Source organism: Microbacterium croceum, from assembly GCF_023091245.1.
Classification (GTDB): domain Bacteria; phylum Actinomycetota; class Actinomycetes; order Actinomycetales; family Microbacteriaceae; genus Microbacterium; species Microbacterium croceum.
In genome coordinates, this window is the sequence record NZ_JAHWXN010000001.1 from 2,607,037 (window position 1) to 2,719,743 (window position 112,707).

Annotated in this window: 115 protein-coding genes, 2 tRNA genes and 1 other RNA gene (2 of these 118 cut by a window edge); 53 read left to right on the forward strand and 65 right to left on the reverse strand. The window is 67.7% G+C overall.

The genetic code is table 11. From position 1 onward, the window contains the following. Positions 1-1,470, reverse strand: partial view of a hypothetical protein gene (locus KZC51_RS12320; RefSeq protein ID WP_247630243.1) — the 5' portion only. It extends 57 nt beyond the left edge of the window; only the first 1,470 of its 1,527 coding nucleotides appear in the window; the start codon lies at positions 1,468-1,470; the stop codon falls past the left edge of the window. Positions 1,471-1,645: 175 nt separating this feature from the next. Between KZC51_RS12320 and KZC51_RS12325 the strand changes: the two genes are divergently transcribed. After that, positions 1,646-2,356 carry a DUF4191 family protein gene (locus KZC51_RS12325; protein WP_247630244.1) on the forward strand — a complete coding sequence of 237 codons (711 nt, stop codon included), beginning with the start codon at positions 1,646-1,648 and terminating at the stop codon, positions 2,354-2,356. A 68-nt stretch (positions 2,357-2,424) separates the two neighbouring features. Here the strand turns inward: KZC51_RS12325 and KZC51_RS12330 are convergent, their stop codons facing one another. Further along, a complete protein-coding gene (locus KZC51_RS12330; RefSeq protein WP_247630245.1) occupies positions 2,425-3,612 on the reverse strand; it encodes a RimK family alpha-L-glutamate ligase in 1,188 nt (395 codons plus the stop codon). A 25-nt stretch (positions 3,613-3,637) separates the two neighbouring features. Between KZC51_RS12330 and KZC51_RS12335 the strand changes: the two genes are divergently transcribed. Beyond that, positions 3,638-4,117, forward strand: coding sequence for an ATP-dependent zinc protease family protein (locus KZC51_RS12335; RefSeq protein ID WP_308194300.1), 480 nt, complete (start codon positions 3,638-3,640; stop codon positions 4,115-4,117). A 13-nt stretch (positions 4,118-4,130) separates the two neighbouring features. On the opposite strand, the gene KZC51_RS12340 is transcribed toward KZC51_RS12335, so the two are convergent. Continuing rightward, complete coding sequence (locus KZC51_RS12340; RefSeq protein ID WP_281732092.1) at positions 4,131-4,541, reverse strand: RDD family protein; 411 nt, start codon at positions 4,539-4,541, stop codon at positions 4,131-4,133. A gap of 147 nt (positions 4,542-4,688) precedes the next feature. On the opposite strand from KZC51_RS12340, the gene glnA (KZC51_RS12345) reads away from it, so the two are divergent. Beyond that, positions 4,689-6,113 (forward strand): type I glutamate--ammonia ligase, encoded by a 1,425-nt coding sequence (gene glnA, locus KZC51_RS12345; RefSeq protein ID WP_247630248.1) that lies wholly within the window; start codon positions 4,689-4,691, stop codon positions 6,111-6,113. A 313-nt stretch (positions 6,114-6,426) separates the two neighbouring features. Here the strand turns inward: glnA (KZC51_RS12345) and KZC51_RS12350 are convergent, their stop codons facing one another. Next, entirely contained in the window at positions 6,427-6,855 is a 429-nt protein-coding gene (locus tag KZC51_RS12350; RefSeq protein WP_247630249.1) for a DUF6855 family protein, read from the reverse strand. Between the two features lie 154 nt (positions 6,856-7,009). On the opposite strand from KZC51_RS12350, the gene KZC51_RS17880 reads away from it, so the two are divergent. Both KZC51_RS17880 and KZC51_RS12360 read left to right on the forward strand, forming a co-directional pair. Further along, positions 7,010-7,645, forward strand: coding sequence for a helix-turn-helix domain-containing protein (locus tag KZC51_RS17880; RefSeq protein ID WP_247630250.1), 636 nt, complete (start codon positions 7,010-7,012; stop codon positions 7,643-7,645). Between the two features lie 108 nt (positions 7,646-7,753). Then, positions 7,754-8,242 carry a pyridoxamine 5'-phosphate oxidase family protein gene (locus KZC51_RS12360; RefSeq protein ID WP_247630251.1) on the forward strand — a complete coding sequence of 163 codons (489 nt, stop codon included), beginning with the start codon at positions 7,754-7,756 and terminating at the stop codon, positions 8,240-8,242. Positions 8,243-8,317: 75 nt separating this feature from the next. Here KZC51_RS12360 and KZC51_RS12365 read toward each other — a convergent pair whose 3' ends face one another. Further along, on the reverse strand, positions 8,318-8,920 hold the full coding sequence (locus KZC51_RS12365; protein WP_247630252.1) for a hypothetical protein: 603 nt from the start codon (positions 8,918-8,920) through the stop codon (positions 8,318-8,320). A 300-nt stretch (positions 8,921-9,220) separates the two neighbouring features. Beyond that, on the reverse strand, positions 9,221-10,036 hold the full coding sequence (locus KZC51_RS17885; RefSeq protein WP_247630253.1) for a helix-turn-helix domain-containing protein: 816 nt from the start codon (positions 10,034-10,036) through the stop codon (positions 9,221-9,223). Positions 10,037-10,325: 289 nt separating this feature from the next. On the opposite strand from KZC51_RS17885, the gene KZC51_RS12375 reads away from it, so the two are divergent. Further along, positions 10,326-11,474, forward strand: a complete 1,149-nt coding sequence (locus KZC51_RS12375) for an AI-2E family transporter (RefSeq protein ID WP_247630254.1) — start codon at positions 10,326-10,328, stop codon at positions 11,472-11,474. A gap of 21 nt (positions 11,475-11,495) precedes the next feature. Here the strand turns inward: KZC51_RS12375 and KZC51_RS12380 are convergent, their stop codons facing one another. Genes KZC51_RS12380 through KZC51_RS12395 form a run of 4 tightly spaced genes read right to left on the reverse strand, consistent with a single transcriptional unit; the run spans position 11,496 to position 17,005 of the window. Beyond that, positions 11,496-12,416, reverse strand: a complete 921-nt coding sequence (locus tag KZC51_RS12380) for a diacylglycerol/lipid kinase family protein (RefSeq protein ID WP_247630255.1) — start codon at positions 12,414-12,416, stop codon at positions 11,496-11,498. 50 nt (positions 12,417-12,466) lie between these two features. Continuing rightward, positions 12,467-15,445, reverse strand: a complete 2,979-nt coding sequence (locus KZC51_RS12385) for a bifunctional [glutamine synthetase] adenylyltransferase/[glutamine synthetase]-adenylyl-L-tyrosine phosphorylase (protein WP_247630256.1) — start codon at positions 15,443-15,445, stop codon at positions 12,467-12,469. Between the two features lie 7 nt (positions 15,446-15,452). Further along, entirely contained in the window at positions 15,453-16,790 is a 1,338-nt protein-coding gene (gene glnA, locus KZC51_RS12390; RefSeq protein WP_247630257.1) for a type I glutamate--ammonia ligase, read from the reverse strand. Positions 16,791-16,792: 2 nt separating this feature from the next. After that, a complete protein-coding gene (locus KZC51_RS12395; protein ID WP_141871882.1) occupies positions 16,793-17,005 on the reverse strand; it encodes an SPOR domain-containing protein in 213 nt (70 codons plus the stop codon). A gap of 69 nt (positions 17,006-17,074) precedes the next feature. Between KZC51_RS12395 and ppgK the strand changes: the two genes are divergently transcribed. Continuing rightward, on the forward strand, positions 17,075-17,821 hold the full coding sequence (ppgK, locus tag KZC51_RS12400) for a polyphosphate--glucose phosphotransferase (RefSeq protein ID WP_247630258.1): 747 nt from the start codon (positions 17,075-17,077) through the stop codon (positions 17,819-17,821). Between the two features lie 231 nt (positions 17,822-18,052). Here the strand turns inward: ppgK and KZC51_RS12405 are convergent, their stop codons facing one another. The 5 genes from KZC51_RS12405 to KZC51_RS12425 form a co-directional block, all read right to left on the reverse strand. Continuing rightward, positions 18,053-18,280, reverse strand: coding sequence for a hypothetical protein (locus KZC51_RS12405; RefSeq protein WP_247630259.1), 228 nt, complete (start codon positions 18,278-18,280; stop codon positions 18,053-18,055). Positions 18,281-18,489: 209 nt separating this feature from the next. Then, an RNA gene (gene rnpB, locus KZC51_RS12410) (RNase P RNA component class A) lies at positions 18,490-18,872 on the reverse strand. 25 nt (positions 18,873-18,897) lie between these two features. Continuing rightward, on the reverse strand, positions 18,898-20,595 hold the full coding sequence (locus tag KZC51_RS12415) for a bifunctional 3'-5' exonuclease/DNA polymerase (protein ID WP_372491779.1): 1,698 nt from the start codon (positions 20,593-20,595) through the stop codon (positions 18,898-18,900). Between the two features lie 22 nt (positions 20,596-20,617). After that, a complete protein-coding gene (locus KZC51_RS12420; protein WP_247630261.1) occupies positions 20,618-21,355 on the reverse strand; it encodes a zinc ribbon domain-containing protein in 738 nt (245 codons plus the stop codon). A gap of 35 nt (positions 21,356-21,390) precedes the next feature. Continuing rightward, entirely contained in the window at positions 21,391-21,813 is a 423-nt protein-coding gene (locus tag KZC51_RS12425) for a YchJ family protein (RefSeq protein ID WP_247630262.1), read from the reverse strand. Positions 21,814-21,854: 41 nt separating this feature from the next. On the opposite strand from KZC51_RS12425, the gene KZC51_RS12430 reads away from it, so the two are divergent. Then, a complete protein-coding gene (locus KZC51_RS12430) occupies positions 21,855-22,703 on the forward strand; it encodes an aldo/keto reductase (protein WP_247630263.1) in 849 nt (282 codons plus the stop codon). A gap of 12 nt (positions 22,704-22,715) precedes the next feature. Here KZC51_RS12430 and KZC51_RS12435 read toward each other — a convergent pair whose 3' ends face one another. Beyond that, on the reverse strand, positions 22,716-23,552 hold the full coding sequence (locus KZC51_RS12435; protein ID WP_247630264.1) for a helix-turn-helix transcriptional regulator: 837 nt from the start codon (positions 23,550-23,552) through the stop codon (positions 22,716-22,718). Positions 23,553-23,652: 100 nt separating this feature from the next. Here KZC51_RS12435 and KZC51_RS12440 point away from each other — a divergent pair, with 100 nt between their 5' ends. Beyond that, complete coding sequence (locus tag KZC51_RS12440; RefSeq protein ID WP_247630265.1) at positions 23,653-24,417, forward strand: SDR family oxidoreductase; 765 nt, start codon at positions 23,653-23,655, stop codon at positions 24,415-24,417. A gap of 25 nt (positions 24,418-24,442) precedes the next feature. Here KZC51_RS12440 and KZC51_RS12445 read toward each other — a convergent pair whose 3' ends face one another. From KZC51_RS12445 to KZC51_RS12460, 4 genes are all read right to left on the reverse strand, one after another. Beyond that, positions 24,443-25,396, reverse strand: coding sequence for an L-lactate dehydrogenase (locus KZC51_RS12445; protein ID WP_247630266.1), 954 nt, complete (start codon positions 25,394-25,396; stop codon positions 24,443-24,445). A gap of 49 nt (positions 25,397-25,445) precedes the next feature. Next, the gene (locus KZC51_RS12450; RefSeq protein WP_247630267.1) at positions 25,446-25,691 is read right to left on the reverse strand and encodes a hypothetical protein; all 246 of its coding nucleotides are present in this window, start codon (positions 25,689-25,691) and stop codon (positions 25,446-25,448) included. Between the two features lie 557 nt (positions 25,692-26,248). Continuing rightward, positions 26,249-26,965, reverse strand: a complete 717-nt coding sequence (locus tag KZC51_RS12455; RefSeq protein ID WP_247630268.1) for a VIT1/CCC1 transporter family protein — start codon at positions 26,963-26,965, stop codon at positions 26,249-26,251. Further along, entirely contained in the window at positions 26,962-27,390 is a 429-nt protein-coding gene (locus tag KZC51_RS12460; protein WP_247630269.1) for a DUF1003 domain-containing protein, read from the reverse strand. The genes KZC51_RS12455 and KZC51_RS12460 overlap by 4 nt, the downstream gene beginning before the upstream one ends. A 107-nt stretch (positions 27,391-27,497) precedes the next feature. On the opposite strand from KZC51_RS12460, the gene KZC51_RS12465 reads away from it, so the two are divergent. The 3 genes from KZC51_RS12465 to KZC51_RS12475 are packed head-to-tail and all read left to right on the forward strand — an operon-like array spanning position 27,498 to position 30,051. After that, positions 27,498-28,229, forward strand: coding sequence for an ABC transporter ATP-binding protein (locus KZC51_RS12465; protein ID WP_247630270.1), 732 nt, complete (start codon positions 27,498-27,500; stop codon positions 28,227-28,229). A 17-nt stretch (positions 28,230-28,246) separates the two neighbouring features. Further along, on the forward strand, positions 28,247-29,392 hold the full coding sequence (locus tag KZC51_RS12470; RefSeq protein WP_247630271.1) for an ATP-binding protein: 1,146 nt from the start codon (positions 28,247-28,249) through the stop codon (positions 29,390-29,392). After that, complete coding sequence (locus tag KZC51_RS12475) at positions 29,389-30,051, forward strand: response regulator (RefSeq protein WP_247630272.1); 663 nt, start codon at positions 29,389-29,391, stop codon at positions 30,049-30,051. Before KZC51_RS12470 ends, KZC51_RS12475 begins: the two co-directional genes overlap by 4 nt. A gap of 43 nt (positions 30,052-30,094) precedes the next feature. On the opposite strand, the gene KZC51_RS12480 is transcribed toward KZC51_RS12475, so the two are convergent. After that, positions 30,095-30,167, reverse strand: a tRNA-Val gene (locus KZC51_RS12480). A 154-nt stretch (positions 30,168-30,321) separates the two neighbouring features. Here KZC51_RS12480 and aceE point away from each other — a divergent pair. The 6 genes from aceE to KZC51_RS12510 all read left to right on the forward strand — a co-directional run bounded on the left by aceE (position 30,322) and on the right by KZC51_RS12510 (position 37,948). Next, positions 30,322-33,048, forward strand: a complete 2,727-nt coding sequence (aceE, locus tag KZC51_RS12485) for a pyruvate dehydrogenase (acetyl-transferring), homodimeric type (RefSeq protein WP_247630273.1) — start codon at positions 30,322-30,324, stop codon at positions 33,046-33,048. A 31-nt stretch (positions 33,049-33,079) separates the two neighbouring features. Beyond that, positions 33,080-34,282 carry a PucR family transcriptional regulator gene (locus KZC51_RS12490; protein WP_247630274.1) on the forward strand — a complete coding sequence of 401 codons (1,203 nt, stop codon included), beginning with the start codon at positions 33,080-33,082 and terminating at the stop codon, positions 34,280-34,282. Positions 34,283-34,379: 97 nt separating this feature from the next. Then, positions 34,380-35,300 (forward strand): ACP S-malonyltransferase, encoded by a 921-nt coding sequence (locus tag KZC51_RS12495; RefSeq protein WP_247630275.1) that lies wholly within the window; start codon positions 34,380-34,382, stop codon positions 35,298-35,300. Further along, positions 35,297-36,298 (forward strand): beta-ketoacyl-ACP synthase III, encoded by a 1,002-nt coding sequence (locus KZC51_RS12500; protein ID WP_247630276.1) that lies wholly within the window; start codon positions 35,297-35,299, stop codon positions 36,296-36,298. The genes KZC51_RS12495 and KZC51_RS12500 overlap by 4 nt, the downstream gene beginning before the upstream one ends. A 68-nt stretch (positions 36,299-36,366) precedes the next feature. Beyond that, the gene (locus KZC51_RS12505; protein WP_017830435.1) at positions 36,367-36,615 is read left to right on the forward strand and encodes an acyl carrier protein; all 249 of its coding nucleotides are present in this window, start codon (positions 36,367-36,369) and stop codon (positions 36,613-36,615) included. 94 nt (positions 36,616-36,709) lie between these two features. Beyond that, positions 36,710-37,948 (forward strand): beta-ketoacyl-[acyl-carrier-protein] synthase family protein, encoded by a 1,239-nt coding sequence (locus KZC51_RS12510; protein ID WP_247630277.1) that lies wholly within the window; start codon positions 36,710-36,712, stop codon positions 37,946-37,948. A 62-nt stretch (positions 37,949-38,010) separates the two neighbouring features. Here KZC51_RS12510 and yczE read toward each other — a convergent pair whose 3' ends face one another. Beyond that, positions 38,011-38,676 (reverse strand): membrane protein YczE, encoded by a 666-nt coding sequence (yczE, locus tag KZC51_RS12515; protein WP_247630278.1) that lies wholly within the window; start codon positions 38,674-38,676, stop codon positions 38,011-38,013. A 95-nt stretch (positions 38,677-38,771) separates the two neighbouring features. On the opposite strand from yczE, the gene yczR reads away from it, so the two are divergent. Then, the gene (gene yczR, locus KZC51_RS12520) at positions 38,772-40,175 is read left to right on the forward strand and encodes a MocR-like transcription factor YczR (RefSeq protein WP_247630279.1); all 1,404 of its coding nucleotides are present in this window, start codon (positions 38,772-38,774) and stop codon (positions 40,173-40,175) included. Between the two features lie 155 nt (positions 40,176-40,330). Here the strand turns inward: yczR and KZC51_RS12525 are convergent, their stop codons facing one another. Both KZC51_RS12525 and KZC51_RS12530 read right to left on the reverse strand, forming a co-directional pair. Further along, complete coding sequence (locus KZC51_RS12525; RefSeq protein ID WP_247630280.1) at positions 40,331-40,834, reverse strand: DUF3145 domain-containing protein; 504 nt, start codon at positions 40,832-40,834, stop codon at positions 40,331-40,333. A gap of 217 nt (positions 40,835-41,051) precedes the next feature. Beyond that, positions 41,052-41,825 carry a hypothetical protein gene (locus KZC51_RS12530; RefSeq protein ID WP_247630281.1) on the reverse strand — a complete coding sequence of 258 codons (774 nt, stop codon included), beginning with the start codon at positions 41,823-41,825 and terminating at the stop codon, positions 41,052-41,054. A gap of 175 nt (positions 41,826-42,000) precedes the next feature. On the opposite strand from KZC51_RS12530, the gene KZC51_RS12535 reads away from it, so the two are divergent. The 3 genes from KZC51_RS12535 to KZC51_RS12545 are packed head-to-tail and all read left to right on the forward strand — an operon-like array spanning position 42,001 to position 45,648. Further along, positions 42,001-44,013 carry a DUF262 domain-containing protein gene (locus tag KZC51_RS12535; RefSeq protein ID WP_247630282.1) on the forward strand — a complete coding sequence of 671 codons (2,013 nt, stop codon included), beginning with the start codon at positions 42,001-42,003 and terminating at the stop codon, positions 44,011-44,013. Between the two features lie 46 nt (positions 44,014-44,059). Then, positions 44,060-45,307 carry an alpha/beta fold hydrolase gene (locus KZC51_RS12540; RefSeq protein WP_247630283.1) on the forward strand — a complete coding sequence of 416 codons (1,248 nt, stop codon included), beginning with the start codon at positions 44,060-44,062 and terminating at the stop codon, positions 45,305-45,307. Between the two features lie 56 nt (positions 45,308-45,363). Then, complete coding sequence (locus KZC51_RS12545; protein ID WP_247630284.1) at positions 45,364-45,648, forward strand: hypothetical protein; 285 nt, start codon at positions 45,364-45,366, stop codon at positions 45,646-45,648. Positions 45,649-45,703: 55 nt separating this feature from the next. Here the strand turns inward: KZC51_RS12545 and KZC51_RS12550 are convergent, their stop codons facing one another. From KZC51_RS12550 to glgA, 3 genes are all read right to left on the reverse strand, one after another. Continuing rightward, entirely contained in the window at positions 45,704-45,961 is a 258-nt protein-coding gene (locus tag KZC51_RS12550) for a type B 50S ribosomal protein L31 (protein WP_141871829.1), read from the reverse strand. A 110-nt stretch (positions 45,962-46,071) separates the two neighbouring features. Next, positions 46,072-46,857, reverse strand: coding sequence for an ABC transporter ATP-binding protein (locus tag KZC51_RS12555; protein WP_247630285.1), 786 nt, complete (start codon positions 46,855-46,857; stop codon positions 46,072-46,074). 17 nt (positions 46,858-46,874) lie between these two features. Next, positions 46,875-48,059 carry a glycogen synthase gene (gene glgA, locus KZC51_RS12560; RefSeq protein ID WP_247630286.1) on the reverse strand — a complete coding sequence of 395 codons (1,185 nt, stop codon included), beginning with the start codon at positions 48,057-48,059 and terminating at the stop codon, positions 46,875-46,877. Between the two features lie 46 nt (positions 48,060-48,105). On the opposite strand from glgA, the gene KZC51_RS12565 reads away from it, so the two are divergent. From KZC51_RS12565 to KZC51_RS12580, 4 genes are all read left to right on the forward strand, one after another. Further along, positions 48,106-49,347, forward strand: a complete 1,242-nt coding sequence (locus tag KZC51_RS12565; protein WP_247630287.1) for a glucose-1-phosphate adenylyltransferase — start codon at positions 48,106-48,108, stop codon at positions 49,345-49,347. Between the two features lie 64 nt (positions 49,348-49,411). Then, the gene (gene serB, locus KZC51_RS12570; protein WP_247630288.1) at positions 49,412-50,047 is read left to right on the forward strand and encodes a phosphoserine phosphatase SerB; all 636 of its coding nucleotides are present in this window, start codon (positions 49,412-49,414) and stop codon (positions 50,045-50,047) included. A gap of 67 nt (positions 50,048-50,114) precedes the next feature. Further along, entirely contained in the window at positions 50,115-50,942 is an 828-nt protein-coding gene (locus KZC51_RS12575; RefSeq protein WP_247630289.1) for a MerR family transcriptional regulator, read from the forward strand. 118 nt (positions 50,943-51,060) lie between these two features. After that, entirely contained in the window at positions 51,061-51,756 is a 696-nt protein-coding gene (locus tag KZC51_RS12580) for an alpha/beta fold hydrolase (protein WP_247630290.1), read from the forward strand. Between the two features lie 61 nt (positions 51,757-51,817). On the opposite strand, the gene fabG is transcribed toward KZC51_RS12580, so the two are convergent. Then, positions 51,818-52,528, reverse strand: coding sequence for a 3-oxoacyl-ACP reductase FabG (gene fabG / locus KZC51_RS12585; protein ID WP_247630291.1), 711 nt, complete (start codon positions 52,526-52,528; stop codon positions 51,818-51,820). Positions 52,529-52,669: 141 nt separating this feature from the next. On the opposite strand from fabG, the gene KZC51_RS12590 reads away from it, so the two are divergent. The 4 genes from KZC51_RS12590 to KZC51_RS12605 are packed head-to-tail and all read left to right on the forward strand — an operon-like array spanning position 52,670 to position 54,744. Next, positions 52,670-53,338: a DUF4190 domain-containing protein gene (locus KZC51_RS12590; RefSeq protein ID WP_247630292.1), complete on the forward strand. Its 669-nt coding sequence runs from the start codon at positions 52,670-52,672 to the stop codon at positions 53,336-53,338. Positions 53,339-53,390: 52 nt separating this feature from the next. Beyond that, complete coding sequence (locus tag KZC51_RS12595) at positions 53,391-53,741, forward strand: DUF3099 domain-containing protein (protein WP_247630293.1); 351 nt, start codon at positions 53,391-53,393, stop codon at positions 53,739-53,741. After that, on the forward strand, positions 53,738-53,932 hold the full coding sequence (locus KZC51_RS12600) for a hypothetical protein (RefSeq protein ID WP_247630294.1): 195 nt from the start codon (positions 53,738-53,740) through the stop codon (positions 53,930-53,932). The genes KZC51_RS12595 and KZC51_RS12600 overlap by 4 nt, the downstream gene beginning before the upstream one ends. Continuing rightward, positions 53,929-54,744 carry an SURF1 family cytochrome oxidase biogenesis protein gene (locus tag KZC51_RS12605; protein WP_247630295.1) on the forward strand — a complete coding sequence of 272 codons (816 nt, stop codon included), beginning with the start codon at positions 53,929-53,931 and terminating at the stop codon, positions 54,742-54,744. The genes KZC51_RS12600 and KZC51_RS12605 overlap by 4 nt, the downstream gene beginning before the upstream one ends. A 24-nt stretch (positions 54,745-54,768) precedes the next feature. Here KZC51_RS12605 and KZC51_RS12610 read toward each other — a convergent pair whose 3' ends face one another. After that, the gene (locus tag KZC51_RS12610) at positions 54,769-55,353 is read right to left on the reverse strand and encodes a pyridoxamine 5'-phosphate oxidase family protein (RefSeq protein ID WP_372491780.1); all 585 of its coding nucleotides are present in this window, start codon (positions 55,351-55,353) and stop codon (positions 54,769-54,771) included. A 31-nt stretch (positions 55,354-55,384) separates the two neighbouring features. Continuing rightward, entirely contained in the window at positions 55,385-56,983 is a 1,599-nt protein-coding gene (locus KZC51_RS12615; protein WP_247630296.1) for an ABC-F family ATP-binding cassette domain-containing protein, read from the reverse strand. Between the two features lie 172 nt (positions 56,984-57,155). Between KZC51_RS12615 and KZC51_RS12620 the strand changes: the two genes are divergently transcribed. The 4 genes from KZC51_RS12620 (at position 57,156) to KZC51_RS12635 (ending at position 61,124) form a co-directional block, all read left to right on the forward strand. Continuing rightward, complete coding sequence (locus tag KZC51_RS12620) at positions 57,156-57,773, forward strand: DedA family protein (protein ID WP_247630297.1); 618 nt, start codon at positions 57,156-57,158, stop codon at positions 57,771-57,773. A gap of 5 nt (positions 57,774-57,778) precedes the next feature. Then, positions 57,779-59,062, forward strand: coding sequence for a sensor histidine kinase (locus KZC51_RS12625; RefSeq protein WP_247630298.1), 1,284 nt, complete (start codon positions 57,779-57,781; stop codon positions 59,060-59,062). Continuing rightward, the gene (locus tag KZC51_RS12630; protein WP_247630299.1) at positions 59,059-59,730 is read left to right on the forward strand and encodes a response regulator; all 672 of its coding nucleotides are present in this window, start codon (positions 59,059-59,061) and stop codon (positions 59,728-59,730) included. The genes KZC51_RS12625 and KZC51_RS12630 overlap by 4 nt, the downstream gene beginning before the upstream one ends. Before the next feature lie 98 nt (positions 59,731-59,828). After that, positions 59,829-61,124, forward strand: a complete 1,296-nt coding sequence (locus tag KZC51_RS12635) for an acyltransferase family protein (RefSeq protein WP_247630300.1) — start codon at positions 59,829-59,831, stop codon at positions 61,122-61,124. Between the two features lie 9 nt (positions 61,125-61,133). On the opposite strand, the gene KZC51_RS12640 is transcribed toward KZC51_RS12635, so the two are convergent. The 3 genes from KZC51_RS12640 to KZC51_RS12650 are packed head-to-tail and all read right to left on the reverse strand — an operon-like array spanning position 61,134 to position 62,996. Beyond that, positions 61,134-61,727: a CbiQ family ECF transporter T component gene (locus tag KZC51_RS12640; RefSeq protein ID WP_247630301.1), complete on the reverse strand. Its 594-nt coding sequence runs from the start codon at positions 61,725-61,727 to the stop codon at positions 61,134-61,136. Continuing rightward, positions 61,724-62,419 (reverse strand): energy-coupling factor ABC transporter ATP-binding protein, encoded by a 696-nt coding sequence (locus tag KZC51_RS12645; protein ID WP_247630302.1) that lies wholly within the window; start codon positions 62,417-62,419, stop codon positions 61,724-61,726. Before KZC51_RS12645 ends, KZC51_RS12640 begins: the two co-directional genes overlap by 4 nt. After that, positions 62,409-62,996, reverse strand: coding sequence for a biotin transporter BioY (locus tag KZC51_RS12650; protein WP_247630303.1), 588 nt, complete (start codon positions 62,994-62,996; stop codon positions 62,409-62,411). The genes KZC51_RS12645 and KZC51_RS12650 overlap by 11 nt, the downstream gene beginning before the upstream one ends. 63 nt (positions 62,997-63,059) lie before the next feature. Here KZC51_RS12650 and KZC51_RS12655 point away from each other — a divergent pair, with 63 nt between their 5' ends. Then, on the forward strand, positions 63,060-63,656 hold the full coding sequence (locus KZC51_RS12655; RefSeq protein ID WP_247630304.1) for a TetR family transcriptional regulator: 597 nt from the start codon (positions 63,060-63,062) through the stop codon (positions 63,654-63,656). On the opposite strand, the gene KZC51_RS12660 is transcribed toward KZC51_RS12655, so the two are convergent. The 7 genes from KZC51_RS12660 to sufB are packed head-to-tail and all read right to left on the reverse strand — an operon-like array spanning position 63,619 to position 70,235. After that, a complete protein-coding gene (locus KZC51_RS12660; RefSeq protein WP_247630305.1) occupies positions 63,619-64,989 on the reverse strand; it encodes an MFS transporter in 1,371 nt (456 codons plus the stop codon). The genes KZC51_RS12655 and KZC51_RS12660 overlap by 38 nt on opposite strands. Further along, on the reverse strand, positions 64,986-66,140 hold the full coding sequence (locus KZC51_RS12665; protein ID WP_247630306.1) for a MalY/PatB family protein: 1,155 nt from the start codon (positions 66,138-66,140) through the stop codon (positions 64,986-64,988). The genes KZC51_RS12660 and KZC51_RS12665 overlap by 4 nt, the downstream gene beginning before the upstream one ends. A 2-nt stretch (positions 66,141-66,142) precedes the next feature. After that, positions 66,143-66,472, reverse strand: coding sequence for a metal-sulfur cluster assembly factor (locus KZC51_RS12670; protein ID WP_141871806.1), 330 nt, complete (start codon positions 66,470-66,472; stop codon positions 66,143-66,145). Positions 66,473-66,481: 9 nt separating this feature from the next. Continuing rightward, entirely contained in the window at positions 66,482-67,252 is a 771-nt protein-coding gene (gene sufC, locus KZC51_RS12675; RefSeq protein ID WP_247630307.1) for a Fe-S cluster assembly ATPase SufC, read from the reverse strand. After that, complete coding sequence (locus KZC51_RS12680; RefSeq protein WP_247630308.1) at positions 67,253-67,579, reverse strand: Rieske 2Fe-2S domain-containing protein; 327 nt, start codon at positions 67,577-67,579, stop codon at positions 67,253-67,255. Further along, entirely contained in the window at positions 67,576-68,781 is a 1,206-nt protein-coding gene (gene sufD / locus KZC51_RS12685) for a Fe-S cluster assembly protein SufD (RefSeq protein WP_247630309.1), read from the reverse strand. Before sufD ends, KZC51_RS12680 begins: the two co-directional genes overlap by 4 nt. 35 nt (positions 68,782-68,816) lie before the next feature. After that, positions 68,817-70,235, reverse strand: a complete 1,419-nt coding sequence (gene sufB / locus KZC51_RS12690; RefSeq protein WP_247630310.1) for a Fe-S cluster assembly protein SufB — start codon at positions 70,233-70,235, stop codon at positions 68,817-68,819. A 232-nt stretch (positions 70,236-70,467) separates the two neighbouring features. On the opposite strand from sufB, the gene KZC51_RS12695 reads away from it, so the two are divergent. Beyond that, positions 70,468-71,583: a COX15/CtaA family protein gene (locus tag KZC51_RS12695; RefSeq protein ID WP_247630311.1), complete on the forward strand. Its 1,116-nt coding sequence runs from the start codon at positions 70,468-70,470 to the stop codon at positions 71,581-71,583. Between the two features lie 83 nt (positions 71,584-71,666). Beyond that, positions 71,667-72,086, forward strand: coding sequence for a hypothetical protein (locus tag KZC51_RS12700; RefSeq protein WP_247630312.1), 420 nt, complete (start codon positions 71,667-71,669; stop codon positions 72,084-72,086). Between the two features lie 64 nt (positions 72,087-72,150). Here the strand turns inward: KZC51_RS12700 and KZC51_RS12705 are convergent, their stop codons facing one another. After that, entirely contained in the window at positions 72,151-73,056 is a 906-nt protein-coding gene (locus KZC51_RS12705) for a heme o synthase (RefSeq protein ID WP_247630651.1), read from the reverse strand. A 243-nt stretch (positions 73,057-73,299) separates the two neighbouring features. Between KZC51_RS12705 and tkt the strand changes: the two genes are divergently transcribed. Genes tkt through pgl form a run of 6 tightly spaced genes read left to right on the forward strand, consistent with a single transcriptional unit; the run spans position 73,300 to position 81,420 of the window. After that, entirely contained in the window at positions 73,300-75,417 is a 2,118-nt protein-coding gene (tkt, locus tag KZC51_RS12710) for a transketolase (protein WP_281731750.1), read from the forward strand. Beyond that, complete coding sequence (gene tal, locus KZC51_RS12715; protein ID WP_247630313.1) at positions 75,414-76,526, forward strand: transaldolase; 1,113 nt, start codon at positions 75,414-75,416, stop codon at positions 76,524-76,526. Before tkt ends, tal begins: the two co-directional genes overlap by 4 nt. Next, entirely contained in the window at positions 76,523-78,130 is a 1,608-nt protein-coding gene (locus tag KZC51_RS12720) for a glucose-6-phosphate isomerase (protein ID WP_247630314.1), read from the forward strand. The genes tal and KZC51_RS12720 overlap by 4 nt, the downstream gene beginning before the upstream one ends. Before the next feature lie 22 nt (positions 78,131-78,152). After that, the gene (gene zwf / locus KZC51_RS12725) at positions 78,153-79,703 is read left to right on the forward strand and encodes a glucose-6-phosphate dehydrogenase (RefSeq protein ID WP_141871797.1); all 1,551 of its coding nucleotides are present in this window, start codon (positions 78,153-78,155) and stop codon (positions 79,701-79,703) included. Further along, a complete protein-coding gene (locus KZC51_RS12730; RefSeq protein WP_247630315.1) occupies positions 79,700-80,635 on the forward strand; it encodes a glucose-6-phosphate dehydrogenase assembly protein OpcA in 936 nt (311 codons plus the stop codon). The genes zwf and KZC51_RS12730 overlap by 4 nt, the downstream gene beginning before the upstream one ends. Next, positions 80,635-81,420 (forward strand): 6-phosphogluconolactonase, encoded by a 786-nt coding sequence (gene pgl, locus KZC51_RS12735; protein ID WP_247630316.1) that lies wholly within the window; start codon positions 80,635-80,637, stop codon positions 81,418-81,420. Before KZC51_RS12730 ends, pgl begins: the two co-directional genes overlap by 1 nt. Before the next feature lie 34 nt (positions 81,421-81,454). Here the strand turns inward: pgl and KZC51_RS12740 are convergent, their stop codons facing one another. After that, a complete protein-coding gene (locus KZC51_RS12740) occupies positions 81,455-82,495 on the reverse strand; it encodes a DMT family transporter (protein ID WP_247630317.1) in 1,041 nt (346 codons plus the stop codon). Positions 82,496-82,556: 61 nt separating this feature from the next. Here KZC51_RS12740 and def point away from each other — a divergent pair, with 61 nt between their 5' ends. Together def and KZC51_RS12750 are read left to right on the forward strand one after the other, a co-directional pair. Beyond that, on the forward strand, positions 82,557-83,123 hold the full coding sequence (def, locus tag KZC51_RS12745) for a peptide deformylase (RefSeq protein WP_247630318.1): 567 nt from the start codon (positions 82,557-82,559) through the stop codon (positions 83,121-83,123). A 137-nt stretch (positions 83,124-83,260) separates the two neighbouring features. Beyond that, positions 83,261-83,776: a septum formation family protein gene (locus KZC51_RS12750; protein ID WP_247630319.1), complete on the forward strand. Its 516-nt coding sequence runs from the start codon at positions 83,261-83,263 to the stop codon at positions 83,774-83,776. Between the two features lie 114 nt (positions 83,777-83,890). Here KZC51_RS12750 and KZC51_RS12755 read toward each other — a convergent pair. The 5 genes from KZC51_RS12755 to dusB all read right to left on the reverse strand — a co-directional run bounded on the left by KZC51_RS12755 (position 83,891) and on the right by dusB (position 89,283). Beyond that, positions 83,891-83,966: transfer RNA gene (locus KZC51_RS12755), tRNA-Asn, on the reverse strand. A 97-nt stretch (positions 83,967-84,063) separates the two neighbouring features. After that, positions 84,064-84,837: an ATP-binding cassette domain-containing protein gene (locus KZC51_RS12760; RefSeq protein WP_247630320.1), complete on the reverse strand. Its 774-nt coding sequence runs from the start codon at positions 84,835-84,837 to the stop codon at positions 84,064-84,066. A gap of 36 nt (positions 84,838-84,873) precedes the next feature. Further along, positions 84,874-86,736: a DNA primase gene (gene dnaG / locus KZC51_RS12765; protein WP_247630321.1), complete on the reverse strand. Its 1,863-nt coding sequence runs from the start codon at positions 86,734-86,736 to the stop codon at positions 84,874-84,876. Next, complete coding sequence (locus KZC51_RS12770) at positions 86,736-88,139, reverse strand: deoxyguanosinetriphosphate triphosphohydrolase (RefSeq protein ID WP_372491782.1); 1,404 nt, start codon at positions 88,137-88,139, stop codon at positions 86,736-86,738. The genes dnaG and KZC51_RS12770 overlap by 1 nt, the downstream gene beginning before the upstream one ends. Beyond that, a complete protein-coding gene (dusB, locus tag KZC51_RS12775) occupies positions 88,129-89,283 on the reverse strand; it encodes a tRNA dihydrouridine synthase DusB (RefSeq protein ID WP_247630323.1) in 1,155 nt (384 codons plus the stop codon). Before dusB ends, KZC51_RS12770 begins: the two co-directional genes overlap by 11 nt. 60 nt (positions 89,284-89,343) lie before the next feature. Here dusB and KZC51_RS12780 point away from each other — a divergent pair, with 60 nt between their 5' ends. Next, positions 89,344-89,838, forward strand: a complete 495-nt coding sequence (locus KZC51_RS12780) for a glutathione peroxidase (protein ID WP_247630324.1) — start codon at positions 89,344-89,346, stop codon at positions 89,836-89,838. 63 nt (positions 89,839-89,901) lie between these two features. Here the strand turns inward: KZC51_RS12780 and KZC51_RS12785 are convergent, their stop codons facing one another. Beyond that, on the reverse strand, positions 89,902-90,588 hold the full coding sequence (locus tag KZC51_RS12785; protein ID WP_247630325.1) for a DsbA family oxidoreductase: 687 nt from the start codon (positions 90,586-90,588) through the stop codon (positions 89,902-89,904). Between the two features lie 119 nt (positions 90,589-90,707). Between KZC51_RS12785 and KZC51_RS12790 the strand changes: the two genes are divergently transcribed. Further along, positions 90,708-91,322, forward strand: coding sequence for a P-loop NTPase family protein (locus KZC51_RS12790; RefSeq protein WP_247630326.1), 615 nt, complete (start codon positions 90,708-90,710; stop codon positions 91,320-91,322). Here KZC51_RS12790 and KZC51_RS12795 read toward each other — a convergent pair. Together KZC51_RS12795 and recO are read right to left on the reverse strand one after the other, a co-directional pair. Further along, positions 91,262-92,065 (reverse strand): isoprenyl transferase, encoded by an 804-nt coding sequence (locus tag KZC51_RS12795; protein WP_247630327.1) that lies wholly within the window; start codon positions 92,063-92,065, stop codon positions 91,262-91,264. The genes KZC51_RS12790 and KZC51_RS12795 overlap by 61 nt on opposite strands. Then, complete coding sequence (gene recO, locus KZC51_RS12800) at positions 92,062-92,805, reverse strand: DNA repair protein RecO (RefSeq protein ID WP_247630328.1); 744 nt, start codon at positions 92,803-92,805, stop codon at positions 92,062-92,064. The genes KZC51_RS12795 and recO overlap by 4 nt, the downstream gene beginning before the upstream one ends. Positions 92,806-92,839: 34 nt before the next feature. Between recO and KZC51_RS12805 the strand changes: the two genes are divergently transcribed. Continuing rightward, entirely contained in the window at positions 92,840-93,538 is a 699-nt protein-coding gene (locus tag KZC51_RS12805) for a trimeric intracellular cation channel family protein (protein ID WP_247630329.1), read from the forward strand. Positions 93,539-93,644: 106 nt separating this feature from the next. Here the strand turns inward: KZC51_RS12805 and leuA are convergent, their stop codons facing one another. Beyond that, positions 93,645-95,399 (reverse strand): 2-isopropylmalate synthase, encoded by a 1,755-nt coding sequence (leuA, locus tag KZC51_RS12810; protein WP_247630330.1) that lies wholly within the window; start codon positions 95,397-95,399, stop codon positions 93,645-93,647. A gap of 194 nt (positions 95,400-95,593) precedes the next feature. On the opposite strand from leuA, the gene KZC51_RS12815 reads away from it, so the two are divergent. Further along, positions 95,594-96,241: a hypothetical protein gene (locus tag KZC51_RS12815; RefSeq protein ID WP_247630331.1), complete on the forward strand. Its 648-nt coding sequence runs from the start codon at positions 95,594-95,596 to the stop codon at positions 96,239-96,241. Between the two features lies 1 nt (position 96,242). Here the strand turns inward: KZC51_RS12815 and KZC51_RS12820 are convergent, their stop codons facing one another. From KZC51_RS12820 to KZC51_RS12870, 11 genes are all read right to left on the reverse strand, one after another. Continuing rightward, positions 96,243-97,178 (reverse strand): quinone oxidoreductase family protein, encoded by a 936-nt coding sequence (locus KZC51_RS12820; RefSeq protein ID WP_247630332.1) that lies wholly within the window; start codon positions 97,176-97,178, stop codon positions 96,243-96,245. Between the two features lie 383 nt (positions 97,179-97,561). Beyond that, positions 97,562-98,137 carry an RNA polymerase sigma factor gene (locus KZC51_RS12825; protein ID WP_247630333.1) on the reverse strand — a complete coding sequence of 192 codons (576 nt, stop codon included), beginning with the start codon at positions 98,135-98,137 and terminating at the stop codon, positions 97,562-97,564. Then, complete coding sequence (locus tag KZC51_RS12830) at positions 98,134-99,108, reverse strand: hypothetical protein (RefSeq protein WP_247630334.1); 975 nt, start codon at positions 99,106-99,108, stop codon at positions 98,134-98,136. Before KZC51_RS12830 ends, KZC51_RS12825 begins: the two co-directional genes overlap by 4 nt. Before the next feature lie 97 nt (positions 99,109-99,205). Continuing rightward, complete coding sequence (locus tag KZC51_RS12835; protein WP_247630335.1) at positions 99,206-99,667, reverse strand: hypothetical protein; 462 nt, start codon at positions 99,665-99,667, stop codon at positions 99,206-99,208. An 11-nt stretch (positions 99,668-99,678) separates the two neighbouring features. Further along, positions 99,679-100,629 carry a hypothetical protein gene (locus tag KZC51_RS12840; protein ID WP_247630336.1) on the reverse strand — a complete coding sequence of 317 codons (951 nt, stop codon included), beginning with the start codon at positions 100,627-100,629 and terminating at the stop codon, positions 99,679-99,681. A 22-nt stretch (positions 100,630-100,651) separates the two neighbouring features. Continuing rightward, entirely contained in the window at positions 100,652-101,197 is a 546-nt protein-coding gene (locus KZC51_RS12845) for an RNA polymerase sigma factor (RefSeq protein ID WP_247630337.1), read from the reverse strand. Positions 101,198-101,251: 54 nt separating this feature from the next. After that, positions 101,252-102,148, reverse strand: a complete 897-nt coding sequence (gene era, locus KZC51_RS12850) for a GTPase Era (RefSeq protein WP_247630338.1) — start codon at positions 102,146-102,148, stop codon at positions 101,252-101,254. After that, positions 102,141-103,436 (reverse strand): hemolysin family protein, encoded by a 1,296-nt coding sequence (locus tag KZC51_RS12855; RefSeq protein WP_247630339.1) that lies wholly within the window; start codon positions 103,434-103,436, stop codon positions 102,141-102,143. Before KZC51_RS12855 ends, era begins: the two co-directional genes overlap by 8 nt. Further along, positions 103,433-103,891: an rRNA maturation RNase YbeY gene (gene ybeY, locus KZC51_RS12860; RefSeq protein ID WP_247630340.1), complete on the reverse strand. Its 459-nt coding sequence runs from the start codon at positions 103,889-103,891 to the stop codon at positions 103,433-103,435. The genes KZC51_RS12855 and ybeY overlap by 4 nt, the downstream gene beginning before the upstream one ends. Next, on the reverse strand, positions 103,888-104,913 hold the full coding sequence (locus KZC51_RS12865) for a PhoH family protein (protein WP_247630653.1): 1,026 nt from the start codon (positions 104,911-104,913) through the stop codon (positions 103,888-103,890). The genes ybeY and KZC51_RS12865 overlap by 4 nt, the downstream gene beginning before the upstream one ends. A gap of 64 nt (positions 104,914-104,977) precedes the next feature. Next, the gene (locus KZC51_RS12870; RefSeq protein WP_247630341.1) at positions 104,978-105,325 is read right to left on the reverse strand and encodes an HIT domain-containing protein; all 348 of its coding nucleotides are present in this window, start codon (positions 105,323-105,325) and stop codon (positions 104,978-104,980) included. A gap of 242 nt (positions 105,326-105,567) precedes the next feature. Between KZC51_RS12870 and KZC51_RS12875 the strand changes: the two genes are divergently transcribed. From KZC51_RS12875 to KZC51_RS12890, 4 genes are read left to right on the forward strand one after another with little or no spacing between them, the layout of a single operon-like run. After that, a complete protein-coding gene (locus tag KZC51_RS12875; protein WP_247630342.1) occupies positions 105,568-106,893 on the forward strand; it encodes an ATP-grasp domain-containing protein in 1,326 nt (441 codons plus the stop codon). Beyond that, positions 106,890-108,134 carry an ATP-grasp domain-containing protein gene (locus tag KZC51_RS12880; RefSeq protein WP_247630343.1) on the forward strand — a complete coding sequence of 415 codons (1,245 nt, stop codon included), beginning with the start codon at positions 106,890-106,892 and terminating at the stop codon, positions 108,132-108,134. The genes KZC51_RS12875 and KZC51_RS12880 overlap by 4 nt, the downstream gene beginning before the upstream one ends. Then, complete coding sequence (locus KZC51_RS12885; RefSeq protein ID WP_247630344.1) at positions 108,131-109,402, forward strand: MFS transporter; 1,272 nt, start codon at positions 108,131-108,133, stop codon at positions 109,400-109,402. Before KZC51_RS12880 ends, KZC51_RS12885 begins: the two co-directional genes overlap by 4 nt. After that, on the forward strand, positions 109,395-110,417 hold the full coding sequence (locus tag KZC51_RS12890) for a hypothetical protein (protein WP_247630345.1): 1,023 nt from the start codon (positions 109,395-109,397) through the stop codon (positions 110,415-110,417). Before KZC51_RS12885 ends, KZC51_RS12890 begins: the two co-directional genes overlap by 8 nt. On the opposite strand, the gene KZC51_RS12895 is transcribed toward KZC51_RS12890, so the two are convergent. The 3 genes in view from KZC51_RS12895 to KZC51_RS12905 are tightly spaced (each overlapping or abutting the next) and all read right to left on the reverse strand, a layout consistent with a single transcriptional unit that may run on beyond the window. After that, on the reverse strand, positions 110,380-111,141 hold the full coding sequence (locus KZC51_RS12895; protein ID WP_247630346.1) for an HAD-IIB family hydrolase: 762 nt from the start codon (positions 111,139-111,141) through the stop codon (positions 110,380-110,382). The genes KZC51_RS12890 and KZC51_RS12895 overlap by 38 nt on opposite strands. Then, complete coding sequence (locus KZC51_RS12900; RefSeq protein ID WP_247630347.1) at positions 111,138-112,127, reverse strand: S66 peptidase family protein; 990 nt, start codon at positions 112,125-112,127, stop codon at positions 111,138-111,140. The genes KZC51_RS12895 and KZC51_RS12900 overlap by 4 nt, the downstream gene beginning before the upstream one ends. Next, positions 112,127-112,707 carry the end of a cytochrome P450 gene (locus KZC51_RS12905; RefSeq protein ID WP_247630348.1) on the reverse strand. It continues 619 nt past the right edge of the window, so 581 of the gene's 1,200 nt are visible here — the last part of the coding sequence; its start codon lies off the right edge, out of view — the gene reads right to left on this strand; its stop codon occupies positions 112,127-112,129. Before KZC51_RS12905 ends, KZC51_RS12900 begins: the two co-directional genes overlap by 1 nt.

The window sequence follows — 112,707 nt, forward strand, 5'->3', positions numbered from 1 at the left end:
CCGCACCAGCACCAGCACCCGTCCGGCTCGCGAATCCGCACCACGGCGCACATCCGCCTTCCCCTGCTGCTCCGGAGTCAGCCGGATGACGGCTGCATCCCCGTATTCATCGACGAGCTCCATCTGCGAGGAATCCGTTGCCTCCCCGCCGCGGGCACCCTCCCCGCCGAGCGATGCAAGCACGTCGGACGATCCGTCCGCGACGGCCTGGGCGCACACCTCGTCGCCGATGTCGAAGCACTTCGAGATCTCCCGGAGCAACCGGGCTGCTGCGTTCACCGGGTCCTCTTCCGACCCGATCGGCGCCGATTCGGCAGCGGACGGCGACGGCGTCGCGTCGGCCTCTCGCCCACGAGGATCGGCGCGAGGAGCAGACGCAGGGGCGTTCCCTCCCTCTGCATCGGATGTCTGAACCGCCCCGGCCCGATCCGTCGCACCGTCGGCCACCTCGCTGGTCGCACCACGGGGCCAGAGAAGCCCGATGAGCAGCACGGCGATCGCCGCCCCTCCCGCCACGAACAGCGATCGGCGACGAGGCCGGAGCGAACTACGGCGCTTCGCCGCCCGTGCCTCCGCATGCCCACGAACGAACCGAGCACGAGACACCTCCGCGCGCTCGCGGACCCGCATCGCAATGCCCGCGGCCAAAGCCGCCCCGCCCGAGAACGGCCCCCCTCGTCCCGCGCGGTCTTCGCGACTGCGCTGCGGTGTGCTCCGTCGCAGAGTCGCACGACCGTCTCGACGCGAAGGCGTCGACGAGCGATCGCCCCGCAACGCCGCGATCGCGGGACTCTCCGCGGGAACCGGCGCGAACCCTTCACGCCGGAGGACCCTCGGCGCGGCGATCTCGAGCACCTCCCGTTCCCACTTCTCGAGCAGCAGCGATGGCACACGACGCTGCTGCTCGAGGTTCGTGCGCAGCCCCTCCTCCACGACACCCAGCAGGCGCCTCTGCATCTTCTCGGTGCAGCTCTCCCCGAGCTGTGCTACCAGCAGCACGACCCCCGCGCGCGCCTCGTCCCCCTCACCCAGCACGAAGACGGGTCTCCCCTCGTCCGTCAGCCACCAGGCGCCGGTCGTCTCCTCGACCGCGTCGCCGCGTCCGAGCTCGGCCAGGGCTCGGAGCAGACTCACCACCAAGGTGCTGCACTCTCCCGGTGACAGAGCCTCGCCAGCCGCCGCGCGGCGTCCCAGGAACGTCGACGCCCGCTCCGTGCACCAGGGAAGCAGCACGTCATGCCCCTGCGCCCGACGCACGATATCGAGGGGGCCGGCCACATGCTCCGACCCTCCGAACCGCCATCCTTCCCAGCCGGCCAGAGCCGCCGCATCGACCCGGACGGCCACGGCGTCCCCTCGCGTGACCAGAACCCCGGCGAACGGACCCTCCTCCGACTCGATCACGCGGATCACGCGATGCACCCCCGGGACGAGCGGGGGTGCAGGGACATCGGTGGCGGCGGCTGGCATGTCTCCATCAGAGCCGAACGGAGCGCAGTGCGGAGCCGATCCGATCCGATGTGCAGGAATCCTCTGCGATCGACGACCTGTGCAGGAGCCGTCGATCACCCCTCCGACGCCGAGGACGCTCCGCTGGACGCGAACGCCGTCAATCACGGCCTCCGGACTCGGTAGGCTGGTGCGCATGGCAAAGCGTGCTCCCGAACCCGAAAAGCGTCCTGGGTTCTTCTCCCAGATCAAGTCCCTCTTCCGGTTCACCCGTGAGGCGTACGCCTGGCTGCCGTGGGCACAGATCGGAATCCTGATCGGCGGCGTCCTGCTCGGACTCATCGCCGGCTACCTCATCCCTCCGTTCCAGATCTGGACGCTCATCCTCTGGGGCATCAGCGGACTGATGTTCGGCGTACTCGGCGCGATGTTCCTCATGACGCGACTCTCCACGTCGGCGATGTACTCGAAGATCGACGGCATGCCCGGAGCCACCGGCCACGTGCTCAGCACGAGCCTCGGCCGCCGCTGGCAGGCCTCCGAGACGCCTGTCGGGATCAACCCGAAGACCCAGGAGGCGGTCTACCGCACTGTCGGTCGCGGCGGCGTCGTGATCGTCGGCGAAGGCGCGCGCGGTCGTCTCACCCGTCTCGTCAACGAAGAGCGCAGCAAGGTGCAGCGCGTCGCGAACGGCGTCCCTGTGACGGTGCTCTACGTCGGACACGGCGAAGACGACGTGACCATCGCCGACCTCGCCAAGACCATCAAGAAGCTCCCGAAGGCGATCGACAAGGCCACTCTCGCTGCTGTCATCCGCCGCATCGAGTCGGTGTCCCAGTCGCTCTCCTCGCTCCCGATCCCCAAGGGGATCGACCCGACGAAGGTCCGCGCGCAGCGCCCGCGCTGACCCGCAGTTTGCACTGGACGACGAAGCGCGGCCGCCCTCCTCGGAGGTGCGGCCGCGCTTCTGTCATGTCACTCCGAGAGCGGCTGCCGCGGGAGACGTCGCACCTTCGCGCGCCGGCGACGGCGCTCCGGGATCATCGAGCGCATCTCGTCGAGCTTCCCGAAGCAGAACAGACGATCCTCGGCCTCGAGCACGACGTGCTTGCGCGGGTTGGGGATCACGCTGGCGCCACGGTGCAGCGTCAGCACCGTGATGTCACGCTCCCAGAGACCGGCCTCACCCAGGGTCTTGCCCACGAGGTCGACCGCCCCGTGCACCATCAGCTCCGCCACGCCGTAGCCCGTGGACACCGTCAAGCGCTGCCGCACGTCGATCTCGGGGAATGCCACCTGCCCCGCGATGTAGTCGATGATCGCGCCGGCGACATCGAGCTTCGTCGCGGTCTCGATGCCCTGGAGCCCCGGCGAGGAGTTCACCTCCATGACGAGCGGACCATCGTCGCCCTCCAGCATGTCGACGCCGGCGACACGCAGACCCATGATCTGAGCGGAGCGCACAGCGGCCCGCTCATACACCGGATCGAGCTCGATCGCCTCGACCGAACCACCGCGGTGCACATTCGAGCGGAACTCATCTCCTGCTGCGGAGCGTCGCATCGCCGCGACCACGCGATCGCCCACGACCAGTGCGCGGATATCGCGCCCGCGGCTCTCCGCGATGAACTTCTGGATCAGCACGTTCTGCTTCGTGGAGTGCAGCGTCTCGATGATCGCCTCCGCGACCTTCACCTGCGGAGCGAGGATCACCCCGATCCCCTGCGTGCCCTCGAGGAGCTTGATGACCACCGGCGCACCTCCCACCCGCTCGATCGCCGGGCGCACGTCGGCCCGATTGCGCACGAAGGCGGTCGGCGGCATCGCGATGTTGTGACGGGACAGGATCTGGTTGGCGCGGAGCTTGTCGCGCGCGCTGGAGATGCCGTTCGCCGTGTTCGGCGTGTACACGTCCATCTGCTCGAACTGGCGCACCACGGCGGTGCCAAAGTAGGTGATCGAGTTGCCGATGCGCGGCAGGATGGCGTCATAGTCGCTGAGCTGTCTGCCGCGGTAGTGCAGGTCCGGTTCATCTGCGGTGAGGTCGATCGCGAAGCGCAGGGTGTTGAGCACCTTGACGTTGTGGCCGCGCTGGAGGGCAGCCGCACGCAGTCGCTGGGTGGAGTACGCCTGAGGCGCACGGGAGAGCACTGCGATCTTCACGGAGAATTCCTGCCAGGATGGTCGGGTGACTAAGACATCCCATTCAAACACTCTTACAGGGTGGCGAGAATGGGTTGCGTTGCCCGATCTCGGCGTCGACTGGATCAAAGCCAAGATCGACACCGGCGCGCGCACATCGTCGCTGCACGCATTCGACATCCAGGAGTTCGACCGCGAGGGCGAGTCCTGGGTGAGATTCCGCGTCAAGCCCTGGCAGGACAGCCAGGAGGACACGGTGGTGGTCGAGACCCCCGTGCACGATAGACGCGCCGTACGCAGCTCGTCGGGCCATGCCCAGGAGCGCTTGGTCGTCATGCTGCTGATCCGCCTCGTCGACCGCGAGGTGCTGGCCGAGGTCACTCTAAGCAACCGTGACGAGATGGGCTTCCGCATGCTCATCGGCCGAGAAGCGCTGCGACGCGGATACACCGTGGACCCCGCGCGCTCGTTCCTGGGCGGACGAGCGCCGCGAGAAGCCCGTCGCCGCAACCGCGGCAAGGCCTGATCGCCAGACGACGTCAGGCGCGGATCAGGACCGTGCCGACGGCCTTGTCGTGCAGGCCGCGCTGGTCGGCGTCCCAGATGACAGCCGGAATCACGACGATCAGCAGCAGAGTGCGCACGATGGGGCGCCACACCCCGATCCATCCGCCGTCCATCCGCACGAGACGCAGGCCCACGATGCGATGGCCAGGGCTGCCGCCAACGACGGGGATGAAGACCACCTGCAGCAGCGCGAAGACGAGCAGCGGGGCGAACTGCGTGAGTCCGGCCTCGGTCGGAAGCGCGAACTGGTTGAAGCCGAGGAAGCCGGTCGCGATGATCGTCGCGGCGGTGTAGTCGATCAAGAGGGCTCCGATTCGACGCCCGATGCGGCCGATGCTCCGAGATCCTGAGTCCGGGAGTCCGAGTCGCTCACCGGGGTACATGTTCGCTGCATCCGTCACCTCCCCAGCCTACCGATGCGCTCCGGGCGCTGTAACAAGCCCGAAACAAAGCGGACACTCTGGAGAAATCCCTCAGCCGTACTGTGCAGAATGGCCGTAAGCCATCGATCCGCTACACAGGAGTCGTACATGTTCAAAGATTCGTCCGAGGTGCTGAGCTACATCAAGGAGAACGACGTCAAGTTCCTTGACATCCGTTTCACCGATCTTCCTGGTGTGCAGCAGCACTTCAACATTCCTGCGTCAACGGTCGACGAGGCGTTCTTCACGGAAGGACAGCTGTTCGACGGCTCCTCGATCCGTGGTTTCGCCAGCATTCACGAATCCGACATGCAGCTGATCCCGGACGTGACGACGGCTTATGTCGACCCGTTCCGCGAGGCGAGCACGCTCGTGATGATCTTCGACATCTACAACCCGCGCACTGGCGAGATCTATTCGAAGGACCCGCGTCAGGTCGCCAAGAAGGCGGAGAAGTACCTCACGTCGACCGGCATCGCCGACACCGCGTTCTTCGCCCCTGAGGCCGAGTTCTACATCTTCGACGATGTCCGTTACTCGGTCACCTCGAACTCCAGCTTCTACAGCGTCGACTCGGAAGAGGGCGCCTGGAACACCGGCCGCGAGGAAGAAGGCGGAAACCTCGCCAACAAGACCCCCTACAAGGGCGGCTACTTCCCCGTGAGCCCCGTCGACAAGACGGCCGACCTTCGCGACGACATCACCCTGAAGCTGATCGACGCCGGGTTCATCCTCGAGCGCTCGCACCACGAGGTCGGCACCGGCGGTCAGCAGGAGATCAACTACCGCTTCGACACGATGGTCCACGCGGCGGACGACATCCTGAAGTTCAAGTACATCGTCAAGAACACCGCCGAGGAATGGGGCAAGGTCGCGACCTTCATGCCCAAGCCGCTCTATGGCGACAACGGCTCCGGTATGCACACCCACCAGTCGCTGTGGAGCGACGGAAAGCCGCTGTTCTACGATGAGGCGGGCTACGGCCAGCTCAGCGACATCGCGCGCTGGTACATCGGCGGCATCCTGGCGCACGCGCCTGCTCTGCTCGCCTTCACCAACCCGACGCTGAACAGCTACCACCGTCTGGTCAAGGGCTTCGAGGCTCCGGTCAACCTGGTCTACTCGGCCGGTAACCGTTCCGCCGCGATCCGCATCCCGATCACGGGCTCGAACCCGAAGGCCAAGCGCATCGAATTCCGTGCGCCCGACGCCTCCGGCAACCCGTATCTCGCCTTCGCCGCCCAGCTCATGGCCGGCCTCGACGGCATCAAGAACCGCATCGAGCCGCACGAGCCGGTCGACAAGGACCTCTACGAGCTTCCCCCCGAGGAGGCGAAGGACATCCCGCAGGTTCCCAACTCCTTGCTGGACTCGCTGGACGCCCTCGCGGCCGACCACCAGTTCCTCCTCGAGGGTGGCGTGTTCACCAAGGAGCTCATCGAGACCTGGATCTCCTACAAGTACGAGAACGAGATCCTGCCGATGGCCCAGCGTCCGCACCCGTTCGAGTACGAGCTGTACTTCGGAGTCTGACCTGATCCCGCCGATCCCCTGCGGCTGATCCGCAGGAAGTCCGCTGAATCGAAAGAGCCCGTCACGGTCCGCCGTGACGGGCTCTTCGTGGTTCCTGGGCTGCGCGTATCCTCCGCGCACGTGCACCTCATCCTCGGGTTCGCGGATGCGCCGGCGGTCGCCACGGTCGCCATCATCGACGTGAGGCGACGTTCTGCGACGTCGCGCCCCGCCGAGCCGTCGCGAATGGGCGCTTCCGATGCTCGGAGGCGGCGTTCTGGGGCTTCCCAGTGGCAGCGCGTGCGGCATCTCTCGATGCATCCGAGGGATCACCTCACGCGGGTGTGATCGCTCTGACGCGGTTGTTGCGAGGATTGTGCTCGAGCTCGACGAGACCCAGGGCTTCGAGAAGCGGGGGAAGGTACATGCCGAAGCGGCCTCGATACCCGTTCCGCTGGCCGTACCACCCACCGACGGGGTTGTCCGAAGCTCGCCCCCATGCCTCCACCGACTCCGGGGGTGGATCCTTCTTCTCATCCGATGCTCCCAAGAGCACCCAGTCTCCTCGTCGCACGAGTTCCGCGTGGAGATCGTCGACCGCGCGGGCGAGATAGGTGAGCCTGGTCGCGCCGACCTGGCAGACCAGGAGAGGCGGATCGCTGTCTTCATCCCGGTACATCGCGTACTCGGACGACAGGGGCGCCGTCTTCAGAACCCACGGGTCCGCCTGAGTGCCCGCCCCTGACCAGTGCTGTTCGCCCATCACCCTGCTCCCTCCGTCGCGACCAGTCCGACGGTCGCTCTGCGGCGAGCATACGCGCCTGACACCCGCCCTGGACAGGCCGGGAACGGGCCGTGGTCAGCGGCGCGAGGAGGCGTCGACGAAACGGTCCCGCAACAGCCGGAGATGTTCCGGCGTGAGCCGCCGAGTCGTCTCCGCATGGCTGTCGCACGCCGAGGGCAGGGCCGATCGCGCGCTCGCCCTTGCAGCGCCGGTACTCGCGAGCGGAACGGGGGCTCCCGTGGCACACGCCCGACTCGCCGAGCTCTATCGCGTGCTGGGGGAACCCGCGCTCGCCACTAAGGCGCTCCGGCTCGCGAACACCGTCGCGCTTCCCCGCTACGCACTGGTCAACACCCTCGTCACCTCCGCAGCGCTCAACGCGGAAGCCGGCCGCGGGCGCCAGGCGCATGAGCAGCTCGACCGCGCACTGGAAGCGGCGACGGCGGAGCGGGTCCTCGCGCCCTTCCTGGCGGACGACGAGGTGATCGGCGACCTTCTCGGCGCCCACGCGCACCGCGGCTCCCGCCACCACGTGCTCCTGCAAAGCATCCTGGAGCGCCGTGGGCATCTCACGAGCCTGCTCGGCGGCGTCCTCACCCGGCGCGAGAACGAGATCCTCGTCTGCCTGCGCACCGAGCTGACGGCGGAGGAGATCGCGTCGCACCTGGGCATCACCTACCCGACCGTGAAGACGCACATCCGGTCCGTCTATCGCAAGCTCGGCGTGAGCAGTCGGCGGGCGGCCGTCCATGCGATCGACGCCCGCTAGCCCGTAACGCGGGTGCTGCGGAATCGCAACCCCCTCGGCGGCCGCCCGTCGCACCGTGATGATGGGATCTCCGCCCGGACACGGGCCTGCGCGAAAGGGACGACCCTCATGACCGACACCACCCCCACCCAGCGCGTCGCGGAGCTGATCAAGGACTTCCGCTTCGCGATGCTCACCACTCGCGACGCAGAGGGCCGGCTGGTCGCACACCCGCTCACCGTGCAGGAGGCGGAGTTCGATGGCGACCTCTGGTTCCTCGTGTCCCGGAGCGCGTCGTTCGTGGCCGACCTCCGACGAGACGACCGCGTCGGCGTCTCACTCAGCTCCAACGACTCGTGGGTCTCGCTCTCCGGCACCGCCGAGCTCGTGGACGACCCGGCCAAGGTCCGGGAGCTGTGGAGCCCGACCGTCGAGGCATGGTTCACGAATGGCCCCGACGACCCCGATGTGGGACTCCTCACGTTCTCCGCCGACTCCGCGGAGTACTGGGACAGCCCGGGAGGAAAGATCGCCTCCCTCTTCAGCTTCGTCAAGGCCAAGGTCACGGGAGAGCCGTACGACGCCGAGAACGAGAAGGTGGAACTCCCCCGCGACTGACGTACCGCAGACGCGGAAGGAGCCCGTGCTCGACGATCGACGAGCACGGGCTCCTTGCGGATGCGAGGTGGGAGCTTACGGAACCTTCGCGCCCGACGTCTTCTCGCTCAGGTACTCCGAGGAGAGCGTCGTGTTGACGTAGCTCGGGGTCAGCACGCCGCCCGCGGTCGGGTAGAGCCAGACGACCGGCAGAGAGACGATGTTCGACGCTCCGTTGAGGATGCCCGTGTAGACGTACTGGACAGAGCCGGTCGTGCCGGCCTCGGGAAACGCGCCCACACGAACCCAGCCGTTGAGCGTGCGCTCCTCGAGACGATAGCTGGTCGGCGTGGTGACACCGTTACCGGCTCCCCACTGGACCGTCACGGTCACGGCACCGGACGAGTAGAGTCCTGCCGGCTCGATGTCACCCGTGTCGGGGTTCAGGACATTGAATCCGACGCTCTGGCCGGTGTTGATCTGCACGCGGTTCGGCTGCGTGACCGTCCACGTCCCCACCGACGTGCTGCCCTGCCATTCGGACAATCCGCCAGCCGGAGCAGGCTGCGGGGTGTTGATGCTCGCCGCGGCGAGCGGCGTTGCCACGGCGACAGCGATCACCGGAGCGGACCAGGCCGCCGCCTTGATCACGGTGCGGCGGTTCATGCCCGCGCCGTTCTCTTTGTCGATGGTGCTCATTGCGATGTACTCCTCAGGGGTCGAGTCCCGGCACGATGGCGACGCACACCACGAATGACGGCTGCGGACACGAGGGCGATCCGCACGAGACGTGCGGGGCACCGAACCGCGTCAGCGCGGGCATGCTGCAGGCGGACGGACTCCGCACTGCGGGCGACAGGTCGCGCGCCGGGTGGCTCGACCTGCACCTGCCATGCTGTCGCCAGCGCCCCCTCCCCCGGCGCCCAGACGGGGATCTTGTCGCCAGCGGCCCATCGATTGTCGCTCTGGGTATCGCCGCGCCTGTCAGGAGGAATACCGTCACGCGGCAATCGAGCGACGGACCGCCGAGGGCGAGGGTCGCCCCTCCTGCGCCATCGCTCTGGCCAGGCTCGAACCACCGGAGAAGCCGGAGTACTGCCCGATCTCGGCGATGCTCAGTCCGTCGTAGGTCCGATCCGTGAGCAGATCGAGAGCATGCTCCACGCGCGAGCGACGGATGGCGCGCTCCGGCGTCATCTCACGCGAGCGGAATGCACGCTGCAGCTGTCGCAGCGATACCTTCAACTGGTCTGCGATGCCGCGGGGGGTGAGGTTCGGGTCCGAGCGCTGAGCGAGGATCGTGCTCATCGCATCGCGATACACGTCGGACGCGGGCCCCACGCGGGGCGAACGGGTCCCTTCCACCGCCACTCCGAGCACCATCTCTTGGAGCAGCCTCTCGAAGTAGTAGTTGCCGAATCCACTGACGGGCTCGGCATCGGCTGCCGCGGCACGCTCGGCGAAGGCGACCGCAGGATCGAGAAGCGCGCTCGCGGAAGCGATCGGACGCACCTCGCCTGGCCCTGGCGCAGGGTAGCCGGTCAGTGCCTCAGCGGGGATGACGATAGAGAGAAGGCGCAGGTCATCCCGCGGCGATGCGAGCAGCGGCGCGTCGTGACTCGACAGGAATGCGTCGTTCTTCCGGAGGCGAAGTGTGCCTGCCGCGGAACCGATGTCCATTCCGCCTGCTCTGACGCTGTGGAGGCCGATGAGACCGGCGACGCGTTCGAGACGGGACTTTCCCTCGTCCCGGCTCTTGACGAACTCACGGATGCGCACACTGCCGAACACAGCCAGTGTGCGTGCTTTGGTCACCGGCACGGGCCCCCCGAACCGATGTGTGCGAATACGCGCTCGGCGCGCGCTCGAACACCCCTCATATGACCCTTCCCCTACGGATCCCCACGGTTCCCTGCCGTGGCCGTGTCCCCCAAAGGGGGGACACACCCCCAATACTAGGGGTACCGAAGCGGAAGATTCCGCAGATGAAGAACATGCAACGGAATGCAGTTGATTGCACCGAGCGCCCTCACGGCGCGGCTCGCTTGACCGCACCGCATGCGGGTGATCAACTGAGGGGTCGGACAGTCGAGTGGGGGACATCATGCGTCGGAAGTCGAACAACGATCACGTCGAACCGGTGAAGCCTGCACCCTCACCCTCCCGCCCCTCCGCGGCCGTCGCCTCACTCGCGCGGGCCAACCCGTTCATGCTCGGACTCCTCGGCGCGCTCGGCGTGCTGGTGGCGCTGGTGATCGGCGGAATCGTCGACCAACTCGCCACGGTTCTCGTCTACATCGGCGTCGCGATCTTCCTGGCACTCGGACTCGACCCCATCGTCCGATTCATCGAACGAAAGCTCCCCCGCCCCGCGGCTGTCGCGATCGTGGTGACCGGAGTGGTCCTGGCGTTCGCCGGCATCATCCTCGCGATCGTCCCGATCCTGGTGCAACAGGTCACCAACCTGATCGAGGACGGGCCGCAGATGGTCAAGGACATCCAGGCGTCCGGATGGTTCAAAGATCTGAACAACCAGTTCGGATCGACGTTCGAGGACGCGGCGAACGGCATCCTCTCCTTTCTGAAGGACCCCGGCAACCTGGCCGACATCGGTGGAGGGGTGTTCGCGGTGGGGGCCGGGATCGCCGGCGGATTCACCGGAGTCACGATCGTCCTGATCCTCACCCTGTACTTCATGGCTTCGCTGCACGGTATCAAGCGCACCGCGGCCCGTTTCGTGCCCGCGTACCAGCGCGACACGTTCAGCGAACTATTGGAAGACGTCTCCGGCGCCGTCGGGCGCTACGTGATCGGACAGGCCAGCCTCGCGCTGATCAACGGCGTGTTGAGCCTGATCATGCTCAGCATCATCGGCGCGCCTGTTCCTGCGCTCCTCGCCTTGATCGCCTTCATCGGGTCGATGATCCCGCTGGTGGGAACCCTCTCCGCGTCGATCATCAACTCCTTGATCTGCCTCTTCATCAGTCCGCTGACCGCCCTCATCGCGATCATCTACTACCTCGTCTACATGCAGATCGAGGCATACGTCCTGTCGCCGCGCATCATGAGCAAGGCAGTCGCGGTTCCCGGAGCACTCGTCGTCATCGCGGCGGTTGCCGGTGGAGCACTCGGCGGGATCCTCGGCGCGCTGGTCGCCATCCCGGTCGCTGCGAGCATCATCATCATCGTCCAGAAGGTGCTGTTCCCTGCCCAGGACCGCAAGACGGCTCCCCCCGTGCTCACGGCGCCCTGAGCGGGGCCGGGCTGGAGGGGATCAGCGAACGAGCAGAGCACCCGCCTCGACGCGCACGTCGAACGAGGTGACATCGCCCATCTCCTCGCCGTCGATCTCGAAGGCGAGCGGGGTCTCCAGCTCGACAGAGATCGTCTCGAGTGCGATGTGCTGCGCCGACTCCGTGCTGACGGCCTCATCGCCCCCGGCGAAGAACCGGCGGATACCGTTGTCCCAGACGAACGAGCGGAAGGTGTCGAGCCACTGCAGCGGGCCGTCGGCACTCACCATCAGCACATCGAGCTTGCCATCGTCGAGCACGGCGTCAGGCAACAGTCGGATGCCGCCCTGCACCATGCCGCAATTGCCGATCAGCATGGTGTGACCACGCACCGCGACGGGATTACCCCCGTCGACCGACACCGTGATGTCGGTCATCTCCGTGCCGGCCAGTGCGCGCCCCATCGCCTCGACATAGGCGAGCCAACCGGCCTTGGATTTCAGATCGTCATCGGTTTCGACCAGCATCTGCGCGTCGATCCCGAACCCGACCATCACGGCGAAGGCGTGCTCGGCACCGTCGTGCGACACCCATCCCAGATCTATCCGCCGCGGCTCCCCGTCGCGCACCCGCTCGAGCGCCGCCGTGATGTCGTTCAGCGGCACCTCGAGGTTGCGGGCGAGCAGGTTGCCCGTGCCCTGCGGCACGATACCGAGAGCGACATCCGAACCAGCGAGCGACTCCGCCACCGCACGGACCGTCCCGTCGCCGCCCACCGCGATCACGATGTCCCGGCTGTCCTCCCGCGCTTCCTCGGCCATGCCGCGACCGGGGTCTTCCGGTGTGGTCTCCCACCAGCGGATGTCCTGCTCGTCCCCGAACACGCCGCTGACGGCACTCTGCAGCACCTCCTGCTCGACCTTGGAAGGGTTCCAGACGATGCCGATGCGTGCGTGGGTCATAGCGTCAGCTTGAGCGACAGCGACGGATACTGCAACTCGACCCGCACGTGTCAGCCGTAGAACAGGTGCTCGAACGCCTTGCGCGCCCGTCTCGTGACCCCGAGATAGTCTTCTTCGAGTTCGGTCGCGGAGCGATCAGGGTAGCCCAGGAGGCGACCGATCGCGTCGAGCTCACGGCGGTCTGCCGGCAGCACATCCGTCGTCTGTCCCGTGAGCAGGGTGATCGCCGAACGCAGTCTGCTCGCCAACCGCCAGGCCTCACGCAGCCGTTCCGCGGAGACCTCGTCGACCAGCTCGGCCGCCACCGCGGCATCCAGTGCCGCGATGGTGGAGGTGGTCCGCATCCCCGGGATACGGTGCGCATGCTGCAGCTGCAGGAGCTGGACCAGCCATTCGACATCGCTCAACGTTCCCGGCCCGAGCTTCAGATGCCGTCTCGGATCGGCCCCCTGGGGCAACCGCTCCCCCTCGACCCGTGCCTTGATGCGCTTGATCTCGCGCAGCCCCTGCTGGTCCACGGTCTCGGGGTAGCGGATCGAATCGGCGAGCTCCGTGAACTTCTCGATCAGCTTGGCGCTGCCCGCCACACCGCGCCCCCGCAGCAGCGCCTGTGCCTCCCAGGAGAGCGACCAGCGGCGGTAGTAGGCGGTGTACGCCTCGATAGAACGCACGACAGGGCCACTGCGCCCCTCCGGACGCAGGTCGGCATCGAGGTCGAGCGGCAGCCGATGGTCCGTCAGATGCTCGCGAAGGCGTGTGACGATCTGGGTGGCGAGCGTCTGCGCGCGCTGCGGATCCACGCCGTTCGCATCGTAGACGTAGAGGATGTCGGCGTCCGATCCGAACCCGAGCTCGGCGCCGCCGAATCGGCCCATGCCGATCACGGCGAAATCCAGCGCCTCGTCCTCGGGCGGGACGACCTCCCGGAACACCGCCCGCAACGCCGCCTGGATCGTCGTCTCGGTGATCTCGGTGAGCGCGGTCGCGATCTCCTCGATCGTCACCACGTCGAGCACCGCTCCCATGGCGGTGCGCAGAAGCTCACGGCGTCGGTTGGCCCTGACGGCCCGGAGCGCGTCACCGACGGTCTCATGCCGGGTCTGGATCGCCCGCGCTTCCTCATCGAGTGCGACCCCGCCGCGTGGGCGGAGCAGGTCGGTGCTGTCCAGCCAGGCCACGGATTCCGGGATCCACTCCATCAGCTCGCCGATGTAGCGCGAGGACGACAGCAGACGTGTCAGGCTCTCGGCGGCTCCGGAGGAGTCGCGCAGCATGCGGAGGAACCAGGGGGTGTCGCCGAGACGCTCGCTGATGCGGCGGAAGGCGATCAGCCCGTAGTCGGGGTCGCTGCCGTCCGCGAACCAGCGCACCATGATCGGCATCAGGTGCCGCTGGATCGTCGCCTTACGGCTGAGGCCGGTGGTGAGCGCGCCGATGTGACGGAGCGCCCCCGCCGGGTCACGGAATCCGATCGCCGCCAGACGGTCGTGCGCCTGGGCGGCCGAGAGCGTGCGCTCCTCCTCGGGCAGCGCGGCCACTGCGCTGAGCAGCGGACGGTAGAAGAGGCGGGTGTGGATCTCGCGCACCTCGCGGCGCACGGTCTCCCAACGCGCCCAGATCCCGTCGCCGGTGTCTGCCAGGCCGGTGCTGCGCGCGAGCACCCGAAGCCCGGCGGGGGTGCGCGGCATCAGGTGGGTCCTGCTGAGCTCGCGGAGTTGCAGGCGATGCTCCATCAGACGCAGGATGCAGTAGTCCTGCGCGAACGCTGCCGCCTCTACGCGACCGATGTAGCCCCCCGCGACCAGCGCATCGAGGCTCTCCAGCGTGCCACGGGTGCGCAGTGTGGGATCGGTGAGACCGTGCACGAGCTGTAGCAGCTGCACGGTGAACTCGATATCGCGGATGCCGCCGGCGCCGAGCTTGATCTGATACGGGACGTCTTCCGGGTCGATGTGCTCCATCACGCGTTCCCGCATGCGCTGGACGCTGTCGACGAAATCTTTGCGCGCGGCGCTGGACCAGATCTTCGGCTGAACCGCGGCAATGTAGTCGTCACCGAGTTCTGCGTCACCGGCGAGTGGCCGCGCCTTCAACAGAGCCTGGAACTCCCAACTCTTCGCCCAGCGGTCGTAGTACGCCAGGTGTGAGGCGAGCGAACGCACCAACGCGCCCTGCTTCCCCTCCGGCCGGAGGGCGGCGTCGACCTCCCACAGGGGCGGCTCGACTTCGATCCCACTGAGTCCGCGCATGGTCTCGCGGGCGAGCCGGGTCGCGATATCGATCGCCCTCGCCTCGCTGACCGCATCTTCGTCGGCCGTGCCACCGACGAAGATGACGTCGACGTCGCTCACGTAGTTCAGTTCGCGGGCACCGGACTTGCCCATGCCGATGATCGCGAGTCGCGTCGCCGCGATCTGTTCCCGAGACGTCGATCCTTCGAGGCGGGCACGTGCCACCGCGAGAGAGGCTTCGAGCGCGGCACCGGCCGCATCTGCGAGAGCAGCAGCCACCCCTCCGACGACGGTGGTGGGCGCCGGATGCATCAGGTCGAACGCCGCGATCCTCGCCAGGCTCGCTCGGTAGGCGACGCGCAGGGCGACGACCGCGGAATCCTCTCCGGAGGCCGCGAACCCGTCGACGGTACCGACCGAGGAGAGCATCGCGTCGCGCAGCTCCGTCGACGACGGCAGCGCGTCGATCTCCCCGCTGAGCACCGAGAGGCGGTCGGGATGACGCAGGAAGAAGTCCGCCAGCCCCTCCGATGCACCGAGGACACGCCACACCCGTCGGCGTTCCTGGTCGCCGTCCAGCAACCGCTTCAGCGGCCCGGGATCACGTCGAGCGACCCGCAGCATTCCGCGCACCGCCGCATCGGCATCCGGAGCCCCCGCCGCACCGTCCAGTATCTCGGCACGGGGGACGCCGAGGATCGTGGACAGTTCGGCGAGCTCGGCGGCCGCTTCGCTCAGCTCCGCGAAACCGAGCCTGGCCAGCGCAGAGAGCGAGACGGAATCGTCCGGACGGGCCATGCGCGACTCAGAGAAGCTCGAGGTTGTTCTTCAGCTCCAACGGAGTGACCTGACCACGGTAGGCCTCCCATTCCTTGCGCTTGTTGAGCAGCACGTAGTTGAACACCTGCTCCCCCAGCGTCTCGGCGACGAGCTCCGAGTCCTCCATGTACTCGAGGGCGTGGTCGAGGCTCGCCGGCAGCGAGGAGTAACCGAGAGCGCGGCGCTCCGCGTCGCTCAGGGACCACACGTTGTCCTCGGCCTCGGGCGGAAGCTCGTAGCCCTCCTCGATGCCCTTGAGCCCGGCGGCGAGCATCAGCGCGTAGGCGAGATAAGGATTCGCCGCGGAGTCCAGGGCCCGGTACTCGACGCGCGAGGACTGTCCCTTGTTCGGCTTGTACATCGGTACCCGCACGAGCGCCGAACGATTGTTGTGACCCCAGGTGACGAAGCTCGGAGCCTCGTCGCCGCCCCAGAGACGCTTGTAGGAGTTGACGAACTGGTTCGTCACCGCCGAGATCTCGTTGGCGTGCTTGAGCAGCCCCGCGATGAAGTGCCGACCGGTCTTCGAGAGCTGATATTTGGCACCCTCCTCGTAGAAGGCGTTCTGGTCGCCCTCGAAGAGTGACATGTGGGTGTGCATCCCGCTGCCGGGGTGACCGCTGAGCGGCTTCGGCATGAAAGTGGCGTAGACACCCTGCTCGATCGCCACCTCCTTGATCACGGTGCGGAAGGTCATCACGTTGTCCGCCGTCGTCAGAGCGTCGGCGTACCGCAGATCGATCTCGTTCTGACCGGGACCCCCCTCGTGGTGGCTGAACTCCACCGAGATGCCGAGGTCTTCGAGCATCCGCACCGAGCGCCGACGGAAGTCGTGGGCGGTGCCGCCGGGGACGTTGTCGAAGTAGCCGGCGGAATCCACCGGGATCGGCCCCTCGGGCCCGTACGACGACGACTTGAGGAGATAGAACTCGATCTCGGGGTGCGTGTAGAACGTGAAGCCGGCATCTGCCGCCTTGGCGAGTGTGCGCTTGAGCACGTGGCGCGGGTCAGCGACAGCGGGCTGGCCGTCCGGTGTCGTCAGATCGCAGAACATGCGTGCGGTCGGATCGATCTCCCCACGCCACGGCAGCGTCTGGAACGTCGTGGGATCCGGCTGCGCCAGCAGGTCGGACTCGTAGCTGCGTGTCAGTCCCTCGATGGCCGAACCGTCGAAGCCGATGCCCTCCGCGAAGGCCCCTTCGACCTCGGCGGGCGCGATGGCGACCGATTTGAGGGTTCCGATCACGTCGGTGAACCACAGTCGCACGAACTTGACGCCGCGCTCTTCGATCGTCCGGAGGACGAAATCCCTCTGCTTGTCCATGGCTACTCTGCGCCCTGGCCTTTCGCGTCCCAGCCCTGCTCGACTGCTTCTTCTTCGGCCCAGGCGCGCGAGCGCTCCTTGAGCACTTCGGGGGCACGGGCGGCCTCGGCTGCCGTGTCGAAAGGACCGACTCGGTCCGCGGACGGCGAGATCATGCCGAACTCGACCTGCCCGGTCTCCGAGTTGTACCAGTACTTGTCATCACCGTCAGACATGTTCCGTCCCTCCTTCACGTGGTGACTCCGATCCTACTGGCGTACGCCGTGGTCGCTAAGCTATCGCCCATGGCAAAAGCGATCGGCGTCGACATCGGCGGCACGGGAATCAAGGCTGGAATCGTCGACCTCACGCACGGCACGATGGCATCGGATCGAGTGCGTGTCCCCACCCCGGCGGGCGCATCCCCTCAGGACGTCCTCGAGGCCGTGCAGACGGTGCTCAAGACCCTCGACGTGCACGACTCGACCCTTCCGCTCGGCGTCGCCTTCCCGGCGATCGTCAAGCGCGGCAAGACCCTGTCCGCCGCGAACGTCTCGAAGGAGTGGGTGGACTTCGACGCGGAGCGTTTCTTCCGCGACGGCCTCGGCCGTAACATCGTCTTCGTCAACGATGCGGATGCCGCCGGCGTCGCAGAGGCGCGCCATGGCGCGGCCAGGGATGTCCGCGGCCTCACGCTGCTCACCACCCTCGGCACCGGCATCGGCTCCGCGTTCCTCTACGACGGCGTGCTGATCCCCAATACCGAACTCGGCCACCTGCAGTACGGAACCTATGAGTCCGTCGAGCAGTGGGCGGCGACCTCGGCGCGCGAGCGCGAGGGGCTCAGCTGGGCGGAGTGGGCCGAACGCCTGCAGGCGTTCTACTCGCACATCGAGTTCCTGTTCAGCCCCGACCTGTTCGTGGTCGGCGGCGGGGTGTCGAAGAACGCCGGCGATTTCCTCCCGCTGCTCGAGCTCAAGACGCCGATCGTTCCGGCGATCCACCGCAACAACTCGGGCATCATCGGCGCGGCGTCCCTCGCCGGCGACTGACCCCGACGACGCTCGGGGCCCGTCCCCAGACCGAGGGCTTCATACAGGACGAGGACCCGACGACTGTGCAGTCGTCGGGTCCTCGTGGTCTGAGGCGCATCGGTCGGTCGTCCGGCGCCGCGGTTCGCGCTTCTCATCGCGCGCCATCTCCTGACCCCGGCGGCCGAAGCCCGCCCTGGACTCGCGGCCCGGGGTCTTGTTCCGCAGCCCGCGAGGAGATGCGTGAGGCCGCTACTCCAGCAATGCCTCGGGATGAGTACTGTCCTCGGCGGTGTATCGAAGCTGCACAAGAGAGTGATCTTCCTCGCCCGCGGCGATGCGCGCCGCCCGTCGATCGAGCAGGTCAGCCGCGATGGAGTTGAGGGGAGATTCGATCCCGCCGCCGACATGCTGGCGAAACTCCTTCGCCGAGTCTCGGAGTATCCGCGCCCGGTGGGCCGCCCGATCGACGTGAGCCATGTGTGTTGCCCCCGGATCGAATAGCGACGCTGGCGACGCGAGATTCCTAGTTTGACTAGTTACACCTCATCTTAGCGAAGTGGCGGGCGCGAGCGACAGAGCGCGAGGCTGACGTGCGTCCACACACGCTCCCGGTGATCGCGTCCCGATAGCCTTCGGGCGCGCCCACGTAGACGGTCCAGGGAAACACCCGGTCAGATCGGTTTATGCGAATGGGCCGACCTGTACGCCGGGTTCTGTTCCGGGGTTCTTCGCCCCTTCGACGGCCATCTCTCTCGGCGACACGTTGCCGTGCCGCTCCAGCGGTCTACCCGAGGACTCGGCGAGCCGCGTCAACATCCTCTGTCTGACCTTGCTCCGGACGAGGTTTACCTGGCGGGCCATGTCACCATGACCCCCGGTGGTCTCTTACACCACCCTTTCACCCTTACCCTTCGGCCCCTTCGACAAGCTCAGGGAACCAAAGGGCGGTCTACTCTCTGTGGCACTGTCTCGCGGATTGCTCCGGGTGGGTGTTACCCACCGCCCTGCCCTGTGGAGCCCGGACGTTCCTCGGTGCGGTTGCCCGCCACGCGACCGTCCAGTCGACCCATTCGCTCGTCCAGTCTACGGCGCGACTACTTGTCGGCGGACATCGCGATGCGCAGATCGAGCGGCACATCGATCGGGAAGTTGCCGAACAGGCGCCGTGTCGCGGTGACGGCGGCCTCCTGTACCGCGGCTGCTGCTTCCTCCGCGTGCTGCTCCGGCACATGTAGGATCACCTCGTCGTGCAGGAAGAACGCGAGATGCGGCATCCGGGAGAACGGGCCGGACGCCTCCGCGGCGGCAAAGGTCTCGTCGAACTGCCGTAGCCGATGCCGGATCTCCGCCAACCAGATGAGCGACCACTCCGCCGCGGTTCCCTGCACCACGAAATTGCGTGTGAACCGCCCCCAATCGCGGGCGCGCCGACGTGCGAGGGCGACCACTGCCGGGTCGGCGTCCGCGGACGTCGCCTCGGACTGCAATCGCATCCACTCGTCAGACGGGCGCGGCGACGAGCGACCGAGCCAGGTCGAGACGATGCCACCGTCCTCGCCCGTGCGCGCAGCGGTATCCACGAGCGCCATGGCCCGCGGATAGACCTTGCGCAGCCGCGGCACCAGGCGTCCGCTGTCGCCGGTGGTCGCCCCATACATCGCGCCGAGGACCGCGTACTTGGCCTCCTCGCGCGTTCCGACGGCTCCGGACTCCACGACGCCGGCGTAGAGATCTCGACCCTGGGCGGCGCGGGCCATGGCTTCGTCCGCCGCCATGGCGGCGAGCATGCGCGGCTCGAGCTGCGCGACGTCGGCGACCACGAGTGTCCAGCCCTGGTCCGCGCGCACGGCCGGGCGAAGGCTCCGCGGCAGTTGCAGCGCTCCCCCTCCGGCCGAGGCCCAGCGCCCGGTGACGACTCCGCCGGGAATGTACACGGGACGGAAACGGCCGTCGTGCACCCACTCCGCCAACCAAGCCCACCCGTTCGCACTCAGCAGTCGTGACAGTTTCTTGTAGGCGAGAAGCGGCTCGACGACCGGATGCTCGTGCTGGGCCAGCTCCCACTTGCTCGTCGACTCGACCTGCACTCCGACGCGATGAAGCGCCCGCAGCAGCTTCTGCTGACTGTCCAGGTGGAGATTCGCATCACCGAGGATTGTGCGCACCTGATCGGCGAGCTCCACCATCCGGCTCGGCAGGCCTCCCGCCATCGGGCGCGTGCCGAGGGTCTCGGTGAGGATCCGGTCGTGTACCTGCTCGTTCCACGGGAGTCCGGCGACCCGCATCTCCTCTGCGATCAGCCCGCCGGCGGATTCGGCCGCGCACAGCAGCGTGAGCCGTCCGTCCGTGGCCGCACTCATCACGCGCCGCTGCGACCGGAACTGCTCAAGCGCCTCGGCAACCGGATCCTCTCCCCGCTCGTCATCGAACACGTCGAACAGGGCGGGTACCGCATCCGTCGGCTCCTTCCGCTCCCAGGCGGCCGATGGCGCGAGCGGCGAGGCGACGGTGGCGGTGTCGCGCAGGATCGCGTGACACAGCAGCAGATCATGGGAGCGGGCGATGTGCACGTCAGCCGCGAGCAACACGGAGTAGATCTCCCTTGCGCTCCGGATGATCCATCGCGGGGAATCGGATGCCTCTGCATCCCGCACCCACCCAGCCAGCTCTGCCGCGGTGAGGGTGATCCTGGACTGCTCCTCGTCGGCGTCGTCGATCTCGACCGCGGCGTAGCGGCCTCCGCCGATCACGACGAGGGCGACCCGTCGTTCCGAGGGCGACCGCACGCTCATCGTCGCCGCACGCGGGCCCCGCTCATGCGGAGATGCCGGACTCCTCGGTGCGCACCAGGATGCAGCCGCACTCCGGGCAGAACAGGACCGCGTCGTCGGCGGCGCGACGGATGGCGTTCAAATCGGTGCCTGGCAGCACGATGCGGCAACCCTCACAGGTGCCTCGGGTGAGAAGCGCGGCGCCTGCGCTGTTCGCCACACGGCGGGTGTACTCGGCGAACAGGTCCTCGGGGATACCGGCACTGATGGCGGCGCGGTCTCGTCCGAGTTGCGCGATGAGGTCGGTCGCAGCGGCGACATCGGCTTTGGCCTGCGTGGTGAGCGCTGTGCCCTCCGCCGTGGTGGTGTCGATCAGCGCCTGCTGTGCGGCGACAGCCGCCTCCGCCTCCTCCAGACGGCCCATGATGTCGAGCTCAGCGTCTTCCAGGTCGCTCTGACGGCGCGCCAGGCTCGCCAGCTCGTGCTCGAGGGCCTGCGCCTCCTTCGCGTTGGTCGCCGTCGCGAGGCGTTCGGAGTCGCGTGCTCGGCGCTGTTCGACGAGCGAGACGTCGGACTCGAGCCGCGTGAGCTCGGTGCGCGCATCGTCTCGCGTTCCGGTCAGGGCGGTCAGCTCGCGGAGCTGCTCCTGACGCTGCGCGACGAGCTCGGTGATGCGCGGACCCTGCGGCGGCGTGGTGCGGGCACGCTCCGCCTGCGCGATCCGCCGATCCAGGTCGGCGACGTCGAGCAGGATGCGCTGTTTCTCAGGGCTGGAGTTCACTGTCCCAATCTATCCTCTGGGATGCCTCTCGCCCATCACCGCACATCGCCGTCGAGGTAGAGCCAACGACGGTCCTCCCGCACGAAGCGGCTGCGCTCACGCAAGGACCCGCGGTCCTCGCCCTGCCGCCAGTACGCCTCGAACTCCACGACACCCTCATGGTCGAAGGGACCGCCGCCTTCACGGGCAAGGATCACCAGCCGTCGCCATTCCAGATCGGGCTCGAGATCGAGCGTCTGCGGCCGCGTCGAAGGATGCCAGGTGGCCCTCAGATACTCGGCATCCGCCACCGCGAATGCCGTGTAACGCGAACGCATCAACCGCTCCGCGGTCGGCGCGGCAGCACCGCGCAGCAGTGGAGCGCAGCAGGCCCCGAACAGATCGCCCGAGTTGCAGGGGCAGCGCGCGGAGTCGTCCGGCGCCTCGTCATGTGCCGCAACGCGGCCCGTCGTCGTCACCGCCCCAGCGTACGCTGAGGGCACACATCAGAAGGAGCATCGTGAGCACTCAGCCCGTCATCCCCTCGTTCACCGCGCACAACGGCTTCGCCCTGCCGGCGATCGGTCTGGGCACCTACGCCCTGAACGGCGATGCCGGAGCGGCAGCCGTCGCCGGTGCGATCGGCGCAGGATACCGGCTGATCGATTCCGCCTTCAACTACGAGAACGAGGGCTCCGTCGGGCGCGGCGTCGCCGAGTCCGACGTCGCCCGTGACGAGATCATCGTGACGACCAAGCTGCCCGGTCGCCACCATCCCTCCGAGAAGGCACGCACGAGCATCGAGGAGAGCCGTTCGCGACTCGGCCTCGACGTCACAGATCTGCACCTGATCCACTGGCCGAACCCCAGCCAGGACGAGTATGTGCAGGCGTGGGCCGCGCTGGTCGACGCGCAGGCTCGCGGCGTCGTCCGGCAGATCGGCGTCTCGAACTTCCTGCCCGAGCACCTGGAGCGCATCGAGAAGGAGACCGGCGTGAGACCGGTCGTGAACCAGATCGAGGTCCACCCGTTCTTCCCGCAGGAGGAGCAGATCGCGTATCACCGCGAGCGCGGCATCCTCACCGAAGCGTGGAGCCCACTCGGACGAGCCCGTGCGCTCCTGGAGGAGCAGGCGATCATCGAGATCGCCTCCGCGCACGACATCACCCCGGCGCAGACCGTGCTGGCCTGGCATGTCGCCCGCGGCACCGTCTCGATCCCGAAGGCCTCATCGCTCGAGCACCAGGTCTCCAACCTGGCCGCTGCCGAAGTGGTGCTCGATGACGCGGAGGTCGCAGCGATCACCGCACTCGGCCGTGCGGACGGACGGCTGTTCGGCGCCGATCCCCGCACGCACGAGGAGTCCTGAGACGGGTCGCGCTCAGACGACCTGGGTGCCGATCACGCGGAGGAGCTCGAGCTTGCTCGCCGCTTCGCTGCCTGGGGCGGCGGTGAGGACGATGAGAGCCTGCGACTCGTCTTCCGTGAACAGCGACTGGCAGTCCACCTCGATCGCTCCGAGCTCGGGGTGGATCAGCACCTTGTGCTGCTCGAAGCGGCGCCCGACCTCGTGGATGCCCCAGAGCTCTGCGAACTCCGCACTGCGGTCGACGAGCTCCTTGGCGATGTCCGCCGCGCGGGAGCGGGTGCCGAGAACGCCGTGCGCCGCGCGCAAGGAGGCGACGAGCGCACGGCTCTGACGCGCGTGCGCCTCTTCGGGATACCGCCGACGTTCCTCCTCCGGGCGCGCGAACCAGCGGTAGATGCCGCTGCGGTCGAGGCCGGTCAACGCACTCGCATCGCCGAGCAGGGCACGGGCGGTCTCGTTCTGCACCAGTACTTCATCGAGCACCGAGACCACGAAGGCGGGGGTATCGTGCAGACGGTCGAGCACACGAAGGATGCCGGGCCGCACGTAGTCGGTGGCACCCGCCCTGTCAGGGGCACTGTGACCGCAGACGCGGTAGAGGTAGTCGCGCTCGTCCGACGTCAATCGCAATGCCCGAGCGAGTGAAGCCAGAATCTGGGCGCTCGGCTGGGGACCACGTCGCTGCTCGAGGCGCGTGTAGTAGTCCGTCGACATCGCGGCCAGCTGCGCAACCTCCTCACGGCGCAACCCGACCGTACGTCGTCGTGCCCCTGGGCTCAGGCCTACGTCGGAGGGGCTCAGGGCCTCGCGCCGCCGTAGCAGGAACTCGGCCAGTGCATCTCGATCCATCCCTGCAGTATCCCCCGCGCCGCCGACGGCATCCAGGGACGGCCGGTCCCTGGATCGACGCTCTCTGGAGCGATCCTGAGCCCCGCTGGACAGTGGTGTCATGAACATCAGCGGAAACACCATCTTCATCCCCGGGGCGACCAGCGGCATCGGACTCGCCCTCGCTCACCGGCTTCACGCCAAAGGCAACACCGTGATCGTCGGCGGCCGGCGTACCACGCTGCTCGACGCGATCGCCGCGGAGGGGTCCGGCCTGCACACGGTGCAGATCGACACGACCGATGCCGTCAGCATCGCGACCGCCGCCCGGGTGGTGATCGACGCACATCCGGAGCTGAACGTGATCATCACCATGGCGGGCATCATGCGCGTCGAGGACTGGTCGACGCCGTCCGGTTTCCTGGAGACGGCGGAGCAGACCGTCACGACCAACGTGCTGGGGCCGATCCGGCTCATCGGCGCGTTCATCGAGCACCTGCGCAGCATGCCGGATGCCACGATCATGACCGTCTCCTCCGGCCTCGCCTTCACCCCGCTGCGCGCGACGCCGACGTACAACGCCAGCAAGGCTGCGATCCACATGCTGAGCGAATCGCTCCGTCTGCAGCTCGCCGGATCCAGCGTGAAGGTGGTCGAGCTCGAACCGCCGGCTGTGCGGACGTCGTTGATGCCGGGGCAGGAGGAGAGTGCGTTCGCGATGCCGCTCGACGACTTCGTCAGCGAGGTCGTCGAGTTGATCGAGACACGCCCCGAGGCGACCGAGATCCAGGTCGAGAACGTCAAGTTCCTCCGATACGGAGAAGCCCGCGGCGACTATGCGCAGGTGGTGGCGACACTGAACCACCTCGACCCGCACGGGAGATGACCGCGCCTTCGGGCCCTGGTCGGACTCAGCTGCGTAACGACGCGGCGACACCGGCCAGGGCATCGGCGGAATGACGCAGGAGCCCGAGCTCCTCATCGGAGAAGGTCGTGTTCCGGATCGGGATGGCACCGGTCGCGCTGACGATCGACGGCACCGAGAGAGCCACGCCGTCCAGGCCATGGAAGTCGCGCAGCACCGTGCTCACGGGCATCACGGCATGCTCGTCGCGCAGGATAGCTTCGACGATGCGGGCGCTCGACAGGCCGATCGCGTAGTTCGTGGCACCCTTGCCCTGGATCACCTTGTAGGCGGCGTCGCGCACGTCGATGGCGATCGCGTCGAGCTCCTCCCGGCTGATCCGCGGGTACCCCGGCATCTCCCAGTCCAGGATCGGAACGGTCCCGATCGTGGCGCGCGACCACAACGGGAACTCGGTGTCGCCGTGCTCGCCGATGATGTGCGCATGCACACTCGCCGTCGACACGCCGGCACGCTCCGCGAGCTTCCACCGCAGCCGGGAAGTGTCGAGCACCGTTCCGGAGGCGAAGATCCGCTCGGGCGGAAGCCCGGTCTCCTCCTGGGCCAGCACCGTCAGCACGTCACAGGGATTCGTGACGATCACGTACACGGCGTTCGGCGCGACCTCGAGCAGCTGAGGCATCATCGTGCGGATGATGCCGGCATTGACCTCCGCGAGCTCAATGCGCGTCTGTCCAGGGCGCTGCTTCGCGCCGGCCGTGATCACGACGACGTGCGAGCCGGCCACCACTGAGATGTCACTGCCGCCGACGATGTCGCTCGTTCCGGTGAACTGCGTGCCGTGGGCGAGGTCGAGCACCTCGGCCTCCACCTTCTCGGTCGCGATGTCGTAGAGCGCGACGTGTCGGGCGGAACCGCGGATGAGGGCGGCGTAGGCGACGCTGGATCCCACGCTCCCCGCGCCGACGACGGTGAGCTTCGAGTTCTCGATGATCTCCATGGCCACAGTCTCGCAGCAGCGCGCGCTCCGACTCCAGCGCGGCTCGGGATCAGTCCGCGTCGGCGGCTCCTTCTTGCCGCCCATGGTCAACGCGCAATTCGGCATCGATCTCCATCGCAGAGACCTGGGAGTGATCTTCCTCCCCCGCCTCTATGCGCGCGGCGCGCTGCTCCAGCAGAGCGGCGGCCACGAGATTCGGTTCCGATTCCCCTCCGGCCGCGGCAGCGCGACGGAACTCATCGGCCGCCGTGCGGAGAACCTCCGCCTTGGCCGCGCGGATGTCGTCGTCGTGCACTTCTCTTTACCAACTTCGTGTTCAGGGGGCGGGAGTACTTCATCGGATCCGGCCCCTGATCCACTTATCGTGCAGTTCACTTCATCACGCGCCACCGCGTCGACATCTCGCGACGGCACACCGATTAGCGCTCCGAGAATGGACGCGACCCCTCCGCCGCGCGCATCCCGAGCAGTTCGGAGTCGAGTCGATAACGGTTCTCCGCGTTCCGATCGCTCGTGAGCAGGAGAACACACGCAGAAACTCCGCGATTCGACAACGCTTCCCAGACATGCAGCTACATGGCTTCGACCCTCTGTGCAGAGCCTCCGCAGAAAGAGCGTACGTCAAGAAAGTGTCGGAGACCAGCAAGAAGTTCGTCTTGAGGGCTCCTCGAGGGGGCGGAACCGGGGGCTTCCCAGCGGTTCCTCACCCGTTCCGCCGTCCCTGCCGTACTGCACACGGTTGCCCCTTGTGCGTCTCCGGTTTGAGCTTTCCGATGTTCGCGAGCGTCACGGTGCGGTCCTGACTGGCGCGGTCGAGCAGTTCGTCTCGCACAAGAGAATCGTCGCCGGCATTCAGGCGACACCGCTCGTTCCCAGCAAGGTGCCGATGCCGAAGGTGACTCCCAGCGCGAGCGCCCCGCCGATCACCACACGGATGGTCGGCCTGATCGCGGGGTTCCCGCCGATTCTCGCGCTGATGAATCCGGTCAGTGCGAGAGCCACCAGCACCACCGCGAACGCGACCTGCACGCGGACTTCCGGAGGAGGCAACAGGATCGCCAGCAGCGGAAGCAGCGCCCCGAGGGCGAATGCCAGCGCCGACGAACCGGCCGCCGCCCACGGGCTGACGATGTGATCTTCGGTGATGCCCAGCTCCGCTTCGAGGTGCGCCGTCAGCGGATCGTGCGCGGTCAGTTCCTCCGCCACGAGCCGTGCAGTCTCCGGTCGGAGGCCTTTCGCCTCATATATCCCCGTCAGCTCGTCCAGCTCAGTCGCCGGGTCGGCAGCCAGCTCACCGCGCTCCTTCTCGATCAGCGCCTGCTGGCTGTCCCGCTGGCTGCTCACCGACACGTACTCCCCCAGCGCCATCGAGATCGCACCGCCTACGAGTCCGGCCACGCCCGCCGCGAGCAACGGTGCGGAGTCGGTCGTCGCGCCGGCGACGCCCACCACGAGTGATGCGACCGAGACGATGCCGTCGTTCGCACCCAGCACGCCCGCCCTGAGCCAGTTCAGCCGCCCGGCGAGATCACCACGATGCGGTTCTCCGGGATGTGTCGTCGATGTCATGAGCCCGCCCCTTCCTCTTGCGCCACGTGAGACGGAAGACCCACGCGAAGCTCCTGCAGCAGTGTCAGCTGCATCCTATTGATCTCCATCAGCTCCTCGATCTCCTTCTTCGCCGCGAGGTTCGTCTCGTAGTCGTGCTGGGCGAGGGCCGCCGCGATGGCATCCTGCCGCTTCGCTGCGATCAGCAGGATCGCACCCTGGAGACCGGCAAGCATGCTGAGGAACAGGTTGAGCAGGATGTACGGATACGGATCCCACTTCACCGCGGTGATGTTGATCGCGGCCCACGCGACCATGAACAGCACGAACCCGCCGATGAACAACCACGAGCCCATGCCGTTTCGGAGCCGGTCAGCCGCCCGCTCGCCGCGCGTGAGCTGCTCTGCCTGTGCGGAATGCCAGTTCGTGAGAGGTCGGGTCGTCATCGGCCCAGAGTACGCCCGGGCCCTCATCCGGCATCGCTGCGGAAGCCTACCCAACATCAACCCGTGGGTGGTGGTCAGCGGTCCGGACCGTTTCTACCGTTGACAACATGGCGAGAATCAGCGCTCAAGGGCCTGCGCAGGCGCAGACCGACATCACGCGCATAGCTGCCGCCGACGTGTCGCATCGCTACGGGGCGACCGTCGCGCTGGCGGACGTCGCACTCTCGATCCGGGACGGAGAGTCGGTGGCGATCATGGGACCGTCCGGATCAGGAAAGAGCACGCTGCTTCACATCCTCGCCGGGATCGTTCGTCCCGACGCCGGCACGGTGATGCTGCGCACATCACGAGGCACCGTGGACGTCGCGACGATGAAGGATCGCGAGCGGTCCGCGCTGAGGTTGACGGAGTTCGGCTTCGTCTTCCAACAGGGGATGCTCATTCCGGAGCTGACGGCTGCCGAGAACGTCGCTCTGCCGTTGCTGTTGAACGGCGCGCGCAGGGCGGAAGCCGCTCACACCGCCGAGAACCTCCTCGACGAGCTGGGACTTCACGGGATCAGCGGGCGACGGATCGGGCAGCTCTCCGGTGGGCAGGCGCAGCGTGTGGCCATCGCGAGAGCGCGGGCGACCCAGGCGCAGGTGATCTTCGCTGACGAGCCGACCGGCGCGCTCGATTCACGCACGGCAACCGACGTTCTCGGCGCGCTTCTCGCCGCCACCGCGGAGCGCGGGCGCTCGTTGGTCGTGGGGACGCACGACGAGCGCGTGGCAGCGCGGTGCGATCGGGTGGTCCGTCTGCGCGACGGACGGATCGACAGTGACGAGGCGCCCCGATGAGGTGGCAGGTGCTCTCGGTGCTTCTTCGCCCCCCATCCGGCGATGCGTCCACGCTGGTGCTGCCCGTCGTCGCGTCCGCGATGGTCGGGACGGTGACGTACTTCGCGGTGGCGTTGGCCAGACTGTTCTGGGTCGCGCCCGACGACGGTTTCGGGCAGTACAAGATCCTCGCAGCAGGCCTTCTGGCCGTGCTCGTGGTGCCGGCGGCGACCGTGGGAACCTCGGCGGCCCGGCTCTCCGTGCGCCGCAGGGAAGACCGGCTGGCGGTGCTCCGTCTGCTCGGCGCATCATCGGGGTGGGTGCGCGGCGTCACCATGATCGAAGCCTCGCTGTTGGCTCTGGTGGGGGCGATCACGGGGCTTCTCGGATACGCAGCACTGGCCCCCGCCCTCACCTTCATCCCGGTCGCGGGGAGGTCCGCTCCGCTGGCGGAGATATGGCTTCCGGTGTGGGGGCTCTGCCTGTTGCTCGTCGCGCTGACAGGCGTGTCCACGTTCAGCGCCGCGGCCGGGCTACGCCGAGTGATCGTCTCGCCGCTGGGTGTCCGGATGCGGGTGAACGCTCCCCGGCTGCATCGGGTCCGGCTTCTCGTGGGCGTCGCGATCCTCGTCGGGGGGATCATCCTGCTGCAGCTGCCGTCCGCGAGCTGGGGCGCTGTCGGGATCACCGTGGCGATCGTGGTCGTGCTGGTGGCGGTGATGGCCGCGCTGAACATCGTCGGGCCGTTCCTGACCGGAGTGGTCGCGCGGCGACGGCTCGCTCGTGTCAGGAACGCTGAGGGCCTGATCGCCGCGCGCAGCGTGCTCGAGTCGCCCGTGATCCGCGTCGGCACGGCGATCCCGGACGACCCGACGCTGAGCACCACGATCTACCGCATCACCCAGGAAGCTCTCACGAATGCCCTGCGATACGCCGCAGGAGCAACCCGGGTCGACGTGCGGATCGAGTCCGACGGGACCGCGGTCTCGCTGACGGTCACCGACGACGGACACGCGACAGCCGCGGATGCACCGCCCCAGGGCAGCGGCAGAGGGTTGCAGGGCATCGCTGAACGCGCAGCCGCGTTCGCGGGAGCCGCCAGCAGCGGACCGCTCCCCGCCGGCGGGTGGCGCACCACGGCGACCCTGCGGCTCGACGACGAAAGCGAGACGGATCCCTCATGAGTCCGGCTCCGGTGCGCGTCCTCGTCGTCGACGATCAGCCCCTCGTGCGCATGGGCAACGCGCTCGTCCTCGACAGCGCCGACGATATCGAGGTGGTCGCAGAAGCAGGCAGCGGCGAAGAGGGCATCGCCATGGCGGAGATGTGCAGGCCCGACGTCGTGCTGATGGACGTACGCATGCCGGGCATCGGAGGCATCGCCGCCACCCGAGAGATCACCGCCGCACATCCCGACATCAGGGTCATCATCCTCACCACCTTCGACATCGACGAGTACGCCTTCGGCGGCCTCCAGGCGGGTGCGAGCGCCTTCCTCCTCAAGAGCAGCACGCCCGAGGCGCTCACCGCCGCCGTCCGCACCGTCGCCTCCGGAGACGGGGTCGTCGAGCCGCGCATCACCAAGCGGCTCATCGATCACTACGCACAACGCGCCCCCGCGTCCGGGGGCGACCGTCGGCCTCCGCCGCTGGACCGTCTCACTCCGCGCGAGCACGACGTGTTCCTGGCGATCGCCACGGGACTCACCAATCCCGAGATCAGCGCGCAGCTGCACCTCACGCCGGCGACGGTGAAGACGCACGTCAACCGCATCTTCGCGAAGCTCGGCGTGCGGGATCGCGTCCACGCGGTCATCCTGGCCTACACGCTCGAAATCGTCTGACGGTGCTCGTCCGGCGTGGCGCAGGCGGGTGGAGAAGAAACGGTGGGCCCTGCCGGGATCGAACCGACGACATCCACGGTGTAAACGTGGCGCTCTACCAGCTGAGCTAAAGGCCCTGACACTCGACAGTCTATCGGGCGATCGATGCGCGCCGGTGTCGTGGAAGAGGGATAGGCTGAGGGCGGCACGCGTTGTGCACAGCCGACAAGGCTGCCCGCGTCGCTTCCCGTTTCATTGGCATGACCTGCCAGCTTGACGAAAGGCTCCCCCGTGACTGTGCACGACCAGGATCCGTATTCCCAGGGCCCCCAAGACAGCGATCCGGAAGAGACCGGCGAGTGGCAGCAGTCGCTCGATGAGCTGGTTGAGGCCAAGGGCCACGGCCGTGGCCGCGAGATCATGCTCAGCCTGCTCAAGCGTTCCAAGGAGCTGCACCTGGGCGTGCCGATGGTCCCGACGACGGACTACATCAACACGATCGCAGCCGAGAACGAGCCGGAGTTCCCCGGCGACGAAGAGGTCGAGCGTCGTTACCGGGCCTGGATCCGCTGGAACGCCGCGATCACGGTCCACCGTGCGCAGCGTCCCGGCATCGGCGTCGGCGGACACATCTCCACCTACGCGTCCTCGGCTGCTCTGTACGAGGTCGGCTTCAACCACTTCTTCAAGGGCGCGGACCACCCCGGCGGCGGAGACCAGATCTTCATCCAGGGCCACGCCTCCCCCGGCACCTACGCACGCTCCTTCCTCGAAGGACGCCTGAGCGAGAACGAGCTCGACGGTTTCCGCCAGGAGAAGTCGCGCGCGCCGCACGGCATCCCCTCGTACCCGCACCCGCGTCTCATGCCGGACTACTGGCAGTTCCCGACCGTGTCGATGGGCCTCGGCCCGATCAACGCCATCTACCAGGCGATGTCGAACAAGTACGTCGAGAACCGCGGCATCAAGGACACGTCTGCCTCTCATGTCTGGGCCTTCCTCGGCGATGGCGAGATGGACGAGGTCGAGAGCCGCGGACAGCTCCAGGTCGCAGCCAACGAGGGGCTCGACAACCTCACCTTCGTCGTCAACTGCAACCTGCAGCGCCTCGACGGCCCTGTGCGCGGAAACGGCAAGATCGTCCAGGAACTCGAGTCCTTCTTCCGCGGCGCCGGCTGGAACGTCATCAAGGTGATCTGGGGTCGCGAGTGGGACGACCTGCTCACCCGCGACACCGAGGGTGCACTGCTCAACCTCATGAATGTCACCCCCGACGGTGACTTCCAGACGTACAAGGCCGAGTCCGGCGCGTACATCCGCGAGCACTTCTTCGGCCGCGACGAGCGCGCCGCTGCACTGGTCAAGGATTACTCCGACGACGACATCTGGAACCTCAAGCGCGGTGGCCACGATTACCGCAAGGTCTACGCCGCTTTCAAGGCCGCGACCGAGCACAAGGGCAAGCCCACCGTCATCCTCGCGAAGACCGTCAAGGGCTACGGTCTCGGTCCGCACTTCGAGGGCCGCAACGCGACCCACCAGATGAAGAAGATGACGCTGGACAACCTCAAGACGTTCCGCGACGCGATGCACATCCCGATCACGGATGCGCAGCTCGAGGAGAACCCGTACCTGCCCCCGTACTACAACCCGGGCCCTCAGGACGAGACCATCCAGTACATGCTCGAGCGTCGCCAGGCTCTGGGCGGCTTCCTCCCGGAGCGCCGCTCGACCCACGTCGGGCTCTCGCTGCCGGACGACGCGGCCTACGCCCTGCCCAAGAAGGGCTCCGGCACGCAGGAGATCGCCACGACCATGGCGTTCGTCCGTCTGCTGAAGGACCTGCTGCGCACGAAGGACTTCGGCCACCGCATCGTGCCGATCATCCCCGACGAGGCGCGCACGTTCGGTATGGACGCGTACTTCCCGACCGCGAAGATCTACAACCCGAACGGCCAGCACTACACGTCGGTCGACCGTGAGCTCCTCCTCGCCTACAAGGAGAGCCCGCAGGGCCAGATCGTGCACGTCGGCATCAACGAGGCCGGCGCCCTCGCGGCCTTCACGGCCGCCGGCACGTCGTATGCCACGCACGGCGAGCCGCTGATCCCGATCTACATCTTCTACTCGATGTTCGGCTTCCAGCGCACGGGCGATGCCCAGTGGGCCGCCGGCGACCAGATGGCTCGCGGGTTCATCATGGGCGCCACCGCCGGTCGCACCACCCTCACGGGTGAGGGCCTGCAGCACGCCGACGGACACTCGCACCTGCTCGCCGCCACCAACCCGGCGACGGTCTCGTACGACCCGGCCTACGGCTACGAGATCGCGCACATCGTGCGCTCGGGTCTCGAGCGCATGTACGGCGGACAGCACGAGGACCCGAACGTGATGTACTACATCACGCTCTACAACGAACCCCTCGTGATGCCCGCAGAGCCGGCGGATGTCGACGTCGACGGCATCGTCCGTGGCATCCACCGCATCTCGGTCGGCGAGGGAGAGGGCCCCCGCGCCCAGCTCTTCTCCTCCGGAGTCGGGGTGCCCTGGGTTCTCGAAGCCCAGCAGCTGCTGAAGGACGACTGGGGCGTCGTGGCAGACGTGTGGTCCGTGACCTCGTGGACCGAGCTGCGCCGCGACGGCCTGGCCGCCGACGAGCACAACTTCCTGCACCCGGAGGCCGAGCCGCGCACCGCGTACCTGACGCAGAAGCTGCAGGGCGCCGAGGGCCCTGTCATCGCCGTCAGCGACTACATGCACGCGGTCCAGGACCAGATCCGCCCGTGGGTGCCGCAGCGCTTCGCCACGCTGGGCGCGGATGGCTTCGGATTCTCCGATACCCGTGCAGCCGCGCGTCGCTTCTTCAAGATCGACGGCCCCTCGGTCGTCGTACGCACCCTGCAGTCGCTCGCCGAGGATGGCGTCGTGGACCGCTCGCTCGCCGCGCAGGCGATCGAGAAGTACCGGCTGCACGACGTGAACGCCGGCACCAGCGGCAACGCAGGTGGCGAAAGCTGAGCCCTCGGTGACAGGTTCTTCGCCACGCGGAATGGACAAGACCGCGACGCTCACCTGGTTGCGCCGGATCTCCGGTGACATCGCCTCGGTGACGATCAAGCGGTTGGAGGACACCCTCCCCTGGTACGCCGACATGCCACCGGCCCGACGCTCTGCGGTCGGGCTGGTGGCTCAGGCCGGCATAACCTCGTTCATCCAGTGGTACGAAGACCCCACCTCGACTCCGTGGATCGCGGCGGACATCTTCGCCGCGGCTCCTCGGGAACTGCTGCGCAGCGTCAGCCTCCAGCAGACCCTGCAGCTGATCCGTGTGACGGTCGAGGTCACGGAGGAGCGCGTCGCGGGACGAGGCGATGACCTCCGCGAGGCGATACTGCTGTACTCGCGCGACGTCGCCTTCGCCGCGGCCGACGTGTACGCCCGTGCCGCCGAAGCGCGCGGGCTCTGGGACGCCCGGCTGGAAGCACTCGTCGTCGACTCGATCCTCACCGGCGAAGCCGACGAGGAACTCCCCAGCCGCATCGCCGCCCTCGGCTGGCATGGCCACGGCGAGGTCGCGGTGCTGGTCGGCACGACTCCCCCGCAGTTCGACGTGGATCAGGTGCGCCGCACGGCCCGCAAGCTCGCGGTCGACGTGCTGATCGGCGTGCAGGGCTCCCGCCTGGTGCTGGTCCTCGGACGCGCCAGGATCGCCGGACAGGAAGACGAGGAAGACGACGACGAGCTCGGCTTCCTCGAGATCGCGACCCGTCTCGAACCGTCCTTCGGCCCCGGCTACGTCGTGCTCGGCCCGGCGGTCGCCGCACTGGTCGATGCGAGCCAGAGTGCGCGGGCGGCACTGGCCGGATTCGCCGTCGCCCGGGCCTGGCGCAACGCTCCGCGCCCCGTCGAGGCCGACGATCTGCTACCCGAGCGCGCCCTCGCCGGTGACCCGTTGGCGAAGCAGACGCTGATCGAGCGGATCTTCCGCCCGCTGCAGGCCCATTCGACCGATCTGGTGACCACGCTGTGGAGCTACCTCGACAACGGCCGCTCGCTGGAGGCCACCGCTCGCGAGCTGTTCGTGCACCCGAACACGGTGCGCTACCGGCTCAAGCGGGTCAGCGAGGTCATCGGCTGGGACGCCACCGGGCCCCGCGAAGCGCTCATCCTGCAGACCGCGCTGATCCTCGGATCGATCGGCGCCGCGGAGCAAGGACGTCGACGCCCAGCTCTGCGTCGCCCGACCCGCTGAGTCCGCCCTCGGGCGCTGTGCGCCACACACAAGGGTTTCGCGCAATCTTGTGATGGATCATCCACCGCTCACGCGCAATCGTTGGCAGACTGGACTGGTGATTGTCGTCGTCTGCCCTGGTCAGGGCTCGCAGACCCCCGGTTTCCTCTCCCCTTGGCTGGAGCTCGACGGTGTGGCTGATCGCCTCGCCGCCTACTCCGAGGCCGCGGAGGTCGATCTCCACGCGCACGGCACCGTCTCGGATGCCGACACGATCCGCGACACACGTGTCGCTCAGCCGCTGATCGTCGCCGCTTCGCTCATCGCCGCTGACGCCATCCGCGCGCACGGCGGCCGCACCGCCGACGGCATCGCAGGCCACTCGGTGGGTGAGATCGCCGCCCTGGTCGGCAGCGGTGTCATCGACGCCGAGACCGGAATGCGCCTCGTCGGCATCCGTGGACGCGCGATGGCCGATGCCGCGGCGCAGACCCCCACGGGCATGAGCGCGGTCCTGGGCGGTGACGAGGAGCTCATCCTCTCCCGCGTCGCCGAGCTCGAACTCTCACCGGCCAACTACAACGGCGGCGGCCAGCTCGTGGTCGCCGGCTCCCTCCCCGCGCTGGCCGCGCTGGCCGAGGAGCCGGTCAAGGGCTCGCGCGTGATCCCCCTGCAGGTCGCCGGCGCATTCCACACCGGCTACATGGCCTCCGCCGTCGCCGCCCTGCGCGACGCGGTCGCCTCCGTGACTCCTGCCGACCCGCAGATCACCCTGTGGACGAACCGCGACGGCTCCGTCGTCTCCGACGGCGCACAGGCGCTCGCGTACCTGGTCGACCAGGTCTCCTCGCCCGTGCGCTGGGACAGGTGCATGACGTCCTTCGCCGAGCACGGCATCACCGGACTCATCGAGCTGGCCCCGGCCGGCGCGCTGACCGGTCTCGCCAAGCGCGGCCTGCGCGGCGTCCCCACCGTCGCCGTCAAGACCCCTGAAGACCTCGATGCAGCCGTCGCGCTGCTGAACGGAGAAGCCGCATGAGCGCCACCCTGACCCAGATCACGGGCCCCGCCTACACGCGCATCTACTCCTACGGCGCGGCGCGCGGCGAGAACTTCGTGCCGAACGACGATCTGATCGGCCCGATCGACTCGAGCGACGAGTGGATCCGTCAGCGCACGGGCATCATCACCCGCGTCCGCGCCGACAAGGGCACCGACGCGATCGACCTCGCCGCCATCGCCGGCGCAGAGGCCATCGAGAAGTCCGGCGTTCCTGCCGACCAGATCGACCTGGTGATCGTGGCCACGATCAGCAACCCTAAGCAGTCCCCCTCGGTCTCGGCGATCGTCGCCGACCGCGTGGGCGCGAACCCCGCTGCCGCGTACGACATCAACGCCGCGTGCGCCGGGTACTCCTACGCGGTAGCCCAGGCGGATGCGCTGATCCGGGCCGGAGCGGCCCGCTACGCGCTCGTGATCGGCGCGGAGAAGCTGTCCGACGTGGTCGACCCCGCCGACCGCAGCATCTCCTTCCTGCTCGGCGACGGTGCCGGCGCAGCCGTGATCGGCCCGAGCGACACGCCCGGCATCTCCCCTGCGGTGTGGGGTTCCGACGGCTCGAAGGCCGACGCGGTGGGCATGAACGGGACCCTGACGCAGTTCCGCGACGGCGAGGTGCCATGGCCGACGCTCCGCCAGGAGGGTCAGACCGTGTTCCGCTGGGCGGTGTGGGAGATGGCGAAGGTCGCCCGTGAGGCGCTCGACAAGGCCGGCGTCGAGCCGACCGACATCGCCGCGTTCATCCCGCACCAGGCGAACATGCGCATCATCGACGAGTTCGCCAAGCAGCTCAAGCTGCCCGAGACCACCGTGATCGCGCGCGACATCGAAACGACCGGCAACACTTCGGCCGCCTCGATCCCGCTCGCCAGCCACCGCCTGATGGCCGAGCATCCCGAGCTCTCGGGCGGCCTGGCACTGCAGATCGGCTTCGGCGCGGGTCTCGTGTTCGCCGCTCAGGTCGTCGTCCTCCCCTGAGAACGACCCGACCTTCCCTAGACTGTTCCACGGTTCCGAATACAACCCGCAAGAAAGAGGAAGACCACATGGCTTTCACCAACGATGAGGTCCTCGCAGGCCTCGCAGAGCTGATCACCGACGAGACCGGCATCAACGCTTCCGAGGTCGCCCTCGAGAAGTCGTTCACGGACGACCTGGACATCGACTCGATCTCCATGATGACGATCGTCGTCAACGCCGAGGAGAAGTTCGGCGTCACCATCCCCGACGACGAGGTCAAGAACCTGAAGACCGTCGGCGACGCCGTCAGCTTCATCGTCGCAGGCCAGGAGTAATCCCCGCAGGATGCCACCCCCGCGCCTGCGGGGCGTGGCATCCTCCGCCTTGCCCGCAATCCGCTCGAACCACCGCTCGACAAGGAACCACACCATGACCAAGCGCATCGTCGTCACCGGCATCGGCGCCACTTCCGCCATCGGCGGAACCGCTCCGGAGAACTGGGCCAACCTGCTCGCAGGCGTGTCCGGCGCCCGCACACTCGAGCACGACTGGGTGCAGCAGTACGAGCTGCCCGTCACCTTCGCCGCCGAGGCCATCGTGCGCCCCGAAGAGGTCCTGCCCCGCCACGAGGCGAAGCGGCTCGACCCCTCGTCGCAGTTCGCCCTCATCGCCGCGCGCGAGGCGTGGGCGGATGCCGGCTCCCCCGAAGTCGAGCCCGAGCGCCTCGGCGTCGACTTCGCCACTGGAATCGGCGGACTCTGGACGCTCCTCGACGCGTGGGACACCCTGCGCGAGAAGGGTCCGCGTCGCGTCATGCCGCTGACCGTGCCGATGCTGATGGCCAACGCCGCTGCCGGCAACCTGTCGCTCCAGTTCCAGGCCCGCGCCTATGCGCAGACCGTCGTGAGCGCCTGCGCCTCGAGCACCGAGTCGCTCATCCACGCTTTCCACCACCTGCAGGACGGCCTCGCCGATGTGGTAATCGCCGGAGGGACGGAGTCCGCGATCCACCCCATCACCATGGCGTCGTTCTCGTCGGCACAAGCGCTGTCGCGTCGCAACGACGACCCGGCCACGGCTTCCCGCCCCGGCGCGATCGACCGCGACGGCTTCGTCATGGGCGAAGGCGCCGCCGCGCTCATCCTCGAGACCGAGGAGCACGCCAAGGCGCGTGGCGCGAAGATCTACGCCTATCTGATCGGCGGCGGCATCACCGCCGACTCGTACCACATCACCGGGAACGACCCCGAGGGCACCGGAGCCGCACGTGCGGTGACGCAGGCCCTCGAGGAAGCCGGGGTCACCCCCGACCAGGTCACGCACATCAACGCGCACGCCACGTCGACCCCGGTGGGCGACCCGAACGAGTACGTCGCCCTCAAGCGCGTCTTCGGCGAGCGTCTCAACGAGATCCCCGTGTCGGCGACCAAGGCTTCCACCGGCCACCTGCTGGGAGGCACCGGAGCGCTCGAGGCGATCTTCTCGATCCTCGCGCTGCGCGACCGCGTCGCCCCGCCGACGATCAACATGACCGAGCCCGACCCGGCCGTGCCGTTCCGTCTCTCCGGCGAGCCCACTCCGCTCGGCGACGGCCCGCAGATCGCGATCAGCAACTCGTTCGGCTTCGGTGGGCACAACGCCGTCGTCGCCTTCGCCAGCGTCGACTGACGATCGCACGTGAGAGGCCCTCGGAGCTGCTGCTCCGAGGGCCTCTTGCATGGGGTCGAACGCTACGCCGCCGGCGTACGCTCGAGCCGAAGCGAACGCGCCTCACGGAGCGCCGTGATCCGCGGGAGGAACCATCCGACCAGGGGCCCGATGCCCAGCGCGAAGAGCACGGTGCCGACGCCCACCGGGCCCCCGAGCACGAAACCGACGACGAGCACGCTGCCCTCGATGAGGGTGCGCACGAGCCAGACCGGCCAACCGGTACGACGCACCAGACCCGTCATCAGTCCGTCCCGCGGCCCCGGTCCGAAGTTCGCCGCGATGTAGAGGCCGGTCGCGAACGCCAGCAGCACCAGGCCGAGCAGGAACATCGGAGCACCCACCCAGATCGACGGCGGCGCAGGGAGGACGGCGAGAGTCAGGTCGGCGCTCGGACCGATCAGGAGCGCATTGAGGAGCGTGCCCAGCCCGACGCGCTGCCGCAGCGGGATCCACAGCAGCAGCACCACGACCGCCACGAGGTTCGTCACGACCCCGTAGCCGAGACCTGACTGCCCCGCGATGCCGAGCGCGAGCACATCCCAGGGCGAGACGCCGATGCCGCCGCGCACCATCAACCCCAGCGCGACCCCGTACAGGAACAGACCGAGGATGAGCTGCAGTGCGCGCTCGGCCAGGTCCCGAGGGCTGGTCGCGGCGACGGGCAGGAAGAGGGAACGAAGGTGCATCCCTCCATGGTGGCTGCCGATCACCGGTCGCACCCGAGTCCACTCTGCGAGAAGTGGCCTCGCTGAACCAGTCCACTTTGCGGCATCCTGGAGATATGACCTCTCGACTCGTCGCGCACCTCGGAGCGCAGAACGTCGCCGGGGCGACGGCGACGGCACTCGCCGGCCACATCCGAGCCCTGATCCTCGACGGACGCCTCACGGTCGGCGAGCGGCTGCCCAGCGAGCGGTCGCTGGCGCTCGAGCTGCGCCGATCGCGGTCGACCATCACCCGCGTGTACGGGATCCTCGAATCCGACGGCTACGTGACCCGTCTGCACGGTGGCAGCACTCGCGTGACGCTCCCCCGAACCCCGCTCGCGCCCGACGCACCGGAGCAGGAATCCGCGATCGATCTCTCGATCGCCTCGATGGACTCGACGCCTGGCCTGTACGACGCCACCGTGCGGTCGCTGCCGCGCCTGGCCGCGCTGCGGGGCACCAGCGGCTACTCGCTGCGCGGTCTCCCCGAACTGCGCGACGCCGTGGCCCGACGATTCACGCAGCGAGGTGTGGAGACCTCGGCCGATGAGATCATCATCACCTCCGGCGCCCTGAACGCCCTCAACCTCGTGCTCGCCACGATCGGACGACGCGGAGAGCGCGTTCTCGTCGAACAGCCGACGTTCCCGCACGCCTTGGAGGCACTGCAGCGTCACGGCTATCGGATGCTGCCCACGCCGGTCGACGTCGACGGATGGGACGCAAGGCACCTCACGGACGTGCTGCTCGCCGACCGCCCGCACCTGGCATACCTGATCCCCGACTTCCACAACCCCACGGGCGCGACGCTGCCGGACCTCGAGCGCCAGCGCATCGCGACCACGGCTCGCAGCGCCGGCACGCTCCTGATCGTGGACGAGACGACAGCGGAACTCGACATCGATCGGGGATGGGCTCCGCTGCCGATGGCGGCGTACAACCCGCACGCGATCACGGTCGGATCGATGTCGAAGATCGCCTGGGGCGGCATGCGCCTCGGCTGGATCCGCGCGGAACCCTCGCTCATCACACGCCTGCTCGCGGTGCGCCCCAGCTTCGAGCTCGGCACGGCGCTCCTGGAGCAGTGCATCGCCGTGGAGCTGCTCGCCGACATGCCGGCACTCACCGCCCACGTCCGCGAACGCCTGCGTGCGGGCCGGGCGGCGGTCATCGACGGCCTCGACGCCATTGAGGGGATTCGGATGCCGCAGACAGCGGGAGGGCTGTCCGCCTGGGTCGACCTGGGAGCACCCGTGTCCACGCAGCTCTCCCTTGCCGCGCGCGAGCGTGAACTCCTCCTGCCACCCGGGCCTCGATTCGCCACCGGTGGAGTCCTGGAACGTCGACTACGGATCCCGATCACCCTGCCGCCCGACCGTACGGCCGCGGCGATGCACCGGCTGCGGCTCGCGTGGGACGACCTCCACGGCGGAACGGTTCCTCGACCGGAGGAACTCCCGCAGACGGCGGTGATCTGAGATACCGCCGCACCCCCGCGCAGACGAGGACCCCGTCGCTGTCTCCAGGGGCGGGGTCCTCGTCATGTGGAGCGGGGAAACGTCTTCTCAGCGTCCGGGATGAATCACCGGCATCCGATACTCACGCCTCCCCCGCTCCAGGTCTGTGTCGCGAACTAGCCGACCTTGTGGAGCCAGACGACACGCGCATCGTCGCTGGCGTGGCGGAACGGCTCCAGTTCCTCGTCCCAGGCGGATCCGAGCGCGATGTCCAGCTCGCGCTGCAGCTCGATCGCACTCCCGGCCGCGATCTCCATCGCGTAGCGGATGCGGTCCTCGCCGATCACGATGTTGCCGGCTGCATCGGTCTGCGCATAGTGGATGCCGAGATCCGGCGTGTGCAGCCAGCGTCCGCCGTCACTGCGAGGTGTCGGGTCCTCCGTCACCTCGAACCGGAGGTGCTCCCACCCGCGGATCGCGGTCGCGAGAGCGGCGCCGGTGCCGACGGGACCATCCCAGTAGAACTCCGCACGGCGAGCACCGTCGAGCACCGGCTGGTCAGTCCAGTCGAAGTTCACCGCACGCCCGATAGCGCGACCCACCGCCCATTCCAGGTGCGGGCAGAGCGCGCGAGGCGCAGAGTGGATGTACACCACTCCGCGTGCGTAAGCCGTCGCCATGATCTCTCCGTTTCATCAGGTGCGTCTTCCCCAACGACCTGAACCACGAAGTGGCGAGAATATGCGGTTGTGGGCCCATTCTCGCCCACAGCGGACGAAACCACAAGCATGTAGTTCCGACGGTGGACGACGAAGGCCCCGGTCTCGAGACCGGGGCCTTCGTGCAGCGGCAGGCTCGGCGACCGAGAGGTCGGAGCCGACGATCACTCAGTGAGGCTCAGGCCTCGCTCATCGCCTGCTTCACCTGCTGGCCCTTGGCCGCGTAGTAGGCGGCGCGTGCGGCGTCCTTACGGGCCTGCTCGGCGTAGCCGTGCTCCAACACGTCCTGGGCGACCTCGTAGTTGGGGACGTCATCGGTGCCGTGGTACTTCTCGATGTAGGCATCGAGCTCAGGACCGGAGGTCCATGAGGTGATGAGGCAGTAGCGCGGCTCGTCGCCGTTGTGAGTCGCGGCGTGCCACAGACGCTGCGTGTCGACGATGAGCTGGGCTCCGGCCGGAAGCGCGATGCGATACTCGATGCTCGGGTCGGTGCGGTTCTCACGCAGGACGAAGTAGCTGTCCTTGTCGTCGGTCAGGTTGAAGAAACCGCGCACGACCCAGCCGGTGCCATCCGGGTTCAGACGGTTGTTGTCGTCCTGGTGAAGGTTGTAGAGGCAGTCGCCGTACGGCGTGGGCTGCAGCTCGATCACGCGGCAGCGGCCGACGTTCGCACCGGGCTCCTGCGCGCGACGCGTCAGGTTCGGAGCCTTCTCGGTCTGCGAGTCGATCCAGACGCCGTCCTTGTCGGTGCGCGGCGGCTTGTGGTTCCAGAAGCCGTTGCACTCGATGTCGCCGAAGGCACTCGCGAGCGGAGCGAACCGGGTGTCACCCGACGACTTCCAGTCGTTGTACTCGAGATCGAGCCACTCCTTGGGGTCGAGCTCCTGGTTATAGCTGTCGAGGACGACGAAGCCCTTTTCCTCGAGTGCAGCGGATTTGATGTATCCCATGATCTAGGTCATGTCCTTTCATCGGGGGCCAGCACGTTTTAACAGGCCCTGATAAGGCAAGCCTAACAGCGCCCCCTGTGCACCCCTCCGAGGGCCGCCGTGAATAACCGAATAGACTGAATCGGGCGCCCGGCGAGTCCTCGGCGCCGGCGCTACGGGAGGACGAGACACCAGCATGAGCACCGCCACCAACGTCGAGGCGACAGCAGTCAACACGATCGAGTGGCTTGCAGCAGGTTCCACCACCATCGTCGTGCCGGTGTACCAGCGTCAGTATCGCTGGGACATCGGCGGATGCGAACGCCTCCTCTCGGATGTGCGCGCCGTGGCCGCGGAAGACGACGCCCACCGGCATTTCATCGGCTCGATCCTCTCCGCCCACGACTCCGCTGACGGCTCCGCACCCGACAGCGACCTGATCCTCATCGACGGCCAGCAGCGCATCACCACCCTGATGCTCCTGATAGCCGCGCTGCATCACGCCGTGCGGGATTCCGACCCCGTGCTCGCAGCAGACCTCGAGCGTGTGCTGGTCCGACAGGACGATCCGACCCGCACCAAGCTGCGTCCGCACGACGCCTGGGCGGAGCTGTACGAGTCCGTGGTGCTGGATCACCGCGGGGACGCGGATCGCGAATCGCGGTTCGACGACAACTACGCCTTCTTCCGCAGCCAGATCCACGCGGAGGAGGCGCCGTCGGTCTGGCGGGGTCTGCAGAAGCTCGAGCACGTGTCGATCACGCTCGGCGCCGAGGCGAACGCGCAGCAGATCTTCGAGAGCCTCAACTCCACGGGCGAACCGCTGCGCGATCACGAGCTGATCCACAACTACATCCTGATGGGTCTCACCCACTCGGAGCAGCTCGACGTCGAGGCGCGGTTCTGGTTGCCGATCGAGCGACACACCGGCGAGGCGATCGGTGCCTTCTGGCGCCACTACCTCGTCATGACCACGGGCCGGGAACTGGCCGCGAACGGCGAGCACGGCGTCTACAGCGCATTCCGCCAGTCGTTCCCGCACGTCGACGTCGACCACCTCCAGGCGCACGCCGAGATCTGGCGCCACCACGCCGAGATCTACGGCATCCTGCTCGATCCCTCGCGGGAGGGCGATCCCGAGATCGCGCGTCAGCTGCGGTACGTCAACACCTTCGGACGTGCGGCCTACCCGCTGGTGCTGAGCGTGTACAGCGACTATTCCCGCGGCATCGTCGGGCGGGATGAGCTCATCGAGACGCTCGACTGGATCCAGGCGCTCTACCTCCGCCGCACACTGGTGAACCTCCCCACGGAGCGGTTGATCGCACGGCTCTGCCGAGCCCGGGCCCAGGGTCGCGATGCGCTCGCGCGCGCACTCGCCCGCATCACCCCGTCCGACGAGCGCGTGAGCGCCGTGCTGAAGTACAGCCAACTCCCCCACGCCGCCTATGTGCTCAGCCGACTACAGGGCGTGGACGACACGGACGGCTTCGACATCGAACACATCGTCCCCCCGGTTCCCGGTGACGCCTGGTCCGGCGACGGCGCACGGATGTGGAGCGAGTACAGCGACGATGAGCAGAACAGCCACCGCGCCCTCGCCCCCACGCTGGGCAACCTGACGCTTCTCGAGCAGCCGCTCACCGAGCGCGTGTTCGGCGCCTCTTTTCCAGAGAAGCGCGCGGACGCGTATGCACGCAGCGGGGTACCCGCGACCCGCGATCTCGAGAGCGTCCCCCGGTGGGACACCGCTGCCATCACGAGCCGCACCGTGCGCCTCACCGCAGACCTTCTCCGGATCTGGGCGCGACCGGCTCTCCCCGAGATCGACGACGACGGGCTGACTCCGATCCTGGACGCCGTGCGCCGACGCGGCTGGCCGGCGGGGTGGGAGCGCGAGTTCGACTACGTGGAGTATCGCGGCGAGCGGTGGGAGGTGTACGACGTCAAGCACCTCTTCAATCGCGTGTTCCGACGTGCGTGGACCGACACGCGTGCAGCCGCCGTCAGCTACTGTGCGGCGCATGGCGGGCCGATCTACGACGCGATGGCGTGGAAGGGCCAGTGGGATGCTCTGAACGACTCGCACTTCCTCTACATGGGCTGGGACTCCAACTACATGATGAACGCCGTGCAGGGCGTGCTGGACGAAGCGGGCATCGCCGCCGAGGTGTTCGTCAAGTACTCCTACATCGGCAACGTGATGTAGTCGAGGCGACCTGCGGATGCGGCGGCTCGGACGCTAGGCTCGACGGGTGAGCACCGTTGTCCGTCATCTGCTGGATCTGACCGTCGAAGAGCACACGCTCACCGTTCCGCTGGTCTGGGGTGATCCCTCGGACGGGCGCACGATCGACGTCTTCGCCGCCGTCGTATCGCGCGAGGGCGGGGAGTCGCTCCCTTACCTGGTCTTCCTGCAGGGAGGACCAGGGCATGAGGCACCGCGTCCGTTCCACCGCTCCACGGCGCCGGCGTGGCTCGACGAGGCGCTCGCACACTACCGCCTCGTCCTGCTCGACCAGCGCGGAACGGGGCGCTCCACTCCGGTGGGCGACGCCGACCTGGAACGCGGTGCGGCCGCGGTCGCCGAACACCTGACCCACCTGCGCGCCGATGCCATCGTCCGCGACTGCGAGGCGATGCGCGCGCACCTGGGAGCGGACACCTGGAGCGTGCTCGGACAATCGTTCGGCGGCTTCACGACGCTCGCCTACCTCTCCACAGACGGCTCCTCGCTCGCCGACGTCTACATCACGGGCGGCCTCAGTGCGGTCGGTCGGCACCCGGACGACGTGTACGCCCTCTGCTACGACAAGATGCGCAGCGCGTCGGAGCAGTACTACCGACGCTTCCCCGAGCATCGGGACGTGATGCGCGGCCTCGTCGACCTCGCGGATGCCGGCGAGATCGTGCTCCCGGACGGCGAGATCGTGTCGCCGTCGCGGCTGCGGTCGGTCGGCTCGGCGCTCGGCACCGACGACGGCTGGCAGACCGTATGGTCACTGCTGGAGCGCGACCCCGCCTCGAACGCGTTCCGCTACGACCTCATGCATGCGATGCCCTACAACGGCCGCAATCCGCTGTACTTCGCGTTCCACGAGTCCAGCTACGCCGACGGTCATGCCACGCGATGGTCGGCAGAACGCACCGAACCAGCGGACTTCCGGGATGACGTCACGCTCTTCACCGGTGAGCACATCCGCCGCGACTGGACCGAGACGGTGCCGGCGTTCCAGCCCTGGCGTGAGGTCGCACTCGAACTGGCGGAGTTCGAATGGCCGCAAATCTACGACGCGGCAGCCATCGCGGCGTCCGGCGCCACCGGCGCCGCTGCCGTCTACGTGAACGACGTCTACGTGCCGATGGAGTTCTCGCTCGAGACGGCGCGTCTGCTCCCGGGGGTACACCTCTGGGTGACCAGCGAGCACGAGCACAACGGCCTCCGCTCCGGGCCGGTGCTGAGCCGGCTGATCGACCTCGCCCAGGGGCGCCGCATCCGCTGAGCACGATCCCCCGCGCGGGGGATGTCGTGCGCAGAACGGCGGCCTATCCTGGCCACATGCGCGATGTGCTGGGCTGGGCGACCGTGATCGGGGTGCTGATCGCGGGTCCCGGGCTGCTCATCTTCGGCCTGATGCACACCTTCTCGCGGAAACCGGTGGAGAAGAAGTACGAGGGGCTCAGCTCCGGCGGCCTCGGCGGCGCTTTCGACGCCATCTGGTCTCCGTCGGCGCACGAAGCGGGGATGGAACGAGACCGCCAGACGCAGCGTACCGCGCCGGCGCCCGCCCCCGGCGACCCGCCGAGTCCGATCGCCGATGGGCACATCAGCCTCGACCTCTGAGGACGACGAAGGCCCCGCCACTGCGAGGAGTGGCGGGGCCTTCGTGTGACGGACCTCAGTTGGAGGAGCCGCCGAAGCCCTTGAAGCGCTGGTTGAACTTCTCGACGCGACCGGCCGAGTCCATGATGCGCTGCTTGCCCGTGTAGAACGGGTGCGAGGCAGAGGAGATCTCGACGTCGATGACGGGGTACTCCACGCCGTCCAGCTCGATGGTCTTGTCGCTCGTGACGGTGGAGCGGGTGAGGAAGGTCTCGCCCGAACCGAGGTCGCGGAAAACGATGGCCCGGTACTCGGGGTGGATGTCAGTCTTCATGGGATTCCTTAGTTGCTGCCCTGGATTGTGCCAGGGACGAGGGAAGTCTGCGGTGCAGAGAGCACCAAGGATCGATTCTAACAGTACTTCGACGGGCTCAGTAACCCGAGTCAGGATGCCGCGCGAGCGGCGTAGCGGCCGTCGTCGCTGCTGAGTACGATCGGCATGCCGAAGGCTTCGGTGAGGGCCTCGGCCGTCAGCGTCTCCGCGATCGGGCCGGCGGCGACCACTCGGCCTTCGCGCAGCAGCATCACATGCGTGAACCCGACCGGGATCTCCTCCACGTGGTGGGTGACCATGAGCATCGCCGGGGTTGTCGGCGCCGAGGCGTAGCCGCTGAGCAGCGCGAGCAGCTCTTCACGCGAGCCCAGATCGAGCGAGGCGGTCGGCTCGTCCAGCAGCAGCAACTCGGGGTCAGTCATGACGGCGCGGGCGATCTGCACCCGCTTCTGCTCCCCGTCGCTGAGGGTGCCGAAGGTGCGCTCGGCCAGGTGCGCGAGACGCCACTCGCCGAGCACGCGCAGCGCCCGGCGCTCGTCGATGTCCTCGTAGCTCTCGTTCCAACGCCCGAGCACCGAGTAGGCGGCGGTCAGCACCGTGTTCAGCACCGTCTCGTCGCGCGGAACGCGCTTGGCCATCGCGGAAGACGCGAATCCGATGCGCGGGCGCACCTCGAAGACGTCCGTGCGCCCCAGGGTCTCCCCCAGCACCGAGACGGTGCCGGCAGTCGGATGCATGAGCGTGTCGGCGAGCTGGAGCAGCGTCGTCTTTCCTGCACCGTTGGGTCCGAGGATCACCCACCGCTGATCGTCCGCGACCTGCCAGGTCACGTGATCGATGATGTTGCGCCCCTCGCGGCGCACGACGACGTCGGTGAATTCCAGGGCGCTCGACATACCCCCAGCCTATCGGCTCAGTGGGTCAGCTCCGCGTACAGCGCGCTCGTCGTGTCGGCGATCGCACCCCAGCTGAAGTCCTGCCGCGCACGCTCCCGGCCCGCTGCTCCGTACTCGCGGGCGCGCTCGGGATCGGACGTCACCTCGGTCATCACAGCGGCGAGATCCGCGACGTACTGCTCGGGGTCCACCGGCGTACCGGTGCCATCCTGCACCTGCTCGATCGGCACCAGCCGACCGGTGACGTGGTCGGCGACGACTTCGGGGATGCCGCCGGTCGCCGTGCCGACGACCGCGGCGCCGCAGGCCATCGCCTCGAGGTTCACGATGCCCAGCGGCTCGTAGACGGACGGGCAGACGAAGGTCGTGGCGGCGGTCAGGATCGCCGACAGCTCGTCACGCGGCAGCATCTTCTCGATCCAGATGACGCCGTCTCGCGTCTGCTGCAGAAGGCGCACGCCCTCCTGCACCTCGGCCATGATCTCCGGAGTGTCCGGAGCTCCGGCGCACAGCACGAGCTGGACTTCGGGTGGGAGCAGACGCGCAGCCTGGAGCAGGTAGGGCAGCCCCTTCTGTCGCGTGATGCGGCCGACGAAGACGACGGACGGCCGCTGCGGGTCCATGCCGACCGACGCCAGGAAGGCGTCGTCGTGCACCGGACGCCAGCGATCCACATCGATGCCGTTGTGGATCACACGAACCTTGGCCGGATCGACCTGCGGGTAGCTGCGCAGGATGTCGGCGCGCATGCCGGCGCTGACGGCGATCACTGCGGCCGCGTTCTCGTAGGCGAGCTTCTCGATGCCGATGGAGACGGCGTAGCCGCCGCCGAGCTGCTCCGCCTTCCACGGGCGCAGCGGTTCCAGGCTGTGCGCGGTGAGCACGTGCGGGATGCCGTGCAGCTGCGAGGCGAGGTGACCGGCGAAGTTGGCATACCAGGTGTGGCTGTGCACGATGTCGGCGTCGGCGATCGCCGAGACGATCTCCAGATCGGTGCCCAGAGTCTGCAGCGCCGCGTTCGCCGAGGCGAGTTCGGCAGGTGCGCGATACGCGAAGGTGCCTTCCTCATCGCGGGGTGCGCCGAAGGCGCGGACCCGCACGTCGATGCTCTCGCGCAGCGCCGTGACGAGCTCCGCGACGTGCACTCCGGCACCGCCGTAGATCTCCGGCGGATACTCCTTCGTGATCATTTCAACTCGCATGTCTGAACGCTAGTACAGCGAGCCGGATCGCATCTATGGTGGAGCCATGTCCGCTCCAAAGAAGGTCTTCGGGATCATCCTCGCCGGTGGCGAGGGCAAGCGCCTCATGCCCCTCACGGCCGATCGCGCCAAACCTGCAGTGCCCTTCGGCGGACAGTACCGGTTGATCGATTTCGCCATCTCGAACCTCATCAACTCCGGCCTCCGTCAGGTCGTCGTGCTGACGCAGTACAAATCGCACAGCCTCGACCGACACATCTCGCAGACCTGGCGCATGTCCGCCCTGCTCGACTCGTATGTGACGTCGGTGCCGGCGCAGCAGCGTCTCGGAAAGCGGTGGTTCTCCGGATCCGCCGACGCGATCCTGCAGAGCATGAACCTGATCAACGATGAGAAGCCCGACATCGTCGTGGTGATCGGTGCCGACCACGTCTACCGCATGGACTTCCGCCAGATGCTCGAGGCGCACATCGCATCCGGAGCGAAGGCGACGGTGGCCGGCATCCGCCAGCCGCTCGCGCTCGCATCGCAGTTCGGCGTGATCGACGCCGACCCGAGCACCGGGCGGATCAAGCAGTTCCTGGAGAAGCCGACCGATGCCGCCGGGCTCGAGGACTCGCCCCACGAGGTGCTCGCCTCGATGGGCAACTACATCTTCGACGCGGATGCACTGATCGCCGCTGTCGAGGCAGACGGGGAGTCCCCCACCTCCGGCCACGACATGGGCGGTGACATCGTCCCCTACTTCGTCGACCGCGGTGAGGCCGGCTACTACGACATGAAGCAGAACGAGGTTCCGGGGTCGTCCCCGCGGGACCGGTCCTACTGGCGTGACGTCGGCACGATCGACTCGTTCTACGACGCCCACCGCGACCTGATCTCGACGCTGCCGATCTTCAACCTCTACAACATGGAGTGGCCGATCCACTCGCAGGCGGTCAACTCCCCGCCCGCGAAGTTCGTACGGGATTCGGTCGGCCGCATCGGCAATGCGATCGACTCGATCGTGTCGCTGGGATCGGTGCTGTCCGGCACGCATCTGGAGCGCAGCGTCGTCGGGCCGTGGACCCTCGCGGGCGGCGGCTCGACGATCACCGACTCCGTGGTCTTCGATCACGTGCAGGTGGGCGCCGGCTCTCGCGTTCACAGGGCGATCCTCGACAAGAATGTTGTTCTGGCCGATGGCGCGACCGTCGGCGTCGACCGCGAACGCGACCTGGCCCGGGGCTTCACCGTCACCGAGTCGGGCATCACGGTGGTCGGCAAGGGCGTGTTCATCGAGCGCTGAGGATTCGACCCCTCGCGCGTCACGCGGTCTCTCGCAGGGCGGCGCGGTCGCTAGGCTCGTTCGCGTGACTGCTGCGCGCTTCCTCGTCGTCCTCGATGCCGATTCCACCCTCATTCGCAACGAGGTGATCGAGTTGCTCGCAGATGAGGCGGGACGGCGCGACGAGGTGCAGGCCGCCACGGAGGCAGCGATGCGCGGCGAGGTCGACTTCTCCACCAGCCTGCGCTCGCGCGTCGCCGCCCTGCGCGGTGTCCCGGTGGAGGCGTTCGCCCGGGTGCTCGGCCGGATCGAACCCACCCCCGGCGTGCGAGAGCTCACGGCGGCCGTGCACGAACGCGGCGGAGTCGTGGGCGTCGTGTCGGGCGGGTTCCACGAGATCCTCGATTCCGTCGCTCCTGAGCTCGGCGTCGACCGGTGGCGGGCGAATCGCCTCCAGGTGGCGGACGGCGCCCTGAGCGGTGACGTCGACGGACCGATCGTCGATGGCGCAGCCAAGGCGGCATCGCTGCAGGAGTGGGCGGCGGAGCTCGGCGTCCCCGCCCACGCCACGATCGCGATCGGAGACGGCGCGAACGACCTCGCCATGATGGCCGTCGCTGGCCTGGGACTCGCGTTCAACGCCAAGCCCGCCGTGCGCGCGGCCGCGAGCCTCGTCATCGGTCCGCAGGACCTGTCGCAGGTCATCCCGCTGCTGCCATAGCCGTGGTCGCGCGACGCGCGCAACCACGAGTTGACTCTCACACGGTGTCAGGTGCGAGCATGGGTTCATGGCCGAGACCTGGAACCTCATGACGATCGGTCGATTCAGTTCCCTGAGTCGACTGTCGGTGCGGATGCTGCGCCACTACGACGCGCACGGCGTGCTGGTGCCCGCCGGCATCGACCCTGCCAGCGGGTACCGCAGGTACTCCGCGGACCAGCTGGTCGATGCGATCGACATCCGCAACCTCCGCGATGTCGGGTTCGGCGTCTCCGCCATCGGCGCGCTCCTCGCCGCCCGCGGCACCCCGACTTGGCTCCACGCGTTGCGGCTGCAGCGCGAGAGCCTCGTCGAGGAGCAGCGCGCAGCCCAGGGACGGGTATCCCTCATCAATCGATTGCTCGAACCAGGAGACAACCCCATGTCGATCACCATCCACCGGACCACCATCCCCGCCATGACCGTCGTCGCCCTCCGCGGAACCGTTCCCACCTATGCCGATGAGCACCTGCTGTGGGACCGGATGCTACCGCTGCTCGATACCGGCTCGATCGCCACCATCGGCCCGTGCGGAGTGATCGAGCACGACGAGCAATTCACCGAACGCGACGTGGATCTGTCGATCTTCTTCCCGGTCGCGCCGGGAACCCCTGCCGCGTCACCGCTCGAGGTGCATGAGCTGCCCGAGCGGGACTGCCTCGTCGCTCGCGTGGAGGGCTCGTACGGTCAGATCACCGAGGCGCACGACAGGATCGGCGCCCACATCGTCGCCGATGGCTTGTCCGTGCGAAGCGACCGGACGCTCGCAGCCAAGGTCTTCAACCGATATCTGATCACTCCCTCGGATGCCGATGACGACGATCTGCTGACCGAGGTCTGCGTGCCGCTCGCCTGAGGCCGGCTCCGCGGCTCAGCGAGTGCCCGTCTATGGGCCGACCGTCGTGCGACGGTCGGCCCATAGACGCTCGTCACGCACCCTCGCGAATGTCGGAGGGCCGGGCTAACGTCGACGCATGGACATCATCCTGATCCCCGGACTCTGGCTCGACGCGTCCAGTTGGGACGAGGTGATCCCCGGGCTCGAAGCCGCGGGGCATCGCGTGTACCCGCTGACGATGCCGGGTGTCGGAGCCCCGGCTTCCGAGTCCGCCGACATCGGCATCGCCGACTGGGTCGATGCTGCGGTCCAGGTCGTCGACTCCCTGCCCGATTCCTGTGTCGTGGTCGGACACAGCGGCGGCGGCAACGTCGCGTGGGGCGTGGCCGATGCGCGCCCCGACCGTGTCGCCCGCGTGGTCTTCGTCGACACGGTGCCTCCGCCTCCCGGGTTCGACATCAGCGAGTTCCCCGTGCACGACGGTGTCGTCCCGTTCCCCGGCTGGGACCACTTCCCCGACGAAGACGTGCACGACCTCGACCGCGAGACACGAGAGCGTACGGCACCGTTGACGTCCAGCGTGCCCGCACGTGTGCCGACGGATCCGATCGCACTGGAGAACCGCGCACGCTATGACGTACCGGTGACACTGCTCATGGGCAGGCTCGATCAGGACGCGTTCACAGCCGAGATCGATCAGTGGGAGCCGTTTGCCGCTGAGTTCCATGCCATCAGCGACGCGGAGGTCGTCCGCATCGGGTCTGCGCACTGGCCGCAGTTCTCCGTACCCTCGCGGCTGACCGAGCTCCTCAACGCCGCTGTCGCACACTGAAGCACCGCTGTCCTGTGCGGAGACGCGGGTCCGGCTGCGGTGATGCGGCGCTGGCGCGGGATCAGTGCCCCATGCCGAGACCGCCGTCGACGGGAATGACCGCGCCGGAGATGTATCCGGCATCGTCACCGGCGAGCCAGGTCACGACACCCGCGACCTCGTCCGCAGTGGCGAAACGCCCGGCCGGGATGTTGGCCTTGTACTGCTTCTGGGTCTCTTCCGGCAGCTCCGCCGTCATGTCGGTCTCGATGAATCCGGGGGCCACGACATTCGCGGTGATCCCTCGTCCGCCGAGCTCACGGGTCAGCGAGCGGGCGAAACCGACGAGAGCGCTCTTGGAAGCCGAGTAGTTGACCTGACCGGCGGAGCCGTAGAGGCCGACGACGCTCGAGATGAGGATGACACGTCCGAAACGGGCGCGCAGCATGCCCTTCGACGCGCGCTTGACCACACGGAACGTACCGCCGAGGTTCGTCGCGACCACGCTGTCGAAGTCGTCCTCGGTCATCCGGAGCAGGAGCGTGTCCTTGGTGATCCCCGCGTTCGCGACCACGATCTCGACCGGACCGAGCTGCTGCTCCACCTCGGTGAACGCCGCATCGAGGGCGGCGGCATCGGTGACATCCGCGCGCACGGTCAGCGTACCTTCCGGACCTTCGCCGCTGCGCGCCGTGACGGCGACGCGGTAGCCGTCACGCATGAAGCGCTCGGCGATCGCGCGGCCGATGCCGCGGTTGCCTCCGGTGATGAGGACGACGCGCTGAGCACTCATGGGGGGACACTCCTGATCTGGCTTGTGGGCGGCGGAAGAGCCGACAACGATCTTATCCACCCCGCTCCGCTCAGTGCCCTGCGAGAGGTTTGACAGATACGTGCCGTGCTGAAACGCTGAAGGAGACGAAAGGGCACCACCATGAGCGATGACAGCACTCCCTCTTCCGCAGGCGAGCAGCCGCTCATTCCGCCGGTTCCCCCTGCTCCACCCACCGCCCATCCGGCAGCGCCGCCCGCGTATCCCGCGGCACCCGCTGCGGCTCCGGTGTACCCGACCACGGCACCGCCCGCCGCTCCCGCACCCGTCCAGGCCTACCCCGGCGCCGCACCCGCGTACGGACAGATGCCAGCCGCACCGACATACGGCGCGCCCGCATATCCGACCGCTCCGGGGTACCCGAGCACGCCGCAGCAGCCCGGCTATGCGGTCGCACCACAGCAGCCCGGGTACAGCGCTCCCGGCGCGCAGCCCGGCCCGTACCCGGTGTACGGGTCGCCGGCATATCCGGTCGCCCCTGCCCGCCCCACGAGCGGACTCGCGATCACCTCGCTCATCTGCGCGATCGTGAGCGTCGTCTTCAGCTGGCTCGCGTTTCCGATCCTTGCCGCGATCGCCGCCGTGATCACCGGCCACATGGCTCTGAAGCAGACTAGGAACAACCCCGCGATCGGGGGGCGCGGCGTCGCGTTCGCCGGCCTCATCATCGGCTACATCATGCTGGGCTTCCTCGCACTGGGAGTCGTCATGACGATTATCAGCTTCGTGGCGTTCGGGGCGTTCACGCTGCCCTTCCTCTACAACTCCTGAACATCCTCCTCGGCACGCCGCGAGGCCGGCACCGGCGTAGGCTGGAGGCATCGTGAAGAGCAAGCGCGCCGTTCCCGCTGTCACCTCCCTGCCGCAATCGCCGCAGGCCGAAGGCGACCATCGAGTGCGCCGTTACGCCCTCACCATGACGATCCGCATCATCTGCTTCGGACTGATGGTGTTCGTCCAGCCGTATGGCTGGTACACCTGGATCTTCGCGATCGCCGCGGCCGTGCTCCCCTACATCGCCGTGGTGTTCGCGAATGCCGGCAGCGACAGCACCGAGACGACCGCGGAGTCCCCCACATTGGAGATCGACGCACCGCGCCCGTTCATCGCGCCGCTCGACGACGCGGGCCCCGCGGTGTTCCGCATCGACGAGAGCCGGCGGGACGAGTCGTGACCGAGATCGAATGCTCGCGTGCCGGTTGCCGGAACGCGGCGACGCACCACGTCGTGTGGCGCAACCCCCGCATCCACCCTGTCGACCGCGAGAAGATCTGGCTCGCGTGCGACGAGCATGTCGCATTCTTGCATGACTACCTCGCCGCACGAGACTTCCCCGTCGCCGTACGAGAAGGCGTTCCTGCATGAGTCGACGGATGATGCGGTGGTGCGTGTACGTGCTCATCGCGATCGGTTTCGCCATCGCGTGCGTGTTCCTGTCCAACTGGCAGTTCGACCGCAACGAGACGCGCTCCGAGCAGATCGCGCTCGTGGAGCAGAACTACGACGCCGATCCCGTGCCCCTCGCCGATCTCATCGGGGCCGACGGGGAGCTGTCCCCCGGCGACGAGTGGCACCCGGTGATCCTTCGCGGCGAGTACCTGACGGATCAGCAGCTCCTGGTGCGCAACCGGCCGCACGGCGGAACGAGCGCCTTCGAGGTGCTGGTTCCCTTCCGAGACGCCGACGGCCGTGTGTTCATCGTCGACCGCGGCTGGGTCCCACCCGGCGACGGCGACTCGCCCGACTCGGTGGCGAGCCCTCCCGCCGGTGAGGTCGAGGTCATCGTCCGGCTGCGTCCGAGCGAGCAGCTCCCCGCTTCGGGTCGGGGTGCCCCTGAGGGCCAGGTACCCACGATCAACCTCCCGACGGTCGCGAAGCTCGTCGACGGCGACGTGATCACCGGCGCCTACGGACAGCTGATCAGTGAGGATCCCGCAGCGGCGAACGCGCTGGGCGGTTTCTCGTCCCCCACCGACGACCCGGGGCCTCACCTGTCGTACGCGATCCAGTGGATCCTGTTCGCCATCATGGGCTTCGTCTTCATCGGGTACATCATCCGCACCGAGATCGTGAAGCATCGCGAAGAGGTCGAGGGCGTGCCGGCACCGGTGAAGAAGTCGCGTCGCCGCGACAAGGACGCCGACGTCGAGGACGAACTCCTCGACGCGAACGTCTGATCCGCCCCGCAGCAGCCGCGGTGATCAGTCGCGATTGATCGTGCGCGTCCACCCGTCCTCGTGCGGCACATAGACCACACGCGTGTGGCGGCGATCCCGCGACCCCTGCCAGAACTCGATGCGGCTCGGGACGACACGCCACAGCACCCAGTCGCCGTCGGCCACGTCCGCGCGCGCCGCAGCCGAGCGGGCGGCGAGGTCAGCGGCGCTCTCCGATGCCGGCGCTTCCCTTACGCGCCCCCGCACGCGCACGGCACGCACCTGCGGCTGCCACCAGAAGTTCAGGGCTGCGGCCGGTGCGTCCGCCAGCTGCCGCCCCTTGCGGGAGGACCTCGTGCTCGCGAACGCCCAGCCCTGGTCGTCGACCCGTTTCAGTATCAGCGTGCGCGCATCAGGGACGCCATCGGCGTCCACGGTCGCGAGAGTGACGGTGTGCGGCTCGGCGACGCCGGCGTCCGCCGCACCCTGCACCCACGTCGCGAACAGTGCGCGGGGATCGTCGGGCAGCGCGTCGAGATCCCACTCGGGGGCGACGCCGGTGAGGGCATGCCTCCCCCGCAACCAGTCGTTGATCGGAACAGCGGCGGGATTCGGTTCGTCAGGCGTCACCCTCTCGACTATGCCACGAGAGGATGAGGGGTCAGGCGAGCTCGATCAGATCCTGGTACTCCTGGCTCCAGATGTCCTCGACACCGTCGGGCAGGATCAGCACGCGCTCGGGGTTGAGTGACTGCACGGCACCCGGGTCGTGCGAGACCAGGACGACGGCCCCCTCGTAGTGCGCCAGCGCGCCCAGGATCTCCTCGCGGGACGCGGGGTCGAGGTTGTTCGTGGGCTCGTCGAGGAGCAGCAGGTTCGCGGACGAGACGACCAGCGTCGCGAGCGACAGACGCGTCTTCTCCCCACCGGAGAGCACCCCGGCGGGCTTGAGCACGTCGTCGCCGGTGAACAGGAACGACCCCAGCACCTTGCGCGCCTCGGTCTCGGTGATGTGCGGGGCGGCGGAGACCATGTTCTCCAGCACCGAACGGTTCACATCGAGATTCTCGTGCTCCTGGGCGTAGTAGCCGACCTTGAGGCCGTGCCCCGGCTCGAGCTGCCCCGTGTCGGGCTGATCGACGCCGGCGAGCATCCGCAGCAACGTGGTCTTGCCGGCACCGTTGAGTCCGAGCACGACGACCTTGGATCCGCGGTCGATCGCGAGGTCGACGTCGGTGAAGATCTCCAGCGAACCGTAGGACTTCGACAGACCGGATGCCATCATCGGCGTCTTGCCGCAGGGAGCGGGCTTCGGGAACCGCAGCTTCGCGACGCGATCCTCCTGACGCACGTCATCGAGACCGGCCAGCATCTTCTCGGCACGGGCGACCATCTGATGGGCGGCGGCCGCCTTCGAGGCCTTCGCGCCGAAGCGGGCGGCCTGCAGCTGCAGCGTCGTCGCCTTCTTCTCGACGTTGGCGCGCTCCTTCTTGCGCCGCTCTTCGTCGGCCACCCGCTGGCGCAGGTAGTTCTTCCAGTTCATGTTGTACGTGTCGATGACCTGGCGGTTGGCGTCGAGGTAGAACACACGGTTCACGGTCTCGCCGACGAGCTCCACATCGTGGCTGATCACGATCAGCCCACCCTTGTAGCCCTTCAGGAACTCGCGCAGCCACACGACGCTGTCTGCGTCGAGGTGGTTGGTCGGCTCATCGAGGATCATCGTCTGCGCGTCCGAGAACAGGATGCGCGCGAGTTCGATTCGGCGACGCTGCCCGCCCGAGAGGGTGGAGAGAGGCTGATCGAGGATGCGGTCGGGCAGCGAGAGGTTGTGCGCGATCGAGGCCGCCTGCGCCTCCGCGGCGTATCCGCCCTGCGCCTCGAACTGCTCGGTCAGCTGTGCGTAGCGCTTCATCGCCTTCGCGGCGACGGCGGGATCATCCGATCCCATGTCGAGCGAGGCTTCGGTCATGCCGAGGTTCAGCTGGCCCAGACCACGGGCGTCCAGGATGCGCGTGCGTGCGAGATCTTCCGGGTTTCCGGAGCGCGGGTCCTGCGGCAGGTACCCCAGCTCACCCGAACGCGTGACGGTTCCGTCTGCGGGGAGCAGGTCTCCCGCGAGCACCTTGGTCAGAGTCGTCTTCCCGGCGCCGTTGCGACCGACGAGCCCGATCTTGTCGCCATCGGCGACGCGGAACGAGACGTTCTCCATGAGCAGGCGTGCGCCCACGCGGATCTCGAGGTCGTGCACGGCGAGCACAGCGGATGTCCGTTCTTTCGGGTGGAAGTCGGCCGAGGGGCCAGCCTCCCAGTATAAGCGGGTCGGGCTGGGCGCGGACCGACCGTGTACTCAGCAAGATCACCCTTGAGAGTGAGGACCTCGATACCGGAGAGGGATGCTCCGCGCGGCATGCTCCTCGTAGCGTGCAGGGGTGGATGTCATCAATGAGCTGATCATGCAGGTTGTCGCCTCCCCCTGGCTGTACCTGGTCCTGTTCGGGGTGACGATCCTCGATGGGTTCTTCCCCCCTGTTCCCAGTGAGACCGTGCTGGTCGCGGCCGCCGCCGTCGCAGTGTCCACGGGAGGTGCCGACCTGCTCCTGCTCGGCGTGGTCGCCGCGATCGGAGCCGCGATCGGCGACAACATCGCCTTCCTGATCGGCCGCAGAGTGGGCACGGTGCGCTTCTCCTGGATGCGCCGACCGCGCATCGTCGCGGTGTTCGCCTCGGCACAGCGCGCTCTCGAGAACCGCAGCGCCGTGCTGATCCTGGGCGCCAGGTACATCCCGGTCGGACGCGTCGCCGTGAACATGTCGGCCGGCGCCCTGGGGTTCGCGTGGCGTCGCTTCCTGCCGCTCAGCCTCATCGGCGGCCTCAGCTGGAGCGCGTTCAGTCTGGCGATCGGACTGCTCGCCGGGTCGTGGATCACGGGCCAACCCCTGCTGAGCGCAGCACTCGGCATCGCGATCGCCTTGCTCGTCGGACTGGTGATCGACCGGCTCGTGGCCGCTCGACGCCGCCGCGTCACCGCCGTCCAACTGGCAGGATGACAGACATGGCCCGTCGCCGACCGCGTCCAGCACGCACCCCCAGGATCGCGCGACGCACCGCTGCCCTCGTGGCGCTGTGTGCCGCGACGATCGCGCTCTACGCGACCCTCGTTCCCCTGCAGACGACGCTGTCGGGCACCCCGCTCCCTCTCTCCTTCATCCTCGGCGCGGCCATCTGCGCCGCGCCCCTGCTCTCGCTCACCCGGCCACGGACGGCGGTCGCGATGTTCGGCGCCGCTGCATTCCTGCTCCCGTTGACCGTCGATTCCGCCCTTGCCGTCTCCGCACCCTGGCCGTGGTCGGTCTCCGCTCTGCTGACGTTCGTCTTGTTCGTCGGGCTCATGACGTTCGTGCACGGAGCACGACACGGGGCCTATGCGCTCGTCATCGGTGTGATCTGTTCCCTCACCGCCCCGCTGCTGCGTCCCGATATGGTGGCGACTCCCGGCTCGTCCGCGAGCGCCACCGCAGTGCTGATCGTGACATCATCCGTCGCGGTGGCGATGTACCTCATCGCCGCACTGGCCGCTGGGCGCCTCCGGCTCGGCGCGGAGCTCACCCGTGAGCGCGCGCACAGCGCCCTCGAGGAGTCCCGTCGCGCCCTCGTCGAGGAACGCACCCGCATCGCCCGCGAGCTGCACGACGTGGTCGCCCACAGCATGTCCGTGATCCAGGTTCAGGCGTCGACAGCGCGCTATCGGCTGCCCGAGATCGGCGACGTGGCCGCGTCCGAGTTCGACGACATCGCCGCGACGGCGCGCACCTCGCTCGCCGAGATGCGACGCATGCTGGGTGTGCTGCGCACGGAGGACCAGACGGCGGAGCTCGCCCCGCAGCACGGTATCGATGACATCCCCCGCCTGGTCGACAGCATCCGTCGCGCCGGCGTGGACGTCGGGCTCGCCATCGAGGGCGGCCATGCCGTCGCCGGAGCCGATGCGGCCGTGCAGATCGCCGCCTACCGGATCGTGCAGGAGGCGCTGAGCAATGCGGTCAGGCATTCCCCGGGTGCGCGCGTCACGGTGCGGGTGCATGCCGATCCGGCCGCGATCCGCATCCGTGTGCACAACGAGGCCTCGCCGGAGACTCCGAGCGACCAGAGCGGCGGTTACGGCCTGCGCGGGATGCGGGAGCGAGCCGAGCTCCTCGGCGGCAGCCTCCGCGCGGGTCCAGACCCCGATGGCGCCTGGACCGTCGATGCCGTGCTCCCGCTGACATCCGCTCCCTCGACTCCCCTCCCAGACGATCCCGGGGCCGACCTGCGCGCCACCGACAAGGAGAACACGTGACGATCAGCGTCCTCATCGCCGACGACCAGGCCATGGTGCGCGCGGGTTTCGCCGCCCTCCTCGACGCCCACGAGGGCATCCACGTCGTCGGCCAGGCGGCCACAGGCGCAGAGGCGGTGACGCTCTCGGCGCGCGTCGACCCCGATGTCATCCTGATGGATGTCCGGATGCCGGAGCTGGACGGCATCGAGGCGACGCGCCGCATCCTCGGCCCGTCGTACCCGGCGGCCCACGTGCCCCGGATCCTGATGCTCACGACCTTCGACATCGACGACTACGTGTACGACGCCCTCGCCGCCGGCGCGAGTGGATTCCTGCTCAAGGACGCACTTCCGGAGGAGCTCGTACATGCGGTGCGTGTCGTCGCCGCGGGTGACGCGCTCCTCGCCCCGAGCGTGACACGGCGGATGATCGAGCAGTTCGCGGGACGCCGCCCGCAGGGGAACCGATCGTCCACGGCACTGGCCGAGCTGACCGATCGCGAACGCGAGGTGCTGGTGCTGATCGGACGCGGCAGATCCAACACCGAGATCGCCGCCGACCTGTTCATCGCCGAGCAGACCGTGAAGACGCACGTCGGCAAGGTGCTCGCGAAACTGCAGCTGCGCGATCGCGTGCACGCGGTCATCCTCGCCTACGACACGGGGCTGGTCGAACCCTCATCCTGACTCCCTCCGCGGTAGGGGGTCGAGACAGCACCCGAGGGTGATGTCCCGACCAACACCGGCTCCATAGTCTCCGGGGACACCGTTCCCCAGGAGGACTCATGACCATCGCCCCGGCGCCGTTCACCACCGCTCCGTCACAGCCGTCGCGAGGTGTCCGTGACACCGGCATCGACTTCGTCCGCGCGCTCTGTGTGATCGGAGTCGTGCTGCTCCACGCGATCATGGTCGGGGTCACCGTGGTCGACGGTAGCCCGGTCTTCGCGAACGCCAGCGAGGGCTCCGCGTGGATCACTCCGCTCAGCTGGGTGCTGCAGGTCATGCCGATGTTCTTCGTGATCGGAGGCTTCTCCGGGCTCATCGCCTACCGCCGCGCACGCGAGCGGGGCGGTAGCGCCCGTTCGTTCGTCGCCGCCCGACTGCATCGACTGCTGCGCCCGACTGTCGTCACCATCGGCGTCGTGGCCCTCGCGCTCGCGGTGCTCACCGTGCTCGGCGTCCCTGCCGACCTGCTCGCCATCGCCGGGTTCCGCTACGGACAGCCGCTCTGGTTCCTCGCCGTCTTCCTGATGTGCCAGGCGCTGCTCCCTGCCCTCGTCGCCGCACACGAGCGCGCGCCGCTGCGCACGATCGGTCTGCTCACCACCACCGCGATCGCCGTCGACGGACTCCGGGCGATCACCGGCGTCGAAGCGTTGGGCTTCCTGAACCTCGCCTTCGTCTGGATGACGCTCCAGCAGCTCGGCTTCTTCCTCGCCGACGGCCGGATCGATGCCCTGTCACGCCGCACGCGCGTCGTCACAGGGGTCATCGCGCTGGCAGTGCTCATCCTCACCTTCGTCTCGGGGGTCTACTCCCCCGACCTGATCGCGAACATCAACCCGCCGACCGCCGCGCTGCTGTTGGTCGGGATCGTACACACCAGCGTCCTGTCGCTGATGCGTGACCGGGTGGAGACGATCAGCCGCCGCCCCGCGCCGTCCGCACTCACCGCGTTCGTGACGCCGCGCACGATGAGCATCTATCTGTGGCACATGCCCGTGCTGCTCCTGATGGCCGGCGTGATGGCCATGTTCTCGCTGCTGAGCGGCCGCGACCTGCCGTCACCCGGCAGTCTGGATTGGTGGGCTGCGCGCCCGCTCTGGCTCGCACTCGCGCTGAGCCTGACCGCGCTGGTCGCGGTGCTCGTCACGCGCTTCGAGAGGCTGCCCGCGCCCGACTGCTCGACCTCGTCTGCCCGGGTCGGGACGGCAGTGCTCCTGGGGCTGCTCGGAGTCCTCCTCCTGCTTGTGCTCGGCACGTCTGTCGCCACCGCCGTGCTCGCGCTCGCCCTGGCGCTGCCGTCTCTTCGGCTTGCGCAGAATCGCTCCTCGGCGGCGTGCTCCGTCGCCGGCTGACGGCTGCGGTCAGCCGATTCCACGGGCGACCAGCGCGTCGCTCACCCCATCCGCGTGACGGAGCGCACGCACCAGGAGCGGAACGGCCACCCGCACACCCAGGCGCACACCGCGGGCACGCTGGGCATCGCGCACCTGATCGGCGAACCCGGCGACGACGGGGATCATCGTGATCGTGAGAGACAGCGTCATGGCCACGGCATCGGTATCGACTCCGAACCGGCGTGCAGGACGCAGCACCCGATGCAGGACGTCCAGGAGATCCGCCATGCGCGTGGTGAGTGTGAGCAGACTGGCCAGCAGCAGCAGAGCCATCACTCGCCCCGTGCTGATCCATGCCGTCAGCGGCGAGAAGAACACCGCCAGCGCCACCCCGAGCACCAGCGCGAGCCAGCGGAGGCGCCACAGTTCGGCCGCGATCACTCGTACGCCGAAGCCGGCGATCAGGTAGAGAACGACGACAGCGACCAGCACGACGCCTATCGTCGCCGCGGTCTGCGGCAGGAGCGAGAGCAGCAGCGCCGACGTCGCCAGCACCACGAGCTTGACTCCGGCAGGCATGCGATGCACGATGCCGGCCCCCGGGCGATAGAGCTGGATCATGCGCACCCGCGTCGATAGGCGTCGATCACCTCGGCAGGCTCGCCTTGCCGCACCAGCCGCCCCGCCTCGAACAGCAGCGCGACATCGCATCGGGCGGCGAGCTCGAGATCGTGCGTCACCAGCACGACCTGGGCCGGCTGAGACAGGAGCAGTTCCCCCACTCTGCGCGTGTGGGCGAGGTCGAGAAGCGTCGTGGGCTCATCGGCGACCACCAGGTCCGGTTCGGTGATCAGCACTGACGCGAGTGCGAGCATCTGCTTCTGACCGCCGGAGAGAGTCGACGCGGGCACGTCCGCATGCGCACTCAGGCCGTGCTCCGCCAGGGTCTCCACGACCTTCGCGGCCACCTCCGCCTTCGGACGCCCCCGCAGCGAGAGCGCGAGGTCCTCCGCGGGCGTGGGCATCAGGATCTGCGCATCGGGATCGGTGAAGACGAATCCCACACGTCGGCGCACCTCGGAGCGGTCGCGCACACTGTCGAGCCCGTGCACCCGCACCCGCCCTGCGGTCGGCGCAGTGAGGCCGTTGAGGAGCCGCGCGAACGTCGATTTCCCCGAGCCGTTGGCCCCGATCACGGCCGTGCGCGCTGCGGTGAGCTCGACGGAGACGTCGGTCAGGATCGTCCGGCCGTCGATCTCCACGCCCACCCGCTCGACCGAGACCGACCTCTGCCGTTCGATGTCAGCCGACACGGGCCGAGGGCTGCGCCGCGACCGATCGCACACCGAATGCCGGTGGGTAGGCGCGACGCAGGGCGAGGGTGAGTGCGGTGGCGGCAGCGGCCTTGAGCAGATCGCCCGGGAGGAAAGCCAGGCTGGACAGTGCGGTCGAGGTGAGATCCACGCCGAGCACGAGCGCCTGCACGGGGATGCCGAAGAGATAGACCACGAGGATGCCGCCGATCACCGCGCCCAGCGCCGTGCGCCACCAGGTGATGCGTCCGGCGTGGACGATCAGCCCGATCACGAGCGCTCCGGCGACCCAGCCGACCAGGTAGCCGGCCGTCGGCCCGACGAACACTCCCAGCCCGCCGCGCCCGCCCGCCAGCACCGGCAGTCCGACAGCCGCCAGCACGAGCACGACCAGCACGGCCAGCGGGCCCCGCTTCGGTCCCAGCACGGCTCCGGCGAGCATCACGCCGAGCGTCTGCGCCGTGATCGGCACACCGCCGGGGAGCGGGACGGTCACCATCCCGAACACGACGATGAGCGCCGCGAAGATGGCGATGCGTCCCAGATCGCGACCGATGTCGGTGCGGTTCTCTGTCATGGTTTTCCTCCCGAAAGCTTCCTGAACAGTGTTCACGTGAACGGCGTTCAGTATAGTGAGATCATGACCCCTGCACACAACTCGACGCGGCACGACCGCGACGGCGTCGCCCGCGCCGCACTGGCGCTGCTCGACGAGGTCGGGCTCGCCGATCTCTCGATGCGCCGCATCGCGGCACGCCTCGACGTGCAGCCCAGCGCGCTCTACTGGCATTTCGCCAGCAAGCAGGCGCTGCTGGCCGAACTCGCCGACCGGATCACCGCCGGCATTCCGCGCGGCGATGCGTCGGTGCTCGACACGGCGCGCGGCATCCGTGATGCTCTGTTCGCCTATCGCGACGGTGCCGAACTCGTGCTGAGCACCTACGCGCTCCGCCTCGGCTCCTCCTCCGCGCAGACCGCGGTGCACGACGCGCTGGTCGCCGACGGCGCCGATTCCCCTCACGAACGGGCTGCCGCGATCATGCACTTCGTTCTCGGCCACGCGACGCTCGTGCAGCAGCGCATGCATGCCGACAGCTATGGCGCCGTGATGGCCGACGACGAGGTCGGGGCGGAGCACGACGTCACCGCCGGCCTCGATCGTGTCTTCGACCTCGGTGTGACGGCGCTGACCGGCGTGGTCAGCGGTGCGACTGCTCCGCGGCGTGACCGAGCCTGAGGCCAGGGACCGACGCCAGGAACACCAGCACCACGCAGAAGGCGAAGACCGCGCTGAACGCGCTCACGCCGCCGCCGAGCGTGGCGACGCCCAGACCCGCGATGGCGATCGCGACGGCTGATCCGGTGGCGTCCGAGATCGACAGCGCCGAAGAGTTGAAGCCCTGATCGTCCGGCCCCGAGTAAGCCAGGGTCAGCACGGTCAGACGCGGGTAGAGCAGCCCCATGCCGCCACCGCCGAGCGCCCATCCGAGGATCACGAGCAGCGGTGAGATCCCCCACACCGAGGTGAGCAGCACGCTCGCGATCGCCCCCAGCAGCAGGCTCAGGCTGATCACCGTGATGCGACGGTTGCCGAGCCTCTCGCCGTAGCGCCCCTGCAGCGCGGAGGCACCCGCCCAGGCGAATGCCGCGAGCATCAGGGCGATCCCCGCCCATGTCGCGGTGAAGTCGAACCGCTTCATCAGCAGATACGGGATGTACGCTTCGGCGGCGAAGAACGCCCCCGCCACCAGGCCGCGCATCAGCACGACGCTGGGGAGTCCGCGCCCGGCGCGCAGCGTGCCCTTCGGCACCAGCGGGAGCAGTGCGACGCCGATCACCACCACCGCACCGATCGCCACCGGCCAGCCGACGGGCGGCACCATCTCAGCCGAGAAGCCGATCAGCACCGCGAACACGGCCACCACGACGGCCAGCAGCAGACGCGTCACCACCGCGCGCCGATCCTGCGGCACACCGTGCCCGAGATCGACCCCGCGCAGGCGTGCCGCGATCGTGAGGAACGCCGCCGCGGTCAGCACCGCGACGCCGAGGAAGGCCCAGCGCCAATCGAGGAACTCGGCGACCGCTCCCGCGAGGAAGGGGCCGATCATCGACGGGACCACCCACGCGGCGGCGAACGCCGCGAACACGCGACCGTGCAGATGCGGAGGGTACAGCCGGGCGACCACGACATAGAGCGCGACGGTCTGCCCTCCCGCGCCGAGGCCCTGTACGAGCCGGCCGGCGAGGAACTGATGCATCGTGACGGCTACCCCGGAGATGACCAGACCGATCAGGAACAGGGAGACCGCGACGTAGAGCGCCCCGCGCGGTCCACGACCGTCCGACCAGGCTCCGGCGGCGACCATGCCGATGACGCTGGTGGCCAGCGTCCCCGCGAACGCGACGGCATACAGCGCCTGCCCGTCCAACGCCTCGCTGACGATCGGCATCACAGTCGTCACCGCCAGCGACTCGATGGCGGCGAGGAAGATCAGAGCCACCGCGCCGAGCGTCACCCAGCGACGCTGACGATCCCAGATCGACGCCTCGGCCTGCACCTCGGTCATCGCACCACGAGAGCAGCGATGCGCTCGATGGCCTCGGTGATGATCTCGGGACTGGTGCCGAAGTTCAGACGCACGTGCCCCTTGCCCTCGTCGCCGAACGCCGGCCCGTAGTGCAGGGCGACCTTGGCCTCGCGCAGGATGCGCCGGGCGGGGTTGTCACCCCAGCCGAGGTCGGTCAGGTCAATCCATGCGAGGTAGCCGGCATCCGGGAGGCGGTAGCGGGCTCCGGGAAGATGCTGTGCCAGAAGCCGTGCGAGGAGCACGCGGTTCTCATCGAGGGTGTGCAGCAGCCCATCGAGCCAGGCGTCGCTCTCCTCCGAGAACGCCGCCACCGCAGCCAACAACCCGAACTGCCCGGTCCGCCACTCCACCTCGACGGGCAGCGCACGCACCACGGCGGTGGTCGCGTCGTCCGCCGTCACCATCAGAGCGCACTTGAGACCAGCCAGGTTGAACGCCTTGCTGGCGCTGACCACGGCGTAGCCGACGCGCTGTGCCGCGTCGTTCACCGAGAGGAACGGGGTGAAGCCCGTTCTCGGCTGAGCGAGCGGAGCATGGATCTCGTCCGACACCACGCTCGCGCCGAACTCGTCGGCGAGCTCGGCAAGAGCCGCGAGGGCCGACCGGTCGTGAACGGTCCCAGTCGGGTTGTGCGGATTGCAGAGCAGGATCGCGGTCGCGCCGGTAGCGAAGGCCGTGCGGATGCCGTCGAGGTCGAGCTCCCAGCCCGCCCCGGTGTCCCGCAGGGGCACGCGCTCGATCTCGGCACCCGCCTCCTCGACGAGGTCGTAGAACGGCGGATACACGGGCGGGGTCACCACGACCCGCTCCCCCGGTCGCGTCACTCGGCGCAGGATCTCGACGATCCCCATGCTGACATCGGCCGTGCTGCGGGAGCGCGCCGGATCGACCTGCCATCCGAAACGGCGCAGGGCGAACGCGGCGTGCGCCTCGGCGAGCGGGGTACGAGAGGCCACATACCCCGTGTCGCCGGACTCGACAGCTCGACGAAGCGCCTCGGTGACAGCAGGGGCTAGCGGAAAATCGGTCTCCGCCACGAATAGTGGAAGCACGTCTGCGGGATACTCCCGCCACTTCTCACTGGTGCGTTCGCGCAGCTCGTCGAGCGGCAGGGCCGTGACGCGCAGCATCCTCAGATCGCGAAGCCGAGCGCGCGCATCATGTCGCGTCCGTCATCGGTGATGCGCTCAGGACCCCACGGCGGCATCCAGACCCAGTTGATCCGGAACCGGTCGACGACGCTGTCCAGCGCCTGCGCGGTCTGGTCCTCGAGCACGTCCGTGAGAGGGCAGCCCGCACTGGTGAGCGTCATGTGGATGACGAGAGCATCGTTCTCGTCATCCCAGGCGAGATCGTAGATGAGGCCGAGGTCGACGACGTTGATCCCCAGTTCGGGATCCATGACGTCTTTCAGAGCCTCGGTGACCTCGTCGTACTTCTGGTCCGTGAGCGTCGCGGTCATGCAGTCAGCCTACGCCTCGAGCGGGGCTGCGGGGTCGAGGAAACGGTCGTATCCTTCGTCCTCGAGCCGGTCGGCGAGCTCCGGGCCGCCCTCTTCCACGATCTTGCCGGCGACGACCACGTGCACGAAGTCGGGACGGATGTAGCGGAGGATGCGCGTGTAGTGGGTGATCAGCAGCACGCCGAGCCCGGTGGACTCCTTCGCGCGGTTGACGCCCTCGGAGACGATCTTGAGCGCGTCGACGTCGAGACCGGAGTCGGTCTCGTCGAGGATCGCGAACTTCGGCTTCAGCACCTCGAGCTGCAGGATCTCGTGACGCTTCTTCTCGCCACCGGAGAAGCCCTCGTTGACGTTGCGCTGCGCGAACTTCGGGTCCATACGCAGGTTCGCCATGGCCGACTTGACGTCCTTGGTCCAGCCGCGGATCGCCGGAGCCTCGCCGTCGAGCGCGGTCTTCGCCGTGCGGAGGAAGTTCGTCACGGTGACGCCGGGGATCTCGACCGGGTACTGCATCGCGAGGAACAGACCCGCGCGCGCACGCTCGTCGACCGTCATCTCGAGCACATCAGCGCCGTCGAAGGTGATCGAACCGCTCGTGACGGTGTACTTGGGGTGACCGGCGATCGTGTACGCCAGCGTCGACTTGCCGGAGCCGTTGGGACCCATGATGGCGTGCGTCTCACCGGTGTTCATGGTGAGGGTGATTCCGTTGAGGATCGGGGTGGTCCCCGACTCGGTCTCGACCGTCACGTACAGGTCGCGGATCTCGAGAACAGACATTCAGACTTCCTTAATCACGGTCGGGTCGATGAGCACGTCGTCGCCGTCGATCACGACGACGTAGACCGGGACGGGCTCATAAGCGGGGAGGTTCTGGGGAACGCCGGTGAGCAGCGAGAAGGCGGAGCCATGGGCCCAGCACTCGACCGTGTCACCCTCGACGAACCCCTCGGAGAGGGAGATCTCTCCGTGAGTGCAGGTGTCGCCGATGGCGTGCACGACGCCATCGCCGTCCTTGATGACGGTGATCGCCACTCCGCCCGGCTCGACACGCAGGGGCGTGTCCTGCTCGAGGTCGGAGAGACCGCAGACGCGCTCGGCGGTCATGCCTCCACCGCCGCGAGTTCGGTCTCGATCGCGTCGAGCAGCTCCGTCTCCAGAGCCGGGATGCCGAGTCGCTGCACGATGTCGGTGAGGAATCCGAGCACGACGAGGCGACGTGCCTCTTCTTCGCTGATGCCCCTGGCCTGCAGGTAGAACAGCTGCTCGTCGTCGAAGCGACCGGTCGCGCTCGCGTGGCCCGCGCCGAGGATGTCACCCGTCTCGATCTCGAGGTTCGGGATCGAGTCGGCACGTGCACCCTCGGTCAGCACCAGGTTGCGGTTCGCCTCGTAGGAATCGGTTCCCGTGGCGTTCTGGCCGATGAGCACATCGCCGATCCAGACGCTGTGCGCGCCCTGGCCCTGCAGCGCGCCTTTGTAGAGAACATCACCCTTGGTACGCGGACCCTTGTGGTGCAGGTAGACCTGGCTCTCGAGGTGCTGCCCGGCGTCTGCGTAGGAGAGGCCGTAGAGGTAGCCCTCGGAACCTGCACCGGCGAGCTCGACGTTGGGGTTCACCCGAACGATGCCGCCGCCGAAGCTGACCACGAAGTGCTTGAGCGTCGCGTCGGCGTCGACCCTGGCCTGATGGGCAGCCGTGTGCACCGCGTCATCCTGCCACTGCTGGAGACTGATCACGGTGAGCTTCGAACCAGGACGCGCGATGATCTCGATGTTCTGCGCGTACTGGGCACTACCGGTGTGCTGCAGCACCACGGTCGCGACGCTGTGCTCGAGCGCCTCGATCACGATGTGCGCATCGGCACGGCGGTCGGCGCCGAGTCCCTCGATCGCGACGAGGACGGGCTCTGCGACCTCTTCCTCGCGCGGGATGCGGATGTACAGCGCTTCCTTCGCCCCCTGCCAGGCCACGGCGGCCGTGACGTCCTCGGCGAGGAAGACCTCACCTCGCGGAGCTGTGCCGGCAGCGAGCGGGGCTGCGACGTACTGCTCGCCGGAGCGGATGTCGTACCGCACGCCGTCGTTCTTCTCGGCAACCTCGAACAGCGAAGTCAGCTGAGCGACCGGGGTGTGCTTCCAGTTGACCTCACGCCCTGTGGGCGCTCCGAAGTCCGCGGGCTCGAAGGAGTGCGGTCGCTCCGAGCGGGTCTGGACCGGCACGAAACCGGCTTCGGCCACCTGTGCCGCAGGGTCCACGTGGGCGCTCGTGTAGTGCGACGCCGTCGGCGTCGTCGTCTGGGCCGTCATCTAGCCGACACTTCCATTCATCGTCAGAGGGGCGGTCATCCCACGCTGCCTTCCATACCCATTTCGATGAGCTTGTTGAGCTCCATCGCATACTCCATCGGCAGCTCGCGCGCGATCGGCTCGATGAAGCCGCGCACGATCATCGCCATCGCCTCGTCCTCGGGCATGCCACGGGACTGCAGATAGAAGAGCTGCTCCTCGCTGACCTTCGAGACCGTGGCCTCGTGACCGAGCTGCACGTCGTCGACACGGATGTCGATCGCCGGGTAGGTGTCCGAGCGCGACTTGGTGTCGACCAGCAGCGCATCGCAGCGCACGGTGTTCGCCGAGTGGTGTGCCGCCGCGTCGACGCGCACCTCACCGCGGTATCCCGCACGTCCGCCGCCGCGGGCGATCGACTTCGAGATGATCGACGACTGGGTGTACGGCGCCATGTGGATCATCTTCGCGCCGGCGTCCTGGTGCTGTCCGGGGCCGGCGAAGGCGACGGAGAGGGTCTCACCCTTGGCGTGCTCCCCCATCAGATAGATCGACGGGTACTTCATCGTCACCTTGGAGCCGATGTTGCCGTCGACCCATTCCATCGTGGCGCCCTCGTGGGCGACCGCGCGCTTGGTGACGAGGTTGTAGACGTTGTTCGACCAGTTCTGGATCGTCGTGTAGCGCACGCGGGCGTTCTTCTTCACGATGATCTCGACCACGGCCGAGTGCAGCGAGTCCGACTTGTAGATCGGAGCAGTGCAGCCCTCGATGTAGTGGACGTAGCTGTCCTCGTCGGCGATGATCAGGGTCCGCTCGAACTGGCCCATGTTCTCGGTGTTGATGCGGAAGTACGCCTGCAGCGGGATCTCGACGTGCACACCCTTGGGGACGTAGACGAACGATCCGCCCGACCATACCGCCGTGTTCAGCGCGGCGAACTTGTTGTCGCCGGGCGGGATCACGGTGCCGAAGTACTCTTCGAAGATCTCGGGGTGCTCACGCAGAGCGGTGTCGGTGTCCATGAAGATGACACCCTGCTCCTCCAGGTCCTCGCGGATCTGGTGGTAGACGACCTCGGACTCGTACTGAGCGGCCACACCGGCCACGAGGCGCTGACGCTCGGCCTCGGGGATGCCGAGGCGCTCGTAGGTCTCGCGGATCTCCGCAGGAAGGTCTTCCCACGACTGCGCCTGCTTCTCGGTCGAGCGCACGAAGTACTTGATGTTGTCGAAGTCGATCTCGCTGAGATCGGCGCCCCACGTGGGCATCGGCTTGCGGCCGAAGAGCTGATAACCCTTCAGGCGCGTCTTCAGCATCCACTCGGGTTCGTCCTTGAGTGCAGAGATGCCCCGGACCACCTCTTCGGAGATCCCTCGCTTCGCGATGGCACCGGCCGCATCGGCGTCGTGCCATCCGAATTCGTACACCCCCAGGCTTTCCAGCTCTGGGCGGTCGATCAGCACATCCGACATCACACTCTCCTTATTGGGCCTCAACGGTGTCATCCGCCCCGACACACCGGAACCCCGTCGAATCGGCGGGGAGCGGGTGCCGCTGGTGGGCCCTCATCACCGGCGCAGACATCGCGCCTAAACTGTTGACGATGCTTCAGCGCGGTGAGCGCTCATCACAACAATTCGATTCTACAGGTTCCGCCTGGTGGCCGGGCCGTGCTCGCGATGCCACCCGCGGTCCGGAGGACTAATGCCCGACACGACGATCCCCTCCGCCACGAGCACCGAGGGGAAGAACACCGCAGCACCGAACCCCGCGCTGTGGGGGCGCGCGCTCCGAGTTCTCGCGTGGCTGTCGTTCCTCAGCGAGACGATCATCATCGGGACCGGTGGAGCCGTTCGCCTCACCGGCTCAGGCCTCGGATGCTCGGACTGGCCGCTCTGCACACCGGAGTCCCTCGTACCGATCCTCGAGGTCCAGGGCGTGCACGGGCTCATCGAGTTCGGCAACCGCCTCATGACGGGCGTCGTGGGAATCATCGCCCTCGCCGTCGTGCTGCTGGTGCTGCACACGATCAGCGGTCGCCGCTCCCTCATCCGCGCGCTGTGGTTCGCTCTCGGCGGGATCGTCGCCGCGGCTGTGGCGTTCGCGATCGCGGTGCCGCTGCACATCCCCGCCTCCCCGATCGCGCTGGGGGTCCTCCTGCTCGCGGTCATCGCGGCTGCGGTGCACTCGGTGCGCACCACCCCGGCCCGTCGCGACCTGGTCCTGCTCGCCTGGATCACCCTGATCGGCGTGGTGGCGCAAGCCCTCGTCGGCGGCATCACGGTGCTGACCGGCCTGAACCCGCTGATCGTCGGCTTCCACTACACGTCTTCGCTGCTCCTGGTCTGCGTCACCGCCGCGTTCCTCGTGCGTCTGTACGAGACCCCGGGGCCTCGCGAGCGGGCCGTGCCCACCTGGTTCGCGATCCTCACCCATGTCACGGGACTCGCCCTCGCGGTCACCATCATCTTCGGAGTCCTCACCACCGGCTCCGGCCCGCACTCCGGCGACGCGGACGTGTTGCGTCACGGTTTCGACGCCACGATCCTCGCGCACGTGCACTCCTGGCCGGGGTACATCCTGGCCGCATTGGTGCTCACGCTCACGATCTCGGCCTGGGCGCTCCGTCTCTCCCTGCGCCGCTGGCTTCTGGTCCTGGTCCTGGCGATCCTGGTGCAGGTCGGCGTGGGGGTGTGGCAGGCGCGCGAAGGGCTGCCGCCGCTCCTGGTGGGCATCCACATGGTGCTCGCCTCGCTCTCGGCGGCGACGTACACGGTCGTCGTACTGCACCTGAAGCGTCCGCTCCCCGCAAAGGAATGACCGGGCGCGCTCTCCGTCGGCGCACAGTCGATCCATAGGTGGCGCATCGCGGACTCATCAGCGCATCGGCGATGGTGGTCGACATGAACAAGTCACTCACACGCAGCATCGGCTTCTGGCTCCTCCTGGTCCTCTCCGTGGCATCCGCGGCAGTGGGCGGGTGGATCATCTCCGGCCAGATCGCCACGATGACGAGCACGTTGACCGACGGCACCGCGACCGGCGTCGAGGTCTACGTCGGCCAGTCCCTGGTCGTCGTGGGTGCCGCACTGCTCGGCGCCGGCGTGCTGGGAATCCTGCTCGCCGTGGCTCTCACGGCTGTCCGCGCGCTCATCCCCACCGCAGCTCCGGTCGTCGTCGAACCCATCGACTGGACCGCCGAGAACGACACCACGATCGACGAGACCCCCGCATCCCCCGCAACCACCACGGCCGCACCGGCCGACCTGGCCGCCGACGCGGAGCCGACGGCTCCCGAGGCGGAGACGGCGACCACCCGCTGACGCACAGACGAAGAAGGAGGGGCACCGTCACACGGCGCCCCTCCTTCTTCGTCTGCAGGCTCGTCTAGAAAGGCAGCAGCGGATCGACCGCGACCGCCACGAAGATCAGAGTCAGGTAGGTGATCGATGCGTGGAAGACACGCATCGGACGAGGCTCGGTGCCCCGGACCGCGCGGTTGTAGAGACGGTGGGACTCGTAGATGAACCAGCCGCCGAAGACCAGGGCCGAGACCGTGTAGACGAGTCCCATGCTCGCGATCGGCACCAGCAGGAGGGAGCAGGCCACCGTCGCCCACGCATACAGGATGACCTGGAGTCCGACCTGAGAGGCGTTGCGGGTGACGCCGAGCATCGGCACGTCGACGTCCTCGTAGTCGTCCCGGTACTTCATCGACAGCGGCCAGTAGTGCGGCGGCGTCCACAGGAAGATCAGCAGGAACAGCACGAACGCCGGCCAGTCGAGAGACTCGGTGACCGCGGCCCATCCGATGAGCACCGGGAAGCACCCGGCGATCCCGCCCCACACGATGTTCTGCTCCGTGCGGCGCTTGAGGATCATCGTGTAGATGACGACGTAGAAGAAGATCGCGCCGGCGGAGAGCGTCGCGGCCAGCCAGTTGGTCGTGAACCACAGCCACACCGTCGAGACGACGGCGAGCGTCCACGAGAAGATGAGCGCGCCGCGCGGCGTGATCTCACCCGTCACGAGCGGACGGTTCTCGGTGCGGTGCATGTGCGCATCGATGTCGCGGTCGAGATACATGTTGAACGCGGCAGCGGAGCCCGCGCTCAACGATCCACCGATCACGGTGGCCAGAACCAGCCACATGTCGGGCAGGCCACCCTGCGCGAGGAACATCACCGGCACGGTCGAGACCAGCAGGAGTTCCAGGACGCGGGGCTTCGTGAGGGCGACGTAGGCCTTCACCGTGCGACCGAGGGACTGAGTCCCCACGGTCTGATCAGACATCGTCGAGATCTCGATCGCCTCCTCCACACGCGTCATGACAACCCTTCCAGTCTAGGGCACCCGACTCGCCGCTCGATCGCCGCGACCCCCGACGTAAGACAGCGTCAGAGGGAATGGACGCACCGCTATGCTGAAATCACTCGCGCCTGGCGCTGTGATCCCCTTTCCCAACGAGGCGGTTGCGCCTGGGCAGATGCGGATGCGCCAGGGAATAACGGCGCCCTTGAAACTGTCGGAAAGGGCATGGACGTGTCGGAATTGCAGTGGGAAGAAATCGATCGGCGCGCGGTGGATACCGCGCGGATCCTGGCGGCGGACGCTGTGGAGAAGGTCGGAAACGGCCACCCCGGCACCGCCATGAGCCTCGCACCGGCGGCGTACCTGCTGTACCAGCGGGTCCTCCGTCACGACCCGACCGACACCGACTGGCTCGGCCGTGACCGCTTCATCCTCTCGGTGGGACATTCCTCCCTCACGCAGTACGTGCAGCTCTACCTCGGCGGCTTCGGCCTCGAGCTCGACGACCTCAAGGCCCTGCGCACCTGGGGATCGCTGACCCCGGGCCACCCGGAGTACGGACACACCAAGGGCGTCGAGATCACGACCGGCCCGCTGGGTCAGGGACTCGCCTCGGCGGTGGGCTTCGCCTACGCCGCCCGCTACGAGCGCGGCCTGTTCGACCCCGAGGCCGCGGCGGGCACCAGCCCGTTCGACCACTTCGTGTACGTGATCGCCGGCGATGGCGACCTGCAGGAGGGCGTCACCAGCGAGGCGTCGTCGCTCGCGGGCCACCAGCAGCTCGGCAACCTGATCGCCATCTACGACTCGAACCAGATCTCGATCGAGGACGACACCAACGTCGCATTCACCGAGGATGTCGCGAAGCGCTACGAGTCCTACGGCTGGCAGGTCCAGACCGTCGACTGGAAGAAGACCGGCGACTACGTCGAAGACATCGCCGAGCTGTACGCCGCCATCGAGGCCGCCAAGGGCGAGACGTCCAGGCCGTCGCTCATCATCCTCAAGACCATCATCGGCTGGCCGTCGCCCGGCAAGCAGAACTCCGGCAAGATCCACGGTTCCGCGCTCGGCGCCGATGAGCTCGCCGCGACGAAGAAGGTGCTCGGCTTCGACCCCGAGCAGCACTTCGCCGTCGCCGACGATGTGATCGCGCACACCCGCGGCCTCGCCGCACGCGCCGCCGAGGCCCGCGCCGAGTGGCAGACGTCGTTCGACGCCTGGGCCGCGGCGAACCCCGAGCGCAAGGAGCTGCTCGACCGCCTCGAGTCCGGCGAACTGCCCGAGAACATCTCGTCGGCGCTCCCGGTCTTCGAGGCCGGCAAGGATGTCTCGACCCGCGCCGCGTCGGGCCAGGTCATCAACGCGCTCGCCGCCCAGCTCCCCGAGCTGTGGGGTGGATCGGCAGACCTCGCGGAGTCGAACCTCACCACGATCAAGGGCGCCCCGTCCTTCATCCCGTCCGAGTGGTCCACGCACGAGTGGTCGGGCACCCCGTACGGCCGCGTGCTGCACTTCGGCATCCGCGAACACGCCATGGGCGCGATCGTGAACGGCATCGTCCTGCACGGCAAGACCCGTGCGTTCGGCGGCACCTTCCTCATCTTCAGCGACTACATGCGTCCGGCCGTCCGTCTCGCCGCGCTCATGAACGTGCCCAGCGTCTTCGTCTGGACCCACGACTCCGTCGCCCTCGGTGAGGACGGGCCCACGCACCAGCCGATCGAGCAGATCGCGACCCTGCGCGCCATCCCGAACCTCGCCGTCGTCCGCCCCGCGGACGCGAACGAGACCTCGGAGGCCTGGCTCGAGATCCTGCGCCGCCAGGAGGGTCCGGCCGGTATCGCCCTGACGCGTCAGAACATCCCGGTGTTCGAGCGCGGAGACGGCGCCGCCGAGGGCGAGACCTTCGCGGCCGCGTCGAACGTCGCCAAGGGCGCGTACGTGCTCGCCGAGGCAGCAGGTGGCACGCCTGACGTGATCATCATCGCCACCGGCTCCGAGGTGCAGCTGGCAGTCGCCGCCCGCGCCGCCCTGAGCGAGGAGGGTATCGGCGTCCGCGTCGTCTCCGCTCCGTCGTTGGAGTGGTTCGACGAGCAGGACGAGGCCTACCGCGAGAGTGTGCTCCCCGCATCCGTCACCGCCCGCGTCTCGGTCGAGGCCGGATCCGTGCTCTCGTGGCGCGGCATCGTCGGCGACCGCGGTCGTTCGGTCGGCATCGACCACTTCGGCGCCTCCGCCGACTACAAGACCCTGTTCGAGAAGTTCGGCATCACCACCGAGGCCGTCATCGCGGCCGCTCGCGAGACCATCGCAGCCAACAGCACCAAGGAGAACGCATGAGCACCCCCACCGCACAGCTCGCCGCCGCCGGCGTCAGCATCTGGCTCGACGACCTCTCCCGCACCCGCATCTCGTCGGGCAACCTCGCCGACCTGATCGCGTCGCGCAACGTCGTGGGCGTCACCACGAACCCGACGATCTTCGCCAACGCGATCACCGACAAGAACGACACGTCGTACGACGCTCAGGTCACCGAGCTCGCCGCGACCGGTGCGACCGCGGAAGAAGCGGTCTTCGCCGCCACGACGCAGGACGTCGCTGCAGCGCTCGACGTGTTCCGGCCGGTGTGGGAGGCATCGAACCACGTCGACGGCCGCGTCTCGATCGAGGTCTCCCCCGATCTGGCGCACGACACCGAGGGAACGGTCGCCCAGGCCAAGCAGCTCTGGGCCAAGGTCGACCGCCCCAACCTGCTCGTGAAGATCCCCGCCACCAAGGCGGGCCTTCCGGCCATCACCGAGGCCATCGCGAGCGGGATCAGCGTCAACGTGACCCTGATCTTCAGCCTGGAGCGCTACGCTGAGGTCATCGACGCGTACATCGCCGGTCTCGAGCGCGCGCACAGCGCCGACTTCGACCTGTCGAGCATCCACTCGGTCGCCTCGTTCTTCGTGTCGCGCGTCGACACCGAGACCGACAAGCGTCTCACCGAGATCGGCACCGACGAGGCACTCGCTCTCAAGAGCAAGGCCGGACTCGCCAACGCGCGTCTCGCCTACGAGCTCTTCGAGCAGAAGTTCGCCGAGAAGCGGGCCCAGGACCTGCTGAAGCTGGGCGCGAACCTGCAGCGTCCGCTGTGGGCCTCGACCGGCGTCAAGGACCCGAACCTGCCCGACACGCTGTACGTGACCGAGCTCGTCGCCGAGGGTGTCGTCAACACGATGCCCGAGAAGACGCTCGAGGCCACGTTCGATCACGGTGTCATCACGGGCGACACGATCACCGGTGGCTACGCCGAGGCGCACCATGTCTTCACCGACCTCGCCGCTGTGGGCGTCGACTTCGCCGATGTCACCCAGGTGCTCGAGGACGAGGGCGTCGCGAAGTTCATCGACTCCTGGCACGACCTGCTCGCTCAGGTCTCCGAGGGCCTGGAGGCCCAGCGATGACGTTCTCGATCCACGCCTCCGGCGCACCCCGCGTCGCGATCGACGAGACGGTCCCCGGCCTCGTCCGCGACCTGGTGGCCTCGCGGATCACGGGCGGCGACAACACCCTCTGGGGTGCCGACGCCGAGGCGGAGGCCGCCGTCCGTCTGGGATGGGTCGAGGCCGTGTCGATCTCTCGTCCGCTGGTCGCCGAGATCACTGCTCTCCGCGATGAGCTGAACGCCCAGGGCATCTCCCGCGTCGTGCTGGCCGGTATGGGCGGTTCGTCGCTCGCCCCCGAGGTCATCGCGCAGACCGCCGGGGTGCCGCTGACGATCCTCGACTCGACCGCGCCCGGTCAGGTGCTCGCCGCTCTCGACGAGGGGCTCGACGACACCGTGCTCGTCGTCTCGTCGAAGTCCGGTTCCACGGTCGAGACCGACTCGCAGCGTCGCACGTTCGAGGCCGCGTTCCGCGACCTCGGCATCGACCCCGTCGAGCGCATTGTGGTCGTCACCGACCCGGGCTCCCCGCTGGATTCCTCGGCACGCGAGGCGGGCTACCGCGTCTTCAACGCGGACCCGAACGTCGGGGGACGTTACTCGGCGCTCACCGCGTTCGGCCTGGTCCCGTCCGGGCTCGCCGGTGTCGACATCGACGAGCTGCTCAACGAGGCAGAGGCTTCGCTGCTCGAGGTCGCGGTCGACTCCGCCGAGAACCCCGCACTGCGTCTGGCCGCGGCGATCTCCGCGACCTCGCCGCGACGCGACAAGCTCGGTCTGATCACCGACGGCACCCACATCAAGGGGCTGCCGGACTGGATCGAGCAGCTGATCGCCGAGTCCACGGGCAAGAACGGCACCGGCATCCTGCCCGTCGTGCTGCTCCCGGTCTCCCCGGAGCTGGACACGCACCCCGCCGACCTGCAGATCGTGCGCCTGGTCGATGACGCGAACGAGTTCCACCTGCGCGAGCGTCACGAGGGCGAGATCCTCGTCAGCGGCACGCTGGGTGCTCAGCTCGTCGTGTGGGAGTACGCCACCGCGATCGCCGGCCACCTGCTGGGCATCAACCCGTTCGACCAGCCCGACGTCGAGTCCGCGAAGGTCGCCGCGCGCGGCCTGCTGGATGCCCGTCCGGAGCCGACGGCACCTGCATTCACGCAGGACGGCGTCGAGGTCCGTGTCTCGGACGCCGCGCTGGCCGCCTCCGGCACCGTCGAAGGCGTGCTCGACGCGCTGTGGGCTCAGCTCGCGGAAGACGGCTACGTCTCCATCCAGGCCTACGTGAACCGTCTCGACGTGCCGCAGCTGCAGGGGCTCCGCGAGCTCGTCGCGGCCGATTCCGGTCGCCCGACCACGTTCGGGTGGGGACCGCGGTTCCTGCACTCGACGGGTCAGTACCACAAGGGTGGACCGGCTCAGGGCGTGTTCCTGCAGATCCTGGAGCGCACCGACGTCGATCTCGAGATCCCCGAGCGCCCGTTCACCTTCGGGCAGCTCATCGAGGCTCAGGCTGCCGGCGATGCCGCGGTGCTGGCCGAGCACGGCCGTCCCGTCGTGTCGCTGACGATCACCGACTCGTCCGCCGACGTGCTCACCCTCTTCGAAGCCGCTCAGAAGTAGACAGCAGGAGAATCCCCCACCGATGTCTGTTCCCATCTCGCGCGGGCAGAACCCGCTGCGCGACCCTGACGATCGCCGCCTCAACCGGATCGCGGGGCCCAGCGCTCTCGTGATCTTCGGCGTGACCGGCGATCTGTCGCGCAAGAAGCTCATGCCCGCGGTCTACGACCTCGCCAACCGCGGCCTGCTCCCCCCCGGATTCGCCCTTGTCGGGTTCGCCCGACGAGACTGGGAGGACCAGGACTTCGCGCAGGTCGTGTACGACGCGGTCAAGCAGCACGCGCGGACCCCGTTCCGCGAGGAGACGTGGGCGCAGCTCCTGCAGGGCATCCGCTTCGTCTCGGGCGAGTTCGACAACCCCGACTCGTTCCGCAAGCTGCGCGAAACGATCGACCAGCTCGACGTCGAGCGGGGAACCATGGGCAATCATGCGTTCTACCTCTCCATCCCGCCGAAGGACTTCCCGCTCGTCGCGAAGCAGCTCAAGGACTCGGGACTGGTCGGCGAGAACAGCGACGACGACGAGCGCTGGCGGCGTGTGGTCATCGAGAAGCCGTTCGGACACGACCTGGAGTCGGCGCGCGCGTTGAACGCAGCGCTCGAGGTCGCGTTCCCCGCGGACTCGATCTTCCGCATCGACCACTACCTCGGCAAGGAGACCGTCCAGAACATCCTGGCGCTGCGCTTCGCCAACGAGCTGTACGAGCCGATCTGGAACCGCAACTACGTCGACCACGTGCAGATCACCATGGCCGAGGACATCGGCGTGGGGGGACGTGCGGGGTACTACGACGGCATCGGCGCAGCGCGCGACGTGATCCAGAACCACCTGCTGCAGCTGCTCGCGCTCACCGCGATGGAGGAGCCGATCAGCCTCTCCGCCGAGCACCTGCGTGCCGAGAAGGAGAAGGTGCTCGCGGCCGTCCACGTGCCCGAGGACCTCTCCCTCGCCACCGCCCGCGGACAGTACGACGGCGGATGGCAGGGTGGCGAGAAGGTCACCGGCTTCCTGGCCGAGGAGGGCATGAACCCCGAGTCGACCACCGAGACGTACGCCGCGATCAAGCTCGAGATCGACACCCGTCGCTGGGCCGACGTGCCGTTCTACCTGCGCACCGGCAAGCGTCTCGGCCGCCGCGTCACCGAGATCGCCGTGGTGTTCAAGCGCGCCCCGCAGCACCTGTTCGGTCGCGGCAACGCCTCAGAGCTGGGGCAGAACGCGCTGGTGATCCGTGTGCAGCCCGATGAGGGCGTGACGATCCGCTTCGGCTCGAAAGTACCAGGCAGCGGCTCGAACGTGCGCGACGTCACGATGGACTTCGGCTACGGTCACGCGTTCACCGAGGCCAGCCCCGAGGCGTACGAACGTCTCATCCTCGACGTCCTGCTGGGCGATCCGCCGCTGTTCCCGCGGCACGAGGAGGTCGAGCTCTCCTGGAAGATCCTCGACCCGGTGGAAGAGTACTGGGCAGCCGAGGGCGGCCCGGTGGAGCAGTACGCACCCGGCTCGTGGGGACCGGCCTCGGCCGACGCCCTGTTGGCCCGCGACGGACGAGTCTGGAGACGACCGTGATCATCGACCTTCCCGACACGACGGTCAGCCAGGTCGCCAAGCAACTGGTGAAGGTGCGCGAGGAGGGCGGCGCCGTCGCACTCGGACGCGTGCTGACCCTCGTCATCTCAGCCCGCAACGGTGTGGCTGAGGCGGCCATCGATGCCGCTAACGACGCCTCCCGCGAGCACCCGATGCGCGTGATCGTCATCACGACCGGTGACGGCGATTCCCGCCTCGACGCGCAGATCCGCGTCGGTGGCGACGCCGGAGCCAGCGAAGTCGTGGTCCTCCACGCGTTCGGCGATGCCGCGAGCAACGAGGAGAGCCTGATCACCGGACTGCTCCTGCCCGATGCTCCTGTCGTCGCCTGGTGGCCGGAAGCAGCCCCCGTGAACCCCGCGCAGTCCCCGCTCGGCAAGATCGCGCAGCGACGCATCACAGATGCCGCGACCGCGACCGACGTGCGCGACCGTCTCGCCCTCCTCGGCGAGACCCACGCCCCGGGAGACACGGATCTGGCATGGACGCGCCTGACGCATTGGCGGGAGCAGCTCGCCGCCGTGCTCGATCAACCGCCCTACGAGGAGATCACCGGGGTGGAGGTCCGCGGTGCCGCCGCATCGCCTTCCACGGCACTGCTGGCCGCATGGCTGCAGATGGCGCTCGAGGTCCCGGTGCGCTGGTCCTATGAGGACCCGTCGCACTGGGAGGAGGGCATCAAGTCGGTCCGCCTGACCCGAGCCTCCGGTGACATCCTGCTCGAGCGTCCGACGCCCGGTGTCGCTGTTCTGACTCAGCCTGGTCAGCCGAACCACGATCTGCACCTCCCGCGTCGCACCCTGCGGGAGTGTCTCGCGGAGGAGCTGCGCAGGCTCGACCCCGACGTCCTGTACGGTCGAGTGATCACTGAGGGCTGGGAGAAGCTGGGTCCGCCCGAGACAGGAGAATGATGTCGTCGCAGACACCGTCCGCAGAGAAGCGGGTCGTGGTCGAACCCACGCCCGCTGCCCTCGCCGCGAGCGTGGCCGAACGATTCCTGACGCGGGTGCGCGCGCGCACCCGCAACGGCCGTATCGCCCACATCGCGCTGACCGGCGGCTCGATGGGCGGAGCGGTGCTGCGCGCGACGGCGGAGCATCCGCGGTCCGCCTCGATCGATTGGTCGCTCGTGCATTTCTGGTGGGGCGATGAGCGGTTCGTCCCCCGCGACGATCCCGACCGCAACGCGCTGCAGTCGCGTCAGGCGCTCCTCGACCACATCCCGGTCCCGCCGGAGAACGTGCACGAGGTCTCCGGACCCGACACGGGACTCACACTCGACGAGTCGGCGGCGGCGTATGCCGCGGAGTTGGCGCGCTTCGGCACTGACGAGCACCCGTGGCCGTCGTTCGCCGTGTGCTTCCTCGGCGTCGGACCGGACGGCCACATCGCGTCGCTCTTCCCGGATCGCGATGAGGTCACGGTGACGGATGCCGCCGTGCTTCCGGTACGCGACTCCCCCAAGCCGCCCCCGGAGCGGGTCACGCTCACACGCCCCGTCCTCAACTCGTCGAAGCGCGTCTGGCTCGTGATGACCGGGGCCGACAAGGCATCCGCACTCGGCCTGGCTCTCGCCGGCGCGAGCTACACGAGCGTGCCTGCGGCGGGGGCCAAGGGTCGCAAGCGCACCGTGTTCTTCGTCGACGAAGCGGCCGCAGCGGAGGTCTCCCCCGACCTGATCGATCCGGCCTACTGAGAGACGCTCATCGCGCCCGAGGTTTCGTGACGGACTATGGGCTGTTGGGCGAGCCCGGGATCGAGTCGCCAGGCTGAACCGTATCGTTCGGCGGTGTCGCGGCAGCTCCCGCCGACGGACCGCTGCCGCGGGTGATGCCGAGCTCCTGGCTGTCGCTGAGCACCTGCGGGTGGTACCGGGCCAGACCGATGACGCCCCAGACGGCGATCGCCCCGGCGACGCCGAAGATCACCAGCACCCACGGCGGCGCGGCGGACGCCTCGCCGAGGATCACCATTCCGATGAGCACCGCGATGAGCGGGTCGACGACGGTGAGTCCGGCGATCACGAGGTCCGGCGGGCCCGAGCTGTAGGCCGTCTGCACGAAGTACGCGCCGACGGCCGACGCGGCGATCAGTGCGAGCACGCAGATCGCCGTGATCCACTCGAAGTTCCCCGCCTCGATGCGCTTGATGACGACCTTGGCGAGGGTGGCGACGAAACCGTAGAGGATACCGGCGCCGATGACGTAGAAGAGGGCGCGCATGCGATGCCGGAGTATCAGCCAGCAGGCACCGAGGATGATGATAACCACGAGCAGGATCGCCAGGATGACGAACAGCTCGCGATCGGTGATGTCCTGCTCCGTGGCGAAGATCGCCGCGAAGAAGACGAAGAGGAAGATGCCGCCCACGCAGCAGACGATCGCCGTGATCGATTGCCGCGTGGGTGAATGGCCGGAGATGCGCGCGTTGAGCAGCGTCGTGATCACGAGTGCGATCGCTCCGAGCGGCTGCACGACGATCAGCGGGGCCTTCACCAGTGCGGCGAGCTGACAGACGATCGCCAGCCCGAGCATCAACGTGCCGAGGATCCAGGACGGACGCGTGAGCAGTCCCTTAAGCTGAGCGACGCTGAGCCCGGAGGTCCCGGCCGCCCCGCTGAGTCGTTCGACCTTCTCCACGCCGCGGTGCTGGTACTGCGCGCCGAGCGACATGAACACGGCGCCGGCCAGCGCCAGCGGGATACCGAGCAGCAATCCGGGGTTCTGGAAGGCGCCGACGAGCTGGTCGCCGACATCTTCTACCGCGTTCATCCATACCCCTGCGCTCACACTAAGACCCTACCCGGCCCACCCCGCGCACTAGGGTTGTGACGTGGCTGTACTTCCGATTCGCATCATGGGCGACCTCGTCCTGCACTCCCCCGCTTCCCGCGTCGACGAGATCACCGACGAGATCCGCACACTCGTCGCCGACATGTTCGAGACCATGGACGCCGCCCCCGGCGTCGGTCTCGCTGCCCCGCAGGTCGGCGTGCCACTCCGCATCTACACCTACTCATACGTCGATGACGACGATCAGCCGTGGCGCGGCGTGCTCATCAACCCGGAGCTGTGGATGACACCGCTCGAGCCTGGCGATCCTGATCCCGATCTCGAATCCGAAGGCTGCCTGTCCTTCCCCGGGGAGCGATTCCCGCTTCGTCGGTCCGAGCGCGTGCGGGTCACCGCCACAGATCTCGACGGCGCCCCCGTCTCGATCGAGGTCGACGGATGGCGTGCGCGCATCATGCAGCATGAGTTCGACCACCTCGACGGGATCCTGTACGTCGACCGTCTCTCGGACGGCGACTGGAAGACCGTTCAGAAGATCTCGCGCAAGCGTGGATGGGGACGCCCGGGCGCCAGCTGGATGCCCGGCATCGACGACCTCGAAGGCTGACATCACGCCCCCTACCATCGCGCCGCTCCCAGCAGAACCACAGCAGTTGTCAAGTTGCATCACAGACTCTTCGACGGCTAGCGTTTTCGAGGCGGGTGCCTGTTATGCCCGCGACGGGACTCTGGAGGGGAACAATCATGATGAAACTGCGCAAGCGACGCGCACTGGTGCTGGCCGGATCGGCTCTCGCACTCACGGTCGCCCTGAGCGGCTGTAGCGCCATCAACAGCATCCTCGGCGGCGGCACGGCCGACGCCGACCGCGACGAGGAGACCGGTCAGGTCACCGAGAGCGCGAACATCGGCATCTTCGCCCTCAAGGTGGGCGACTGCAAGCTGGAGAGCCCGAGCGGCCTGCTCGAGGACGCCGACGTCGTGCCGTGCTCTGAGATGCACGACGAAGAGGTCTACCACGAGATCACGATGCCGGACGGCGAGTTCTCCGAAGAGGACATCGACGCCGCGAGCCAGGAGTGCGTCGGAGACGCTTTCACCGAGTTCGTCGGCGTCACCTGGGACGAGACGGAACTGCAGGTGTACCCGATCAGCCCGACCAAGGACACGTGGGAGCAGCTGAACGACCGCGTCGTGCAGTGCGTGATCCTCGACCCCGCCGGTCCGATCACCGGATCGCTCAAGGGCGCAGCACGCTGACCTGAAGCGCTTCGCGAAGAAGGGGCCCCGTCGTTCGTTCGACGGGGCCTTCTTCGTGCACCGATTCCGGGCAAAGGGAAGGGCCCGGAACTCAGATGAGTTCCGGGCCCTTATTGGCTCCCCGGCTTGGACTCGAACCAAGAACCTGCCGGTTAACAGCCGGCTGCTCTGCCAATTGAGCTACCGAGGAATGTGCTCCGCTGCGCGGGCAACTCGACAAGCTTAGCAAACTCCGTGGGCTACTCGTGACACCAGGGACGCTTCTGCGTCCCTCGGGCGTGTCGTGTTCAGTGCTGCGAATCCGCCTCGGCGTTCGGCACCCAGAGCAGGTCCTTGCCGACGCCGCGCGCGACGACATGACCGCTGCGCAGCATGAGGGTCTCGGCGTTGAGCTCCCGGATGAAATCGGCGTCGTTGGTGACGAGCAGCGCCGCCATCCCCTGCTCCTTGCGCCTTCTCGTGATGGCGTCGAAAACAACAGGACGCACCTCGAGATCGAGATTCGCGAGAGGCTCGTCGGCAATGAGCACCTGAGGTTCGAGGATGAAGGAGCGAGCGATCGCCACCCGCTGCCGCATGCCGGCGCTGAGCTCATAGGGGAACTTCGCCGCCGTGCCGAGCGGAAGGTGCAGTTCGTCGAGGAGTGTGGCGACCCGGATCGACAGCGCCTTCGAGTTCACGCGCTTCTCACGCATGAGGATCGGCTCGGCGATGACCTCGTTCACGGTGAGCCGCGGCGGCAGATCGCCGCCCGCCCCCTGCGGTACGAAACCGGTGCGATACGTGAGGATGCGGTGCTTGCGCCCCGGCCGACGCACATCCACGCCGCACACGCGCGCACTGCCGCCGACCACCCGCACGGACGGGTCAGTGGACCCGGCCAAGGCCGCCACCAGCGTCGACTTGCCCGACCCGGTGGGACCGGCGACGCAGATCAGGTTCCCCGGTGCCAGCGTGAACGTCACCCCGTCGACGGCGCGCGTCGGCAATCCGTGTCCGATGCGGTCGATGACCAGATCGGAGCACTCGATCGCATTCTGGGATTCCGGCCGTCGAGACATGTCTCCATCCTGCCGTGCTGCGTGGGACGAGCCGGGTTACGACTCGGCGAACCTCTGACGCTCCACGTCGATGTCGCGCAACCGCATGCGCAGCGCCCTTCCGCCGTCGGAATCGGCCGGCACGCGCTGCACAGCGCCGAGCATCTCCTGCTTCTCGTGCTCGAGCTGGCGCAGGATGAGGCGCCGGGCGAGATCGGCGACGGTCGCGACCGCCCGCTCCTCGTCTCGGGCGGGGAACGGGGTCATCAGCAGCTCGCCGCCGAGCGACCGGTAGGGCTCGCGCACGCTGTTGACAGCGTCGGTCACCCAGCCGGCCCTGGTGCGGTCCGGTGCGGCGGCCACGGCTTCCCGCACGGCATCGAGTCCGGGCGTGCGGAACGGCGTGCTGAGCGCCCTGTTGAGCAGCGCCTGGTCGACCTGGTGCCCGTACTGCAGAGCACCCATCAGGGCGTCACGCTCCACTGCGACGTCGGGCGAGCGGGGCAGACTGGCCAGTGTGACAGGGACGACACCGGGCGCTCCGGTCGCCGGATCGATCGGCACCGGCTGCTCCCGGTGCGTGGGAGCCGCAGATGCTCCCCCGCGCGAGGAACGCTCGACCTCGTTGTGCACCTCTGTGGGGTCCATGCCGAGGCGCCGTGCGAGCACGCGCTCGTACCCGGGACGCAGCAGTCGGTCGCGGATCTCCGCGACGATCGGCGCGGCTCCACGCAGCGCGCCGACGCGCCCCTCCACAGTCGAGAGGTCGAAACCGGCGAGCTTGCGGTCCATCGCGAACTCGAACATCGGCACCTTGGTGTCCATGAGGCCGCGCACCGCCGCGTCTCCGCGCTGCAGGCGCAGGTCACACGGGTCGAGGCCGTCGGGGGCGACGGCGACGAAGGTCTGCGCGTTGAAGCGGTCATCTTCGGTGAACGCCCGCAGCGCCGCCTTCTGCCCGGCTTCATCGCCGTCGAAGGTGAACACGACCTCGCCGGAGGCGTTGTCGTCGCCCATCACGCGCCGCAGCACCTTGATGTGCTCGGTTCCGAACGCCGTACCGCAGGTCGCGACCGCGGTCGTGAGGCCGGCCAGGTGGCACGCCATCACGTCGGTGTAGCCCTCGACCACCACGACCCGACGGGGGTCCCCGCGGGCGATGTCGCGTTTCGCGAGGTCCAGTCCGTAGAGCACCTGGGCCTTCTTGTAGATCGGGGTCTCCGGGGTGTTCAGATACTTCGGTCCCGGGTCGTCGTCGAAGAGCTTGCGCGCGCCGAATCCGATGGTCTGGCCTGACACGTCGCGGATCGGCCAGACGAGCCGGCCACGGAAGCGGTCGTAGACGCCCCGCTGACCGGTGGAGACGAGCCCGGCGGTGCTGAGCTCCTCGCGCGTGAAGCCCTGCGCGGTGAGGGCCTTGAGCATCCCGTCCCATCCGCGGGGCGCGAAGCCGACGCCGAAGTGGGCTGCCGCGCCCGCGTCGAAGCCGCGCTCTCCCAGGAAGCGGCGCCCTGCCTCGGCATCCGGCGAGAGCAGCTGCGCGCGGAAGAACTCCGCAGCCGCCGTGTTCGCGGCGTACAACCGACTGCGGCCGCTGGTCTCCGGCGCGGCCCCACCGTCTTCGTAGTGCAGCGTGTACCCGATACGGCCGGCCAGCCGCTCGACGGCCTCGGTGAAGCTGACGTGGTCCATCTCGCGCAGGAACGAGTAGACGTCGCCGGATTCGCCGCAGCCGAAGCAGTGGTAGTACCCCACCTGCTGGCGCACGTGGAAGCTGGGGCTCTTCTCGTCGTGGAACGGGCACAGCCCCTTGAGCGACCCGACGCCCGCGGGCTTCAGCGCGACACGCTCTCCCACGATGTCCGCGATGTTCGTGCGCGCCTTGACCTCATCGACGTCGGCCTGACGGATACGGGGCATCAGCCGACCCCTTCGACGACGGCCTGCCTCTCGGCGCTCCCGTGTGCACCCGGACGCGGATGCCGGGCATGCCGCGGCGTCCAGATGCCGACCTCGGCCGGATCGATCTCTCCCACGAGACGGTTGTGCCAGTCGATCGCACTCTGATCCGTGAGGCTCGCGATCTGGTCGACGATCACGCGGGCGCGCTCGGCGTCGCTGGTCGCGTCGATGAAGTCGGCGGCGAAGGCGGGCTCGAGCACATCGGCTCCGGCCGACCACAGCGCATCGGTCGACCACAGCACATCGGCGAGCCGCTTGAGCACGCGGCGCTGTTCCTTGTAGACGCCCTTCCGGGCCTCGATCGTGACGATCGCCTGGCCCATGATGCCCTTGAGCACCGCGATCTCGACTTCGATCACGCGCGGCACCACCACGTGCGCGTTGTAGCGGACGAGGGCAGGACCGGCGTAGGCCTCGCGCGTCGCCGCGACGGACGCCCGCGCGAAGCGACCGATCAGATCGCTGGTGAGGTTCTTCAGGCGCGCGAGATCGCGGCGTGAGCGGTCGAAGGACGTCAACCACATCGCCTGGGAGCCGAGGCGGTACAGCGCGTCCGCCAGCTCATCTCGGGTGAAGTCGTAGCCGACCCACTGCTGGATGCGGCCGAGGAGCGCATCGTGCTCACGGGGATCCGAGAGCTGCGAGACGTCGACGTAGCCGTTCACGATCGCATCTTCGAAGTCGTGGACCGAGTAGCCGATATCGTCGGAGAGGTCCATGATCTCGGCCTCGATGCAGCGCAGCCGCCCGGGGGCTCCCTCGCGCATCCAGCGGAAGACGGCCTCATCCTCGGGGTAGACGCCGAACTTCAGGCGCCCACCCGGGTCAGGGACGGGACTGTCGACGGTCCACGGGTACTTGCAGGTGGCATCGAGACTGGCGCGCGTGAGGTTGAGTCCGACGGAGCGCTCATCCGCGTCGAGGACCTTGGCCTCCAGCCGGGTGAGGATGCGCAGCGACTGCGCATTGCCCTCGAACCCTCCGATGTGCTCGGCCCATTCGTTCAGCGCACGCTCGCCGTTGTGGCCGAACGGCGGGTGGCCGAGATCGTGGCTCAGGCACGCGGTGTCGACGACGTCCTCCGAGACTCCGAGCGCGGTGGCGAGCTCGCGTCCGACCTGCGCGACCTCGAGCGAGTGGGTGAGCCGGTTGCGGGCGAAATCGGCGGTGCTGGCGGGACTGAGAACCTGCGTCTTGGCGGCGAGTCGGCGCAGCGCGGCCGAGTGGAGCACGCGCGCACGATCACGGGCGAAATCGTTGCGCTCCGAGCGGTGCGTCTCCGCGACGAAACGCTCGGCGTCGCGCGGGTCGTAGCCGTCGGCACGCGAAGTGCCTCGGCCGGTCGAAGCATCAACCACCACTGTTCTCGATCTCCGCTCCTCGCATCATCTCCGAGGTCGAGGCCGCGATCTCGCGCGACTCCAACCACTTGTCCGGCAAAGCCGTGCGCTTGGCGTGCCCCGCGCGGCCGCGCTGCCCCTCGGCGTCCGCGCCGGGATAGGGGGCGGAGTGGTCGAGACGGGCGAGCAGCTCGTCGATCTCGGCGAGGCTGGACGACGTGGCGAGACCGGTGCGGATGTCGCCGCCGACCGGATAGCCCTTGAAGTACCACGACACATGCTTGCGGATGTCGCGGCACCCGCGATCCTCGTCCTCGAAGAACTCGACGAGCAGTTCCGCATGCCGCTTGAAGGCGTCGGCCACGAAGCCGAGTGTCGCATCGACCGTCTTGCCCTCTCCTCCGAACGCCGTGGCCAGCTCGCCGAAGAGCCAGGGACGACCCAGGCATCCTCGCCCGACGACGACACCGTCGCAGTCGGTCTGCTCCATCATGCGCACGGCGTCAGCCGCCGACCAGATGTCACCGTTGCCGAGCACCGGGATGCTGGTGACAGCCTGCTTGAGCTCACCGATCGCGTTCCAGTCGGCGTGCCCGGAGTAGTACTCACCTGCCGTGCGCGCATGCAGCGCGATGGCGGCCACTCCGGCATCTTCGGCCGCACGCCCCGCGTCGAGGAAGGTGAGGTGGTCACGATCGATGCCCTTGCGCATCTTGACCGTGAGGGGGATGTCGCCTGCCGCTTTCACGGCCTGGGTGACGATGTCGGCGAACAGCGAGCTCTTCCAGGGAAGCGCCGCTCCCCCGCCCTTGCGGGTGACCTTCGGCACCGGGCACCCGAAGTTGAGGTCGATGTGATCGGCGTGATCCTCGGCCACGATGATCCGCACCGCGTCCGCGATCGTCTTCGGGTCGACGCCGTAGAGCTGGATCGAACGCGGCGTCTCGGACTCGTGGTGGCGGATCAGCCGCATGGTCGTCTCATTGCGCTCGACGAGAGCGCGCGAGGTGATCATCTCGCTGACGTAGAGGCCGGCACCGTACTCGCGGCACAGACGACGGAAGGCGGTGTTCGTGATCCCCGCCATGGGCGCGAGGACGACCGGCACGTCGAGGTCGATGGGACCGATGCGAAGCGTGCGCGGGGAAACGGTGGCGAGAGTCATGTCGCCTCTATTCTCCCAGACGCGGAGCCCCTGGTGCCCCATCGACCTAAGCTGTGAAGTATGACCGATTCCGCGCTCCGTTCGATCCCGTTCACCGACGCCCAGGGCAACGAGAAGACCCTGGATGATCTCGGTGCCGATGTCGTCCTGGTGGTGAACGTCGCCTCGAAGTGCGGGCTCACCCCGCAGTACGAGCAGCTCGAGGAGCTTCAGCGTCTGTATGGTGACCGCGGCTTCTCGGTCGTCGGGTTCCCGTGCAACCAGTTCTTCGGCCAGGAGCCCGGGTCCGTCGAGCAGATCCTCGAGTTCTGCTCGACCACCTATGGGGTGAGCTTCCCCATCAACGACAAGGTGAAGGTCAACGGCAAGAACGCCTCAGACCTCTACAAGGCGCTCAAGGAGGCTCCGGATGCCGGCGGCAAGGCCGGTCGAGTGGAATGGAACTTCGAGAAGTTCCTGGTCCTCCCCGACGGCGAGGTACTCCGCTTCCGTCCCAAGCAGAAGCCGAACGACCCCGAGATCGTCGGCGCGATCGAAGCTGCGCTCACCCGCTGAACAGCGCTCGACACACGAAGCCCGTCCCGACTGCGCACAGTCGGGACGGGCTTCTGTACCTGCTCAGACGGCGGCGGATTCCTCCGCGGTCTCGTCGCGCTTGGCCCACAGGTCGCGCAGCACATTCTCGAACGCAGCGGGCGGCTGCGCGCCGCTGATACCGTACTGGCCGTCGATCACGAAGAACGGCACGCCCTGGATGCCGTAGGCACGGGCCTGGTCCTGATCCTGGCGCACGTCCGGAAGGTGACGGGCGGATTCCAGAGCCTCGCGTGCGGCGTCGGCGTCGAGGCCGACCTCGGCAGCGAGCTCGACGAGGTCGTCGATGCGGCCGACGTGCTTGCCCTCGGTGAAGTAGGCGGACATCAGCCGCTCCTCCATCTCGTGCTGCAGCCCCTCCGCCTTCGCGAAGTGCAGGAGCTCGTGCGCCTTGACCGTGTTCGTGTGCTGCAGCAGGTCGAAGCGGTACTCGAGTCCCGCGTTCTCGGCCACTCCGGTGACATGCGAGAGCATCTGCTCGACCTGGTCGCGCGGCATGCCCTTGTGCCCGGCGAGGAAGTCGATCTCGTCGCCGTCGAAGTCGACGGGTGTGTCGGGGGAAAGCTCGAAGGAGTGGAACGTCACCGTCACTTCCGGGGCGTCGTCGTCGCCGGCGACGGCTTCGAGGCCCTTTTCGAGGTTGCGCTTGCCGATGTAGCACCACGGGCAGGCGATGTCGGACCAGATGTCGATGGAGATAGGTTCGCTCACATCTTCATCCAACCCCATGCGCCTATGAGCTATTCCGCCGTCTGCTTCGCCCCCGCACCCTGAGCGAGCGCAGCGAGACGAAGGGCGCCCAGAAGACAGCTCATGGATAGGATTCTCGAATGCTCTCCGCACGTGATCCGCTCCCCTTTCCGCCGGAGCGCGTGCTCGTGGCCGGCGTCACCGGCTCGGGGAAGACCACGCTCGCCCGCCGCCTCGGCGCGATGTGGGGGCTCCGTCACGTCGAGATCGACGGACTCTTCCACGGTCCAGACTGGACACCGCGACCGGAGTTCCTCGACGACGTCCGCGCCTTCGCCGCCGAGGACCGCTGGATCACCGAGTGGCAGTACACGAGCAAGGGCACCGACGAGATCATGACCCCGCGCGCGCAGCTCGCGATCTGGCTCGACTACCCGTGGCCCGTGGTGCGCGGTCGTCTGCTTCGTCGCACGCTCAGCCGCAGCATCCGCCGTACGGAGCTGTACAACGGGAACGTCGAGAAGCCGCTCCGACAGCTGCTCTCGTCGCGTGATTCCGACGACAACATCCTCGCCTGGCAGACCAGGACACGGTATTCCTGGGCGCAGCAGATGCCGGTGAAGCGTGAGCGCTTCCCGCACCTCACCATCGTGCGCCTGCGCCATCCGCGTGAGACGGAAAGCTGGCTGCGGACTCAGGCGGACGCGTCCGGCGTATCGATCGCCCCGCCGAAGCGGCGGTCGCGCGAGAGATAGACCCCGATCGCCCGCCACAGCTCCTCACGAGAGAAGTCCGGCCAGAGCGTGTCGAGGAACACCATCTCGGCATACGCCGACTCCCACAGCAGGAAGTTCGAGGTGCGCTGCTCCCCCGAGCTCCGTAGGAACAGGTCGACATCCGGCATGTCCGGCACGTACAGATGCCGACGGATCATCTTCTCACTGATCGCGTTCGGCTTCACTCGTCCCGCGGCGACGTCGGCAGCGATGGACCGCATCGCATCCACGAGCTCGATCCGACCGCCGTAGTTGACGCACATCGTGAGCGTCAAGGTGTCGTTGCCGCTCGTGAGCTGCTCGGCATACTGCAGCTCCTTGATCACACTGCCCCAGAGCCGCGGCTTGCGACCGGCCCAGCGCACACGCACGCCCCACTCGTTGAGCTGATCACGTCGACGGTGCAGCACGTCGCGGTTGTATCCCATGAGGAACCGCACCTCTTCGGGAGAGCGCGCCCAGTTCTCGGTCGAGAAGGCGTACACGGAGAGGTGCTTCACTCCGGCCTGGATCGCGCCGGCGACCACATCGAGCAGCACTTCCTCCCCCGCCTTGTGCCCCTCGATGCGGTTGAGCCCGCGCCGGTTGGCCCATCGGCCATTGCCGTCCATCACGATCGCCACGTGCTCGGGCACCGCGGGGAACGCCGGCGGATAGATCCCTGTCCAGTCGAGGGGACGGTACGCCACGGCGTCCTTGTGCGTGAACGGCTTAGGGCTCACCGTGCTCCTTCTCGAGGGGTGTCCGATACGTGCGCGAGCGAGCGGATGCCGCGCTCCAGGTGCCATTGAGCGTACGCGGCCACCAGACCCGATGCCGCGGCGGTGTCCGCGTGCGGTGCCGCATCGATGACGTCCCACTCCCCCCGCATGAGCGAGCGGAGCAGCGACAGGGTCTTCTCCGCCACCCGGGGGCTGCCGGCCGGTGCGCAGTCGCCGCAGATGAGTCCACCCAGCTGCGCGACGAAGGTCGTGTGCGGACCCGGCGCGGCACAGCGCGCGCAATCCTCGAGCGACGGCGCCCAGCCTGACAGCGCCATGACCCGCAGGAGGTAGGAGTCGAGGATGCTGCGCGGCACGTGGTCGCCGCGCGAGAGCGCCCGCAGCCCGCCGACGAGCAGCAGGTACTGGTCGGAGGTCGCCTCGGAGTCACTGAGCCGATCGGCGGTCTCCACCATCGCATTCGCCGCGGTGTAGCGCTCGTAGTGCGCCGCGATCTCGGAGCCGTAGGAGCCGAGGGACTCCGCCTGCTGCACGATGTCGAGCGAGCGTCCCTGGTACAGCTGCACGTCGGCGACCATGAAGGGTTCCAGTCGGGAGCCGAACTTCGACGACGTGCGGCGCACGCCCTTCGCGACGGCACGCAGCTTTCCGTGACGCCGAGACAGCATGATGACGATGCGATCCGCCTCACCGAGCTTGTGAGTGCGCAGGATCACCGCTTCGTCTCGGTAGGTGGGCACCGTTCGATTATCCTCCGTGCGCGACAATAGAGGCGTGACCGAACCGCTCTTCACCATTCCGCTCTGGGCGGATCTGCTCGGCGTCGGCCTCGGTGGCGTGCAGGGCGCGATGTTCGCGTCAGGATTCCAGGGCCAACGACGGCTGGACTGGCTGGGCGTGGCGATCATCGGCATCATGATCGGCATGGGCGGCGGTCTGATCCGCGACATCCTGCTCGGTCAGACGCCGGCGACCCTGCAGAGCAACTGGTACCTGTTGACGGCGACGGGCGCCGCGCTGCTCGGCATGCTGCTGGCCGGGCTCTTCCATCGGCTGAACACCGTCATCGTCGTTCTCGATGCCGTGGTGATCGGGATGTTCGGCGCCTTCGGCACCAGCAAGGCCATCGCCTTCGGCATCCCGCCGGTCCCCGCCGTCTTCATCGGCGTGTGCGCAGCGGTCGGCGGCGGAGTGCTGCGCGACATGCTCATGGGCCTGCCGACGTCGATCATGCATGTCGGCTCGCTCTACGCCGTGGCTGCGGGTGCCGGCTGCGCCTTCATCGCTGTCGCGAACGCTCTGGCGATGCCGATCACCCTGGCCGCTGTCATCGGGATCGTCGTCACCGCCGTCATCCGCGTGCTCGCTGTCAGCTTCGACGTGTCACTGCCGGAACAGCGCCGCCTCTACCGCCGCAAGGTCGCAGCCGAGACCGGCGCGATCGCGATCGTCAAGCCCGGCATCGACATCTAGGCGCTGAGCGTCCGGGGCCCCTGGGTCCCAGAGCCTTCCGAGTCTGGGGCGCTGAGCCTGTCGAACGGGCGAACCACGCTGCGACAGGCTCAGCCGCCCGGGAGCTTCAGACAGCCGCGAGCTCCTGCTGACGGGTGCGGATCGAGCGGTTCACTCCCGAAACGATCGCCTTGAGCGACGCGGTCGAGATGTCGCCGTCGATGCCGACGCCCCACAGGCGCTGGTCACCGACCTGCAGTTCGACGTAGGCCGCGGCCTGCGCGTCACCGCCGGCGCTGAGAGCGTGCTCGACGTAGTCGTACACCGTGATGTCGAAGCCCTGTGCGCGCAACACCTCGACGAAGGCCGCGACCGGACCGTTGCCGTTGCCGGAGACGGAGACCTGCTGATCGTCGTCGCGCAGCACGACATCCAGCACGACCTCGCCAGACATGTCGCTGCGGGTCTGCGTCGCGAGCAGCTCGAAGCGGCCCCACTTGGCCGCGGTGTCAGCGGCGGGCAGGTACTCGTCGTTGAAGATCGACCAGATCTGGTCGCTCGTGACCTCGCCGCCCTCAGCGTCCGTCTTGGCCTGCACGACGCCCGAGAACTCGATCTGCAGCTTGCGGGGCAGGTCGATCGCGTGGTCCGCCTTGAGCAGGTAGGCGACGCCGCCCTTGCCGGACTGCGAGTTGACACGGATGACGGCCTCGTAGGAACGGCCGAGGTCCTTCGGATCGACCGGCAGGTACGGCACGGCCCACTCGATGTCATCGACGGTGACGCCCTCGGCCTCGGCACGCACGGCCATGGCTTCGAAGCCCTTCTTGATCGCGTCCTGGTGCGAGCCGCTGAACGCGGTGAAGACGAGGTCGCCCGCCCACGGGCTGCGCTCGGGCACCGGCAGCTGGTTGCAGTACTCGACCGTGCGCTTGACCTGGTCGATGTCGCTGAAGTCGATCTGCGGGTCGATGCCCTGCGTGAACAGGTTGATGCCCAGGGCGACGATGTCGACGTTGCCGGTGCGCTCACCGTTGCCGAACAGGCATCCCTCGATGCGGTCAGCGCCGGCCATGTAGCCGAGCTCGGCTGCGGCGATCGCGGTGCCGCGGTCGTTGTGCGGGTGCAGCGACAGGATGACGTTCTCGCGGTGGGCGAGGTGGCGGCTCATCCACTCGATCGAGTCGGCGTAGACGTTCGGCGACGCCATCTCGACGGTCGCCGGGAGGTTGATGATGACCTTGCGGTCAGGGGTGGGCTCGAAGACCTCGATCACCTGGTTGCAGATGTCGACGGCGAACTCGAGCTCGGTGCCCGTGTAGCTCTCGGGCGAGTACTCGTAGTAGACCTTCGTGTCGGGAATGGTCTTCTCGAACTGGCGGCACAACCGCGCGCCCTCGAGAGCGATGTCGATGATGCCCTGCTTGTCGGTGCGGAACACGACCTCGCGCTGCAGCACGCTCGTGGAGTTGTACAGGTGCACGATGGCCTGCTTGGCACCGGCGATCGACTCGTAGGTGCGGGCGATGAGGTGCTCGCGCGCCTGGGTCAGCACCTGGATGGTGACGTCGTCCGGGATCAGGTTCTCTTCGATGAGCTGACGCACGAAGTCGAAGTCGGTCTGGCTCGCCGACGGGAAGCCGACCTCGATCTCCTTGTAGCCCATGCTGACGAGCAACTCGAACATCACACGCTTGCGCTCGGGCGACATCGGGTCGATCAGAGCCTGGTTGCCATCGCGGAGGTCGACCGCGCACCAGCGGGGTGCCTCGGTGATGCGGGCATCGGGCCACGTGCGGTCAGGCAGGTGGACGTTGATCTGCTCGTGGAACGGCCGATACTTGTGGATCGGCATCGCGGACGGGCGCTGAGTGTTCTGCATGATGGGGCTTCTTCTCTTCGTCAGGGTAAACGGGCCAACACAAGCGCCGCGACGAGGAAGGCCCTAGCGCTTAGGACTCGTCGCGGCAGCTAAGAAGAAGCAGTCCGCCGAAAGGCATGTGGTCATGGTAGCAGGGATGCCGAAACCGAATCGACGATGTTGAGACGATCACCGCGAGCCCGACACTCTCAGTCATGAGTACATCGCAGCGTCGCCTGATCCTCGCCTCGGCATCCCTCGCCGGGCTTCTCGCGCTGAGCGCGTGCGCAACGGGGCCGGGGGGCTCCCCGGCACCGACCAGCACGACGGTCTCGTCCGATCAGCTCCTGGAGTCGGCGAAGCCCGGCCTTCCGAACGGCCGCGTGATCGCGACTGGCACGGTGATGGATGTCGCCGGCGATGTGCAGCTCTGCCTCGGCGCCGTCGCGGAGTCGTATCCGCCGCAGTGCAGCGGCATCCCACTGGACGACTGGACGTGGGACGGCGTCGACGGCAGCGAGACCAGCGGCGATGTCACATGGGGCACATATGCCGTCTACGGCACATACGATGGCGAGCGGTACCTCACCACCGATCCGCCCATCATGCTGGCCCTCTACGACCCGATCCGCCCGGAGGACCCCACCGGTGGTGTCGACGGCACGACCTCCGAGGCCGAGCTCACGACGATCCAGGACGAGATCGCAGCACGTCTGGGACAGGATGCGCTGAGCATCTCAACAGAGCGCGGCTACGTGTGGTTGCAGGTTGTCTGGGACGACGGAACGATCCAGGATGCCGCGGATGCCGAGTTCGGCGACGATGTCGTGGTGGTGACCTCGGCGCTGCGCGAGATCGACTGACCTACGGGATCAGCGCGATCTTGCCTCCGGGGTGACCGGTCGCGAGGAAGCGGTGGGCTTCGGGCGCCTGCTCCAGCGGAAACGTCCGCGCCACGGGCACGACGATGTCGCCGTTCTGCGCGAGCGCCGTCAACTCGCCGCGCACCTCGTCGCGGAACTTCGCGCTGGCGGGCATCGAGCCGGCGATCGCGAGGATGCCGACGCCCGATGCACGGCCGAAGGCGGCGATCGTGGCGATGCGCCCTCGATCCGCGACGAGCTGGAGCGATGTGTCGATGGCTTCGTCGGTGCCGGCAGCGTCGAGGGCCGCTGCGATCGGGGCACCGGCGGCCTCCCGCACCCGGTCGATCAGCCCGGCACCGTAGCGCACGGGGACACCTCCGAAACGTCGAACCTCGTCGAAGCGCTCCTCGCTGACCGTACCGACCACACGGACGCCGCGGAGGCGCGCCTGCTGCAGCACACTGACGCCCACCGCGCCCGACGCGCCGTGGAGCAGGATCGTCTCCCCCGGCGTCGCGCCGACGACGGACAGCATCTCGGCCGCGGTCGTGCCGGCGAGCAAGAGGTTCGCTGCCTCTGGATGTGTGAGAGTCGTGGGTTTCGCGAACACCTTCACGGCAGGAACCGTGATGTCGGTCGCGTACCCGCCGTGGATGCGGAAGGCGACGACCGCGTCACCGATCGCCGCAGCGCCGGAGCCGATGCGCGTGCTCGGCCCGATGGCCGTGATCTCGCCCGAGACCTCGTAACCGATCGGCACGGGGAACTCGAGGCCCGCCCGCGCGGCGGCCACATGCTTGGCGTCGGCCGGGTTCACGCCGGCCGCATGGACGCGGATCGTGACTTCCCCCGCGGCGGGGGCAGCGACGGCATACTCCTCGAAGGACCAGGCCTCCGGCGGACCTGCCATCGTGGCAATCCAGTGCTGTGCCATGGTTTCACCTCCGGTGTTGATCGGTGCGTCCATCATCGCGCGAAACGAGAAGACGGTGGCATTCCGCCGCGGACAGAATGCCACCGTCTGGGCCTTCCCCTCGGGTGCCCCCCGGATTCGAGAGTGAAGCCTTCGCCTCTGCCCCGCTGATCCTCACCCCCGGTGGAGAACCTGCGTGGCCAGTTGCGATCCACCCGGTCGCCGAGGACGAGGGCAATCGTTTCCTCGGCGTCCGGATGGCTCACTAGAACGCTAAGCCGTCGGCCCCTTCCAATGCAAAGTCAAACGCATGGATAAACTCGTGTGTCAGGAATTCGCTTCTCGCGCAATGTGCCCTTCACAGGAGTCGACGTACGAGGAGAAGGCAGGGGCGACACTCGGCATCATCCGGTCGTCCGCGGCGCCGGACGCGCGGCTTCCACGGCCCGTCGCGCCTCGGCCGCTGCTTCACCGGTGCCGAGCCCGAGCTCCACCTCGAGCTTCTTCCGCGCCCTGCTCAGCGTCTTCCACACGGAGGCCTGCGAGCAGCGGAGCAACTCGGCGATCTCTCCCGCCGAGAGCTGATCCCAATAGGCGAGCTTCACGATCCGCCGCTCCCGCTGCGTCAACGCCACCTCGACCGCGTGTCGCACCGCGAGTGTGTCGAGCATGTCGTCATCGCTCGGTGCCGCATACACGGTATGCACCGTGTCCATGGCCCGGGCTCGCGCGCGACTGCGGCGTTCGCGATCCTTGATCTTGTTGTCGGCTGCCCTGATCAACCAGATCAGTCCGAGCGGCTTGGCAGTATCGAGCTTCCGCCAGGCGAGGAGGAACACATCCGACACGATCTCCGCCACCGCGGAGTCGTCATCCACCACGCACTCGACATGGCGTTGCAACGGCGCCCAGAGCGTGTCGTAGATCTCCTTGAAGACAGCTTCTCGCGGGGAGCGCCCCGCATCGGATCGGCCGTTCATTCGACCAGTCCTTCGACGTCCCAGAGCTGAGAGCCGAGGATCGCGCCGGCAGGAAGCAGGGAGTCCGCCTTCACGACCGTCCGTTCGACACCGACGATGCGACCGGTGTCGGCCGAGACGAGCACCACGTCGCTGACCGCGCCATCGGGAGACATCACTCGCAGGCCGTCGACCGCTCGCCCCAGGCGGTCGTGCGTCGCGGGTACGGCCTCTGCACCGCCTGCGTCCTCGATGATGCGCAGGAGCGCCGCATGCTGGGCATTCGTGAGCGTCCACTGGCCGAGCAGCGTCGTGACCGCGGTCACGACCTCGAACGCCGAGGGATCATCAGGCATCTCCAGAGCGACGAGCGCCTCCTGCATCCCGGCCAGGGACTCCGCCGGAGGATCCATCACCGGAGTGACGAACTCACCAGGCAGCATCGGGAACTCCTCGACGTCGCCCGAGAACGGCATCTCCGCATGGGAGTACCACTCGGCATCGGCCGGGTCCCGTTCCGGGCTGTTCATGAGGACCACGTGACCGGATCCGTCAGGTTCCCAGGAGATGGTCGACAGCTGCGTGAAGACCCGTAGTTCACCGGTGCCCGCGTCGACCGAGAAGTTCCACGACGCGGTCCGCACGAAGCGCTGCGGCGCGGCGGGGCCTGAGGACATCGAAAGATCCGCCTGAGCCTCATCGACGATCTCGGCGACGCTCGGCGCCAGGGCCGCCGACGACAGAGGCGCTCCCGCGCGTGCCGTCGTCTGCGGAACGATCAGGACCGCTGCAATGAGGGCGGATGCGGTGGCCAGTGCCAGTCCGGACGCCCAACCGATGGTGACCGTTCGGTGCCGCCGGTGCGTCGGCTGACCCGAGTTCAGAATTCGATCGCGAGCGACCAGCGCCGCGGCATCGGGCTTGGCATCAGCCGCGGTACGCGCGGGGCTCGCTGCGCGCAGCATGCCCCCCAGCGAAGAATTGTCCGGCACGAGGTTCTCCACGATCACTTCTCTGACGTCAGCCCGCACGCCATCTCGGCGTGGCGCTCAGATGGATTCTGACCTCAGTCGCTTCCGGTTCGGCCGCTCAGAGGGTGCAGCGGATGTTCGTCACGGTACCGGAGGTGTTCTGATACGTGCCCGCGGAGATCGTCTTGAGCACGGTCGTCCCGTTGCGCGCCTGGGCCGTCCCCGACGAACGTGCGTTCGCCACAGACTTCACGCTGAAGTTCGAGGGAATGCTGTGCACCCCGCAGGTTCCGAAGCTGAGGGCGCTGCCGTCGGCGAACGGGGCGTTGAAGGCACAGATCTTGCCCGTCGCACACGCACCGACGGCCCGCGCCGACACGCCTGATGAGCGCGGAACGGTCATCTCCATGTCGAGTTCCGGCCACACCGCGTGATGACTGTCGAGCAAGATGCCGCCGGGCACGACATCGAGCATCTCGGCGATCTCGGGAGCCGGATCGATGAGCGGTTCCGCCGCAGCGGCCGCCACCGGCACGGAACCGATCGCGAACACCGCCGCGAGTGTCACGGTGAGCATCATGCACGTTCGCCTCATCGGGTCACTTCACTTTCCACGTCCCACATCCGGTAGGAGATGATCGCTCCCACCGGGAAGACATCGTCTGCTTTGATCGCGGTCCGCTCCACTCCGACGATCCGTCCGGTCTCGAGCGACACGAGCACCACGTCCTTGGCCCCCTTGTCCGGCGTGAGGAACTGGAGGCCGGCGACCGGGCGTCCGAGTCGGTCGGTCGAGTCGCCGAGCGCCATACCCTCCCCGGTCTCTTCGAGAAGCGAGAGGATCTCTCGGTGCTGTGCGTTGGTGAGCGTCCACATATCGAACGTCGAAGTGAACGCGGTCTCGATGTCGAAAGCGGTCGGCTGGGCCGGCATCCCGAAGGCCGTGAGCAGGGCGAGGACGTCCTCGCGCGAATCACCGGGGATCTCGGGCCACGGCGGCTCGAAGTCACCGGGCGCCATGATGACGTCGGACAGGACATCGTCGCTGCGGCTCACCTCGGCGCTGTTGTTCGCAACGGCATCCGCGGGGTCATAAGGGACACCGCGGATGATCGTCATCCGACCGGAGCCGTCCGGATTCCAGGTGAGCTCGGAAAGCTGGGGAACGACCTGCGTGTTCTGATCGACCACATCGACGGAGAAGCCCCACGACGCCGCGTGCACGGCGCGCAGAGGGACCGCGGGACCTTCGACCGCGAGGAGATCCTCCTCCGCTGCGTCCACGATCTCGGCGACCGTGCTGGCCCCCACGAAGGTGAGCGGCGTCGGAGATCCGGCGGTGGCGGTGTCCTGCGGCAGGAGCATCGCGACGGTGAAGATGGCAGCGGCCCCCGCAGCCACAGCGCCGGAGGCCCAGCCCACGGCCCGCGAATGAGGGCGATGCGCGAGACGGGCCTTGCGCAGGATACGATCGCGGGTCGCGAGGGCGCCGGCATCGGGGGCCGCATCCCGCGGAGTGCGTGCGGGATCGGCTTCGGTCAACGCACGTTCAAGCACAGCCTTCTCACCCCTCACGCTCCCCCTCCAGGCCCAGTGCGTCCCGCATTCGCTTCTCTGCGCGGCGCAACATCGTCCGCACACCTCGGCGCGGGTACCGCATCAGCTCCGAGATCTCCCCCTCGGTGAGCCCGTCCCAGTATGCCAGCATGATGATACGCCGTTGACGCGCAGTGAGGACACCCAAAGCGCGCAGGACGCTGTCCCGATCCGGTAGCTCTTCGGCAGGTCGATCCGCAGCGCCTGGCTCTTCGGCGGTGCCGGCCATGCCATGATGCACGGCGTCGAGCACGGCGCGCCTGCTGGTCGCACGGCCGGAGCGTGCCCGCAGTTCACGATCTGCCATGCGGAGCAGCCGGACGCGCCCCATCGGTTTGGCGACATCCAGGTGCGTCCATGCTTCCAGGAACACTGCGGAGACGATCTCTGTGACCTCGTCATCATCCTCGACGACACCTTCGATGTGATGCCGCAGCGCCGCCCAGTGGGCGTCGAAGACTCGTGTGAAGACCTCGTCGTGCAGCGAGTTCGGGTCTTCGCTGCGACCGGTCATCTGCTCGAGGTAGGCGGCCTTCCCGCCGCCGTCGATCCGTCTCGTGGGCTCATGTCAGAATCCGAGCCTGCCCAACTGCTTCGGGTCGCGCTGCCACTCCTTCGCGACCTTCACGTGCAGACCGAGGAACACCCGGGTACCGAGGAGCTCTTCGATCCCTCCGCGCGCACGGGCACCAACGTCGCGCAACCGCTTGCCCTTGTGGCCGATGATGATCGCCTTCTGGCTGTCACGCTCGACCACGATCTGCGCATGCACATCGGTGAGCTCGCTGTCGTCTCGCCGCGAGACCTCGTCGATGATCACAGCGATCGAGTGCGGCAGCTCGTCGCGCACACCCTCGAGTGCGGCCTCACGGATCATCTCGGCTATCCGGTCCTCCTGCGACTCGTCCGTCGTGATGCCCTCTTCGTACAGGGGCGGGCCCTTGGGCATCAGGCTCAGCAACTCATCGGCGAGCACTTCGAGCTGATCACGGGTGAGCGCCGACAGCGGCACGACCGCCGCCCAGTCCTCGCGGAGCGCATCGACTTCGAGCAGCCGCTCGGTGATGTCGTCTCGGCCGGCCGCATCGGTCTTGGTGACGATCGCGACCTTCTTCGCGCGCGGATACCCGTCGAGCGATGCCGCGATACGACGGTCTCCCGGTCCGACCTTCTCCGTCGCCGGCACGCAGAACCCGATCACGTCGACGTCGCCGAGCACCTGGTCGACGAGATCGTTGAGACGCTCGCCGAGCAAGGTGCGGGGCTTGTGGATCCCCGGGGTGTCGACGATCACGAGCTGCCCCTGCGGGCGGTTCACGATCCCGCGGATCGCGCGGCGCGTCGTCTGCGGCTTCTCGCTGGTGATCGCGATCTTCTCGCCCACCAGTGCGTTGGTCAATGTGGACTTGCCCACGTTCGGGCGCCCGACGAAGGTCACGAACCCACTTCGCGTCTGCTCAGTCATCGTGTCGCTCTCCTTCATCTTCTGTCGATTCCGCATCGACGGCTGCTCGTTCGACGAACACCGTCGCAATTCCTCGTCCGCGCCCGCGCGAGGCTCCCCCGGTGAGCACCAGACCGTGCACCGTCGCGGTCGCGCCGGGCTGGGGAACCTGACCGAGGGCCTTGCCGAGCAGTCCGCCGATCGAGTCGACGTCTTCATCCTCGAGCTCGAGTCCGAAGAGGTCGCCGACGTCCTCCAGCGAGAGCCGGGCACTCACGCGATATCGTCCGTCACCGAGCTCCACGAACTCAGCGGATACCTGATCGTACTCGTCCGAGATCTCTCCGACGAGTTCCTCGATCAGATCCTCGAGGGTCACCAGGCCAGAGATTCCTCCGTGCTCGTCGATCACGAGGCACACATGCACCGCATCGCGCTTCATCTGCTGCAGCAGCGTCTCGGCGCGCATCGACTCGGGGACGAAAGTCGCCGGTCGGGAGATCGGCCGAATGGATGCCGTCCGCCACGCGTTCTCATCGCGGAACGCGAACTGCACCAGATCCTTGAGATACAACACGCCGACCACATCGTCGGCATCGTCGTCGACGACCGGCATGCGCGAGACACCGCGGTTCAGGAACAGCGCCATGGCCTCGCTCGTCGACGCGGTGGCGTCGACCGTCACCATCTCGGTGCGAGGAACCATCACTGCGCGTACGAACTGGTCGGTGAAGTCGAACACCGAGTGGATCAGGTCGCGGTCATCCGCCTCGATGAGATCGTTCGATGCCGCCTCATCGACCATGCTGAGCAGCTGCTCCTCCGAGCTGAACGAGCTGCGACCAGCACCGGGCGTGACCCGGTTCCCGAGAGCGACCAAGCCCTGCGCGATCGGTCCGAGGAAGATCCGCAGCCCTCTGACGACGGGGGCGTTCGCACGCAACAGCCCGTCCGCGTGGTCACGACCGAAGGTGCGAGGACTGGCACCCACGAGCACGAAGCTGATGCCGGTCATCAGCACAGCGGCGGCGAGCATCGCCCACCAGATGTTGTCGAACAGGAACATGAATGCCACGGTCACGAGCACCGCAGCCGCGGTCTCCGCCAGCACACGGATGAACGCGACGGCGTTGACGTGGGCATCCGGATCGGCGGCGATGCGCGCCAGCTGACGCGCATTGCGCCCCTCGCTGCCCATCTCCTCGAGGTCGGATCGTGACGAGACGCCGAACGCCGCGTCGATGGCGGCCATCAGACCACCGAAGGCGACGAGCAGAACGGCGCCCGCGAGGAGGAACGCCGCTGTCATCGTCGACGTTCAGACGCGGCGAAGCCTTCGATGAGCTGCTTCTGGAGTCCGAACATCTCGCGCTCCTCATCGGGCTCGGCGTGATCGAAACCGAGCAGATGCAGCAGCCCGTGGGTGGTGAGCAGGATCAGCTCGTCCATCAGCGTGTGCTTCGCCGCCTGGGCCTGCGTCTCCGCGACCTGAGGGCACAGCACGATGTCGCCGAGCAGCCCCGGGGCCGTCGGGCGGTCCTCGGTGCCAGGGCGCAGCTCGTCCATCGGGAAGCTGAGCACGTCGGTCGGCCCTGGCTCATCCATCCACTGCACATGGAGCGCTTCCATGGCGCCTTCATCGACCAGCACGATCGCGACCTCAGCGTCGGGGCTGACATGCAGCTGCGCGAGGTTGTAGTCGGTCAGCCGCTGCAGCACGGTCTCGTCGACGTCGATGGCCGACTCGTTGTTGATCTCGATCATGAGAGTCCTCGTTTCGGCATCCGGTCGCGTGGTCCTGGGCGCTGGGCGCCGCGACGCTCGGCACGGCTGGCGAACTCCGCCGCCTGTTCGCGCTCGAACCTCTGCGCCGTGCGCTTCTCGTCATACTCGCTGTAGGCGTCGACGATGCGTCCGACGAGCGAGTGGCGCACGACGTCGTCGCTCGTGAGCCGGGAGAAATGGATGTCGTCGATACCGTCGAGCACTCGTGTCACGAGGCGCAGCCCCGAGGACCCCTGCGGCAGATCGACCTGCGTGATATCACCGGTGACCACCATCCGTGTGCCGAAACCCAGCCGGGTCAGGAACATCTTCATCTGCTCCGGGGTGGTGTTCTGAGCCTCATCGAGTACCACGAATGAATCGTTCAGTGTGCGACCTCGCATGTACGCGAGCGGGGCGACCTCGATCGTTCCCGAGGCCATCAGCCGCGGCACGATCTCCGGATCCATCATCTCGTTCAGCGCGTCATAGAGCGGACGCAGGTACGGGTCGATCTTGTCGGTCAGCGTGCCCGGGAGGAAGCCCAGTCGCTCCCCCGCCTCGACGGCAGGGCGGGTCAGGATGATGCGCGTGACCTCTTTGCGCTGCAGCGCCTGCACAGCCTTCGCCATCGCGAGGTAGGTCTTGCCGGTACCGGCAGGACCGATGCCGAAGACGATCGTGTTCTCCTCGATCGCGTCGACGTACTCCTTCTGCCCCAGGGTCTTCGGGCGGATCACGCGGCCCCTGGTCGACAGGATCGCCTCGCCGAGGACCTCGCTCGGTCGTGGTCCGCCGTCGCGCCGCAGCAGTCGCGCCGAATTCGTCACGTCGCTGGGGGCCAGATCGTGCCCCGCCTTCGTCATGGCCAACAGCTCGTCGACGAGCTTCTTCGCGTTCGCGACCTCCGCGGCGCCGCCGCTGAGCGTGATCTCGTTGCCGCGCACGAGCACCTGCACATCGCGATGCTCCCTCTCGAGCATCCGCAGCAGGCGGTCCTGCGGCCCGAGCAGCTGCACCATGGCGACACCGTCGGCGTAGATCGTCTCCCGTGCAAGGGGCCCGTCGGCAGCGCCCGTCGAGATATCAGCGGCCAACGAGGTTCGCCTCCTTGAGATCGCCGGAGAGCACATGCGCGTGCAGGTGCGGGACGGTCTGTCCCGAATTCGCCCCGATGTTGAAGATGAGCCTGAAGTGTCCGTCGCTGTGGGTGTCAGCGAGTTGCTGGGCCAACGCCACGACCTCCGACAGCAGAGCGGGGTCGTCGGCTGCAAGCTCGACCACGTCTGCGTACTCGCGCTTCGGGATGATCAGCAGGTGCAGTGCCGCCTGAGGATTGACATCTCGAAGGACGAAGAGGCGTTCGCCCTCGAAGACGACCTCGCCCGGGATCTCTCCCTTGAGGATGCGAGTGAAGATTGAGCCATCGGACATTCCCCTAGTTTAGTGGCTCGGTCTCGTCCGAAGGGGTGCCGCCGCGGAGGGCGACACGCCGCCCTCCTTCACAGAACCCCCAGTCGTTCGTAGCAGAGTCGACCCACCAGCGGCTGCAGATGCAGGCATCGCGCATGCCCCGCAGATGTCGAAGGTAGTGTGGTCGGATCGCTCGCAACCGGAGGCGGCGACACCCGAGGGCCTCGAGCCCTCACACGCATCGATATCGAAGGAGATTCGCTTTGGGGGGGACGTCTTTCACCGACCCTGTCGCGCCACGACGTGACCTGGTTGAACAAGATGAGAGCGACACGAACAGCGGGCGCCCCCATGTGGTGCTCTGCCGGTGGGATCGCCTCATCCTCGAGGCCGCGCTGGCGACCGGGACGGCCGATATCACCGTCGTCATCGACGAATGGGAACTCGCCAACCGCCACATCGACCCTCAACTGGTCGCGCGGCTGAGAGCCCTGAAGGTGATCCGCGCCTTCGACGACATGTCGGCGATGTCCGAGCTGGCAGTACAGCTCCAGAGCTGCGTTCCGTCGATCACCCGCGTCATCAGCCTGGCGGAGCAGTCTCAGCTCGGGGCAGCCTATCTCGCCGACGTGATCGGCACGGCCGGCCCTTCGATCGAGACGAGCGTCCTCGTCCGCAACAAGGTCGCGATGAAACGACGCGTGACCGCCGCGGGGGTGCGCTGTGCGGCGCAGGTGGCTCTCGAGAGCGGGTCACGACAGGAGGTGGAGGCCGCAGGACGACGTCTCGGCTGGCCGCTGGTGATCAAGCCCGCCGAGGGTATGGGCACAGTCGACACCTGGGCCATCGCGCACATCGACGAGCTGCCTGAAGCCGTCCAGGAGACGGCGAGGGCGCACGCGCTCATCGCCGAGGAGTTCGTGACCGGAGACGAGTACCACGTCGATGCCGTGTGGACGGGCGGTGAGCCGTCGGACTTCGGCGTCTCGCTGTACGTCGTACCGAGAATCGAGATCCGGACGCCCGGTCGGAACAACGGATCCCTCCATCTGCGCGAAGAGGACTTCCCCGAGATATATGAGGAGCTCATATCGCTCGGGCGCGACGTCAATTCAGCGCTGGGCATCACCGACGGCATCACCCACGCGGAGTTCTTCCGCACCCGTGAGGGGCAATGGGTGTTCTCCGAGATCGCCACGCGCCCGGCCGGCGGGGCGATCTGCAATGTGTTCAGCGCCTTCGGCGACGACCTGAGAGTGCGGTGGATGAAGACCGAGCTCGGATGCGCGGACGACATCTCTCGCTCCCACCCCGATCGACCGATCATCGGGTGGGTCAATCTGGCGCCCGAGACGCGAGGAGTGATCGCGCGAACACCCGACCCCGCCGCCTTGGCCCGGCATCCGTTCGTACGTCAGGTGATTCCCGGGCATCAGATCGGAGACGTCGTCGGCACTCTCCACCCCTCGGTCTGGTCGTGGATGGCCGTCATTGAGGCGGACGACGAGGCACAGTTCATCGAGCGCATGCGCATCCTCGAGATCGAGGCGGCCTTCGACATCATCCCTGAAAGCGAGTTCACGTCATGACCACTTTTCTCGTCTGCCGCTGGGAGCCGAACTCGATAGCAGCTCTGCTCGACAGAGGCCTCGAGCTCATCGTCTTGTTCGACGAATGGGAGGCGGCGAACCGCACGTTCGATTCCGACCTCCTGGGTCGGATCTCCCGGACGATCACCGTCGCCAGCTTCGACGCGATGGATCACCTCAGCATGGTCGCCTCCGGCTTGCTCGAGGAGGGGACGGTGATCGATCAGGTCGTCGTGGTCGACGAGCGCGGGCTGCTCGGCGCCGGTTATCTGGCCGCCGCCCTGGGCGTACCCGGGCCGTCGGTTCTGCAGAGCGTGCGTGTGCGCGACAAGCGGGCGATGAAGCTCGCGGCGGCATCTGCGGGTGTGAGGATCGCAAAGTTCGCCACCCTGCCCGCCGATGTGCCCGAGGCTGTCAGCGCCGCACAGGATCGCGTGGGTTTCCCCTGCGTCGTCAAGCCGGTCGCCGGCATGGGAACGACAGCGACGGCACGGATCGACTCGTCAGCGGAGCTGTCCACCTGGCTCGACGCCAATGCGGAATCGGCCCCCTTCATGGTCGAGGAGTTCATCTCCGGGCGCGAGTATCACGTGGATGCGGTGTGGAAGGAGGGGCGGATCATCGAGATCGCTGTCTGCCGCTACATGAAGCCTCGGATCGAGATCGACAACCCCAACATCCTCAACGGCGCGATCCTGATCCGTCGTGACCTGGACCAGGAACTCTACGAGCAGGTCGAGCAGATGCATGATGCCCTGGCGGGTCCGTTCGAGTTCAGCACGGGCATCACCCACGCCGAGTTCTTCGAGATCGCGCCAGGGGAACTGGTCTTCTCCGAGATCGCGCTGCGGTGCGGTGGGGCGGGCGCGATGAACATCCACCGGCCCCGTGGAGCGGACATGCGGGAGGTCTGGGCGGCCGCCATGGCCGGGGACCCGGCGGACGCTCTCCCGGTGCTCGAGGACTCGACGGATCAGCATCTCGCCTGGCTCCTGCTTGCTCCCACCGCGGCGGGCACCGTGGTGCGGATCCCCACGGACGAGGAGATCGCCTCGTATCCGTACATCCTCGATGTCGAGCGACTGGCGAAGGTCGGCGACACGGTGCGCCTGCATTCTCTCACCGCAGGCATGACGACCGTCATCTCCGGTGCCGATGAGGACGAGCTGCACACCCGCGCGCTCGAGCTGGCCGATTCTCTGACGTTCGAGGTCGAAGTCGGCGAGGACGCTCACGCATGACGGCGATCCGCGAGATCCGGGCACTCCCCCGCCCCGCCCTGCTGTTGCTGGCGGGGAGCGCCGTCAGCAACGTCGGCTCGGGTCTCGTCATGCCCCTGCTGGTCATCTATCTCTCAGAGGTGCGCGGCTTCGAGACTTCCTTGGCGTTGAGCGCCGTCGCCATCACATCCGCTGCTGCACTGCTCGGCGGATTGGTCGGAGGCTGGGCATCCGATCGAGTCGGGCGAGTGCAGACCCTCGCCATCTCGATGGCTCTCGCCGCTGTCGGCACAGCCTGGGTCGCCTTCGTCGGGACACCCGCGCAGATGGTAGGGGCGACGATCGTCTTCGGCCTCGGCGTCGGCGCGAACGCCTCGTGGATGGCGCTCCTCGCGGAGGCTGTCGCGCCAGAGCAGCGGGCCACGGCATTCGGGACCAACTTCGGACTCGCCAACGCGGCGATCGGCGTCGGCGCGGTCGCGTCCGGACTCTTCGTCTCGATAGACGCACCGTGGACCTTCCAGCTCGTCTACCTGCTCAATGCGCTGAGCTTCGTTCTCGGTGGGCTGATCATGGTGCTCGCCGTGCGAAGAGGCCGATCCGAGACGAGTCCGTCGGAATCCTCGAAACCGGTGACGCACCCACGCGGGTCATATCTGGGGCTGCTGCGCAACAGGTCTCTCGTCATCGTCCTGCTGATCGCGTTCGTCCTGTTCCTGGTCGCATACTCCCAGCTCGAGGCCGGTGTGCCGGGATTGCTGGTGGCGGAAGCGGGGATTTCCCCGCTCCATCTCTCCATCCTGATCGTCACCGATACGGTGGTCGCGGTGGTCGCCCAGTTCTTCATGCTGGGCGTGATCCAACGGGTCCCCATGAAGATACGCATCACGGTGGCCGCGGTCACCTGGACGGTGTTCTGGGCGGTTCTCGTGGTCGCGGTCGATCTCCACGACGCCGATCTCCGTCTCTTGCTCCTGTGTGCGGGAGCTGCAGTCGCCTCTGTCGGCGGTGCCTTCTTCGCGGTGTCTGTCCCGGTGCTGGTGCATGAGGCCGCGGCCGATCACGAGCGTGGCAGGGCCAATGCGCTCTACGGATTGAGCACGTCCATCGGATTCACCCTCGGGCCCGCACTCGTCAGTGTGTTCGTCAGCCAAGGGCATTCCATGTTGTTCGCGTGGATAGCGATCGTCATCACTCTCATCATCGCGATCCTCGCGCTCGTGCCGGGCATCGTCGCGACCTCCCCACATCCCGTCACCGTCGAGGAGAACGCCGAGTCCCATGCCTGACACAGACGCTGAACAGGTGCTCCGCGCGTCCATCCACCTCGCCGAATCCTTCCGCTCCATCTGCAGAGCGCATGGGTTCCGTGAAGAGGAGCGCGTCCCGGTCATCTCGCGCCACGATCCGTCCGTCCGCTACACGAACTCCACCATCTCCGCCCTCAAGCCTTATCTGAGCGAGGCCGTCTCCGAGCGGGTGTTCCTGATCCAGCCCGCGCTGCGTCTGCGTAACTTCGCCCATATGAAGAGGACGGCGTCCATGAGCCCGTTCGGCTGCGCCTTCATGGCCTTCGGCCTGGTCGCCCCGGTGTCGGATCTGGAAGAAGTGACGGCGATGGCGTATGAGCTCTTCGACCAGCTGCACATCGCTCGCGAGGATGTCGAGTTCCGGACATTCCACAGCGACACCGATCTCATCGCGTCAGCTGTGTTGACCGGTGTCGAGCCACGGGTGTCGCGCGAAGACCCGTCACCTTTCGTGCACGCATTCGGCATGGAAGGGGTCGCCGGCCGGAACGCCAACCTTCACGTGACGTCCGGAGGCGCGTCCCGGGCGGTGGCGAATGTCATCGTCATCGAGCGCGAAGGGGTTCCCATCGGGCTGGAGCTCGCGTGCGGAATCACCATGTACGTCACGCAGCTTCATGACATCAGTCATCCCGTCTGGGCAGGTCCTGCGGCCGGCGTGCGACCGTGGGGCGTCGACGTGATGAGCGCCGACGCGTTGCACAGCTCTGTCGTGCTCGCGATCGAGGACCTCCCGGCACGCTCTCGCGGCCGCGGCGGAAACTATCGCGATTTCCTGAGGATCATCGGAGCCAACTGGGGCCCCCAGGAGGATCAGCTCGCGATGGCCGCCTCAGAGATCGTGACGGCGGAGCTCGCTCTGCGAGCGGCGGCCAGTCCACTGCGCGAAGGAAACTCCGAGCTCGGGCACGACGAGGTCGTGGCGAAGATCATCGCCGACTATGCCAGGGTCGAGCTCAGTCCCGCGGACGACGACCCGCCACGAGCGCGCTGATCGACGCCGCAACGACGCCCGGATCCGCCGTCAGGCGACGGTGCGTCACGTCGTGAATGCCATCGCCACTCCCCACCCCGACCGCGTAGTCGGCACCGGAGAGGAGCCGACGGTCATTGAGATCGTTACCGTATGCGACGTATTCGTTGATGCCGAGCCTTTCCAGCGCCGTCCTCTTGTCGACCCCTGCCGGCGCCACATCGAGGTGGGCCTCGGCGCGATGCGTGGTGACGGCGCAACCGCATCCCACAAGTGATGCGGTCAGTTGCGCGGCGTCGTGATGATCGAGCACGGCCAGCTTGAGAATGGAGTCGAGCTCCTCGAGAGGAACCCGCTTCGCACGACCGTGCGAGTCGATCCGCCCGAGGAAGACATGGTCATCCGGGAGGTTGTGCGCATAATCCCACGCTCCATCGGCGACGAACTGCGCCCCGTCACCGTCGAGAACGGCGAGGATGCGATCACGCTGTGCGGACTCGAAGGCTTCGAGCACTCGCAGCTCCCCATGGACCTCGGCCATCGCACCGTTGGCACCGATGCGTAGCGCATCAGGGAAGAGGTCGGCGAGGACTCCCGCCTGATCGCGAACCGGTCTGGCAGACGCGAAGACCATGCGCCACCCTGCCGCGTGTGCGCCGTGCACGGCCTCCACGATGCGAGCGTCGATGCTCAGGCCGTCGAAGCAGATCGTTCCATCGATGTCGAGGACGAGCCAGGACGTCACTCTCGCACCCCGGAGTCCAGGAGAACGAGGCCTTCCGCGTCGAGCTCTGCTCGTACTCCCATGGGGAGTGTCGCCATGGGACTGGTGTGTCCGACGGGGAAGCCGACGATCACCGGTATGCCGAGGTCTCCCGTGACCGATTCGACAGCAGCGGCCAGACTCGGGATGTCGGAGACCTCTGCCGGCCAGCCGACCACGATCCCGGCCGCCTCAGCGAGCACTCCGGCGTTGCGAAGATGCCAGAGATCGCTGTGCGCGCGTGCGGTCGAGTACGGTACCTGCGGAGTCTCCAGCACCACGACCTTCTCCTTCAGATCCGGCGACCATGGCGTGCCCAGAAGCTGGCACAGCACGGGAAGGCAGCCACCACCCAGCACCCCCGTGGCACGCCCCTCACGAACCACCCGAACCTCCGGAGCCTTCTCGCCGCTCCGAAGAGCGTCTCCTATCCAGTCCGCCCGCTCTGTCACGATGCGATCGAACGAGGGCAGGCGGCCCAGAGGATCCGACATCATGGTGGCGCGCTGAAGCGCATCGAGGGTCTCGATGAAGGCGCCGCCGTTCTCCCCGAGCTCGTTCAACACCGACGGACCGTAGAACGTCACGAGGTCGGATCTCTGCTGCATCGCCACGTGCAGCGAGGTGATGTCGGAGTACCCGCAGAAGACCTTGGGATTCGCCGCGATCAGGTCGAAGTCAAGAGCCGGAAGGAGCTCGGATGCCCCGTATCCGCCGATGGCACAGAAGACGCCCCGCACCGTCTCGTCGGCGAATGCCGCATGGAGATCGGCGACCCGGGCAGCCACCGGCGCGCTGGAGAACGGGCCAGGATCGAGCGCGTGCGTCGCCATCCGGACATTCAGCCCCATCGCCCGGAGCTGCCGGATCCCCTTGCGGAGGCGCCGCGGGTGGCTTCCCGCCGAGTCCGCCGACGGCGAGACCACCACGACCTCGTCTCCTGCTCGCAGCCGCGGAGGACGCTTCATCAGGCAACCGACCCGACGCCGGATTCTGCTGCGCTACCCCGGGATCTCGTCGGTATCCTTCCGAAGCTCTTTGCTCCGAAGGACGGCTTCATGACGATGTCGTCGCCGGAGATGAGCTCGAGGACGCCCGAGGCGATGATGCGCTCGAGCACGACCTGCAGATGCAGTCGGCTCACGGCGCTGCCCAGGCAATAGTGGGTGCCACTGCCGAAACTGTGATGCCCGGTTGCAGCCGGCGCTGTTCCTGCGTGCGCCACCGGGCACCGTGCGTCGTCATTGGCAGCGAGCAGATTGAGCACCACGCGCTGACCGGCCCGGATCGAGCGACCCTCGAGTTCGATGTCCTCACGGGCCACGCGAGGCGCGAAGTGGAAAGGCGGATGATCGCGCAGGACGTCTTCGATGAAGCCAGGGAGCGCATCCGCCGAAGGCGCGTTCCCGATCGCGGCGACGGCAGCGGACGCCAGCGCAGAGGAGAGCGGCTCGATGGCACCGGTCACGACCTGTGCGTAGGCCGCAACGATGTCGTCTCTGTCGATGGATCCGTTCTGCTCGAGCTCACCGAGTGAGAGAGCGATGC

Coding starts and splice junctions, on each gene's coding strand:
- pgl (WP_247630316.1), top strand. CDS start 80,635: ATGTCGTCGCAGACACCGTCCGCAGAGAAGCGGGTCGTGGTCGAACCC.
- KZC51_RS12815 (WP_247630331.1), top strand. CDS start 95,594: ATGAGTACATCGCAGCGTCGCCTGATCCTCGCCTCGGCATCCCTCGCC.
- KZC51_RS12640 (WP_247630301.1), bottom strand. CDS start 61,727: ATGATCCAGCTCTATCGCCCGGGGGCCGGCATCGTGCATCGCATGCCT.
- KZC51_RS12405 (WP_247630259.1), bottom strand. CDS start 18,280: ATGGCTCACGTCGATCGGGCGGCCCACCGGGCGCGGATACTCCGAGAC.
- KZC51_RS12670 (WP_141871806.1), bottom strand. CDS start 66,472: ATGACCGCGACGCTCACGGACCAGAAGTACGACGAGGTCACCGAGGCT.
- KZC51_RS12340 (WP_281732092.1), bottom strand. CDS start 4,541: ATGTACCCCGGTGAGCGACTCGGACTCCCGGACTCAGGATCTCGGAGC.
- KZC51_RS12545 (WP_247630284.1), top strand. CDS start 45,364: ATGCGCGATGTGCTGGGCTGGGCGACCGTGATCGGGGTGCTGATCGCG.
- tkt (WP_281731750.1), top strand. CDS start 73,300: ATGGACGTGTCGGAATTGCAGTGGGAAGAAATCGATCGGCGCGCGGTG.
- glnA (WP_247630257.1), bottom strand. CDS start 16,790: ATGGACAAGCAGAGGGATTTCGTCCTCCGGACGATCGAAGAGCGCGGC.
- KZC51_RS12445 (WP_247630266.1), bottom strand. CDS start 25,396: ATGGAGATCATCGAGAACTCGAAGCTCACCGTCGTCGGCGCGGGGAGC.
- KZC51_RS12350 (WP_247630249.1), bottom strand. CDS start 6,855: ATGGGCGAACAGCACTGGTCAGGGGCGGGCACTCAGGCGGACCCGTGG.
- KZC51_RS12865 (WP_247630653.1), bottom strand. CDS start 104,913: ATGGTGCAGCTGCTCGGGCCGCAGGACCGCCTGCTGCGGATGCTCGAG.
- KZC51_RS12635 (WP_247630300.1), top strand. CDS start 59,829: ATGACCATCGCCCCGGCGCCGTTCACCACCGCTCCGTCACAGCCGTCG.
- tal (WP_247630313.1), top strand. CDS start 75,414: ATGAGCACCCCCACCGCACAGCTCGCCGCCGCCGGCGTCAGCATCTGG.
- KZC51_RS12650 (WP_247630303.1), bottom strand. CDS start 62,996: ATGACAGAGAACCGCACCGACATCGGTCGCGATCTGGGACGCATCGCC.
- KZC51_RS12720 (WP_247630314.1), top strand. CDS start 76,523: ATGACGTTCTCGATCCACGCCTCCGGCGCACCCCGCGTCGCGATCGAC.
- KZC51_RS12760 (WP_247630320.1), bottom strand. CDS start 84,837: ATGTCTCGACGGCCGGAATCCCAGAATGCGATCGAGTGCTCCGATCTG.
- KZC51_RS12475 (WP_247630272.1), top strand. CDS start 29,389: ATGAGTCCGGCTCCGGTGCGCGTCCTCGTCGTCGACGATCAGCCCCTC.
- KZC51_RS12790 (WP_247630326.1), top strand. CDS start 90,708: ATGCTCTCCGCACGTGATCCGCTCCCCTTTCCGCCGGAGCGCGTGCTC.
- dusB (WP_247630323.1), bottom strand. CDS start 89,283: ATGACTCTCGCCACCGTTTCCCCGCGCACGCTTCGCATCGGTCCCATC.
- KZC51_RS12395 (WP_141871882.1), bottom strand. CDS start 17,005: ATGTCTGACGGTGATGACAAGTACTGGTACAACTCGGAGACCGGGCAG.
- KZC51_RS12605 (WP_247630295.1), top strand. CDS start 53,929: ATGAGTCGACGGATGATGCGGTGGTGCGTGTACGTGCTCATCGCGATC.
- KZC51_RS12590 (WP_247630292.1), top strand. CDS start 52,670: ATGAGCGATGACAGCACTCCCTCTTCCGCAGGCGAGCAGCCGCTCATT.
- KZC51_RS12700 (WP_247630312.1), top strand. CDS start 71,667: ATGAACAAGTCACTCACACGCAGCATCGGCTTCTGGCTCCTCCTGGTC.
- leuA (WP_247630330.1), bottom strand. CDS start 95,399: ATGCAGAACACTCAGCGCCCGTCCGCGATGCCGATCCACAAGTATCGG.
- KZC51_RS12415 (WP_372491779.1), bottom strand. CDS start 20,595: ATGAGCGTGCGGTCGCCCTCGGAACGACGGGTCGCCCTCGTCGTGATC.
- KZC51_RS12385 (WP_247630256.1), bottom strand. CDS start 15,445: ATGGCCCGTCCGGACGATTCCGTCTCGCTCTCTGCGCTGGCCAGGCTC.
- KZC51_RS12900 (WP_247630347.1), bottom strand. CDS start 112,127: ATGAAGCGTCCTCCGCGGCTGCGAGCAGGAGACGAGGTCGTGGTGGTC.
- KZC51_RS12845 (WP_247630337.1), bottom strand. CDS start 101,197: ATGACCGGTCGCAGCGAAGACCCGAACTCGCTGCACGACGAGGTCTTC.
- KZC51_RS12510 (WP_247630277.1), top strand. CDS start 36,710: ATGACCAAGCGCATCGTCGTCACCGGCATCGGCGCCACTTCCGCCATC.
- sufB (WP_247630310.1), bottom strand. CDS start 70,235: ATGTCGGATGTGCTGATCGACCGCCCAGAGCTGGAAAGCCTGGGGGTG.
- KZC51_RS12380 (WP_247630255.1), bottom strand. CDS start 12,416: ATGACCCACGCACGCATCGGCATCGTCTGGAACCCTTCCAAGGTCGAG.
- KZC51_RS12855 (WP_247630339.1), bottom strand. CDS start 103,436: ATGACAGCGGCGTTCCTCCTCGCGGGCGCCGTTCTGCTCGTCGCCTTC.
- KZC51_RS12325 (WP_247630244.1), top strand. CDS start 1,646: ATGGCAAAGCGTGCTCCCGAACCCGAAAAGCGTCCTGGGTTCTTCTCC.
- KZC51_RS12835 (WP_247630335.1), bottom strand. CDS start 99,667: ATGATGCTCACCGTGACACTCGCGGCGGTGTTCGCGATCGGTTCCGTG.
- sufC (WP_247630307.1), bottom strand. CDS start 67,252: ATGTCTGTTCTCGAGATCCGCGACCTGTACGTGACGGTCGAGACCGAG.
- ppgK (WP_247630258.1), top strand. CDS start 17,075: ATGGCAAAAGCGATCGGCGTCGACATCGGCGGCACGGGAATCAAGGCT.
- KZC51_RS12365 (WP_247630252.1), bottom strand. CDS start 8,920: ATGAGCACCATCGACAAAGAGAACGGCGCGGGCATGAACCGCCGCACC.
- KZC51_RS12535 (WP_247630282.1), top strand. CDS start 42,001: ATGAGCACCGCCACCAACGTCGAGGCGACAGCAGTCAACACGATCGAG.
- KZC51_RS12825 (WP_247630333.1), bottom strand. CDS start 98,137: ATGAACGGCCGATCCGATGCGGGGCGCTCCCCGCGAGAAGCTGTCTTC.
- KZC51_RS12890 (WP_247630345.1), top strand. CDS start 109,395: ATGCCTGACACAGACGCTGAACAGGTGCTCCGCGCGTCCATCCACCTC.
- fabG (WP_247630291.1), bottom strand. CDS start 52,528: ATGAGTGCTCAGCGCGTCGTCCTCATCACCGGAGGCAACCGCGGCATC.
- KZC51_RS12500 (WP_247630276.1), top strand. CDS start 35,297: ATGAGCGCCACCCTGACCCAGATCACGGGCCCCGCCTACACGCGCATC.
- KZC51_RS12435 (WP_247630264.1), bottom strand. CDS start 23,552: ATGGATCGAGATGCACTGGCCGAGTTCCTGCTACGGCGGCGCGAGGCC.
- KZC51_RS12580 (WP_247630290.1), top strand. CDS start 51,061: ATGGACATCATCCTGATCCCCGGACTCTGGCTCGACGCGTCCAGTTGG.
- KZC51_RS12550 (WP_141871829.1), bottom strand. CDS start 45,961: ATGAAGACTGACATCCACCCCGAGTACCGGGCCATCGTTTTCCGCGAC.
- KZC51_RS12375 (WP_247630254.1), top strand. CDS start 10,326: ATGCGTCGGAAGTCGAACAACGATCACGTCGAACCGGTGAAGCCTGCA.
- glnA (WP_247630248.1), top strand. CDS start 4,689: ATGTTCAAAGATTCGTCCGAGGTGCTGAGCTACATCAAGGAGAACGAC.
- KZC51_RS12490 (WP_247630274.1), top strand. CDS start 33,080: ATGGACAAGACCGCGACGCTCACCTGGTTGCGCCGGATCTCCGGTGAC.
- KZC51_RS12655 (WP_247630304.1), top strand. CDS start 63,060: ATGACCCCTGCACACAACTCGACGCGGCACGACCGCGACGGCGTCGCC.
- KZC51_RS12625 (WP_247630298.1), top strand. CDS start 57,779: ATGGCCCGTCGCCGACCGCGTCCAGCACGCACCCCCAGGATCGCGCGA.
- KZC51_RS12565 (WP_247630287.1), top strand. CDS start 48,106: ATGTCCGCTCCAAAGAAGGTCTTCGGGATCATCCTCGCCGGTGGCGAG.
- KZC51_RS12575 (WP_247630289.1), top strand. CDS start 50,115: ATGGCCGAGACCTGGAACCTCATGACGATCGGTCGATTCAGTTCCCTG.
- KZC51_RS12880 (WP_247630343.1), top strand. CDS start 106,890: ATGACCACTTTTCTCGTCTGCCGCTGGGAGCCGAACTCGATAGCAGCT.
- ybeY (WP_247630340.1), bottom strand. CDS start 103,891: ATGATCGAGATCAACAACGAGTCGGCCATCGACGTCGACGAGACCGTG.
- dnaG (WP_247630321.1), bottom strand. CDS start 86,736: ATGCCCCGTATCCGTCAGGCCGACGTCGATGAGGTCAAGGCGCGCACG.
- KZC51_RS12680 (WP_247630308.1), bottom strand. CDS start 67,579: ATGACCGCCGAGCGCGTCTGCGGTCTCTCCGACCTCGAGCAGGACACG.
- KZC51_RS12740 (WP_247630317.1), bottom strand. CDS start 82,495: ATGAACGCGGTAGAAGATGTCGGCGACCAGCTCGTCGGCGCCTTCCAG.
- era (WP_247630338.1), bottom strand. CDS start 102,148: ATGACTGAGCAGACGCGAAGTGGGTTCGTGACCTTCGTCGGGCGCCCG.
- KZC51_RS12360 (WP_247630251.1), top strand. CDS start 7,754: ATGACCGACACCACCCCCACCCAGCGCGTCGCGGAGCTGATCAAGGAC.
- KZC51_RS12530 (WP_247630281.1), bottom strand. CDS start 41,825: ATGGGATACATCAAATCCGCTGCACTCGAGGAAAAGGGCTTCGTCGTC.
- KZC51_RS12660 (WP_247630305.1), bottom strand. CDS start 64,989: ATGACCGAGGTGCAGGCCGAGGCGTCGATCTGGGATCGTCAGCGTCGC.
- KZC51_RS12665 (WP_247630306.1), bottom strand. CDS start 66,140: ATGCTGCGCGTCACGGCCCTGCCGCTCGACGAGCTGCGCGAACGCACC.
- zwf (WP_141871797.1), top strand. CDS start 78,153: ATGTCTGTTCCCATCTCGCGCGGGCAGAACCCGCTGCGCGACCCTGAC.
- KZC51_RS12555 (WP_247630285.1), bottom strand. CDS start 46,857: ATGTCGAGCGCCCTGGAATTCACCGACGTCGTCGTGCGCCGCGAGGGG.
- KZC51_RS12780 (WP_247630324.1), top strand. CDS start 89,344: ATGACCGATTCCGCGCTCCGTTCGATCCCGTTCACCGACGCCCAGGGC.
- KZC51_RS12505 (WP_017830435.1), top strand. CDS start 36,367: ATGGCTTTCACCAACGATGAGGTCCTCGCAGGCCTCGCAGAGCTGATC.
- KZC51_RS12870 (WP_247630341.1), bottom strand. CDS start 105,325: ATGTCCGATGGCTCAATCTTCACTCGCATCCTCAAGGGAGAGATCCCG.
- KZC51_RS12705 (WP_247630651.1), bottom strand. CDS start 73,056: ATGTCTGATCAGACCGTGGGGACTCAGTCCCTCGGTCGCACGGTGAAG.
- KZC51_RS12465 (WP_247630270.1), top strand. CDS start 27,498: ATGGCGAGAATCAGCGCTCAAGGGCCTGCGCAGGCGCAGACCGACATC.
- yczE (WP_247630278.1), bottom strand. CDS start 38,676: ATGCACCTTCGTTCCCTCTTCCTGCCCGTCGCCGCGACCAGCCCTCGG.
- KZC51_RS12820 (WP_247630332.1), bottom strand. CDS start 97,178: ATGGCACAGCACTGGATTGCCACGATGGCAGGTCCGCCGGAGGCCTGG.
- KZC51_RS12750 (WP_247630319.1), top strand. CDS start 83,261: ATGATGAAACTGCGCAAGCGACGCGCACTGGTGCTGGCCGGATCGGCT.
- KZC51_RS12525 (WP_247630280.1), bottom strand. CDS start 40,834: ATGGCGACGGCTTACGCACGCGGAGTGGTGTACATCCACTCTGCGCCT.
- KZC51_RS12695 (WP_247630311.1), top strand. CDS start 70,468: ATGCCCGACACGACGATCCCCTCCGCCACGAGCACCGAGGGGAAGAAC.
- KZC51_RS12455 (WP_247630268.1), bottom strand. CDS start 26,965: ATGACATCGACGACACATCCCGGAGAACCGCATCGTGGTGATCTCGCC.
- glgA (WP_247630286.1), bottom strand. CDS start 48,059: ATGCGAGTTGAAATGATCACGAAGGAGTATCCGCCGGAGATCTACGGC.
- sufD (WP_247630309.1), bottom strand. CDS start 68,781: ATGACGGCCCAGACGACGACGCCGACGGCGTCGCACTACACGAGCGCC.
- KZC51_RS12885 (WP_247630344.1), top strand. CDS start 108,131: ATGACGGCGATCCGCGAGATCCGGGCACTCCCCCGCCCCGCCCTGCTG.
- yczR (WP_247630279.1), top strand. CDS start 38,772: ATGACCTCTCGACTCGTCGCGCACCTCGGAGCGCAGAACGTCGCCGGG.
- KZC51_RS12460 (WP_247630269.1), bottom strand. CDS start 27,390: ATGACGACCCGACCTCTCACGAACTGGCATTCCGCACAGGCAGAGCAG.
- KZC51_RS12440 (WP_247630265.1), top strand. CDS start 23,653: ATGAACATCAGCGGAAACACCATCTTCATCCCCGGGGCGACCAGCGGC.